Here is a 111,989-nt window from a genome sequence, read left to right as displayed (position 1 = left end):
GGATGTCGATGGCCGGGTGCGGGTGGGGTGCGGCTGGGCGCACAGTTCCCCGCGCCCCTGCAGGGCGCTGTACAGCCGCGGGCCGTCCTGTCCCGGTCGGGGGATCGCCGTCGTACGGGACGTCGGTGGGCGGGTGCGGCACCGAGCCGTCCGAGGGCTGCTTCGCCGACGGACAGTCTTGGCCGTCCAGCGGTGGGGAACTGCTGGTGGCGACGGCCTGACGGGCACCCGGCACCGGTCCGGCCGCCCCCGCCCGCCGCCGCCCTTGCCCCGTTTCCGCCGCGCCCCTAGCCTGACTTTGTGCCGCTGATAAACAAAACCCGTCCGCACAGCGCCGTGCCGGGTGACACGCTGACCCGGCTGCGCGTGGCGATCACCGCGTTCTTCGCCCTCGACGGCTTCGTCTTCGCGGGCTGGGTCGTCCGCATCCCCGCCATCAAGCAGCAGACCGACGCCTCCGCGAGCACGCTGGGCCTCGCCCTGCTCGGGGTCTCGGCGGGTGCCGTCGTCACGATGACCCTCACCGGACGCCTGTGCCGCCGCTTCGGCGCCCATCCGGTCACCGTCGTCTGCGCCGTCCTGCTCTCGCTCAGCGTCGCCCTTCCCCCGCTGACCCACTCGGCGCTCGCGCTGGGCGGCGTCCTGCTGGTGTTCGGCGCCGCCTACGGCGGGATCAACGTCGCCTTCAACAGCGCCGCCGTCGACCTGATCGCCGCGCTGCGGCGGCCGGTCATGCCGAGCTTCCACGCGGCCTTCAGCCTCGGCGGCATGATCGGCGCCGGGCTCGGCGGCCTGGTCGCCGGATCCTTGTCCCCCACGCGGCATCTGCTCGGCCTGACCGTCGTGGGGCTGCTGGTGACCGCCGCCGCGGGGCCCACGCTGCTGCGGCACGAGCCGCCGCGCCCGCCCGAGCGCGCCCAGGTCGAGGCGGACAGGGCGCCGCGGCGCCTGGACCGCCGGACCCGCGGACTGGTGGTCGTCTTCGGTCTGATCGCACTGTGCACGGCCTACGGCGAGGGCGCCATGGCCGACTGGGGCGCCCTCCACCTCGAACAGGACCTGGACACCTCGCCGGGCGTCGCGGCGGCCGGTTACTCGTGCTTCGCGCTCGCCATGACCGTGGGGCGCCTGACGGGTACGACCCTGCTGGAGCGCCTGGGCCGCACCAGGACCGTGGTCGCGGGCGGCACCGTCGCGGCGGCCGGCATGCTGGTGGGCTCGCTCGCCCCCGCCGCGTGGGCGGCCCTGATCGGCTTCGCCGTCGCCGGTCTCGGCCTCGCCAATCTCTTCCCGGTCGCCGTGCAGGGGGCCGGGACGCTCGCCGGTCCGAGCGGCGTCGCGATCGCCTCCACCCTGGGGTACGGCGGCATGCTCCTCGGGCCGCCCGCGATCGGCTTCATGGCGGACTGGTTCTCACTGCCGGCCGCGCTCACCAGCGTCGCGGTGCTGGCGGCCGCGGCGGCGCTCATCGGCGCGACAACCCGGCACACCGTGCCCGGCTGACCCGGAGAAGCAGCCGGTACGCCCCTGAGGGCAGGGGCCGGTACATCGCCGACGGGGCTTGACAAACACGCGCCAGGCCGGCCCGCCCAGGGGCGCGAGGAACTGCGCGCCGGGCCACAACGCACCCGCACGGACCGGACCCCCGCACCCCCACGGCACCTCACAAACAAGCGCAAGGGCCGGCCCACCCGAAGGCGCGGAGAACGGCCCGCCAAGCCACAACGCACCCGCACAGACCAGCGAACCGCACCCCACCCCCGGCCGCGTCCGGCACACTCACCCCATGGAGACCGCGGAGTTCGTCCGGATCCTGGACCGGGAGGGCCGGCTGCTGGCCGAGGCGGCGGAGGCGGCGGGCACCGACGCCGAGGTGCCGACCTGCCCGAAGTGGCGCGTGCGCGATCTGCTGCGGCACACGGGGGCCGTGCACCGATGGGCGGCGGGTTTCGTCGCCGACGCGCACACCGGCCCGCGCCCGCTCGGGGACCCGCCCGACCTGGACGGGGACGCCTTGGTGAGCTGGTACCGCGACAGCCACCGCAGGCTCGTGGACACGCTGGCCGCCGCACCGCCCGATGTGGCGTGCTGGACCTTCCTCCCCCTGCCGTCCCCGTCGCCGCCGGCCTTCTGGGCGCGCCGGCAGGCCCATGAGACGACCGTGCACCGCTACGACGCCGAGGCGGCGCGCGGCGGTCCCGCCTCCCCGATCACCCCCGAGTTCGCGGTCGACGGAATCGACGAGTTGCTGTGCGGCTTCCACGCCCGCGCGAGGAGCCGGGTGCGCACCGACGAGCCGCGTCTGCTGCGGGTGCGGGCCGAGACGGCGGACGCCACCGGCGGCGCGGTGTGGAGTGTGCGGCTGTCGGACCGGCCGCCGGTGACCGTGCGGGCCGCATCAGGGCGGGCGGATGCCGAACTGGCCGGTCCCGCCGACCGGTTGTACCTCGCGCTGTGGAACCGGGGTACGGTGCCGAGCGTCACCGGGGACGCGGCGCTGGCCGCGCTGTGGCGGGAGAAGTCGGCGATCTGACGGCGGCCGGTCAGCCCGCCAGCATCCGGGTCAGCACCGCGCGCTGCACCGGCAGCACCTGTCCGTGCAGCGCGCGCCCCTTCGCCGTGAGGGCCACGCGTACGCCCCGGCGGTCCTCCGCGCACATGGCGCGTTCGACGAGGCCGTCCCGTTCCAGGCGGGCGATCAGCCGGGACAGCGCGCTCTGGCTGAGGTGGATCCGCTCGGAGATCTCCTGGACGCGCAGCGAGCAGCCGCGGTCCGCACCGGCGGCCTGGGACAGCAGGTCCAGCACCTCGAAGTCGCTGGCGCACAGGCCGTGTCCGTGCAGCGCGCGGTCGAGTTCGCACTGGGTGCGCGCGTGCAGTGCCAGGATGTCCCGCCAACGGTCCACGAGCGCCTGCTCGGCCTTCTTCCCCGCCATGAACGCACGGTAGCAGAGAAGCGACTTTGTTTCGTCCACATTAAATGCGTTTGCATTCAATGCACGTGCATGTAGCCTCGCCGCATGACCTCTCCGCTCACCGCCGCGTCCGAGGGACGCTGGACCCCCCGGCTGTGGGGCACGCTGCTCGTGCTCTGCGCCGCCATGTTCCTCGACGCGCTCGACGTGTCGATGGTCGGCGTCGCACTGCCGTCCATCGGCTCCGATCTCCATCTGTCCACGTCGACACTGCAATGGATCGTCAGCGGCTACATCCTGGGGTACGGCGGGCTGCTGCTGCTCGGCGGACGCACCGCCGATCTGCTCGGCAGGCGCCAGGTGTTCCTGGTGGCCCTGGCCGTGTTCGCGCTCGCCTCCCTGCTCGGCGGCCTGGTCGACTCGGGACCGCTGCTGATCGCCAGCCGCTTCATCAAGGGCCTCAGCGCGGCGTTCACGGCGCCCGCGGGCCTGTCGATCATCACCACCACGTTCCCCGAGGGCCCGCTGCGCAACCGCGCCCTGTCCATCTACACCACGTGCGCGGCCACCGGGTTCTCCATGGGCCTGGTGCTGTCCGGGCTGCTCACCGAGGCCAGTTGGCGGCTGACGATGCTGCTGCCCGCGCCCATCGCACTGGCCGCGCTGCTGGCCGGCCTGCGGCTGCTGCCGCGCAGCGCACGCGAGCGCGACCACGACGGCTACGACCTGCCCGGTGCCGTCCTCGGCACCGCGTCGATGCTGCTGCTCGTGTTCACCGTCGTCCAGGCACCCGAGGCCGGCTGGACCTCGGGCCGCACCCTGCTGTCCTTCCTCGCGGTCGCCGCGCTGCTGACCGTGTTCGTCCTGGTGGAGCGGCGCTCGGCGGGTCCGTTGATCCGGCTCGGCGTGCTGCGCTCGGGCAGCCAGGTCCGCGCCCAGCTCGGCGCGGTGGCCTTCTTCGGGTCGTACGTCGGCTTCCAGTTCCTGACCACCCTCTACATGCAGTCGCTGCTCGGTTGGTCGGCGCTGCACACCGCGCTCGCCTTCCTGCCGGCGGGCGCGCTGGTGGCGGTGTCCTCGACGAAGGTCGGCTCGATCGTCGACCGGTTCGGCACCCCGCGGCTGATCGCGACGGGCTTCGCGCTGATGGTCGTCGGGTACGCGCTGTTCCTGCGCGTCGACCTCGATCCGGTGTACGCGGCCGTCGTGCTGCCGTCGATGCTGCTGATCGGCGCGGCCTGCGCGCTGGTCTTCCCCTCGCTCAACATCCAGGCCACCAACGGCGTCGCGGACCACGAACAGGGCATGGTCTCGGGGCTGCTGAACACCTCGGTCCAGGTGGGCGGCGCGATCTTCCTGGCGATCGTGACCGCGGCGGTCACCGCGGGCGCGCCCGCCGACCCGACGCCGCAGGCGGTGCTCGACAGCTACCGGCCCGGGTTCATGGTCGTCACCGGTGTCGCCCTGGCCGGCCTGCTGATCGCCCTCACGGGTGTGCGCGGCCGGCGCGCCCGGGCCTCGCTGGTGGTCGCGAGGTCCGCGGCGGACGAGGCCGGCGAGGCGGGCACGTCGTACGACGGGGGCGCGGCGGCCGAGGCGGACACCGCCCGCGTGCCGGTCCGCGACTGAACGCTCCGCCGGGGCCCGGCCGCGGCGCGCCGCGCCGTGGACCGGCCGGGCCCCGGTGCGGCCTTTCGCTCCCCGGGGCTGCCGACTGCGCCCGGCCGGCGGCCCGGGGCTCAGCCCAGCCAGCCCGGGCGCACCAGCCCCGACTCATAGGCCAGCACGACCAGTTGGGCGCGGTCGCGGGCGCCCAGCTTGACCATGGTGCGGCTCACATGGGTCTTCGCGGTGAGCGGGCTGACCACCAGGCGGCGGGCGATCTCCTCGTTCGACAGGCCGATGCCGACCAGGGCCATCACCTCCCGTTCCCGCTCGGTGAGCCGGGCCAGTTCGTCGGCGTCCGCGGGCTGCTTGGACCGGGCGGCGAACTCGGCGATGAGGCGGCGGGTCACCCCCGGCGACAGCAGTGCGTCGCCCTGAACCACCGCCCGCACGGCGCGCACCAGTTCGTCCGGCTCGGTGTCCTTGACCAGGAAACCGGAGGCACCGGAGCGGATCGCCTCGAAGACGTACTCGTCGAGTTCGAAGGTGGTGAGCATGACCACCTTGACGTCCCGCAGCTCCGGCTCCCCGGTGATGCGGCGGGTGGCGGCCAGCCCGTCGAGCAGCGGCATGCGGATGTCCATCAGGACGACGTCCGGGCGCAGTGCGCGCACCTCGGCCAGCGCCTGAGCGCCGTCGGCTGCCTCGCCTGCCACCTCGATGTCCGGCTGTGCGTCGAGCAGCGCCCGGAACCCGGCCCGCACCAGGACCTGGTCGTCGGCGAGCAGTACCCGGATCACCGTTCGCCCCCTTCGGACTCGGCCCGCAACGGCAGTACGGCGAGCACCCGGAAGCCGCCGTCGGGGCGCGCGCCCGCCTCGATCGTGCCACCGAGGGCGGCGGCCCGCTCGCGCATTCCGGCCAGCCCGTTGCCGCTGCCGCCGGCGTCGGCGCCGGTCGCGGGGCCGTCGTCGTCGACGCGCAGCCGCAGGCAGCCGGCGTCGTGGTCGAACCGCACGCGCGCGTGCCGCGAACCCGAGTGCCGCACCACGTTGGTCAGGGCCTCCTGGACGATGCGGAACGCGGCCAGATCGGCGCCCGGCGCGAGCCGCGGCGCCGCGCCCTCGATCTCGACGGCGAGCCCCGCGCCCGCCGCCTGCTCCACCAGTTCCGGCAGCCGGTCGAGGCCCGGCGCGGGGGCGCGCGGGGCGGCGCCCGGGGCACGCAGCGTGTCCAGCACCTGCCGCACCTCCCCGAGCGCTTCCCTGCTGGCGGACTTGATGGTGGTCAGGGCCGCGCGGGCCTGCTCGGGGTCGCTGTCCAGGAGCGCGAGCCCCATGCCCGCCTGGACGTTGATGACGGAGATGCTGTGCGCGAGGACGTCGTGCAGTTCCCGGGCGATCCGCAGCCGTTCCTCGTCCGCGCGCCGCCGGGCGGCCTGGGCGCGGTCGGCCCGCTCCCGCACCCACTGTTCGCGCCGCACCCGGGCCAGTTCGGACAGCGCGCCGATGGCCAGGATCCAGGTGGCGATCACGATCTCCTGGTCGATGCTGCCGCCCGTGTCGCCCGGCGGCGGGAGCCGGCGGTAGAGCCAGAGCGCGATCAGCACGTGCCCGGCCCACAGCAGCCCCACGGACGTCCAGGCGGCCCGGCGGTGACCGGCGACGACGGCGGTGACACAGCTCGCGGCGACGGTCAGGAAGACCGGCCCGTACGGGTAGCCGGCGCCCAGGTAGACCAGGGTGGCCGCGGCGGTGCCGACGACGACGGCCACCGGGTGGCGGTGACGCCACAGCAGCAGGCCCGAGGCGATCAGGAGCAGGACGCGCGCGTAGACGTCCAGCGGCTCCCGGTCGGGCTGGCCGTGCGCCGCGAAGTTCGAGCCGACCAGGACGACGGCGGTGAGCAGCGCGGTGGAGCGCCACGGCAGGCGGACGCGCGGCGGCTCGGCGTCGTCCGTACGCTGCCACCACGGCGGCCCGTACCGCCACCACTGCGCCGGACCGTGCCCGCGCACCCGCTGCTCCTCCATGACGGCCACGCTAGACGCAGCGGGCGGCGGCGGACGTCAGCCGAGCGGGGTGACCCCGCGTACTCCCGCAGAAGTACGGCCTCGCCCCCGGGCACCGTGCGGGCTCAGTGGCCCATGCTCAGCGCTCTGCCGGATGTGCCGCGCTGGGCCGTCGGTTGTCCGCGGCACCGTCGTGGCTGGTCGCTCCCCCACGTTCTCGGCTTCGCTCGAACAGAGGGGCCCCCATCGCGGCGGAGCCGCACATCGATACAGCCCCGCGCCCCTTCGGGGCGCCGCCGAACCGTGTACCTGGCGGCCTACCGCAGCCCCACCGTGTGTGCCAGTCCTGTCGCGGCGTGGGCGAAGAAGCGCTCGCGGTCCTCCACGAGCCGGTTGAACTGGCCGAACACCTCGAAGCTCACCAGCCCGAAGAGCTGTGCCCAGCCCGCGACGAGCGCCGTGCCCGCCTCGGGCGGCAGCTCGGGCGCGAGGTCGGCGACCAGCCGCTCGGCCTCGGGGTGCAGTGCGTCGGGCAGGCCGAGGCCGACGAGGCCGGGGCCCCGGTGGGCGTCACGGATGATGCCGATGAGGACGGCGCCGATCCGGGAGGCGGGCGGAAGGGTCGTCCGGGGAGCCGTGTAGCCCGGCACCGGCGAGCCGTAGATCAGCGCGTACTCGTGCGGATGGGCGAGCGCCCAGCCGCGCACGGCCGTGCACACCGCGACCCAGCGGGGCACCGGCCCGGCGTCGGCTGCCGCGTCGTCGCGGGCCCGCTCCGCGCACGCGCCGATGGAGTCGTACGCGTCGATGATGAGCGCGGTCAGCAGGTCGTCGCGGCTCGGGAAGTAGCGGTACACCGCGGAGGAGACCATGCCGAGTTCGCGGGCCACGGCCCGCAGCGAGAGCTTGCCGGCCCCCTCGGCGGCGAGTTGTCTGCGGGCCGCGTCCTTGATGGCCGCGGTGACTTCCATCCTGGCCCGCGCACGGGCGCCCTGTGCGGTCCTCATACGCAGCAGTGTGCCACGAAGTCAGAGCAGTGCACACAAAAGTGAGCGGCGAACTAAAAAGAGAGCACTGCTCTTGCAAGAGGGTGCCGGTCTGCAGCACACTGATGCCGGGCGAGAGCACTGCTCACATCACGTCGCTCCTCCCGCATCCCGCCGCGAGAACGTCGCTTCCAGGAGGAAGTAGCCATGACCCCACACGTCCAGAAGCCCGGCTGGTTCACCGTCCACGTCATGAACCGCGCGGTGTCCTGGCTGACCCGCCGCGGCATCAGTGTGTGGGGCTCCCGGGTCCTGGCGGTCCGCGGCCGCAAGAGCGGCGCGTGGCGTACCACCCCCGTGAACCTGCTGACCGTGGACGGACAGCAGTATCTGCTCGCCCCGCGCGGTCACGTCCAGTGGACCCACAACATGCGCGCGGCCGGCGGTGGCGAGCTGCGCCTCGGCCGGACGGTGGACGTCTTCACCGCGACCGAGGTCGCCGACGACGAGAAGGTTCCGCTGCTGCGCGCCTACCTCAAGCGCTGGAAGGCCGAGGTCGGCGTCTTCTTCGGCGGCGTCGGCCCCGACTCGCCCGAGGCGGAGCTGCGCCGCATCGCGCCGAACCACCCGGTCTTCAGGATCACCGTCACGAAGTGACCGCGTCGTCCGTCGTCGCCTCGGCCGCCGGGGCGGGCCGCCGGTCCAGCGCGGTCAGGGCGCGCTGGGCCATGGGATGGTTGCGGACCAGCTCGCCCAGGGACGTGGACCCCCGGGTGATGTCCCGGAAGGCGTTCCAGGCGGGGCGGAAGCCGGTGAGGGCCGCGTGGAACAGGCCGGGCCTGCGCTCGAACACGGCGAGCATCCGCCGGCCGACGCTCATCTCCACGCCGAGCCCGGCCTTGATGGCGAACGCGTAGTTCAGGGCCTGGCGGCGGGTGTCCACCGCGTCGTGCGCCTCGGCGATCCGCACCGCCCACTCCCCCGCGAGCCGCCCCGAGCGCAGCGCGAACGAGATGCCCTCGCGGGTCCACGGCTCCAGCAGCCCGGCGGCGTCGCCGCAGACGAGGACCCGGCCGCGGGACAGCGGGGAGTCCTCGGCACGGCAGCGGGTCAAGTGCCCGGAGGAGACGGCGGGTTCGAAGCCGGCCAGCCCGAGCCGGGCGACGAAGTCCTCCAGGTACCGCTTGGTGGCGGCGCCTTCGCCACGCGCCGAGATCACGCCGACGGTGAGCGTGTCGCCCTTGGGGAACACCCAGCCGTAACTGCCGGGCATCGGCCCCCAGTCGATGAGGACCCGTCCCTTCCAGTCCTCGGCGACCGTCGCCGGTACCGGGATCTCCGCCTCCAGGCCGAGGTCGACCTGCTCCATCTTCACGCCGACATGTGCCCCTATGCGGCTGGCGCTGCCGTCGGCGCCCACCACGGCGCGGGCGAGGACGGTCTCGCCGCCCTGGAGCACCACGGCGACCGTGCGCCGGTCCGGCACCGCGGAGCCGTGCTGCTCCACCCGGGTGACCGTGGCCCCGGTGCGCAGCTCGGCGCCCGCCTTCTGGGCGTGCTCGACCAGTTGCTGGTCGAACTCCGGCCGGTTGATCAGACCGAACAGCATCTGCTTGGAGCGGCGGGTGCGTGTGAAGCGTCCGTTGTTGGAGAAGGTGACGGCGTGCACCCGGTCCTTGAAGGGGAGTTCGAATCCGGGCGGGAGCGCGTCGCGCGAGGGGCCGATGATGCCGCCGCCGCAGGTCTTGTAGCGGGGCAACTCGGCTTTCTCCAGCAACAGCACGCGCCGTCCCGCGACCGCCGCCGCGTAGGCGGCGGAGGCCCCCGCGGGTCCCGCGCCCACCACGACGACGTCCCACACCCGCTGTACGTCGTCCGCCGAAGAGTTCTCGCCGCTCACGATGGTCTACTGCTCCGATCAAGCCGCTGCCGCTGCCGCTCCCCCGGCCGCGCGACCGCGCCCGACCAGGAGGGACCTCATGTCCCCCCGCATCCTACGGCGGACGTCGCCGCAGGCCACTGTGGGAGGATCGGTGTACTTCACCGCTACAACGTCGCACCCACGAGGAGCGTGCCCATGTCGTCGCATCCGGTCGCCGAGACCGTCGCCTCGCTGCTGCCGAGAGCACGGGCGGAACTCGCCGAGCTGGTGGCCTTCAGGTCGGTGGCGGACTTCGACCAGTTCCCCAAGAGCGAGAGCGAGGGCGCGGCGGCCTGGATCGCCGACGCGCTGCGCGCGGAGGGCTTCCAGGACGTGGCCCTGCTCGACACCCCGGACGGCACCCAGTCGGTGTACGGCTGCCTGCCGGGACCCGAGGGCGCGAAAACGGTTCTGCTGTATGCCCACTACGACGTGCAGCCGCCGCTCGACGAGGCCGCCTGGACCACTCCGCCGTTCGAGCTGACCGAGCGCGACGGACGCTGGTACGGGCGCGGCGCCGCCGACTGCAAGGGCGGCGTGATCATGCACCTGCTGGCCCTGCGCGCGCTGCGGGCCGACGGCGGCGTCCCGGTGACCGTCAAGGTCATAGCCGAGGGCTCCGAGGAGCAGGGCACCGGCGGCCTGGAGCGGTACGCCGAGCGGCACCCCGAGCTGCTGGCGGCGGACGCCGTCGTCATCGGCGACACCGGTAACTTCCGGGTCGGCCTGCCGACCGTCACCAGCACGCTGCGCGGCATGACCCTGGTGCGGGTACAGATCGACACGCTGGAGGGCAATCTGCACTCCGGGCAGTTCGGCGGCGCCGCCCCCGACGCGCTGGCCGCGCTGATCCGGGTCCTGGACTCGCTGCGCGCCGAGGACGGCTCCACCACGGTCGACGGGCTGGGCGCCGAGGGCCGCTGGGACGGCATCGAGTACGCCGAGGAGCAGTTCCGCGCGGACGCCAAGGTGCTGGACGGCGTCGGGCTGATCGGCGAGGGCAGCGTCGCCGACCGCATCTGGGCCCGGCCCGCCGTCACGGTCCTCGGCATCGACTGCCCGCCGGTCGTGGGCGCCACGCCGTCCGTGCAGGCGAGCGCCCGCGCCCTGGTCAGCCTGCGGGTGCCGCCGGGCGTGGACGCGGACGAGGCGAGCAAGCTGCTCCAGGCCCACCTGGAGGCGCGCACGCCGTGGGGCGCCCGGGTGCGCACGGAGCGGATCGGGCAGGGCCAGCCGTTCCGCGCCGACACCACAAGCCCGGCGTACCGGGCGATGGCCGACGCCCTGGCGGTGGCCTACCCGGGCGAGAGCATGCAGTACGCGGGGCAGGGCGGCTCCATCCCGCTGTGCAACACCCTCGCCCACCTGTACCCCGAGGCCGAGATCCTGCTCATCGGGCTGAGCGAGCCGGAGGCGCAGATCCACGCCGTGAACGAAAGCGTCTCGCCAAAGGAGTTGGAGCGTCTGTCGGTGGCGGAGGCGCTGTTCCTGCGCAACTACGCCGCGGGCTGAACCGTTCTGCCCGTGGCAGAGGGTCCTCGCTGCCGGGCGGGGGCCCTGCCTACGGTCGGCGGATGGACGTCATCGCACTGCTGCCCCGCCTGCACCTGCTGCGTTTCCCGGTCGGCCAGGCATACCTCTGGTCCGACGACGACACGGCCACGCTCATCGACGCGGGGCCGATCGGCTCCGGCCAGAGGATCGCCGACGCGCTCACCGCACTCGGGCGGGCCCCGTCGTCCGTACGACGGATCGTGCTGACCCACTTCCATGAGGACCACGCGGGCGGTGCGGGCGAGTTCGCCGCGCTGAGCGGCGCCGAGGTGCTGGCGCACCATCTGGAGGCGCCGGTGGTCCGGGGCACGGTCCCGGGGCCCGAGCCGCGTTTCGAGGACTGGGAACGGCCGCTGCACGCCCGGGCCGCGAAGCTGCTGCCGCCGGGCGATCCGGTGCGCCCCGGCCGGGTCACCGAGTTGACGGACGGCGATGTCCTCGACTTCGGCGGCGGCGCCCGGGTCGTCCACGTCCCCGGGCACACCCACGGCAGCATCGCCGTCCATCTCCCCGAGCACGGTGTGCTGTTCACGGGCGACGCGGTGGCCGCCGCGCCCGGCACCGGCGAGGTGATCCCGGGTGTGTTCTATCTCGACCGCGCCCGCATGCTCGCCTCCTTGGCCCGCCTCGCGCGCCTCGAAGCGGAGGTGGCCTGCTTCGGCCACGGCGATCCGGTCACGGCGCGCGCCGGGGCGGTCCTTCGGGATGCGGCGCACAGACACGGCGCCCGCGTGCGCGACAGTCGGGGCCGATAGGGCTGACCGCCGACCACAGGCCCGCGCCATGGGCCGGCCGGGGCCCGGGCAACTCCGGCCGGCCGAACTGGCCCGCACGGGCAACCCGCCGGGTGGTGCCCCCGCCGCACGGACCACTGACGTGAGCGCTCCGCCGGGGCCGCGGTGGCGGGGCCGTGACCGCCGTCGCTCGACTGCGGCACCGCTGTGGCTGGTCGCACCCGCGCGGCGAAGGAGGACGCTCACCCCGCGCGTCTGCCGACCCACGCCGACATCGCCGGCGCGCCACACCGATACGGCTTCGCCCGGCGTTCCGAGCCGGTGAGACGACCCGCCGCTCCACACACAGCGGCCCTCGCGCCCCCGGCTGACCGGCGGGCGCAGGCCCGCGTCATGGGCCGGGGACCCGGGCAACTCCGGCCGGCCGAACGCCGGGTGGTGCCCCCGCTGCACGGACCACTGACGTGAGCGCTCTGCCAACGAGGCCGTGACGCACCGTCGTTCGGCTGCACCGGCACTGCGTCCGATCGCGGCCGCGCCGCGGGGAAGAACAGCACAGCGGACGTCGCGGCCCGGTCGGCCGCCAAGTGGCCCGGAGCGCGGTGATGGTGACGGCGGAAAGCCGGGCGGTGGCCGTGGCGTCAGCCGAGCGGGACGCCGGCCTCCAGGTACAGCGCGGCACCCCGCTCGCGCGCCCGCAGCGCCCACCGCAGCCGCTCGTAGCGCACGGGCGGCAGCAGCGCGGCGGCCTCCTGCTCGGTGACGAAGCGCCAGGCGCGCAGTTCGGGTCCGGGCAGCAGCAGGGAGCCGGCCTCGGCGGACGCGAGACGGCCGCCGTCGAACAGGAGCCGCAGCCCGCCGTAGCCGGGCGGCGCGGGCGGTTCCCAGTCCACGACGAGCAGCCGCGGCACGTTTGCCAGCCGTATCCCGGTCTCCTCGGCGACCTCGCGCATGCCGGCCCGTGCGGGGGCCTCGCCGGGCTCGACGACACCTCCGGGGAACTCCCAGCCGGGCTTGTAGGTGGGGTCGACCAGCAGGACGCGGTCCCGCTCGTCGAAGAGCAGCACACCGGCCGCAAGGGTCTCCGCGGTGGGTTCCGGGGTCTGCACGATGTCACAAGGGGCGACGGCGCCCCCGACGACGGCCTCGGCGATGCGGACCGCCGTCTCGTACGGGGTGAGCGCGCTGGTGTCGACGGGGTGGGCGTCGGCGGCGAGCCAGGAGCCGAGGGCCGCGCGGTACGGCTCGATGTGGTCGTACGCCCACTGGCGCATCCGCATCTCGCCGTCGGGCAGGTCGGGCGGGACCTCCCGCCCGGCTATGCGCGCGCGCAGGATCGTTTCGGCCGGGGCGAGCAGCAGATGGCGCACGGCGATGCGGCGGGCGGCGAGACCGCCGAAGATCTCGTCGCGGTACTCCTGGCGCAGCAGGGTCATGGGGACCACGAGGGTCCCGCCGAGTTCGGCCAGCATGGCGGCCGCCGTGTCGATCACGAGCCGGCGCCAGATCGGCAGGTCCTGGAAGTCGCCGACCTCGGCGAGGCGTTTGGGCGGCAGCAGGTGTGTGAGCGCTCCGCCGATGACCTCGGGGTCGAAGAGCGCGCTGTTCGGGATCAGGTCGATCAGTTCCCGTGCGGTGGTCGTCTTCCCCGCACCGAACGCACCGTTGATCCAGACGATCACGGTTCCCCCTCTTCTGTTGGCCCCCAGAGGCTTGCCCGCTCCACACTGCCACGGAAACCAGCCGCAGCTGAGGGGCCGCGCCACGGGGGGCCGGGGAGGGGGCTACTCCTGCGCGGGGAGGTGGTCGGCGGGGGCGAGGCTGTCCTGGCTGACGAGGTGGTCGACGGTGCCGAGCGTCTCCGGGACGTGCAGATCGCCGAGGGCGTCCTTGTCGACGCCGTGGGACGGGCTGATCGCGGCCACCACGAACCCGGTGGCGAGGGAGGCGATGGCGAGCATGCTGCGCTTCTTCATGCCCGGTTCAACTGTCAGGGCGCCCAGGGGTCACGCGGATCACCGCGGTTCCCCCGTCGGGGCGCCGCCGCACCGGAGTGGCCCCACCCGACACAACCGAACGCACGGCACCGCTTCCTGCTCCGAAATGCCCGGGGGAGCAAGGGAAATGACGCGATGTCGGACGTCCGTACCGCACCCAGCCGGACGTCACCGCGCCCCTTCCGACACAGTCGGACACGTCCTACCGTAAACGCACATCGATGACGCGTACATGACGTCATTGCCGCCTTTCGCGAGTCGGAGGAACGTAACGATGCGTCACCCTCACACCCGCACCATCCGCCGAAGAGTGGTGGGAGCGCTCACCGCCGGTCTGCTGTGCGCGGCGGGCCTCGCCGTCCCCGCCGCCGCGGCGGCCCCCGCCGAGGCGCCCGTCGCGCCCGCCCCCGCCGACGGCCTTGCCCTCACCCCGCCGATGGGCTTCAACAACTGGAACTCCACGCACTGCCGCGCCGACTTCGACGAGGAGATGGTCAAGGGCATCGCCGACCTGTTCGTGACGAAGGGCCTCAAGGACGCCGGGTACCAGTACGTCAACCTCGACGACTGCTGGGCCCTGCCCAGCCGTGACGCGAACGGCGAACTGGTCCCCGACCCGGTCCGCTTCCCCGGCGGGATCAAGGCCGTCGCCGACTACGTCCACGCCAAGGGGCTCAAGCTCGGCATCTACACCAGCGCCGGCACGAAGACATGCAACAGCGCGGGCTTCCCCGGCGCGCTCGGCCACGAGTACAGCGACGCCCAGCAGTTCGCCGACTGGGGCGTGGACTACCTCAAGTACGACAACTGCAACAACCAGGGCGTGGACGCCAGGCTCCGCTACACGACCATGCGGGACGCCCTGAGGGCGACCGGCCGGCCCATCGTGTACAGCATCTGCGAATGGGGCGAGAACAAGCCCTGGGAGTGGGCCGGGGACCTCGGGCAGCTGTGGCGGACGACCGGGGACATCAGCGACAGCTGGGGCTCGATGCTGTCGATCCTCAAGCAGAACCTGCCCCTCGCGCCGTACGCCGGTCCCGGCCGCTGACCGCCGACGTCAGCGGCGCCCAGGTGGTCCGGCTGGTCGTCACCGACGGCGGCGACGGCATCGACTCGGACCACGCGGACTGGGCCGACGCGCGGATCGGCTGCTGAACCGGCCGACCCGCGCGTGACCCCTCGCCCCGGCACCGGGGAGCGGGGTCAGACCCCCGCCGCGGTCGCGTCCGGCCGCCTCGCCAGTCCGGCCGCGGCGGCACCCACCAGACCGGCGTCCGTGCCCATCTGCGCGGGCGTCACCGTCAGCCGCCGCACGAAGGAGAGGGTCGCGTAGTCACCGAGGGCCTTGCGCAACGGCGCGAAGAGGATGTCGCCCGCCTTGCCGACGCCGCCGCCGATCACCGCGATGTCGATCTCCACCAGGGTCGCGGTGGCCGCGATGGCGGCGGCCAGCGCCTGCGCGGCGCGCTCGAAGGAGGCCACAGCGACGGGGTCGCCGGCGCGGGCGGCCGCCGCGACCGCGGCCGCCGAAGCGTCCCCGTCGGCGCCGGGCCGCCAGCCGCCCTCCAGGGCGCGCCGGGCGATGTTGGGACCGCTGGCGATCCGCTCCACGCAGCCACGGGAGCCGCACGGGCAGGGATCGCCGTCGAGGTCGACGCTGATATGGCCGATGTGGCCGGCGTTGCCGGTGGGTCCCGGGTGCAGCCGGCCGCCCAGGACGAGGCCGCCGCCGACGCCGGTCGAGACCACCATGCACAGCGCGTTGTCATGGCCGCGGGCGGCCCCCTGCCAGTGTTCGGCGGCCGTGATCGCCACGCCGTCGCCGATCAGTTCGACGGGCAGCCCGCCGGTCGCCGCCCGCACCCGCTCGACCAGCGGGAAGCCGCGCCAGCCCGGCACGTTCACCGGGCTGACGGTGCCGGCGGAGGCGTCGACCGGCCCGGCGCTGCCGATGCCGACGGAGCCGGCGCGGCGCCACAGGGGGGATCTGGCGAGTTCGCCCAGCACCTCCGCCACCGCCCGCATGACGGTCTCGCCGTCCTGCTGGGCCGGCGTCGAGCGCTGAGCGCGGACCTGGATCCGTCCGTGGCCGTCCACCAGCGCGCCGGCGATCTTGGTGCCGCCGATGTCGAGCGCAGCCACGAGGTCGGTGTGCATCAGAGTCGAATCTCCCCGTCAACCATGAGAAAGCAGTGCGAGACGCAGCCCGGTCTCGCGGTGGGGGCGCAGGCCGGTGATTGCGATGGACAGTGTCTCCCGCATCTGACAACGTTGTCCAGGCTCTATGCTCGACGCCACATCCTCATACCAGACCATTGACCTACGCACCCCCCGTGAACGACAGGACAGGACGCAGCATCGTGCCAGAGACCACCCGCCGCGCCGACCGAATCTCCGGAGTCTCCGGATCCCGCTACGGCAACCGTCCCACGATGAAGGACGTGGCGGCGCGGGCCGGTGTCGGGCTCAAGACGGTCTCCCGCGTGGTCAACGGCGAGCCGGGAGTCACCCCGGACACCGAGCGCCGCGTGCAGGAGGCCATCGACGCGCTCGGCTTCCGCCGCAACGACAGTGCGCGGGTGCTGCGCAAGGGCCGGACCGCGAGCATCGGCCTGGTCCTGGAGGACCTTGCCGACCCGTTCTACGGACCGCTCAGCCGCGCCGTCGAGGAGGTGGCCCGCGCCCACGGCGCCCTGCTGATCAACGGCTCCAGCGCGGAGGACCCCGACCGCGAGCAGGAACTGGCGCTGGCCCTGTGCGCGCGGCGGGTGGACGGGCTGGTGATCATTCCCGCCGGGGACGACCACCGGTATCTGGAGCCGGAGATCAGGGCGGGCGTCGCGACCGTCTTCGTGGACCGGCCTGCCGGGAAGATCGACGCCGATGTCGTCCTGTCCGACAACTTCGGCGGCGCCCGCGACGGCGTGGCCCATCTGATCGCCCACGGGCACCGCCGGATCGGCTTCATCGGCGACATGCCCGGCATCCACACCGCGGCGGAGCGGCTGCGCGGCTACCGGGCGGCCATGGACGACGCCGGGATACCCGTCGAGGACGGCTGGATGTCCCTGGGGGCGACCGATCCGGAGCGGGTGCGCCGGGCGGCCGAGGAGATGCTTGCCGCGTCCTCCCCGGTCACCGCGGTCTTCACGGGCAACAACCGGGTGACGGTGACCGTGATCCGGGTGCTCGCCGAGCACACCCGGCCCGTCGCCCTGGTCGGTTTCGACGACATCGAACTCGCCGATCTGCTCCGCCCGGGCGTCACCGTCGTCGCCCAGGACTCGGCGGCCCTCGGCCGCACCGCCGCCGAGCGACTTTTCCGGCAGCTGGACGGCAGCCTCCTCGCCCCGGACCGCATCGAACTGCCGACCCGCCTGATCACCCGCGGCTCGGGCGAGCTACCCCCGACCACCTGAGCACCCCCGCCCGACGCCGACCGGCAGCTCGACGGTGGCGAAGACGAGGGCCCACGGCGCGGCCAGACCGACGGCGGGCCCGGCGGCGAGTGATCCGGCCGCGGAGGCCGGGCGTGCCGGAGCCGCGTAGGTGCCGGGGCGGAAGCGGGGGACGACATCCGCTCGTCATCGTCGCCGGCCGAAGCTGTGACCGACGCATCGTCAGACCGGCCGCGCGCTGTCCTCGCGGTCGGCAGCCATGCCTGTCCCGGCCCACTGCCCCACAAGACGGGGCACTTGCCGCCCCTCTCCGACGCCCCCATGCTCAAGACACGTGTGACGGGGCCGGGCATCGGCGCCTGCGCGCCGCCCCGGGGTATGTCAGCGCCCCCGGGGCGGTACGGGCCCTGGCCGGACGCGCGGCACGCGGTGGTCGACGCCACGAGCACGTGCCGCTGCCCGCCGGGGCCGTCCTGGTGCCAAGCAGGTCCAGTGAAGTCCGCTGCGGTTCGACAGCGCCCCGAAGGGGCGCCGCGCGGGCACGACCAGCCACGACGGTGCCGCGGACGAACCGACGGCACAGCGCGGCATGTCCGGCGGAGCGCTCAGGTGGCCGGGGTCGTGAGGTCGGTGCGGTGGGGTGCGGCGAAGTGCTCCAGGTCCGGTCGGGTCAGACCGGTGTGCCGGTGCACCTCGTCGGGGTCGAGGGCGCCGCAGTCCAGGCCGCGCAGCAGGTGTCCGCCGAGCGCCTTGGCGGTGGCGGGCTCGTCCGCGATCTCGCCGTCGCCGCCGGTGTCGCCGCCGGCCCGGTCCGCGTATCGGGCCAGTCGCGCCGCCGTCTGCGCGAAGCCCTCGCGGTAGAAGGCGAACACGGCGGCGTAGCGGGTGGGGAGGTGGCCGGGGTGCATGTCCCAGCCCTGGTAGTAGGCGCGGGCCAGGGCGCGCCGGGTGAGGCCGTAGTGCAGCCGCCAGGCGGCGTGGACCTGCTCGGCCGGGCCGACCGGCAGCACGTTGGTGGAGCCGTCGGACACACGGACGCCGGTGCCCGCGGCGGCGACCTGCATGACCGCCTTGGCGTGGTCGGCGGCCGGATGGTCACTGGCCTGGTGGGCGGCCGAGACACCGAGGCAGGCGCTGTAGTCGAAGGTGCCGTAGTGCAGCCCCGTGGCCCGGCCCTCGGCGGCCCGGATCATCCGCGCGACCGTCGCGGTGCCGTCGGCGGCGAGGATGGCCTGGCTGGTCTCGATCTGGATCTCGAAGCGGAGCCGGCCGGGCGTGAGACCGCACGCCTTCTCGAATGCCTCCAGCAGCCGCACCATGGCGCCGACCTGCTCGGCGTAGGTCACCTTGGGCAGGGTGACGACCAGGCCCCGCGGCGGTCCCCCGGCCGCCATGAGGCCCGTCAGGAAGATGTCGAGGGTGCGGATGGCCCGCTCGCGCACCGCCGCCTCCAGGCACTTGATGCGGATGCCCATGTACGGCGCCGCCGTGCCGTTCCGGTACGCCCCGGCGATGAGCCGGGCGGCGCGGGCCGCCGCCTGGTCCTCCTCGGCGTCCGGGCGCGGTCCGTAGCCGTCCTCGAAGTCGACCCGCAGGTCCTCCACGGGCTCGCGCTCCAGCTTGGCGCGCACCCGCTCGTGGACGGGTCCGGCGAGTTCGTCGTCGAGGCCGAGGACGGCGGCGAAGGAGGCGGCGTCGGGGGCGTGTTCATCGAGCGCCGCGAGGGCCTGGTCGCCCCAGGAGCGGATGGTGTCGGCGGCGAACGCGTCGCCGGGGACGTAGACCGTGTGGACGGGCTGCCGGGTGCCGGGGTCTCCCGGGTAGCGGCGGGCCAGTTCGGCGTCGACCGGGGCGAGGGATGCGCCGATCTCCTCGCTGACGGCGCGCGCGAAGCTCGTCGCCGGCTGCTCCTGCTGGCCCTGACCCATCCCACAGCCTCCATCTTCCGCAGTACGGAATCAACAATCCGTTGAACGAAGCTATCCGGGCGCCTTCCTGATGGTCAACACCCCGTCCGCGGGCGGCCACACGGCCATATCGCCATGTTCACGCCCGCCCCGTAGGGCGGTATCACGCGTCCGTACCACCGACTCGTCCGGCCCGTTCCCACCGAAGGAGCCCCCGTGCCGAACCACAGCCGAGTCACGCGCCGTCTGGGTCTCAAGGCCGCCCTGTCCGCGGCGGTGACCGTGCCTTTGTCCAGTACAGCACTGTCCGTCCCCGCCGCCTCGGCGGAGCCGGAGCCGGACCGCCGGCTGGAGGTCATGTCCTTCAACCTGCGCTTCGCGAGCACCACCGAGCCGAACAGCTGGACCGCCCGCAGGCCGGTCATGCGCCGCCTGCTGCGCCGCGAGACCCCGCACGTCATCGGCACACAAGAAGGTCTCTTCCCGCAACTGCTGGACATCGACGCCGATCTCGGGCCGCGCTACGACTGGATCGGCACCGGCCGGCTGCACGGCAGCCGGGACGAGTCCATGGCGGTCTTCTACGACACCCAGCGCCTCACCCCGGTCGAGTACGACCACTTCTGGCTCTCCGACACCCCGGACGTGATCGGCTCGAACACCTGGGGCGCCGCCTTCGCCCGGATGGTCACCTGGGTCCGCTTCCGGGACCGGCGCTCCGGGGGCCGGGAGTTCTACGTCCTCAACACGCACCTCGACCACGCGAGTCAGTACGCGCGCGAGCGGTCCGCCGCCCTGATCGCCGGGCGCGTCCACGGGTTCGACCGCTCACTGCCGCTCGTGGTGACCGGCGACTTCAATGTCGCCGCCCACAAGAACGCGGTCTACGACACACTGCTGGGCGCGGGTCTGGTGGACACGTGGGACACGGCGGGCGAGCGCGGCCCGCTGTACGCCACCTTCCACGGCTACCGGCCGCTGACGCCGGACGGCGACCGCATCGACTGGATTCTGGCCACACCGGGGGTCACCACCCGGCGGGCGTCGGTCAACACGTTCTCGGCGGACGGCCAGTTCCCGAGCGACCATCTGCCGGTGCAGGCGTCCCTTTCCCTGGGCTGACGGCCCGGGAACGAACCGAGGCCCCCGCGACCGGCGTCCGGTTCCAGCGGTCGCGGGGGCCCATCGGGGCTCAGCCCTTACGGGTGTTGATCTCCTCGGTGAGCTGCGGGACGACGTCGAAGAGGTCGCCGACGACGCCGTAGTCGACCAGGTCGAAGATCGGGGCCTCCGGATCCTTGTTGATCGCCACGATCGTCTTCGAGGTCTGCATTCCCGCACGGTGCTGGATCGCACCCGAGATGCCCGACGCGATGTACAACTGCGGCGACACGCTCTTGCCCGTCTGCCCGACCTGGTTGGTGTGCGGGTACCAGCCCGCGTCCACCGCCGCACGCGAAGCACCCACCGCCGCACCGAGCGAGTCCGCCAGCGCCTCGATCACCGCGAAGTTCTCCGCGCCGTTGACACCGCGCCCGCCGGACACCACGATCGCCGCCTCCGTCAGCTCCGGACGCCCCGTCGACTCACGCGCCGTACGCCCCGTCACCTTCGTACCGGTGGCCTGCTCGGAGAAGGACACGTCCAGCGCCTCCACCGCGCCGGCGGCCGGGGCCGCCTCCACGGCCGCGCTGTTCGGCTTGACCGTGATGACCGGAGTGCCCTTGGAGACACGGGACTTGGTGGTGAAGGACGCCGCGAACACCGACTGCGTGGCCACCGGACCCTCCTGCGACGCCTCCAGGTCGACGGCGTCGGTGATGACACCCGAACCGATGCGCAGCGCCAGCCGGGCCGCGATCTCCTTGCCCTCCGCCGAGGACGGGACCAGCACCGCGGCCGGGGACACGGCCTCATAGGCGGCCTGCAGGGCGTCCACCTTCGGCACCACCAGATAGTCGGCGTACTCGGACGCCTCATGCGTCAGGACCCGCGCCGCGCCGTGCTCGGCCAGCGCCGCCGCGGTACCCGCGGCACCGGCGCCGAGCGCGACCGCGACCGGCTCACCGATCCGGCGCGCCAGGGTCAGCAGTTCCAGGGTGGGCTTGTGGACGGCACCGTCCACATGATCGACATAGACGAGGACTTCAGCCATGGGATTGCTCTCCTGCGTACGAAAAGGGGAAAGGGCGGTCGGCGGACGCGGGCTCAGATGAACTTCTGGCCCGCCAGGAACTCGGCGAGCTGCTTGCCGCCCTCGCCCTCGTCCTTGACGATCGTGCCCGCGGTGCGGGCCGGACGCTCGGCCACGGAGTCGACCGCCGTCCAGGCACCCGCCAGACCGACCTCCCCGGCGTCGATCTCCAGATCGGACAGGTCCCAGGACTCGACCGGCTTCTTCTTCGCGGCCATGATCCCCTTGAAGGAGGGGTATCGGGCCTCGCCCGACTGGTCGGTGACCGAGACGACCGCCGGAAGCCGGGCCTCCAGCTGCTCCGAGGCGGTGTCCCCGTCCCGCCGGCCCCTGACCGTGCCGTCCTCGACCGACACCTCGGACAGCAGGGTGACCTGCGGGACGCCCAGGCGCTCGGCGAGCAGCGCCGGGACGATGCCGCCCGTGCCGTCGGTGGAGGCCATACCGGAGATCACCAGGTCGTAGCCGGCCTTCTCGATCGCCTTCGCCAGCACCAGGGAGGTGCCGATGGCGTCGGTGCCGTGCAGGTCGTCGTCCTCGACATGGACCGCCTTGTCCGCGCCCATCGACAGCGCCTTGCGCAGCGCGTCCTTGGCGTCCTCGGGGCCCACCGTCAACACGGTGACCTCTACGTCATCGTCCCCCTGCTCCCGCCGGCCTTCGGAGATCTGCAGCGCCTGCTCGACCGCGTACTCGTCCAGTTCGGAGAGCAGACCGTCCACGTCGTCCCGGTCGACGGTCAGGTCATCGGCGAAGTGCCGGTCGCCCGTGGCGTCAGGCACGTACTTCACAGTGACAACGATCCTCAAGCTCACGCCGGCTCTCCTACTGCATCGACTGTTCTGGGCTGCCTCTTGCAGGCAGCATAGGCGCCTGAAGCGGCCGATCCCGGTCGGGGCGTCCGCGCGCTCCCCACCAGATATTACTCGTCAGTACACTCAGTTCGTTCCCACTGAGCAAGCGCTTTGAACTGTGACCTTCGCAACGCAGCGTAACCGGGCCCGGACGCCTTCGCCCAAGGAGCGCGGAGCGGTCAGTCCCTGAGCGCGTTGAAGCCGCCCTGGTGGTACAGGAGGGGGCGGCCCGCCCCTGCGGCGTCGCCCCGCTCGACCTGGGCGAGCACGATGCGGTGATCACCGGCGGGCACCCGCCCCACGACCCGGCAGACGAGCCAGGCGAGCACTCCGCCGAGCACCGGCACGCCCTCGGGACCCTCACGCCAGGCGGTGGCCGGGCCGAACCGGTCGGCGCCGCTGCGGGCGAAGGTCGCGGCCAGCTCGTGCTGGTGCTCACCGAGTATGTGGACGCCGACATGGCCGGTCTCGGATATCGCAGGCCAGCTGGAGGCACCGGTGCCGATGCCGAAGGAGAGCAGCGGGGGCTCGGCCGACACGGAGGTCAGCGAGGTGGCGGTGAAGCCGACCGGACCGCCGGCGCCCCGGGCGGTGATGACCGCGACCCCCGCGGCATGCCGCCGGAAGGCGGAGCGCAGCAGGTCGGGTGAGGCGAGCCGGGCGGTGCCGAGGTCGGGCGTGGCCGTCATGGAGTTGTCCTTCTCGGGAAGGGGACGAGCGGGTCGGCGGCTGCTCACCAGCCCGGACAGCGCGCGCTCGCGGTGCGCGCCAGGTCGACGTGCGCGCGTCCGAAGAGAAGGAGTTCCATGCCCATGCGGTCAGAGTGACGATGGATGGTACGCGCAGTCAAGAACGTCCGGGCGCATGGGAGATGTCTCACCGTCACCGGCACGGCCGTCACACCGCCTCTCCCAGCGCCGCGATGACGTCGGCCTTGCGCGGCTGCCCGGCGGCCCGCCGCACCACACGGCCCTCCGCGTCGAGGACGAGCACGGTGGGGGTCTTGACGATGCCGAGTTCCCGTACGAGGTCCAGACGGGACTCCGCGTCTATCTCCAGGTGGACCACGCCGGGAACCATGTCGGCCACCTCGCCGAGGACGCGCCGGGTCGCACGGCAGGGCGCGCAGAAGGCGCTGGAGAACTGCACGAGCGTCGCCCGTTCGCCGAACTCGCCGCCCAACTCGGCCGCCCCGAGTCGCTTCCCCTCGTCCCGTCCACGCATCCGCACTCTCCCGCTCCGCCGCCTGTGCAGCACTCCGTAGAGGCTCGCCGCCGCGAGCACCGCCGCGCACACCATCACTCCGGTCATCTCTTGGGCAGCGTTCACGAGACTGCAAAGATTCCCGGCTCCCGTACCTGTGCGGGCTGCGGAATGCTTGATCCATGGACATCGACGTGAGGGGGCCGCGCTTCGGGGCGGCCCTGACGACGGTCGTGCTGGCCGTCGTGCTGATCACCGGCAGCGCCTGGCTGCTGGCCTGGCAGACGCTGGCGTTCGCGCTGGGCGCGGCGGGCGGGGTGGGCAGGTCGCCGTACGGCCTGCTGTTCCGCCGGGCCGTCCGCCCGCGGATCGGGCCGCCGACCGCGTTCGAGGCGCCCGAACCGCCGCGGTTCGCCCAGGCGGTGGGGCTCGTCTTCGCCGGGCTCGGCCTCGTCGGGTACGCGCTGGGCCCGATCTGGCTGGGGCTCCTGGCCACCGGCGCGGCGCTCGCCGCCGCCTTCCTGAACGCGGTGTTCGGCTACTGCCTGGGATGCGAGCTGTTTCTGCTGCTGCGGCGCATCGGCGTACGCGCGGAGCGCAGGGGGGCGTGAAAAGCCGAGTCCGACCGCTCCGCCGACGTGACGAGAATCTCGCCGCGTCGGGGCACCAGGGCTGGCTCCCCGTTCGTTCTTCGGGCACGATCTGCGAGACGCCGTAAACCTACGGCTGCGTAACTTGTCCGCCGGGAGCGCCTTTCCCTGGCAGAGCAGGAAGGGTTCGTCCCGCCCATGGCAGAGCTGGTCTACCGTCCCGTCATCGGTTTCGCCAAGACGATGTTCAAGGTCTGGGACCTCAAGATCGACTGCAAGGGTTCGGAGAACATCCCTCGCTCGGGCGGCGCCGTGCTGGTGAGCAATCACATCAGCTATCTGGACTTCATCTTCAACGGGCTTGCGGCCCTGCCGCAGAAGCGGCTCGTGCGCTTCATGGCGAAGGAGTCCGTCTTCCGGCACAAGGTCTCCGGGCCGCTGATGCGCGGGATGAAGCACATCCCGGTGGACCGCGGACAGGGCGAGGCGGCGTACGCGCACGCGCTGGACTCCCTGCGGTCCGGCGAGGTCGTCGGGGTGTTCCCGGAGGCCACGATCTCGCAGTCCTTCACCCTGAAGGGCTTCAAGTCGGGTGCCGCGCGTCTCGCCCAGGAGGCGGGCGTCCCGCTGGTCCCGATGGCCGTGTGGGGCACCCAGCGACTGTGGACCAAGGGCCACCCGCGCAACTTCAGGCGCAGCCATCTGCCGGTCACCGTCCGGGTCGGCGAGCGGATCGAGGCGCCCCGCGACCAGTACGCGGGCGCGATCACGCGCCGGCTGCGCGAGCGGGTCCAGGATCTGCTGGAGGCCGCACAGCGCGCCTACCCGGGCCGCCCGAGAAACGCCGACGACCGCTGGTGGCTACCGGCCCACCTGGGCGGCACAGCCCCCACCCAGGACCAACTACGCGCAGCCGAGGCCCACTGACTTTCCGGCCGACAGCGCCCCGAAGGGGCGCGGGGAACTGCGCGACCAGCCACAACGACGCCGCACCCGCCCGACTACCCACCACGGCCCTCCCAGCGGAGCGCAACGCGGGGAACTGCGCGACCAACCACAACGACGCCGCACCCAACCGACAACAAACCACGCCCCACCCAGCGGAGCGCAAGGCGGGGAACTGCGCGACCAGCCACGACGACGCCGCACCCAACCGACAACAAACCACGCCCTACCCAGCGGAGCGCAACGCGGAGCGGATCGTGTCGAGGGTGATCCGCGCCCCGGGGCTGAACTTCTCCAGGAGTTCGGCGAGTTCGGCGGCGGCCCGCTCGATCGCGGCGGCCGGCATCGGGGCCAGGCCCTCCAGCAGGAAGACACCGGAGGCCGTCCGCTCGGTGAGCCGCGTGCGGGGACCCTGGCGCCAGTTCCAGCGGCGGCAGGTCACGCCCGCGTCATCGCGCCACACCACCTCGCCCGCGTCCGGGTGCTCGACCACCTCTTCGCCCCCGGCGACGGTCACGAAGTCCTCCTCGCCCGTGGCGCGCACAAGCCGCATGGTGCCCTCGATGCGCTCGGCGTCCTCGCCGCCCACGGGGATCAGATGGGCGACGCTGACGGCGTTGTAGAGGTCGACGAGCAGGTTGATCCGGGGCAGGCCGGACTCGGACAGCGCTCTTCTCGCCAGCGCCTCCGCCGAGTTGCGGGTGCGGGACGGCTTGGCGCCGAACGCCGTGTACACCTCCCGCCAGGCCGCCATGTGCGGGTCCTCGTGCGGGGCGCGCCCGGCCAGGCGGGCGGCGAGCCGGCGGGCCGCGTCGTCGAGCAGCGCCGAGGTCGCCTCGGTGCTGGGCCCGCCCACGAGGTCGTGCGCCTCGATGGCGACGTGGCTGAAACCGGGCGCGAGGGCGCGCACCTCGTCGGACACGGTGAGCGTGAGAGTCATCTGCCTCGCCTCAGAGTGCGGTGGGGAGGGTTTTCCAGAGGTGGTCCCGGTCGGGCGCGGCCTTCAGGGCACGCAGCACGGCCGGGTGAGGTTCAGCATACAGGACCGGATAGTCCATCTCATTGGACTCGGGGTCGGGCGTCCAGGCCAGCCGTTCACCGTCGAGGGAGAACCGGGCGTCGACGCCGGGTTTGTTGCCGCGCGGGTCCTGCCGGTGCCACGCCCCGTTGAACCGGACGGCGACCAGCCCGTGCACCACGTCGAGCTTCTGGTAGCACAGCGCCGTGGGGATGTCCTCGGCCCGCAGCAGCGCGGCCAGCGCGTGCGCCTTCGCGTAGCAGATGCCGGTGCGCAGCGTGAGGACGTCCGAGGCGCGCCAGGTGACCCGCGGATCGCCGGCGTCGCGGGAGTGCGGAATCGTGTCGCGTACGAATTCGAAGGCGGCTCGCGCATAGGCATACGAGTCCGGGACGTCCGCGGCCAGCCGGGCGGCCGTCTCGCGCACCACCGGGTGGTCATGGTCGATCGCCTCGTCCGCGGCCAGGTAGGCGGACAGGTCGGGCGTGTTCTGGATCAGCTCCATGCCCCGAGAGCATAGGAATGCGATCAACCGAGAGTCAATGACTTTTCAGGAGACCGCATATCTATGCATGGATCATCCGGGCCGCGCTACTGGCGGGCCATCTCCTCCTTGAGCGCCGCCACGAACGCGTCCACGTCCTCCTCGGTGGTGTCGAAGGCGCACATCCAGCGCACGACGCCCTCCGCCTCGTCCCAGAAGTAGAACCGGAACCGCTTCTGCAGCCGCTCGCCCACCTGGTGCGGCAGCCGGGCGAAGACGCCGTTGGCCTGCACCGGATGGCAGATCTCCACCCCGTGCACCGCGCGCACACCCTCGGCGAGCCGCTGCGCCATCTCGTTGGCGTGCCGCGCGTTGCGCAGCCACAGGTCCTTGGCGAACAGCGCCTCCAACTGCACGGAGACGAAACGCATCTTGGAGGCGAGCTGCATGGACATCTTGCGCACATGCTTCATGCGGCGCACCGCGTCCTGGTTGATGACGACGACCGCCTCGCCGAACACGGCGCCGTTCTTCGTCCCGCCCAGGGAGAGGATGTCGACGCCTGCGGCATTGGTCAGGGTCCGCATGGGCACGTCCAAAGAGGCCGCCGCGTTGGCCAGCCGGGAGCCGTCCAGGTGCACCGTCATGCCGTGCGCGTGGGCGTGCTCGCAGATCGCGCGGATCTCGCCGGGCGTGTAGACGGTGCCCAGCTCCGTGCTCTGGGCGATCGAGACGGCCTGCGGCATCGCCCGGTGCTCGTCCTCCCAGCCGTACGCCTGCCGGTCGATCAGCTCCGGGGTGAGCTTGCCGTCCGGCGTGGGCACGGTGAGCAGCTTCAGTCCCGCCATCCGCTCGGGGGCGCCGCCCTCGTCGACGTTGATGTGCGCGCTCTCGGCGCAGATCACCGCGCCCCAGCGGTCGGTGACCGCCTGGAGCGCGACGACGTTCGCGCCGGTGCCGTTGAAGACCGGGAATGCCTGCGCCGTGGCCCCGAAGTGACTGCGGACGATCCGCTGAAGGTTCTCGGTGTAGGCGTCCTCGCCGTAGGCGACCTGGTGACCGCCGTTGGCCAGCGCCAGGGCCGCCAGCACCTCGGGATGCGCCCCGGCGTAGTTGTCACTGGCGAAACCGCGGACCTGCGGGTCGTGATGGCGACGCGCGTCGGTCCTCGGTGGGTTCACGGCTTCTCGGTCAGCCACAGACGGTGTCCGTTCACTTCTGCGGCGGGCTTCCGCCAGATCTCGGCGATGGCCTCGGCCAGGTCCCCGACGTCCGTGAAGCCCGCGAACTTCGCGTTGGGGCGTTCGGCCCGCATCGCCTCGTGCACCAGCGCCTTCACCACCAGGATGACAGCCGCCGACGTCGGCCCCTCGGCGCCCCCGGTCTTGCGGAAGTAGTCGGCCATGGCCAGCGTCCATGCCTCGGCGGCGGCCTTGGCGGCGGCGTAGGCCGCGTTGCCCGCGGTGGGCCTGCTGGCACCGGCGGCGCTGATCAGCACGTACCGGCCGCGCTCGCTGCGCTGCAGCGCCTCGTGGAAGGCGAGCGAGGTGTGCTGCACGGTGCGGATGAGCAGCAGTTCGAGGAAGTCCCAGTCGTCGAGGCTGGTCTTGGTGAAGGTCTCGCTGCCGCGCCAGCCGCCGACGAGGTGCACGAGCCCGTCGACCCGGCCGAAGTCCTTCTCGATGTGGGTGGCCCAGTCGCGGGTGGACTGCAGGTCGAGCAGGTCCACCGTGTCGCCGGTGACCCTGGCGCCGCCGGAGGCGTAGCGGGCCGCGTCCACGGCCTCCGAAAGCCGCTCCGGGTCGTTGTCCGCTCCGACGACCGTCGCCCCCGCCTCGGCGAGCCTGCGCAGCGCCGCACGGCCGGCGGGTCCGCCCGCGCCCGCCACCGCGATGACCGCGCCGCTCAGTGCCCCGTTGCCGTTCCCCATCTTCGCCTCCTGAGCCTGCCGGGCCTCTACGGTACGGTCGCTCACGCGGCGACCCGCTCGGCGCCGTCCCCCGTGATGCCCCGGGTCGAGGCGATCACGTTCTTCAGCTTCTTGGACAACGCCTCATAGAACATGCTCAGCGGAAACTCGTCCGGAAGCACGTCGTCCACGAGTTTGCGCGGTGGCAGGGTCAGGTCGAGGGCGTCCGGGCCCTTGGCCCACTTGGAGCCCGGGTGCGGGGCGAGGTAGGCGGAGACGAGTTCGTAGCCGGCGAACCAGTGGACGAGCTTGGGGCGGTCGATGCCGTCGCGGTAGAGCTTCTCGATCTCGGCGCACAGCTGGTTGGTGACCTGCGGGGCGCGTTCCCAGTCGATGGAGAGCTTGTTGTCGGTCCAGCGGACGACGTCGTGCTTGTGCAGGTAGGCGAAGAGGAGCTGGCCGCCGAGACCGTCGTAGTTGCGCACGCGCTCGCCGGTGACCGGGAAGCGGAACAAGCGGTCGAAGAGCACCGCGTACTGCACGTCCCGGGCCTGCGCCACGCCGTCGGCCGTGAGCTGCACGGCCTCCCTGAAGGCGGTCAGGTCGCAGCGCAGCTCTTCGAGGCCGTACATCCAGAACGGCTGCCGCTGCTTGATCATGAACGGGTCGAACGGCAGGTCGCCGTGGCTGTGGGTGCGGTCGTGCACCATGTCCCACAGTACGAAGGCCTCCTCGCAGCGCTTTTGGTCGTGCACCATCGCGGCGATGTCCGCGGGCAGTTCAAGGCCCAGCAGGTCGACGGCCGCCGCGGTCACGCGACGGAAGCGGGCGGCCTCCCGGTCGCAGAAGATACCGCCCCAGGAGAACCGTTCCGGCGCCTCGCGCACGGCGATGGTCTCCGGGAACAGGACGGCCGAGTTGGTGTCGTAGCCCGCGGTGAAGTCCTCGAAGGTGATGCCGCAGAACAGCGGGTTGTCGTAGCGGGTGCGCTCCAGTTCGGCCAGCCAGTCGGGCCAGACCATGCGCAGCACGACCGCCTCCAGGTTGCGGTCGGGGTTGCCGTTCTGCGTGTACATCGGGAAGACGACCAGGTGCTGGAGGCCGTCGGCGCGCTGTGCGGCGGGCTGGAAGGCCAGCAGCGAGTCGAGGAAGTCGGGCACCTGGAAGCCGTCGTCGGCCCAGCGGCGCAGGTCCTGGACGAGAGCTCGGTGGTAGGCGGCGTCGTGCGGCAGCAGCGGGGACAGTTGCTCGACGGCGCCGATGACGCCGCGCACGGCCGCCGCGGCGTCGGCCGGGTCCGGGGCGCCCTCCGCGTCGAAGTCGATCGACCCGTCCTTGGACTGCCAGGGCCGGATCCGCTCCACGGCATCCTTGAGCACGGGCCACGCCGGGTGCTCGACCACCCTGGGCGCCGCATAAACCTGCTCCCCCACACCCGTCTGCACAAGAATTTCCGTCATGTCCCATCCTCCACGAAAGAAGCTCGCGTATGGACACCGTATGCATGCGCGGTTTCTCCTAGCAAGAGGACCATCAGGAAATTATCCTGCGGCACCTCGTCGTCACCGGCATTTTTCCTGCCCTGAACCGTGCGGACGCCCGCTTCCGCTTCGCGCTGCGGCTCCGCGCGCGGCCGGTGAGGCGACGGCGCGGGGCAGTGACGCGGACACGCGGCGCGCGGGCGCGGAGGCGTGGTGCGGGGGGCGCGGCGCGGGGACGCGGCACGGAGACACGGAGTGGAGGCGCGGCGCACGGGCGCGGTGCGGACGCACGGTGCACGGGCGCGGAGGCGCGGGGCGGGGCGCGGAAGCGTGGTGCGGAGGTCCGGTGGGTCAACCGTGTGGTGGACGCGCCCACGCCAGGGTGACGGCCACCCGGGGGTACGGGCCGAGAACCGCGCCGCCCGTCGCCCCGATCCCCCGTGTACGCGCGGGTTCATCGGCAGACCCGGCGGTTAGGCTGCGATTCCGCCCGCGTGGACGACGACGTCCGTCCGGTCCGCGCGTGTGCCGAGCCGCCGTCGACGGAAAGCGAGTCGAACCTTGAACCTCCTTACCATCGGTCACCGCGGAGTCATGGGTGTCGAGCCCGAGAACACTCTCCGTTCCTTCGTCGCCGCCCAGCAGGCCGGCCTCGACGCCATCGAACTCGATCTGCACCTGAGCAAGGACGGTGCCCTCGTCGTCATGCACGACGCGGAGGTGGACCGCACGACCGACGGCACCGGCCCGATCGCCGAGAAGACCCTCGCCGAGCTGCGCACGCTCGACGCGGGCAGGGGCGAGCGCGTCCCGGTGTTCGAGGAGGTCCTGGACGCCGTGAAGGCGCCGCTGCAGGCCGAGATCAAGGACGTGGCGGCGGCCCGAGCGCTGGCCGACGTGATGCTCCGGCGGGACCTGGCCCGCCGGGTGGAGGTCTCCTCGTTCCACGACGAGGCGATCACCGAGATCGCACGGCTGGTGCCCGGCGTGCGCACCGCGCTGATCGCCGGCCGTTACGGCACGGACGTCGTGGCGCGCGCCGTCGGCGCCGGTGCCGCGACGGTGTGCCTCGACATCCGGCGGCTCACCCTGGAAGTCGTGGAGCATGCCCGCAGGGCGGACCTGAGGATCATCGGCTGGGTGGTCAACACCCAGGAACACCTGCGGCTGGTGCGGGCCCTGGAACTGGACGGCGCGACGACGGACTACCCGCAGATCAAGCGCACCGGCCGGTTCACGGCGTGAGCGTCAGCCGAGTTCCTTGACCAGCAACTCGAACCGCAGATCGTCGCGGAGCGGGACGCCGAAGCGCTCGTCGCCGTACGGGAACGGCGTCATCCGTCCCGTACGGCGGTAGCCGCGGCGCTCGTACCAGGCGATCAGGTCCTCGCGCACGGAGATCACCGTCATGTGCATCTCCGTGACGGCCCAGGTCTCGCGGGCCTGCCGCTCCGCCTCCGCGAGGACCAGTTTGCCAAGGCCCGCTCCCTGCTGTTCCGGGCTGACCGCGAACATCCCGAAGTAGGCGTGGTCACCGCGGTGTTCGAGCTGGCAGCAGGCGACCGCCCGGCCCTCGCGCCACACCGTCAGCAGCCTGCTGTCGGGCGACTTGATCACCTCCAGCACGCCCTCGGGGTCGGTGCGCTGACCGTCCAGGATGTCCGCCTCGGTGGTCCACCCGGCCCTGCTGGCCTCGCCGCGGTACGCCGATTCGATCAGCGGGACCAGTACGTCGACATCGGCGTCGGTGGCGTCGCGGAAGGTGAGTCCGGTGGCGGCGGTGTCCATGGGCAGGGGTCTCCGATCTGGGGCGCGGCACGGCTCGCACGAGGGTAACCCCGCAACGAGGCCCCGTCGTCCGCCCGAGGGCGGTCCCCGCGGCGTCCGCCACCCGGTACCGGTGTGCCGACCGCGGCCCCGGACCCCGGCATCGACCCTGCTCGCGGTCCGTCCGACCCCGTCGCCGCACCCCCCACGCCGCGCGTCGCCAGTCCCGCCTGCCACGTATGCGTCGCGTCGCGGGCGGGGAGCCCGCGGCAGGGCCTAAGGTGCGGGCGCATGGTGCATGTACTGAGCAGTCGGACGCTTCTGCGACCCACCGACCCCGAGCGTTCCCGGGTCTTCTACGGCCGGCAGCTCGCGCTCGCCGTCTACCGCGAGTTCGGCACGGGTCCGGAGCGCGGGACGGTCTACTTCCTCGGCGGCGGCTTCCTGGAGGTGTCCGGGCGGTCCGACACCCCGCCGTCCCCGGCGCTGCAACTGTGGCTCCAGGTCGAGGACGTGGCGGCGGCGCACGCGGAGCTGCGCGCGAAGGGCGTGGAGATCGTCCGCCCGCCGGTGCGGGAGCCGTGGGGCCTGATCGAGACGTGGATCGCCGACCCGGACGGCGTCCCCATCGTCCTGGTCCAGGTACCGGCGGACCATCCCCTGCGGTACCGGCCGGGGATCTGAGCAGGTCCACTGAAGTCCGCTGCGGTTCGACAGCGCCCCGAAGGGGCGCGGGGCTGTAGCGACCGGGGATTCAGGCGCGCAGGGCGCCCATGCGGCCCTCCAGACGGCTCAGCAACTCGGCGAGCAGTGCGGCCAGTTCGCCCTGGCCCTCGGGGGCGAGGACGGACAGGACGGCCGTCTCGTAGGCGAGCTGTTCGGGCAGGATGCCGTCGACCAGGGCCCGTCCGGAGTCGGTGAGGCGGACATGGGCGACGCGGCGGTCGCGGGTGTCGCCGCGCCGCTCGACCAGGCCGCGTTCGGTCAGCTGCTTGAGGCGTTTGGTGACGGCGGCGCCCGAGGAGAAGGTCTCCCGGGCCAGCTCGCTCGGGGTCAGCTCGTGCCCGGTGCGGCGCAACGCGCCGAGCAGGTCGAACTCGGGGCGGCTCAGGCCGGCCCGGCGCAGGGGCGCGTCCTCGGCCTGCTGGAGCAGGGCGGCGCAGCGGTTGATGCGCCCGATCACCTCCATGGGTCCGGTGTCCAGGTCGGGATGGACGGTCCGCCACTGCCGGACGACCGCGGCGACCGTGTCGCCGCCGGCCGCGTCCCTGCCGCCCGCCGTGTCGTACCCGGCCGCGGGTCGTCCGTTGGTCGCCGTCATGGCCGTCCGTCCTCCGTTGTCGCTGTCGTCCGGGTCCGCGGCACCGCGCCCGGCTGCCCGGCCGTCCGCTCGGCGCTCGGGCCGGCCCCGGCGTGCGGCTCCCGGTGCCGTACCGTCGCGGCGAGCGTACGGTGTCCCGACCGCTCGGCGAGCACGACCCGCTCCTGGGGCAGGGCCCGCTGCCACCACTCGCCGGACGCGGCGTCCACCCTGGCCCGCAGGTCGGCGAGGGCGGCGGTGAGCGCGCGCCGGGCGGTCTCCAGGTCGCGGGGCGCAGGCCGTGGCTCGGCGAGCAGCCTCGCGGCGTGTTCCCCGGCCCGCTCGACGGCCGTCAGCGCGTCCTCGACGCGGTCGCCGGCGCGGCGGTTGGTGACGACGACGGCCGCCGCGAATCCGGCGAGGGCGCCGACGAGGGTGTCCAGCACCCGGTCGGTGATCAGCTCGGCGGAGTCCTGGGTCCGGGCGAACTCGGTGATGAGCAGCGCCATCGGAGTGACGCAGACGCTGCCGAGCCAGTAGTTGCGGCCCATCAGGGCCTCGGCGCCGAAGGCGCAGGCGAGGCAGCACAGCACCAGGGCCAGCGGGTGCAGGTGCGCGACGGGCACGACCGCGGCGAAGACCAGGACACCGACGAGGTTGCCGACGACGCGCTGGATGCCGCGCCGCCAGGTGAGGGCGAGGTTGGCCTGGTAGAGGGCGGCCGCGGTGACCAGGGCCCAGTAGGGGCGGCCGACTCCGAGGGCGAGGGAGGCGTATCCGGCGAGTGCGCAGCCGAGGGCGGTGCGGACGGCGAGCGGGGCGAGCGGGGCGAGCCTGCGGCGCAGCGGGGGTTGCGGGGCGGCGCTGTCGGCGGCCACGCCGAGCAGTTCCTCTTCGCCCGCCGCCGACAGACCGGCCCGCGGCACGGGTCCGGTGCCGCGCAGCGCGCGGGCCCAGGCGCGCAGCTGGTCCGGGTCGGCGTCCGCGGGTGCGGCGAGCGCGACCTCGGCGCGGACGACGAGGCGTTCCAGGTCGCGCCGGGTGCGGTCGGCGCGGGCCGCGGTGGACAGCAGCGACTGCCAGGCGCTCTGCACGGCGGCGGCCGCCGCGGCCCTGGCCGCCGTATGACCGTCGCCGGTGCCGCGGGTGGCGGCGTAGCCGGCGGCGGTGTGCAGGGCGTGGGCGGTGGCGCGCCGCTCGGGGCCGTGCGGGCGCAGCAGTCCGGGTGCCATGCCGACCAGCCAGGCAAGGGCGCCCGCGGCAAGCGCCAGAGCGACGTGGCCGGGTACCTGGCCGAGGGTCTGCGGGGCGAACAGCGAGGCGGAGCCGATGAAGGTCGGGATCACGTTCCCGGGCGGGCCGATGCGGGTGGCGTCGCAGAGCGTCTTCTGCACGGCGGCCAGCAGCGCCCCGACGGTGACCAGGACCACCGGGTCGGTGGTCAGGGAGGCGGCGACGAGGGCGACCGCGAGGCCGCCGGTCATGCCGAGCACCACCCAGGCCAGGGCACGGGCGCGGGCGGCGTAGGGGCGGTTGTGGGCGTAGAGCGCGCACAGGGACCCGGCCATCGTGTACATGGCCAGGTCGAGGCGGCCGAGCGCGAGCAGGGTCAGGTTCGGCGGGCCGGCCGCGGCGACCGCGCTGAGCGCGGGCTTGAACCAGATGTCGGACGGCCGGCCGAGGCGCAGCACCCCGGCGAGGGGAAGTCGGGTGGGGGTCGCACTGCTCATCCCACCAACTTAGCATGTGTTTTACTCGTAAAACACATGGCTTTCCCGAAGGCCGCCCCGCCCCACCTGCTGCGCTCTGCCGAATGCTCCCCGTGTACGCCTTTGCGCTTGCGTGCGCGCCTCGTGCCGGGGGCATCGCACCCTCGACGGCGCGGCGAGCGCCGGACGGGGACCGGGAACGGGGAGGCGCGTGTGCACGGACCGGCTTCACCGGGCTGGCTGCTGGTCGCGCTGTGCGCGCTCACCGGCGCCTACTGCCTGCTGCGGATGCGCAGCGCCGTGCCGGAACAGCGGCGCTCGGCGGGCGGCGAAGCGCTCATGGGCTTCGGCATGGCGGCGATGGCCGTACCCACCACGGTGTTCACCCCTCCCTCCTGGGCGTGGCCCGGGTACGCGGCCGTGTTCGGCGCGGCCGGACTGCGCGCCCTGTGGGCGGCGCGCGGCCGACCGCACCATCTGCACCATGCCGTGGGCGCCGCCGCGATGGTCTACATGGCGGCCGTGATGGCCACCGCCCCCGGCTCCGCCCACCACGCGCACGGCGGCGGGGTCCCCCTGCTGACCGGGCCACTGCTCCTCTACTTCACCGGCTATGTGCTGCTGTCGGGCGTGCGCCTCGTCCCGGTCGCCGCGGCGGCGGGCGGCGGCCCCGGCTGGGGCGACCGCCCGGAACTGGCGCTGGCCTGCCGGTTGTCGATGGCCATCGGCATGGTGGCGATGCTGCTGACGCTCTGACCCGGAACCCCGAGCGGGCCCCGACACCGGGCGCGGACGTTGCCTGCGTCACTTTGCGGCGGCGGACCGTACCCCTGAGCGGCCCGCCGCTCATAGGCTGCTGCCCATGATGGTCCCCGCGGCACTGCTGCTGCTCGGCGCGCTGGCCGCCGTCGTCGCCCCCCGGCTGCTCGCGCGGGCCGACTGGCCGGACCGGGAACCGGTGGTCGCCCTGTGGGTGTGGCAGTGCGTCGTGGCGGCCGTACTGCTGTGCTGCGTCCTGTCGATGACGCTGAGCGCGGCCGCCGCCTGGCAGGCGGTCCGCGGGCATGTCTTCGCCCCGGCACCGCGCGCGGTCGTCGACGCCTACGCCCTCGGCGCGGCCGGGCCCTGGGCGGCGGCGACCGCGGTGACACTGGCCTGCGCGGGCCTGTGGAGCGGCGCCATGCTGGTCCGCGAGGTGCTGCGGGCCCGGGCGCGGCGGCGCCGGCGACGGGCCGAACTCCTCGTGCGTTCCCCGCTGTTGCCCGGTGAGGAACCGGTGGGCGGCCGGCTCGTCGTCCTGGAGGGCGAGCGGCCCGACGCCTGGTGGCTGCCCGGCGCGGCACCGCAACTCGTCGTCACCACGGCCGCGTTGCGCCGTCTGAAGGGACGGCAGCTGGATGCCGTGCTCGCCCATGAGCAGGGTCACGCCACGGCCCGGCACGACTGGCTGCTGCACTGCTCGGACGCGCTCGCCGACGGTTTCCCGCAGGTGCCGGTGTTCGCCGCGTTCCGCGACGAGATGCACCGGCTGGTCGAATTGGCCGCCGACGACATGGCATCGCGTCGCTTCGGCCGGCTCACCACCGCGCTGGCGCTTGTCGAACTCAACGAGGACCGCGGGGTGTTCGGGCCCGGCCCCGCCGCACAGGCCCATGTCCCGCAGCGCGTGCACCGGCTGCTGTCGCCCCCGGACCGGCTGACCGCGATGCGCCGGCTGCGCCTGACGGCCGCGGCGGCGCTGGTGCCGGTGGTCCCGGTGCTGGTGACGCTGGTGCCGGGGCTGCAGGCGCTTCGCTGACCCGGTCGGCCCGCGTCCCGCGCCCCGCGTCCGCGAAGATCACTCCATGCGCCGAACCGCCACACAGTCCCCGCCCCGCCTTCCGGACCACCGCGCCGCCGCCCGCACGACCCGCGCCGCCCTCGCCCTGGCGGCCTGCTCCGCCGTGCTGCTCGCCCTGGTCGCGGCCGAGTGGCGCCCCCTGCTCGCGCTGGACGGCGACATCGCCCGCACCACGCACCGCTGGGCGGTCGCGGAGCACGGCCTCACCCGTGTCTCGCGGATCCTGACGGACTGGGTCTGGGACCCGCTGACCATGCGGCTGGTGTGCGCGGCGGCGGCCGGATGGCTGGTGTGGCGCCGCAGGGCCTGGTGGACGGCGCTGTGGCTGGTGGTGGCCTGCGCGCTGGGCACGGCGCTGCAGCAGTCCCTGAAGGCCGCCGTGGGCCGCCCCCGGCCCGTCTGGCCGGACCCCGTGGACTCGGCGCACTACGCGGCCTTCCCGTCCGGGCACGCCATGACCGCGACGGTGGTCTGCGGGCTGCTGCTGTGGCTGCTGCGGCGCCTGGGCGCGGGGCGGATCCTGTGGCGCACGGCCGTCGCCGTGGCCGCGGTCTGTGTGCTCGGCGCCGGGCTGACCCGGGTGTGGCTCGGCGTGCACTGGCCCTCGGACGTGCTGGGCGGCTGGCTGCTCGGCGGGTTGGTTGTAGCGCTCGCGGCCCTTGTGCACACGAGGGGCCTGGGACGGGGCGGCGGAACGGACCCCGCGCACCGCTAAGATCGCCGCATGTCTGCCGTGCTGTTCGACTTCTCCGGGACCCTCTTTCGCGTCGAGTCCACCGAGTCGTGGCTGCGGGCCGTCCTCGACGGGGCGGCCGTGACGCTGTCCGAGGCGGAGCTGACCGAGACGGCGCGGGCGCTGGAGACGGCCGGTGCGCTGCCGGGCGGCGCGGCCCCGGCGCGGCTGCCCGAGGACCTGGCCGAGGTGTGGGCGGTCCGCGACGAGAGCGCCGAGCTGCACCGGGCGGCCTACACGGGCCTGTCGCGGCGGGTGCCGCTGCCCGATGACGGCCTGCACGACGCGCTGTACGAGCGGCACATGTCCCCGGACGCCTGGTCCCCGTACCCGGACACCGCCGAGGTGCTGCGCACGCTCAAGGAGCGCGGTGTCCCCGTCGCCGTGGTCAGCAACATCGGCTGGGACCTGCGTCCGGTGTTCCGCGCGCACGGCCTGGACGCGTTCGTGGTCGCGTACGTCCTGTCGTACGAGCACGGCGTCCAGAAACCGGACCCGCGGCTGTTCTCCGTGGCCTGCGAGGCGCTTGGCACGCGACCGGACAAGGCGCTGATGGTCGGCGACAGCCGGCCCGCGGACGGCGGCGCGACGGCGCTGGGCTGCCGGGTGCACTTCGTGGACCATCTGCCGGTGGCCGAGCGGCCGGACGCGCTGCTGCCGGTGCTGGACCTGGTGGCCGGGCCCGGCCGGCCGGTTCAGCCCCGGTAGTCCTCGACCTGGGACGACGGCCGCACCCGCGCCTCGTCCGGGTTCTCGCCGAACTCGGACTTGGCCCGGCGCTGGCGCAGCAGGTCCCAGCACTGGTCGAGTTCACGCTCCAGTTCGCCGAGCCGCCGCCGCTCCGTGGCGCCGTCGATCTCGCCGGACGCGAGCGATGCGCGCAGCTTGCGCTCGTCGTCGACCATCTCGGTGATCCTGGCCAGTATCCGCCGGTCCTGTTCCATCTCCACCCGCCTCCTCGGCTCGTCGCCCGTGCCCACTGTAGAGACGGGCAGGCGGCCGTGCCCACCGCGGGGACCAGCAGGCGGCCGTGCGAGACGGCAACCGAAAGCGTGCGGCCCTCGCTCGTGCGGGAAGTGCCGGACGGTGCGTGCCGCCCGCCGAGGCGATCCCCCGCGTCGCCCCGGACGGACGGCAGCCCTGGACAGGCCCGTGCGTCGGCCGGGCCTGCTGCGTTGAGTATAGTTGGCTGGCAGCCAGTCAACGCAGGAGTTACAGCATGTCCCCGCGCAGCGCCTCGGTCAATGAAGAGTTGCGGCGGCGTTCGCGCGAGCGGCTTCTACAGGCCGCGGTCGAGCTGGTGGGCGAGCACGGGTTCGAGGCGACGACCCTCGGTGCCATCGCGGACCGGGCGGGCTCGGCCCGTGGACTGGTGTCGTACTACTTCCCCGGCAAGCGCCAGCTCGTGCAGTCCGCCGTGCACCGGTTGATGCACCGCACGCTGGAGGAGGCGCTGGAGCGCGAGCCGCACACCGAGGACGGCCGGGAGCGACTGGCGAGGGCCATCGACGCGATCCTGGGGCTGGCACGCGACCGGCCCGTGCTGATGCGCCAGCACATGGCCGGGCTGTTGCAGGCCGAGGGGTTCGTCCAGTGCCCCGAGCAGCGGCGCCTGTCGGAGCTGCTGAGCGACACCGTGAGCCGGTACGGCTCCCATGACGTCACCGCCGGCTACCCCATGCTGCGTGCGCTGCTGATGGGCGCGGTGTACGCGGCGCTGGTGCCGGGCGTGCCGATGCCGGTCCCGGTGCTGCGGGCCGAGTTGTTCGAGCGCTACCGGCTCGACTGGGAGATGGGCGTTCCACCGGACGCCGCGGCGGCGCCGGACGGCAGGTGTGCCTCGGATCTGTCGCGGTTCTTCGCCACCGGCGCACAACCGGCGGGCCGGCCCGAGGAATCGGGCCGGCCCGAGGAATCGGGCCGGCCCGGTCTACCGGATCCGGCTCAGCGGTCGAAGTAGTCCGGCTGCGTCTGGACGTTGAGTTCGTCCAGCCGGATCCGGGCCGCCGGATCCGTGCGCCGGTCGCTGAGCTTCAGGACGTCGAAGCCCTTGGCGATGTCGTTCGAGTAGATGTAGCCGTTGTAGTAGTACGCCGACCAGGAGCCGCCGACCACGAGCTGGTCGGTGGTGAGCGGGCCGCGCTCGAAGTAGCCGATCTCCTTCGGCTTCGAGGAGTTGGTGAAGTCCCAGACGGAGACGCCGCCCTGGTACCAGGCCTGGACCATGATGTCCCTGCCCTTGACCGGGATCAGCGAGCCGTTGTGGGCGACGCAGTTCTCGGTGTCCGCCTGGTGGCGCGGGATCTTGTAGTAGCTGCGGAAGACCAGCTTGCGGTGGTCGCCCTTGCCGACGATGTCGTAGATGCCGTCCGCGCCGCGGTTCGGGCCGATGGCCGCGTTGCAGGTGGCCGCGCCGCCGCCGCCCAGCTCGTCGGTGAACACCACCTTGTCGGCCTTCTGGTTGAAGGTCGCCGAGTGCCAGAACGCGAAGTTCACGTTGTCCTGGACCTGGTCGATGACCTTCGGGTGCTCCGGGTCCTTGATCGACAGCAGGATGCCGTCGCCCATGCAGGCGCCGGCCGCCAGGTCCTCGGAGGGCAGGACCGTGATGTCGTGGCAGCCGGTGGTCTTGGACACGCCCGGGTTGGTGGGCGCGCCCGGGTTGCCGCCGCCGTCGGGCCCTTCACCCGGGAAGAGCACCGGGAAGTTGACGACCGCCGCCTTCTCCGGGTGGCTGCGCGGCACCTTGATGACGGAGATGCCGTCGTGCGGCGGCTGGCAGTCGGGGTAGGTGACGCTCGGCGAGTACGAGGAGACGTAGATGTAGACGTTCTTGCGTTCGGGCACCAGCGAGTGGGTGTGCGAGCCGCAGGCGGTCTCGACGGCGGCGACGTACTTCGGGTTCTTCTTGTCGCTGATGTCGAAGACCTTCATGCCCTCCCACGAGGACTTCTCGGTCGCGGGCTGGGTGGTGCTGTTGCAACTGCTGTCGCTGCGCGAGGAGTCGGTGGACAGGAAGAGCAGGTTGCCGGAGACGGAGACGTCGTTCTGCGAGCCCGGACACAGCACCTGGGCGACCGTCTTCGGCGCCTTCGGGTTGCTGATGTCGAAGACGCGGAAGCCGTCGTAGTTGCCGGCGAAGGCGTACCTGCCCTGGAAGGCGAGGTCCGAGTTCGTCCCCGGGAGCGCGTCCTTGGGGATGTTGGTCAGGTGCTCGATGTTGGCGGAGTGGACGACCTCGTCCCGGCCGGGTATCTCACCGCTCGCGATGGCGTCGCGCACCTCGGCCCTGGCGCTCGCGGACACATCGTCCCGCGCGGCCGTGCCGTCCCCCGGGTCGGGGGTCGCGACGGCCGGATGGGCCGTCAGCAGCGCCGCGAGGAGCCCCGCGGCCGCGGCGGCGACACCCAGGTGTCTGCGCCGCGTTCGGGCTTCGTTCAACAGGATCACTGTTTCCTCCCTGGTTCCGTTCACGTCGGAACGGGTCACGCACCCTCGAAGTATCGTCTTCATCATGCACATATCAACAGTGGGCAACGAACTCGTAATGAAGCTTTTCGATCAGTGGGCCGCGGAAGCGTGCTAGGACGGTCATCGGCACTCACCGCGTGCCGGCCAGCAGTCACCCACCACGCCTGCCACAGGAGGTCGTCGTGCCCCACCGCCGAGCGTCCCTAGCGTTCGTCGCCGCGGCCTCGCTGGCCGCGCTCACCGTGCTCGGGCTCACCGGCTGCGACTCCGGTTCGGACGCCAAGTCGCCCGCGTCGAGCGGGCCTTCGGTGATCGTGCCGGGAAAGCCGGGCGAGCAGAACCGCACCCTGTCCGCCGCGGACGCCGCCGAGCAGCGCGCCGAGGACGACTCCCCCAACTCGGCGGACGTCGACTACGCGCGGATGATGATCCGGCATCACTCCCAGGCCCTGGAGATGACCGAACTCGTCCCGGACCGTGCCGAGTCGTCGAGGGTCAAGCGGCTGGCCGAGCGGATCGCCGCGGCCCAGGGCCCGGAGATCGCCGCCATGCGGGCCTGGCTGACGTCGTACGGCAAGGACGAGCGGCCCGAGGGGCACGACCACGCCGCGATGCCGGGGATGGCGAGCGAGGCGCAGCTGAAGAAGCTGCGCGCGGCACGCGGCAACGCGTTCGACGAGCTGTTCCTGACGCTGATGATCACCCATCACGAGGGCGCGATCACCATGGCGACCGATGCCAAGGCGCAGGGCAACAACATCCGGATCGAGGAGATGGCCGACGACGTGGTCGCTCAGCAGACCAGCGAGATCGCCCGCATGCGAGACATGCGCTGACGCCGTCCACCAATGCCTGCGGCGCGCTCGGCCGGTCCGACGGCGTGGGGCCGATACCGTGCGCGAGGGGGGCTCGGTGCCCACAAGATGTGGGCCCGACACACGGGCCGGCGCCCCATGTGGCGCGGGACCGGCCCCGCGCGCCACATGGGGCCGTCCCACATGTGTGACCGGGTCGACGCCGCGCGTGACGCGGGCCGGTGACCCACATGCTGCGGGGCCGGAGCCACATCGCCGCGCCGACGCCGCGCGCCGCGCGGGGCCGCGTCACGCGTCAGGCCGGATCGAAGCCGCGCGTGACGCGGGACCGTTCCGCACCCGGCTTGGGGCGGTCCCATGCGTCAGGTCGGCCTGGCGCCGCGCGGCGCGGGGCCGGGGCCGCCGGGCAGGGCGGATCGGCCCGGTCGTCGGGTCGCGGTCAGCGGCGTGCGTGGCGCGGGGGGAGGAGGCCCGCGTCGCGGGCCTGCGCGATCAGGACGAGCGACTTGCGCCGCCCGTACCCGGTCGCCGACATCACCGCGAGGACCGGGTCCGCGCCTTCCTCCTGGGCGGTCCGGTAGGTGCGCGCGACCTGCCGGCGTCCCTCGTCGCCGCGCGGCCAGGCCGGGCGGGCCCGGGCCGCCGCCCCGCCCTCGCCGCCCGGCTCCGCGCCGAGGCCGCACGCCCGCAGCAGCGGCTCCTCGATCCAGTCGGCCAGCACCGTCAGGTCGTCCGGGGACAGCGCGGGCCTGGCCCGGACGTCCTCGAAGAAGACGCATCCCTCGCAGACCACGGCGAGCACGTCGATCCGGGCGCCGTCGGCGAACGCCAGCCGGACGGTGAACCACGACGCGGTGCTCTCGTCCTCCCGTACCTCCCACGCGGGTCCCACCGACACCGTGCCGTCCGCGGGGCAACGGTCGGAAAGATCAAGAAAGGATGCTTCCAGCACACACGCAAAGTAACCGCATGATCACATCCCGGCGGCAACAGACACGCACGCCCGTCACCCCGGCGGACCCTGTCAGCGGGCCCCCGGCGGTGCGATGCTGGAGCCACCAGCACCCCTGCGCCTTTCGGGGTTAGGAGTCCGCCGTGTTGCGTGTCGCCGTCGTCGGTTCCGGGCCGAGCGGGTGCTACACCGCCCAGAGCCTGGTCCAGCAGGACCCCGACGTGCTCGTGGACGTCCTGGACCGGCTGCCGTGCCCGTACGGACTGGTGCGCTACGGCGTGGCCCCGGACCACGAGAAGATCAAGTCGCTGCAGCAGAACCTGCGGGCGGTCCTGGAGGAGGACCGGGTGCGGTTCCTGGGCGGCGTCCGGGTCGGCGGCCCCGGCGGCCCGGACGTGGCGCGGCTGCGCGGGCTGTACCACGCGGTCGTGTACTGCGTGGGCGCCGCCGCCGACCGGCACCTCGGCATTCCGGGCGAGAACCTGCCCGGCAGCTGGTCGGCCACCGAGTTCGTGGCCTGGTACAGCGCGCACCCGGACGCCGCCGACGCCGGCTTCCTGCAAGACGCCCGGTCGGCCGTGGTCATCGGCGTCGGCAATGTCGCGGTGGACGTCACACGGATGCTGGTCCGCGCCGCGGCGGAACTGAGCCCGACCGACATGCCGCAGGACGCGCTGACCGCGCTGGTGGCGAGCCGGGTGTCCGAGGTGGTGATGGTCGGCAGGCGCGGGCCCTCGCAGGCGCGTTTCACCACGAAGGAGCTGCGCGAGCTGGGCGGGCTGCCCGGCACCGACGTCGGCGTGGACCCCGCCGAGCTGGCCATGGACCCGGCGTACGCCGACCCGTCAGGGCTGCCCGCGCCGCGGCGCCGCAATCTGGAGGTGCTGCGCGACTGGGCGGCACGGGAGCCCGGCGGCGCGGCGCGCCGGATCGGGCTGCGCTTCTTCCTGCGCCCGGTGGAACTGCTCGGCGACGGCGGGCGGGTGGCCGCGGTCCGCTTCGAGCGTACGGCGCCGGACGGCCGTGGCGGTGTGACGGGGACCGGCCGGTTCGAGACCGTCGAGGCCCAGTTGGTGCTGCGGTCGGTCGGCTATCGCGGGGTGCCGCTCGCGGGGCTGCCGTTCGACGCGGACGAGGGCACGGTGCCGAACGAGCGGGGCCGGGTGCTGCGCGACGGCGTGGCGAGCCCGGGTGAGTACGTGGCGGGCTGGATCAAGCGCGGCCCGACGGGGGTCATCGGCACCAACCGTCCGTGCGCCAAGGAGACGGTCGCCGCCCTGTTCGCGGACGCGCCCGCGCTGCTGCGCCGTGAGGTGCCGGGTGATCCCGCGCGGGCGCTGCGCGCCGAGGGGATCGAGCCGGTCGAGTGGGCGGGCTGGCGGGCGATTGAGCGGGCCGAGGCGGCGCTGGGGGCGCGGCTCGGCCGCCGCGTGGTCAAGCTGGCCGACTGGGACTCGCTCCTGGCGGCGGCCCGCACGGCGGCCCCTTAGCCGCCGCCGGACGTCCATGGCCGGGCGTTCCCCGGCTGGATCAGGACGGTGGAACCGGACCGAACCGCACGAAACAGCCTGCCCGCGAAGGTTCAGGCGTCGGCGCCGAGCCGGGCGGCCTGCCGGGCGGCGGCGGCGAGAAGGCTGTCGAGCAGCCCCGGGAAGAGATCGTCCAGGTCGCCCGTGCGCAGGCCGTTCATCTTGGCCGTGCCCCGGTAGACCTGCCGGATCACCCCCGACTCGCGCAGCACCCGGAAGTGGTGCGTGGTGGTCGACTTGGTGACCGGCAGATCGAACTGCGAACAGGTCATCTCGTCGCCCACGGCGGCGAGTTCGCGCACGATCTGCAGCCGCAGCGGATCGGAGAGAGCGTGCAGCACACCCTCCAGACGGATCTCGTTACGCCCGGGGTGCTCCAGCTCGCGGCTGGTCACGGAGGTACTGGTCACGGCGGCTCACCTTCGTCGTCGTCGATCCCTCATTGTACGAGAGACATCGTAGTTTGACATTCCCCGTACTACGACGTCTATCGTACGAAGGACGACCGACCTCGTGACGACGATTGGAGTCCGCCGTGAGTACGCTCTTCGAGCCCATCACCCTGCGCGAAACCACCATGGCCAACCGGGTCTGGATGGCGCCGATGTGCCAGTACTCCGCCGAGCCGGAGGGCCCCGCGCAGGGCGCGCCGGACGACTGGCACTTCGCGCACTACGCGGCGCGTGCGACCGGCGGCACCGGCCTGATCCTCACCGAGGCCACCGCCGTCTCGCCCGAGGGCCGGATCTCGCCGTACGACCTCGGCATCTGGAACGACACCCAGGTGGCCGCGTTCCGCCGGATCACGCGCTTCCTCGTGGGCCAGGGCACGGTGCCCGGGATCCAGCTCGCGCACGGCGGCCGGAAGTCCTCGACCGACCGGCCGTGGAAGGGCGGCGCGCCCGTCGGACCCGAGGCGCACGGCTGGCAGCCGCTCGGCCCGAGCCCGGTCCCCTTCGGCGCGGGCCACCCTGTGCCCCATGAGCTGACGGTCGATCAGATCGCGGAGATCGTGGACGAGTTCGCGGCGGCGGCCGAGCGCGCGCTCGCCGCGGGCTTCGAGGTCGCCGAGATCCACGGCGCGCACGGCTACCTGATCAACGAGTTCCTTTCGCCGCACTCGAACCACCGCACGGACGCGTACGGCGGCTCGTACGCGAACCGGACCCGCTTCGCCCTCGAAGTCGTCGACGCGGTGCGCGCGGTGTGGCCGGACGACAAGCCGCTGTTCTTCCGCATCTCCGCGACGGACTGGCTGGAGGAGGGCGGCTGGACCGCGGACGACACGGTCCGCTTCGCCGGCGAACTGCACGCCCACGGCATCGATCTGCTGGACGTGTCCACCGGCGGCAACGCCTCCGGCGTCCGCATCCCCACCGGTCCCGGCTACCAGGTGCCCTTCGCCGCACGCGTGAAGGCGAAGACGTCGCTGCCGGTGGCCGCGGTCGGCCTGATCACCGACGCCGAGCAGGCGGCGAAGATCGTGGCCAACGACGAGGCGGACGCGGTGCTGCTGGGCCGTGAACTGCTGCGCAACCCGTCCTGGGCGCGGCACGCCGCGCGGCAGCTGGGCGCCACGGTGCGGGTGCCGGACCAGTACCACCGCTCGGTCTGAGCACGGCGGTGCGCCCCACGCCGGCCCGCCCCGTCCGCGCGGGTCGAGCCGCGATGGGTGCCCGACGTGCCGCTCGGCCCGCACCCGCCGCCCGGGTCGCGGGCCGCAGGTCGGTCACGGCCTTGATGGGAGCGCTCCCGTACGACCGCCGGCATGGCCGGAAGGATGTCGCGCGAGGCGTTGACTAGAAAGCGCTTGCACCCTACGGTCCGTTCAGCAGTGTGACCGTGCGACCCGACATCGGCCCCATACGGTCACCTGCCCGCACAGAGCGTTCCACATGGTGCACGCCGTTCACATACACGGCTTGCCGGCCAAACTCCCCCACACGGAAGAAGGCATACGGGACATGACCTTACGAGCACGGTCACGCGCGACCACCGGGCGCGCCCTGACGGGCGGTCTCGCCGCCCTCGGTCTCTCGCTTGGCATGATCATGACTGACGGGACGGCGGCGAGCGCGGCCACCTGGCCGACGCCCAGCGGCAGCCAGGGCGTCTCCGCCACCATCTCGGTCTCCGGCACCAAGGACTACGGGATGCTGCGCCTGTACGGCACCGGGGACCTGGGCACCGGCGGTCAGAACGAGGACCAGGACCCGATCCTCGAACTGGCCCCCGGCACCGTCCTGAAGAACGTCGTCATCGGCTCCCCCGCCGCGGACGGCATCCACTGCCTGGGCAGCTGCACGCTGCAGAACGTCTGGTGGGAGGACGTCGGCGAGGACGCGGCCACGTTCCTCGGCTCCTCGTCGTCCAACGTGTACACGGTCTCCGGCGGCGGCGCGAAGGAGGCCAGCGACAAGGTGTTCCAATTCAACGGCGCCGGCACGCTGAACGTCTCGGGCTTCGCGGTGCAGAACTTCGGCACCTTCGTCCGCTCCTGCGGCAACTGCCGGACCCAGTACAAGCGGACGATCACCATCGACTCCATCGAGGCGACCTACAAGGGGAGCCGGCTCGTCGGCATCAACACCAACTACGGCGACAGCGCGACCCTGAAGCGGATCACCATCGTCGGGGACTCCAGCGAGAAGATCATCCCCTGCCAGAAGTACATCGGGAACAACACGGGCGCCGAACCGTCCACGAACGGCTCCGGGGCCGACGGCACCTACTGCAAGTACGCGTCGTCCGACATCACCTACAGGTGAGCCACCCGGACCGCGAGAGAGCGCCGGGGGCCGTCACCGCGGGTGGCGGTCCCCGGCGCCGCCCAGGCCGCTCACCGCTGAGGTCAGTTCGTGCTGGAAGTGCGCGTACGCGGTGCGCAGCGCGGCGCCCGGCCAGTCGGCGGGCAGCAGGGCGGGCGGCAGCACGGGGTCGGTGAGGAGGTGGCGTACGACCGCGGCGTAGCCGGTGAGGCGGTCGGCGGGGCGGTCCGCGCGGGCCACATGGGCGAGCAGGGCGCGGCCGGTGGCGGCCCAGGCGTCGAGCGGCCACAGGAGGGCGACCAGCTCGCGCGGCGGGCGCTGAGGTCGTGCGGTGTAGTACTGGGCCACCCGCTCCAGGTCGTCCGGCGGCGGGCGGTCGAGGTTCGCCGGCCGCAGCCATACGCCCTCACGCAGTTCCGCCAGCCGCAGGGCGGTCAACCGGCCGCGCAGGTCGGCGCGTTCGGCGGGGCCGCGGCCGGTCGCCGTGATCACCACCATCTCCCAGTCGCCGTGCCACGCGCGCGTGCCGGGGCGCAGCGCGTCGTCCTGACGGCGCTGACGGGCCAGCAGCCGGTCGCTGAGGCCGTAGACGGTGTCCGTGCGCCGCAGGTCGCCGGCGCTCACCATCCGGCTGAGCGCCGCCCGCAGGGTGGAGCCGCCCACCCCGAAGGGCTCGACCAGCCGCACGAGCTCCTTGACCGGCAGCCGCGGCGGATGGGCGCCGAGCAACAGGCTCAGCACCACCGACCGGGCGGACAGCGGCCTCAGGTCCGGCTCGCCGGGCTGCACCGGCGTGTTCATCCGCATGAGCACGTACTGTACGGGCGACTTCCTGTTGCAATATTGCTACAGCCGCAGAGTGAGTGCAACATGGGCCGTATGGTCTCGACACCCGCTCCGGCGCAGCCGCCGCACGCGACCCATGACGTCACCAACCAGGCCCCTCCCTCGGCCCCGTACGACGCCTCCGCGAACCCGGCCCTGCTGGAGGGCCTGCGCCGGGAGGGCGCGGGCTGGGCCGAGGAGGAGGTCCGGCGCCTCGGCCGGCGGGCCGGCAGCGCCGAGGCGCAGGAGTGGGGCGAACTGGCCAACCGGCACGAGCCCCTGCTGCGCACCCACGACCGGTACGGCAACCGGATCGACGAGGTCGAGTTCCACCCCGCCTGGCACCATCTGATGCGGGTCGCGGTCGGCGCGGGCCTCGCGGGCGCGCCGTGGGCCGACGCCCGGCCCGGAGCGCACGTCGCCCGCACGGCGGGCGGACTGGTGTGGGGGCACACGGAGGCCGGACACGGCTGCCCGACGTCGATGACGTACGCGGCCGTCCCCGCGCTGCGCGCCCAGCCGGACCTCGCCAAGGTCTACGAACCGCTGCTGACCGGCCGGGAGTACGACCCGGTGCTGCGCGTACCCACCGAGAAGCCCGGCCTGCTGGCCGGGATGGGCATGACCGAGAAGCAGGGCGGCTCCGACGTACGGAGCAACACCACCGCGGCCACCCCCACCGCCGAGCCCGGCGTGTACACGCTGCGCGGGCACAAGTGGTTCACGTCGGCGCCGATGTGCGACGTCTTCCTGGTGCTGGCCCAGGCGCCCGGCGGCCTGTCCTGCTTCCTGGTGCCGCGCGTGCTGCCGGACGGCAGCCGCAACACGTTCCGCATCCAGCGGCTGAAGGACAAGCTGGGCAACCGCTCCAACGCCTCATCCGAGCCGGAGTTCGACGCGACCGTGGCCTGGCTGGTCGGCCCGGAGGGCCGGGGCGTCAAGACGATCATCGAGATGGTCAACTGCACCCGCCTGGACTGCGTGATGTCGTCGGCCACCCTGATGCGCAAGACCCTCGTCGAGGCGGGACACCATGCGCGCCATCGCAGCGCGTTCGGCGCGCGGCTGCTCGACCAGCCGCTGATGCGCAACGTCCTCGCCGATCTCGCGCTGGAGTCGGAGGCCGCCACGACGCTCACGCTGCGGCTGGCCGGTGCGGCGGACCGCGCGGTGCGCGGGGACGAAGGGGAGCGGGCGTTCCGGCGGATCGCGACCGCCGTCGGCAAGTACTGGGTCACCAAGCGGGGTCCCGCCTTCACGGCGGAGGCCCTGGAGTGCCTGGGCGGCAACGGCTATGTGGAGGAGTCGGGCATGCCGCGGCACTACCGGGAGGCACCGCTGCTGTCGATCTGGGAGGGCTCGGGCAACGTCAACGCGCTCGACGTGCTGCGGGCGCTCGGCCGGGAGCCGGGCGCGGCGGACGCCCTGTTCGCCGAGCTCGCCCTGGCGCGCGGGGCGGACGCCCGGCTGGACGCGGCCGTCGCCCGGCTCAAGGACCGGTCGGCCGAGACCGACCAGGTGGGCGCGCGCCGGCTGGTCGAGGCGATGGCCCTGGCGCTCCAGGCATCCCTGCTGGTCCGGCACGCCCCGGCCGCCGTCGCCGACGCCTTCTGCGCGTCCCGGCTGGGCGGGGACTGGGGGCACTCGTTCGGCACACTGCCCGCCGGGGCCGCCTTGAACACCATCCTGGACCGCGCGCTGCCCGACGGAGCCTGACCGCGGGCCGCTCCGGCCCCCGGACCATCGGCGCCCCGGGTCCGGCGGACCCACCGCACCTCGTGCCACCCCGCCTGCGCCGGGTCCCCTGCCCAAGCGGCACCGCCTGCCGGCCGTTCACGCAGAGCACCTGCCGTGCAGCGGCGAGCGCCGAGCGCCACCCGGTCCGCCGCCATCGGGGCACGGCGTTCGAGCGCAGTGCGCCTGGCACCCGGGACGGCTGGCTGGAAACCGCCTCCGATGTTCCCGCGGGACGGCTGGCGGCACCGTCCTGACCTGCGGTGATTGTGGGGTTAGGGTGGCTGTCAGTGGTGGGGTGCAGACTGGCCCGTGTCTGAGGACCAGCTGTGCGACGACACCCCGGAGGTGATCGGCATGACCGAGGTACTGCTCGCCGTGGGCACCCGCAAGGGCCTGTTCATCGGGCGACGGCGGGAGAACGCCTGGGAGTTCGACGAGAGCCCCTACTTCAACGCGCAGGCGATCTACTCGGTCGCCATCGACACCCGCGGCGGCAGCCCACGCCTGCTCGCAGGCGGCGACAGCTCCCACTGGGGCCCGTCCGTCTTCCACTCCGACGACCTCGGCCGCAGTTGGACCGAACCCGCCAGGCCCGCCGTCAGGTTCCCCAAGGACACCGGGGCTTCGCTGGAGCGGGTGTGGCAGCTGCACCCCGCGGCGGCGGAACCGGACGTGGTGTACGCGGGCACGGAACCGGCGGCGCTGTACCGCTCCGAGGACCGCGGGGAGAGCTTCGACCTGGTCCGGCCCCTGTGGGAGCACCCCACCCGGGGCCGGTGGGTGCCGGGCGGCGGCGGTGAGGGACTGCACACCGTCGTCACCGACCAGCGCGATCCGAAGGCGGTGACCGTGGCGGTCTCCACGGCCGGCGTGTTCCGCACCACGGACGGCGGTGTGAGCTGGGCCCCGTCCAACTCCGGTGTGTCCGCGGTGTTCCTGCCGGATCCGGACCCGGAGTTCGGCCAGTGCGTCCACAAGATCGCCCAGGACGCGGGCAGCCCGGACCGGCTGTATCTGCAGAACCACTGGGGTGTGTACCGCAGCGACGACTCCGGCGCGCACTGGACGGACATCGGCGAGGGGCTGCCGTCCACCTTCGGCTTCGCGGTGGCGGCCCACCCGCACCGCGCCGGCACCGCGTATGTCTTCCCGATCAACGCCGACGCCGACCGGGTGCCGGCCGACCGCCGCTGCCGGGTCTTCCGCACGGCGGACGCGGGCGGGAGCTGGGAGCCGCTGACGGCCGGCCTGCCGTCGGAGGACCACTACGGGACGGTGCTGCGGGACGCGCTGTGCACCGACGGCGGCGACCCGGCGGGCGTGTACTTCGGCAACCGCAACGGCGAGGTGTTCGCGTCGGCCGACGACGGCGACAGCTGGCACCCGTTGGCGTCCCATCTGCCGGACGTGCTGTGTGTACGGGCCGCGGTCCTCGACTGAGGCCGCGGCCGCAGCAGGAGGGAGGTGGCCGTGCGGGCCACCGGCACGGCCGGCCTCGGTCGTCCCCGTCGGCGGCTTCTCCCGGTGGACCCACAGCACGCGCACGCAACACCGCATCGGCGAGCCGTGTGAACGGGAAAGGGCGCGCCCGCGATCTGGTGGGCGCGCCCCGCCGCTGCGCGGCTTCGGTGCGGGTGCGTCAGCTCAGCGGTTGCACCCGCAGGTTGCGGAACCGCACGGTGTTCCCGTGGTCCTGCAGACGGATCGCCCCGGCCGACGGCCCCTCCGGCGCACCGGCGCCGGTCGGCCCGTCGATCGCGACGTCGTCATGGACCTTCCGGCCGTTCCACACGACCGTCACCCGCGCGTCGGCGGTCTTACGGCCGCTGTCGTCGAACCGTGCCGCGCGGAACGTGATGTCGTACGTCTGCCAGGTCTCCGGCGCCGTCGCCGCGTTCACATCGGGGGCCTTCTTCAGATAGATCGCCCCGGCTTCGTTGGTGTCGAGCGTGGTGTCACCGTACGAGTCGAGGATCTGCAGCTCGTAGCGGTCCTGAAGGTAGACGCCGCTGTTGCCGCGGTTCTGGCCGGTGACGTCGTCCGGCAGCAGCGGAACCCGGAACTCCACATGCAGCTTGAAGTCCTGGTATGCCTCCTTGGTGCGGATGTCGCCGCAGCACACCTCCATCGACTGCTCGGCGGCGAGCGGCCACTGAACGCGCCGCCCGTCCGTGTGCTGCCACTGCGCCTGGGAGGCGGTGGTGCCGTCGAAGAGGGTGACGGCGGCGCCGTGCGGACGCACGGTGATCAGGTCGAGGTTGACATGACCGGTGTCTCCGGCGTCGAAGCGGTACGCGAGGGTGTTGCGGCCCGCGCGCAGGCTGACCCGTTCCGTCCGGGTCGACCAGGCGTCCCAGGTGCCCGTGGAGGGCAGCTTCGTCTGGCGTAGCTTCTCCCCATTGGCGTACAGGGAGAGGGTCTTGGTGCCCTGGAACGGGTTGGGGCCGTTCGAGTAGCGCAGGTTCACGTCGTACTCGCCCGCCTTGGGGACCGTCACATCGAACGTGGTGGCCACCTTGCCCTCGGTGCCGTAGCGGTCGACGAAACCGCTGCCCGAGTACCCGCTGTGGTCGGTGTTGATGCCGGCCGTGCCGGTCAGCCGCGCCTCCTCGGCCTCGTACAGCGTGGCAGGCGGCGGCTGCTCGCCCGGCAGCGCGTTGAGCGTGTACCAGGCCTCCGTGCTCCACAGCGTCTCGCCGGACGCGGAAGCGAAGGGGCGCGGCGAGCGCACGTGCACGACGCGGCCGGGCTTGAGTCCGTCGAGGCGCAGCCGGACCGTGCGCCCGTCGGCGGCGAGCGTCGCCGAGCGGACGGTGAGCCGCTCCTCGGCGATCTTCGGCCCGCCGTAGTCGGATGTCGGGGTGTAGCGCCACTGCTCGGCCTGGTAGCGGGAGGCCAGCTTCTCGGCGGTGGCCTCGGACACCGGCTGGGTGTACTCCAGGTCGAAGCCGCCGGGCACGGCCCGCATCTCCTTGATGTCGAAGGTGTTGCCGCCGTTCGGCGTCAGTTTCTGCAGGCCGAACTTGAGCTTGCCTTCCTGACCCCAGTTGCCGTCGGCGCCCAGGCCGCCCGCGTAGATCGCGCCGTCGGGGCCCAGGGTGATCCGGTTGACGCCGGCTTCGAGCCCCTGTGTGTAGCGGAACACGGCTCCCTGGTACTGGCCCTTCACCTTCTCCAGATAGCCGCGCTGGAGCCCGCCGTAGGTGACGTCGCCGAAGAGCATCTGCCCGGCGAACCGGCCCTTGGTCACGTACAGAGGAGTGCTGGGGGAGTTGGCGATCTCGTTCTGCGGCAGCCACAGCACCGGCTGGGTGACGGGACGGTCGTCGAACGGGCCTGACGGCTCGGTGAAGTGGTTGAAGAAGCGGTCCTGTTTGATCTGGACGAGCTTGCTGGCCGGCAGCCAGCCCCCTTGGTTGTCGGTGGTGAAGATGCCGCCGTCCGGACCCCAGCCGATCCCGTTGGGTGTGCGCAGGCCGCCCGCGATCGGATGGATCTTCCCTGTCTTCTTGCTGATCCGGTACGTGGTGCCGCGGCCCGGGGCCGGCTGCGGGGTGGTGGTCGCCCCGCCGTAGTTGATGGCGACGGACAGGTTCACGTAGAAGTAGCCGTCGCGGTAGAGCAGCCCGAAGGCGAACTCGTGGAAGTTGCCGCCGTAGGGCCAGGTGGCCACGGTGCGGTACTCGTCGGTGACCCAGTCGTGGTCGGTGTCGACGAGCCGGGTCAGCTCGTGCTTCTGCGACACATAGAGGGAGCCGTCGACGTACTTGATGCCCATCGGCTCGCGCAGCCCGCTCGCGACCTTCTTGACGGTCACCTTGTCGCGGCTGGTCTTCCCGGTGACATGGTCGAGCAGGTACACCTCGCCCGACTGGTTCTGGGACCCGCCCCACGTGGTGAGGGCGAGCCGGCCGTCGGGCAGCCAGTCCATGCCGGTGACCTGCGGCTCGAACCCGTCCGGGCGTAGGTCGGTGAGGGTGAGGTCGGGGCGCACGTCGGTGAGCGGCAGTCCGTCACCGGGGCTGTCCGCGCCCGACTCGCACTCCTTGCGGCCCGGCGCGGTGACCCGTACGACCCCGGCGTCGGTGGTCAGCGACTCGCGCGGCACGACGGTGAAGTCGGTGGCGCCCGGCGGCTTCCAGGCGAGCGTGAGCTGCTGCCCGCCGGTGCGCTCGAAGTAGTCGATGCGGAACGGGTGGGAGCCCGCGGTGAGTTCGACGGCCCCGTCCTTGGGCTCGGCGGCGTGCAGCCCGTCGTGGTCGATGACCTCACGGTCGTCGATGGTGAGCCGTGACCCGTCGTCGCTGATGAGACGGAAGGTGTACGTCCCGTTGTCGGGGATGACGAGGTAACCGGCGGCCTGCGCCGAGAAGTTGTCGGCGAATCCGCCGAAGTCGTCGGTCGAGGACCAGTCCACGGTCGGCATCAGCTTGTCGTGGTTGGGTGTCTGGCCCGGCTTGAGCGTGCACAGCTTGGTGAGCGGGACCTGGGTGTCGAAGACGCGCAGGGTGACACCGGGTTCCTGGGGCGGGATGTCGGCGGGTGCGGCGGCGGACGGGGGCGCGGCCGCTATCCCGCCTGCGAGGAAGCCGCCGATGAGCAACGTGGTGAGCTGTCTTCGGGCGCGGCGGAACGGATGTGGATGCATCGGTCCTCCAGGACGGGACCGGAGGCCGCCGGATCGCACTCCGGTCTAGCTGTACGGAAAACGCGGGTGCTGATGCCGAAGAGTCGTACGCCTACGGTTGGGCCGTCACGTTAGGGGACTTCTGCCGAGTGCGTCCATACTTTGTCATCAGTGAGTTCAAAGTCCGCCGCCGGAGCGCGGTGGGGCGCCTTCGGGACGCGGTATCGCGGCAAGGGGCACCAGCGCTGCCGGGGGTCCTGGCGTGGTCAGCCGCGGGCACGTCGAGCGGCAGCCGGTGCGTGCGGCCCGTCTCGTCGCACAGCTCACGGCGGGCCTGGGTGTCCAGACCCGCACGGGTTTCGTGAACGCGCGGTGCGCGGGGTGGTGAAGCCGGCGCCCGAAGAGACGCGGGCGCAACGGGGGTTGGGGGCCTACGGCAGTCGCCAGTCCACCGGCTGCACACCCTGCCCGGCCAGCAGATCGTTGGCCCGGCTGAACGGACGGGAGCCGAAGAAGCCGCGGTCCGCCGACATCGGAGAGGGATGCGCGGACTCGATCGCCGGCAGGTTCCCCAGCAGCGGCCGCAGATTACGCGCGTCGCGGCCCCACAGGATCGACACCAGTGGCTTGCCGCGCCCGGCCAGCGCGCGGATGGCCTGCTCGGTGACCTCTTCCCAGCCCTTGCCCCGGTGCGCGCCCGGACTGCGCGGGGCCGTGGTGAGCGCCCTGTTGAGCAGCAGCACTCCCTGCCGCGTCCAGGGCGTCAGATCGCCGTTGGACGGCCTGGGCAGCCCGAGGTCGGAGTGCATCTCGCGGAAGATGTTCTCCAGACTGCCCGGCAGCGAACGCACCTCCGGCGCCACCGCGAAGCTCAACCCGATCGCCATACCGGGCGTGGGATAAGGGTCCTGACCCACGATCAGGACACGGACGTCGTCGAAGGGCTGCTGGAAAGCCCGCAGGACATTCGCCCCGGACGGAAGATACGTCCGGCCCGCCGCGATCTCGGCCCGCAGGAAGTCCCCCATCGCTGCGATCCGTTCGGCCACCGGCTCAAGCGCCTTGGCCCATCCGGCTTCCACAAGTTCATGCAAAGGTCGTGCTGCCACGGCGCGTCACTCTACTCGTACGCGACAGGGCCGGGCATACGCGGGGAAGCCGCCGCACACGGGCCGTCGCGCAGGCGCTACCCTTCCTCCTCGTCGAGGTCTGCGAGCCGGTCGAGCCGATCACGCGGCCGGTCACCTGGGCGGACGGGAGGATGGTGTACGCGGCAACCCGCTGACGCTCGCCCCGGCAGGGAGAGGCACCTTCTGATCCGTACGCGACTCATCAGACAAAACCGGACGGATACCGCTCACCTGCACCCTCCCCGAACAGGGGAGCCCAGGAAGCCAGTAACATGCGGCGCCATGAGCTCCCCCACTGGGCCCGCGTCCGGCCTGCCAGTACGAATGCCGCGCCCCCGCCAGCCCGGACGGCACCGCCGCCCCGAACCGCTGGTGGCTCCCGAGGGCGCGCCCGCGCTCGTCCTCGCGGTGCCGGGCACGCCCAGTGCCGTCACGCGCGGCCTCGCCGAGGACGTCGTGAGCATCGCCCGCTCCGAGCTGCCCGGCCTGGACGCCCGGATCGGGTACGTGGACGGGGACGACGCGGAGTTCCCGACGCTGCAGTCCGTGCTGACGCAGGCCGCCGAGGAGCGCGCCGCCCGCTACGAACAGGCCGTCGCCGCCGGTGCCGAGGTCAAGGAGCCCGACGGCCCGGTGGCCGTCGTCGTGCCGCTGCTGGCCGGCCCGGACAGCGCGCTGCTGCGCCAGGTACGCCAGGCCGTGATGGAGAGCAAGGTCGCCGCCGACCTGACCGATGTGCTCGGCCCGCACCCGCTGCTCGCCGAGGCGCTGCACGTGCGGCTGTCCGAGGCGGGTCTGGCCCGCGCCGACCGCGCGCGCCTGTTCACCGTGGCGACCGCCGCGGACGGCATCATCCTGGCCTCCGTGGGCGGTGACGAGGCCGTGCAGGCGGCCGGCATCACCGGCATGCTGCTCGCCGCGCGCCTGGCCGTGCCGGTGATCGCGGCGGCCCTGGACCAGGACGGCTCGATCGCGTCCGTCGCCGAGCAGCTGCGTTCCGCCGGTTCGCAGCAGCTGGCGCTGGCTCCCTACCTGATCGGCCCCGAGATCGACCCGGGCCTGCTGGCGGCTGCCGCCACCGAGGCGGACTGCCCGGCCGCGGAGGCGCTGGGCGCCTACCCGACGATCGGCAAGCTCGCCCTGGCCCGCTACACGACGGTGCTCGGCATCACCCCGCAGCAGCCGCAGAGCACCCCGGCCCGCTGAGCCGGGCCGGCACGGCGCCCGCACGCTTCGGGGACCGCTCCGCAAGGGAAACGGGCCCGGCGCCGTACCGAACGGCAGTCGCGCGCCGGGCACCCGCGGTGGGGGCCGGACGCGGCGCGGGTCAGCCGAAGACCACGCAGGAGGCGGCGGGCACGTCCACCGAGCCGTCGTAGCGGGGCAGTCCGGTGTCCGGGTCGACCGCGAACCAGGTGATGTTGCCGGAGCGTTCGTTGGCGGCGTACAGGAAACCCGCGTTCTCGGCGAGCGCGCGCGGCCAGTGGCCGCCGCAGGGCACCGTGCCGGTCAGCCGCAGTCCCGCGCCCTCGACGGCGAACACGGACAGGACGTCCTCGCCGCGGGTCGCGGTCCACACGAACCGGCCGTCGGGCGAGGCGACGATCCCCGACGGATAGGCGTCGCCGGCCGGCGCGCCCGGCAGGACCGGTGTCTCGGTCAATGGCCGCAGGGAGCCCGCCTCGGCGTCCCAGCGGCACACCGTGACGGTCGGGGTCAGCTCGTTGACGACGTAGGCGAGCGTCCCGTCCGGGTGGAAGGCGAGGTGGCGGGGGCCGCAGCCGGGGCGTAGGGCGATCTCGCGGTGCAGCACGGGCACCCCGCCGTCCAGGGTGCACACCCGCACCGAGTCCGTGCCGAGGTCGACGCTGACGGCCCAGCGGCCGCTGGGGTCCGGCTGCACCTGATGGGCGTGCGGGCCGCGCTGGCGCCGCTCGTGCGGGCCCGCGCCGATGTGCTGGAGCACGCCGGAGCGGGCGCCGGCCAGTGCGCCGTCGGTGCGCACGGGCACGGCGGTGACGCTCCCCGAGCCGTAGTTGGCGGTGAGCACATGCCCGGCGTGCACGCTGAGATGGGTGGGCCCGCTGCCGCCGACCGGCACCGGCGGTCCGGCCAGGGTCGGTTTGTCGCCCTTGACCCGGTACGCGGCCACCGCGCCGTCGGCCGTCTCGCTGACGGCGTACAGGGTGTCTCCGTCGGGGGACAGCGCCAGGTACGAGGGGTCGGGGACGCCGTCGACGCTGCCGAGCACGGCGAGCGCGCCGGTGTCCGGGTGGACGGCGGCCGTCACCAGCCCAGGTCCGCCCGCCGCCGTGAACGACCCGATGAAGGCCCTGTGCCGACTGTTGCCGTGTGCCACGGCTGTCCCCTCTCGTACGTGTCGCGTCCGCCGTGTCGCGTCCGCGGGTGACGGTAGCAGTTGATCTTTGCGGTCTAGACCAAGTGAGGGGGGAGATGTGAGCCGTTGGGGTTCTGTGTGGGGGGCTGTGCGGGTGGGGTGTGGCTGAGCGCGCAGTTCCCCGCGCCCCTGGGTTGGCTGCCGTTGGCGTGTGACCGCAGAAGGCCCGGGGGTGGTGGGCCTCGCGCCGTTGGGGTTCTGTGCGGGAGGCCGTGCGGGTGGGGTGTGGCTGAGCGCGCAGTTCCCCGCGCCCCTGGGTTGGCTGCCGTTGGCGTGTGACCACAGAAGGCCCGGGGGTGGTGGGCCTCGCGCTCCTGGGGTGGCTGCTCGGACGGCGTAGTTCGGGTGGGTGGGTGTGGGAGGGGGGTCGGGGGCCTGTTCTCGGTGGTGTGGGGGGTGCGGGGGACCGTCAGGGTGGTGGTTCGGCGGGCGTCTTGTCGGGTCCGTTTCTACCGTGGTCGCAGGACAGCACAGGAAGGCGCCCGTATGGCCACCCCACCGTTCCACCCGCATCGGCAGCCCGGGCTGTCCCACCGCGCCTGGCGTCCCGGCGTCGGCGGATCCCCATGACCACCGTCCAGGCGCGGGAGACCGAGCCCGTCGCGGACGAACGGCGCTGGAAGGCGCTCGCGGTCTGTCTGACGGCGGGCTTCATGACCCTGCTCGACACGTCGATCGTGAACGTCGCCCTGCCCTCGATGGAACGCGGGCTGCGGGCCGCCCAGGCCGACCTGTCCCTGGTCGTCTCCGGCTACGCCCTCACCTACGGCCTGTTCCTCGTGCCCGCCGGACGGCTCGGTGATCTGCGCGGCCGTCGGCAGACCTTCCTCATCGGCGTCGGATTGTTCACGCTGGCCTCGGCGGCCTGCGGGCTGGCCCCGACGGGCACCTGGCTGGTGGTGTTCCGGTTGCTTCAGGGTGTGGCGGGCGGTCTGATCGCACCGCAGGCGACGGGGTTGATCCAGCAGATGTTCCAGGGCACCGAACGGGCCCGCGCCTTCGCCGCGTTCGGCAGTGTCGTCGCCGTCTCGACGGCGGTCGGACCGCTCGCGGGCGGCCTGCTGATCGAGGTGTCCGGCAGTTGGCGCTGGGTGTTCTACGTCAACCTCCCGATCGGTCTCGCGGTGTTCGCGGCGGCGCTGCGGCTGCTGCCGAGGACCGTGCCGCGCGGCAACGCCGGTGAGGGGTTCGACGTACCGGGTGTGCTGCTGCTCGGTACCGGCGCGCTCGCGCTGATGCTGCCGCTGGTGCAGGAACAGGCGTGGCCCGGCCGGGGCAAGTGGGCCCTGGTACCCGTGGCGGTGCTGCTGCTCATGGCGTTCTGGGTGTGGGAGCGGCGGCAGGGCGGGCTCGGCCGGGGCCCGCTCGTGGACCTGCGGTTGTTCGCGCTGCGGTCGTTCTCGCTGGGCGCACTGCTGAGCCTCGTCTACTTCGCCGGGTTCACCTCGGTGTTCTTCGTCTACAACCTGTTCCTGCAGAACAGCCTCGGCTACAGCGCGCTGGCCGCCGGGATGGCCGCGATGCCGTTCGCGGTCGGCTCCGCTGTGGCGGCGCTGGTCGGCGGCCGGCTGGTGGTCCGCCATGACCGCAGGCTGGTGGTGTTCGGGCTGGCCGCGGTGGCGGTGGGGCTGGTGGGCACCATCGCGGCGGTGCAGCGGGTGCCGGGTCCGGGCGTCGGGTGGGCGGCGGCGCTGCCGCTGCTCGTCGCCGGGGTCGGCTCCGGTCTGACCGTCTCCCCCAACACCACACTGACGCTCGCCCAGGTGCCGGTGCGGCGGGCCGGGGCGGCCGGCGGGGTGCTGCAGACGGGGCAGCGGATCGGGGCGGCGGCCGGGATCGCCGCCGTGGGTGCGGTGTACTTCGCGCACCTCGCCAACCACGGGCGCGCCGTGGACGCGCTCCGACTGGGCTTCGCGGCCTCGCTGGTGTTCGTGCTGGCGGCACTGGTACTGGCCGTCGCGGACCTGCGCCACCTGGCACCGGACAGCTGACCGACCACCACCCGCTCCGTCGCTACGAGCGGCGGCGGGGGCGGCCCCGTCTGGGCCCCTTGGGGGCGGCGGAGCGGGACTGGCGGGGGCGGCCTGTGGGGGTGCCTGCCGTGGGCTGCTGTCGGGCGGTGGGCTCGGGGCGTTTCCGCTTCGGTGGGGGCTGTTCGGGCTGGAGCGTGCCCCGGCCCCGGGTGCTGTTGACGGTGCGTCCGCGCACGATCCCGATCAGGTCCTCGACGAGGTCAGTGGTGGCGGCCTCGGGCCAGCACAGGGCGACGGACGACTGCGGGGCGTCGACGACCGTGCGGTAGGTCAGGTCCCTGCGGTGGTGCAGTCGGGCCAGTGACTGGGGGACGACGAGGAGGCCCACGCCGGCCGCGACGAGTTCGACGGCGTCGGCGGTGGTGGCGGGCCGCTCGAAGGCCGGCTCGCCGGGCGGGGCGTCCCAGCCGAGTACGTCGTCGAGGGGGTGGCAGACGACCTCGTCGGCGAGGTCAGCGAGGCTCACTTCGTCCGCGGCGGTGATCAGATGGTCCTTGGGGACCACCACGACCGTCGCCTCGGTGTACAGCGGGATCGCGCTGAAGAACGTCCGGTCGACCGGCAGCCGCACGAGCCCCGCGTCCGCCGCGCCGGCCCGCAGCACGTCGGCCGCCTCGGCGGCCGGTACCTGGACGAGGGCGAGCGGGATGCCGGGCAGGCGCTCGTGCCAGATCCGCGCCCACTTGGCGGGCGTCGCCCCGGGCACGTACGCGAGCCGGAACGGCGGTGTCTCCTGCGGGCCTGTCACCGGGCCAAGACTACCGGCCGCGGCCGGCGCCCCCGTACCCGGCCGATACCCTGGGCCTCATGAAGTCGCAGCAGAACCCCCAGACGATGAAGCCCGCGACCGCGGCGAAGAAGCTGGGTGTGTACCTCCCCGCCACCCCCGCACCGTTCCAGGAGGGTGTCGTCACGCGCGCCGAACTCGACCGGCTCCAGACCGAGCCGCCCGAGTGGCTGCGCGAGCTGCGACGCGACGGCCCGCACCCGCGTCCGGTGGTCGCGGCGAAGCTGGGCGTGTCCATCGCGGGCCTCGCCCGCGGCGGGGTGACCGAGGCGCTCACCACCGAGCAGATCGAGTCGCTGAAGCGGGAGCGGCCCGAGTGGCTGGAGCGGGAGCGGGCCACCCAGGCCGGGGTCCGCAAGGAGGCGGCACGCCTCAAGGAACTACGCAGGGAGCAGGGCGGGCGCGGCTGACCGCCCCGCCCGGCACGGGCCCGTTCAGCCGCCGAAGGGCACCTTCAGCTTGTCCCAGCCGCCGGGTTCCTTGGCGTGCACGTCGAGGACCTTGGTCTCGCTGCGGCCCTCGGTGGACTTGAGGGTGACATGGGCGGCCTTGCCGCTGCGGGCCTAACGGCGGCGGCCGGGCGCACCGCATCAGGTCCCCCGTCGACGCCCGGACGGTCGGTCGCGTCCACGGTGGCCGGATCCACGGTGGTATCCACTTGAGCACTGCGCTACGGCAAGCCCACGGGGTGCGGGCCGCCGCTCCCCCGTCTCGGCGGCCCGCACGCAACGACCACGTCCGCGGACGTGATGTTGCCCGGTTGAAGTTACGGTCAGCGCGCGGCCCACGGATATGGGTAGAACTACGTAGAGGCTGCGCGAAGGCACCGAGCGAGAGGAACACGTGGCACGATCACCCACGGCGGCCTACGAGCGCATCGCGTCCGTGGCCGTGGCGGCGCTGCACGAACGCGACCCCGGACGTCTGTGGCCGCTGCTCGCCGACGCCCTGCCGGGCCTGTGCGGCGGCGACGCGGTGATCTTCAAGCTGGACGACTGGAGCGCGGGCAGCGGAACGGTCGGCCTGGCGGGCGACACCGCCGCGGAGTTCGCCCGGCTCGGCGCCGCGGACCTCGCGCTGCTCAGGACGGGACGGCCGTTCGCCTCCCACTACCTGACCGGAACCGGCCGGGAGCCGGTCACCGCACGGCGGTTGGCGGGTCCGGCCTGGCCGGCGAGCGCGACGGCCCAGCTGCTCGGCCGGACCCTGGACGCGGACCATGCGCTGGCGGTGCCGCTGCCGCAGGCGACCACCCCGATCACCGGGTGCCTCGTCTACCGCTCCGGTACGGACTTCACCGACGACGACATCCTGCTCGCCCGGCGCGCCCAGCCGCTGCTGGCCGCCGTGGAGCGGCAGCGGCAACTGCTGGAGCAGTGGCGGCGGCTGCTGCCCGGCGCCGCGTCCCTGGACGAGCGGGCGGCGGACTGCGCGCTGACGCCGCGCGAGACGACCGTGCTGCTGCTCCTCGCCGACACCCTGACGGCCGCGGCGATCGGCCGCCGCCTCGGCATCTCCGACCGTACGGTGCACAAGCACATCGAGAAGATCTACCGCAAGCTCGGCACCCGCGACCGGGTCGGCACCGTGCTCCGCGCCCAGCAGCTGGGCCTGCTGCCGCGGACCGGGACCGCCGGGGGCGGCACGCCTGCGGGCGAGCGCCGCCCCGCGTGACGGCGGCGCGGGCGCCGACCGCAGGCCCGGTCGCCGAGCCGGCCCACGGGTCGCGGCCCGCAGCCGGCCCACGGGTCGCGGGTCACCGCCCACGCGGGGGCGTCAGCCGTGGTCGGCGCAGCAGGGCGTGGGGTTGGGCACCTCGAAGGGTGCGAGGGTCCCGCCTGCCGCCGGGACGAGGGCGAGGGTCAGCAGGCCGTCGCGCCACTCGGGTCGCACATGGTCCCGGGTGAGCACCGGGGTCCCGGGGTCGGGCCCGTCGGCGAAGGGCGCACCGACCACGACGACCCGTTCGATGGCGGTCGTGGCCAGCAGTTCCGCCAGGACGACGGTGCCGGTGAGCCGGTCGGCGCCGGGGTAGAGCACGGCCCGCCCGCCGCTGCGCCGGGCGTGTTCCGCGGCGCCCGGGGCCGCCGTGCGGGCCGATCCGGCCGAGCCGTGCGTCAGGTCGCCGAGCACGGCGCCCAGGCCCGGGTCCGGGTCGGCGCGTTCGGTCAGGCGCTGCCATGCCGCCCGGGCCGCCGCGGCGTCCGGCAGCGCGAACGAGACCGTCGTCCCGCGGCGTTCGGCGCTGCGGATCAGATGGGTGCAGGCGATGGTGCCGTCCGGGAGCTTCAGGCGGTCCGTGAGGTGGTGCACGAGGTGGTCGGCCTCGCGCAGGCTCGCCGTGCCGGCGTCCACCCCGATGACGGAGTGGACGCCGGACACAGGGTGGGGTGCCGTCATGCGGGCAGGACCCACATCGGGTTGGAGTAGAACCACAGGTCCTTCCACGGGTCGGCGTCGCCGACGACGTCCATGGCCGGGCCCGCCGGGTCCACGGCGGCGCCGTTCAGACCGACGGCGGAGCGGTTGCCGTCGGTGCCGCGCAGCCGCACGTACAGCGGCTTGTCCACCCGGCCGAGGGAGTAGGTCAGCCGGACGGAACCGGTCGACTTGTTCACCTCGAAGGACTTCACGACCTTGGTGTCCGGGGTGGCGAAGGCGTCCTTGTCTGCCACCCGGCCGGTGACGGCGCCCTGGATGACGTCCACGCGGGCCAGCTTCGGCACGAACTGGGACCAGTTGGGGCCGTTGGCCAGGCTGATCTCGATGACCAGGTCGACCTGGCTGCCGCGGCGCACGACCAGCGAGCCGCCGAGCGTGACCGCCCTGGACCCGGAGCGCACCTGGGCGTTCAGGCCGCTGATCAGTCCGCCGTGGTCGACCCAGACCCGGCCGGCCCGGATACCGTCCATGACCGCCTGGTACGAGAACGAGGAGGCGCCGACGTGCGTACGGGAGTACTGGCCCGGCCAGTAGTCGCCGTCCGTCAGGTTCAGCCCGCCGCCGTAGACGGGGTCCTCGTAGCGGCCGTTGGCGTTGAAGTCGCTGTTCGGGCCGCGCACGGCGGTGTCGGCGTAGACGTTGTGGGAGTCGGAGTTGGCGGTGATCCACCAGGGCTTGCCCTCGGCGAGCAGGCTGTCCCACAGGCCGCCGACGGTGGCGGTCATCCAGTCGAAGCCGCCCCAGGTGCGGTAGCTCTCCAGCGGGTAGCCGGGGAACGATTCGGCGCCCGGGCTGCCGTCGTAGTAGCCACGGCCGCCGCCCGGACCGTTCGGGGCGGGCAGGCCGGCGGCCTGGTGGCCGGGGGCGCCCTCCATGCCGACCGCGATCGTGGGCTGGGCGTCGCGCCAGCCGCGGATCTCGTGCGGGGAGTCGATGCCCTTGCGGGCCGGGTGGTTGGCCAGGAACAGGGCGTCCTTGACCTTGCGGTGGCGTACCTGGTCGGCGAGGAAGTTGAGGCCGGCGATGGCCAGCGCCTCGTTGGCCGGGGTGTTGCCGGTGGCCTTCTTCACGGAGCCGTCGAAGGAATTCTCGAACTCCTTCAGCACGGCGACCTCGTTCTTGCCCGGGTGGACGAAGACGGTGCCGTGCTCGGCGGCCGGGATGTTCCACTCCAGGCCCTGGAAGACCAGGGTGTCGCCGATCGTGTCGCGGGCGGCGACGATGTCGGGGTTGACCTTCTCCACACCGATCTTGGCGTGCGTCTCGCTGCCGTGGTCGGTGATCACCATCCAGTCCAGACCGTGCGCGTTGGCCTGGCGGACGTGGTCGATGACGCGGTACTTGGCGTCGGAGCTGTGCTGGGTGTGGATGTGGTGGTCACCGGCGAGCCACAGGTAGCCGTGCGAGCGCGAGCGGTTCGACGCGGCCGTCGCGGCCGTCGCGGCCGGTGACGCGGCCGCCTGGCCGGCGCCGGTGAGCACGCTGCCGGCCGCCAGGCCCGCGCCCAGCAGGCCGGTGCGGCGGAGCATGGAGCGCCGCGACAACTGACTGGGCGTCAATTCGCCGTCGGGAACCGACATGTCGAGGGCGGGCGGCAGGGACGTGGGCTCGTCGCCGCCGTGGTGGTGATGGTGGTGACCCTGGTCATGTCTGTGGCCGTGACCCATTTTCAACTCCCGCTGGCAACAGGGATGTACACGCTTGGGACGTGCGGAGTCTGCAAAGCCCTGATGAACGACGGGGAGCGGGACGGTGGTGTGACCGAGAAGGCCGGATGTGCAACGGGCATCAAGGCCCACCTGGAACTGCGCCGACACCTCCCCCCACACCCCGGCCGCCACCACGGCACCGCAGACGAACGACGCCGTGCCCCCACACCCGCCCGATTCCGGCCACCGAGCCGCCCCGCCCCTCGTCCCAGCACCGCGGCCCGCCCCGGCCCTCGCGCCGGCCCACGAGCAGGTGGCACCCCGCACACCGACCCGCCCCGACGACCAACCCTGCGGGCAACCCCCCACGCCCCGCCCACCACGGCCGACGAGAGCCACGTCCGGCGAGAGCCGGGAACGACGAAAGCCAGGGACGGCGAGAGCCGCGGGGTGGCGGAAGCCGGGGACAGCGGGAGCTGGGGGCCGGCGGGACGGGGCGCTGGTGCTCGAAGGCGACGAGCGGTCAGGCAGCCAAGCAGCCGTAGGCCACGTTGAGCGTGCCGCCCGAAGGGCCGGTCTGCGCGACCGGCGTGGACGAGGTGCGCCACGACACCCCACCCCAGAGGCGCGGGCACCGCCTCGTCACACACCACCGCCGCTCCAGCCCGGACACACGGGCACGGCAGGCAACGACAGGCGGTACGGGTACGGCACGAAGGCCCGCGAAACGCTCACATCACCCGCACCCGACGGCCCCAGACGCGCCACCACCGAGGGCCCGCCCACGCCGGCACACCATGCCACCGCAGCCCACCCACAACACACGCAGCCACCATCCCGGCACCGCAACCCGCCCGGCCACCGTGAGCAACACACCACGCGCCGCCACCATCGACGCCCACAACCCGGCACCCCCGCACATCCACCCACACCTGACCGCCCCCGGCGGCACACCACGTGCCGTCTCCCGCTCACGCCCGCTGCTCCGCCCCGGCCCTTTGGACCCCGTGCCCGGAAGCCGGTCGGGGCGTCCGGGCCGTACCGGGGGGCCGAACCGGGCGGAGCCTAGGGCATTGATGCTCGGAGGCGGGCGCTGGCCATGCGCATGTGTGCGGCCATCGCCCGGTCCGCGGCCTCCGGGTCGCGGGCGCGGATGGCCTCAAGGACCGCGTCGTGCTCGCAGAGCGTGCCGCTGACGGTGCCCTCGATGTCGCTGACCCGCTCCATCCACACCTGGAGCAGCGCGCGGATGCTGTGCAGGATGTCGCTCAGCACGGAGTTGCGGGCGATGCGCGCGCACTCCAGGTGGAATGCGATGTCCGCGTCGATGAACGCCCCCACGTCACCCCCGGCGTCCCGCATCCGCCGCAGATGGTCCTCCAGGACCGCGACGTCCTTGTCGGTGGCGCGCTCGGCGGCCAGCCGGGCCGAGACCCCCTCCATATAGGTGCGCACCTCGACGAGGTCCTGGGTGCGGCGCTGCCCGAGCATCAGCCCCCAGTTGATCGCGCGGGGCAGGAACTCGGAGGTGCCCTCGCGGACGTAGGAGCCCGACCCGGGGCGGATCTCGATGATGCCGAGCACGTCCAGCGCGGACAGCGCCCCGCGCACGCTGGAGCGCGCCACACCCAGCGCCTCGGCCAGCTGGCGTTCGGCGGGCAGCCGGGTGCCGGGCCGGATGTCACCCGCGGACAGATGGTCGAGGAGCCGCTTGGCGACCTCGCTGACGGAGGACTCCCGCACCACCGGCCGTAGCAGCTGGGCCAGATCGGGCGCGGCGGCGGGGGGTTGCTGATCAGGCTGACTGGTCACGGTCACCAGTCAACCAGATGCCGTCGGCACGCGGTTGACCAGCCAGTTCATCGGTCCGGGACCGGGTGGTGTCAAGAGGCGGGAAGCCGGCACATCTGTGAGTCTCGGCACACTGGTAAATTGGTGACCAATTTGGGTCGGGGGCTTAGCGTGAGGGTGAACCGGCGGGGCGCGGCTGACGCGTACCGCCGGTGTGACCCACCCCGGACGGAGTTGTCCGGGCGAGCCGAGGAGTCGACATGGGTGCCGACGCGCCATCCACGGCAGTCGAGAGAACTGCCATCAAGAAGATCTCAGTCCGCCTCGTGCCCTTCGTGGCACTGATGTTCTTCGTGAACTACCTGGACCGCACGGCCGTCTCGTTCGCGGAACCGAACGGGATGGGGGAAGACCTCGCCCTGACCGCCGCGCAGTTCGGCCTGGCGTCCGGGATCTTCTTCATCGGCTACATCGTGCTCGAAGTCCCCAGCAACATGGCCCTGCACCGCTTCGGCGCCCGCCGCTGGCTGGCCCGGATCATGGTGACCTGGGGCATCGTGTCGCTGCTGTTCACCTGGGTGAACAGCAGCGGCCAGCTCTACACCCTGCGCTTCCTGCTGGGCGTCGCCGAGGCCGGCTTCTTCCCGGGCGCCATCCTCTTCCTCAGCCAGTGGGTGCCCGCACGCCACCGCACCAAGATCCTCGGCCTGTTCTATCTGGCCCAGCCGCTGACCACGGTCTTCGGCGCCCCCCTCGCCGGCTGGCTGATCGGCCGGCACGGACTGTTCGGCCTTGAGGGCTGGCGCGTGATGTTCCTGTTCGTCTCGCTGCCCGCGATCGTGCTGGGCGTCATCGCCTGGTTCTATCTGATCGACCGGCCCGCCGACGCCAAGTGGCTCACGCCCGCCGAACGCGACTGGCTGACGAAGGAACTCGCCGCGGAGAACGCCCACAAGACCGGACACGAGGACAAACACACCAAGAACGACCTCAAGGCCGCCTTCGCCAACGGCCGCGTCTGGGTCCTCGCCCTGGTCTACTTCGGCTTCGTCTACGGCCTGTACGCCCTCGCGTTCTTCCTGCCGACGATCATCAACGGCTTCCAGGAGCAGTACGACACCACGTTCAGCGTGATGGACAAGGCATGGATCACCGCCATCCCCTATCTGCCCGCGGCGGTCGTGCTGTTCTTCTGGACCCGGCACGCCACCCGCCACGGCACCCGCACCTGGCACGTGGCGGGGCCGGCCGTCGTCGGCGGCGTCTCCATCCCGCTCGCCCTCTCCATGGGCTCCCCGACCGCCACGGTCGCCGTGATCACCGTGACCGCCTGTGCGATCTTCGCCGCCCTGCCCGTCTTCTGGTCCGTGCCCTCGCGCTTTTTGACCGGGGCGGCGGCAGCGGCCGGCATCGCCCTCATCAACACCGCCGGAAACATCGCCGGATTCGCGGCCAGCTACATCACCGGATGGCTCAAGGACTGGAGCGGCGACTACTACGTACCGCTCTACCTCGTCGGCTTCTTCATGCTGCTGTCCGCCGCCTTGATGATCTGGCTCGCCACCCGCAATCGCACCGCCGCACCGGCCCCCGGCCCCGAGCAGCAGCCCCTGGAGGCCCTTCGATGACCCGCCTGATCAATGACCCCGCGGCCTTCGCCGACGAGGCGCTGGAAGGCTTCGCCGCCGCGCACCGGCGCTGGGTGCGCCCCGTCACCGGCGGTGTCGTGCGGGCGGGCGGGACCCCGGCCGGGCAGGTCGCGGTGGTCATCGGCGGCGGCTCCGGCCACTACCCGGCCTTCTCCGGCCTGGTCGGCCGGGGTCTGGCCCACGGGGCGGCGGTCGGCAACGTCTTCGCGTCGCCCTCCGCGCAGCAGATCCGCTCCGTGGCCCGGGCCGCGCACGCGGGCGCCGGGGTGCTGCTGATGTACGGCAACTACGCGGGCGACGTCCTGCACTTCGGGCAGGCCGCCGAGCGTCTTGCCGCCGAAGGCGTCGAGGCGCGGACGTTCGCCGTCACCGACGACATCTCCAGTGCCGCCGCCGATGAGTCGGCCAAGCGGCGCGGCATCGCCGGCGACCTGCCCGTCTTCAAGGCGGCCTCGGCCGCCGCCGAGCAGGGTCTGCCGCTCGCGGAGGTGCTGGCGGTCGCCGAGCACGCCAATGCCCGCACCCGCTCCTTCGGCATCGCCTTCTCCGGCTGCACGCTGCCCGGCGCCGACCACCCGCTGTTCACCGTGCCCGAGGGCCGGATGGCCGTGGGCCTCGGCATCCACGGGGAGCCCGGCATCGGCGAGGAGGCCCTGCCCACGGCCGACGAGGCGGCCCGGCTGCTGGTCACCCGCCTGCTGGCCGAGTTGCCCGGCGATGTCGCGGCCCCGGCCGGCCGGCGCGCCGCGGTGATACTCAACGGGCTGGGTTCGGTCAAGTACGAGGAGCTGTTCGTCGTCTACCGCAAGGTCGCCGAACTGCTCGGCGACGCGGGTGTGGAGATCGTCGACCCCGAGGTCGGGGAACTCGTCACCAGCTTCGACATGGCGGGCGTCTCGCTCACCCTGACCTGGCTCGACGACCGGCTCGCACCGCTGTGGCGGGCCCCGGCCGACACCCCGGCCTACCGCAAGGGCGCGTTCACCGCACCGGGCCCCGAGCCGGCGGCGACCGGGACGGCGGCCGACGAGACGGCCGACGAAAGCCTGCCCGAGGCATCCGACGACTCCCGGCGGGCCGCGGGCACCGTCCTGGCCGCGCTGACCGCGCTCGCCGACACCGTCGACACGCACGTCGAGGAGCTGGGCCGGATCGACGCGGTGGCCGGCGACGGCGACCACGGCATCGGCATGCAGCGCGGCGCCACCGCCGCCCGGCAGGCCGCCGCCACCGCGTACGGGTTCGGCGCGGGCGCGGGCACCGTCCTCACCCGGGCCGCGGACGCCTGGGCCGACAAGGCGGGCGGCACCTCGGGCGCCCTGTGGGGCACCATCCTGCGCTGCCTCGGCACGGCGTTCGGCGACCGGGCGGCGCCGAACGCGGACCGGGTGGCCGCGGGGGTCGCCGAGGCGTCCGCCGCCGTGCGCCGGCTGGGCGGCGCCGAGGTCGGGGACAAGACGATGGTCGACGTCCTGGTCCCGTTCGCCGACACGCTGACCGCCGCCACCGCGTCCGGTCTCGCCCTGACCGCCGCCTGGGACCGGGCCGCCGGCGCCGCGCAGTCGGCCGCCGCCGCCACCGCCGAGCTGCTGCCCCGCAAGGGCCGGGCCCGGCCGCACGCCGAGAAGTCCCTCGGCACCCCGGACGCGGGCGCGCACTCCCTCGCCCTCATCACCCGCGCCGTCCACGGCGCCCTGCTCAGCCACCCCACCCACCAGCACTGAGGAAAGCCGAGATGACCGACAAGCTCCGTATCGTCGTCGGATCCGACGACGCCGGCTACCAGTACAAGCAGGCCCTCAAGCGGGACCTGCAGGGCAGCCCCCTGGTCGCCGAGGTCACCGACGTCGGCGTCGACGCCGACGGGCACACCGCCTACCCCAAGGTCGCCATCGCCGCCGCCGAGATGGTCGCGCGCGGCGACGCCGACCGGGCGCTGCTGGTGTGCGGGACCGGACTCGGCGTCGCCATCGCCGCCAACAAGGTCAAGGGCATCCGGGCGGTCACCGCACACGACTCGTTCTCCGTCGAGCGCGCGATCCTGTCCAACAACGCGCAGATCCTCACCTTCGGCCAGCGGGTCATCGGCCTGGAACTCGCCCGGCGGCTGGCCGCCGAATGGCTCACCTACCGGTTCGACGAGACCTCGCCGTCCGCCGCCAAGGTCCAGCTCATGAGCGACTACGAGAACGACGAGGCAGCCGCCTGATGCCTGCCGCCGCACCACCGCCCGTGCTGCTGGGGGTGAGCCTGAAGATGTACTTCGGGCACCAGCAGACCCTCAACTGGGCGCGCCGGATCTCGGCCCTGGCCGAGCGGCACCCCGCCCTCACCTCCGGCGCCGCCCGCCTGTTCGTCCTGCCGTCGTTCCCGGCGATCGTCCCCGCGTCCGGCATCCTCGCCCCGTACGGCATCACCTACGGTGCGCAGGACATCGCCACCGAGGACCGCGGACCGTACACCGGCGAGGTCGGCGGACCGGCCCTGAAGGAGATCGGCTGCCGCTACGCCGAGGTGGGCCACGCCGAGCGCCGCCGGCTGTACGGCGAGGGCGACACGGTCGTCGCCGCGAAGACCGCCGCCGCCCTGCGCAACGGGCTCACCCCCGTCCTGTGCGTGGGCGAACGCGACCGGGCCCGCCCCGGCGACGCGGCCGAGCGCACCGTGGCCGAGGCCGAGCGTCTGCTCCAGGGCCTGGACGGCGCCGTGGTCCTCGCCTACGAACCCCAGTGGGCCATCAGCGCGCCCGAACCGGCCTCCGCCGAGCACATCTCGACGGTGTGCACGGCCCTGCGTGACTGGCTCGACTCCCGTCCGCGGCACGCCGGTTCGAGCGTCATCTACGGCGGCAGCGCCGGACCGGGCCTGCTCACCCGGCTCGCGGGCGGCGTCGGTGGACTGTTCCTCGGCCGCTTCGCCCACGACCCGGCCAACGTGGCGGCCGTCCTCGACGAGATCCGGCCCCCGGCCGCCACGGCGGTGGCCTGATGGCCCACGGCATCAGCACCTACGCCTACTTCTGGCGCATCTCCGAGCGTGCCCCCGCACCGCTGTCGCTCACCGACATGCTGCGCGACACCGCCGAACTGGGCGGCCGGGTCTTCCAGATCTGCGACTACCCGCCCATCGAGTCCTACGACGCGGCCCGGCTCGCCGACGTCCGCGCCACCGCACAGGACCTCGGCCTGCGCCTGGAACTCGGCACCCGCGGCATCCGCCCGGAACGCCTGGACACCTACCTTCGCCTGGCCCGGGAACTGGACGTCACCCTGGTCCGCTCGATGCTCAACTCGGCCGGCCACCGGCCCGGCACCGCCGAAGCGGTCGCGCTGCTGCAAGAGGCCGTACCCCGGTACGCGGACGCGGGCGTGACCCTCGGCCTTGAGACCTACGAGCAGGTGGCCACCGACGATCTGCTGGCTGTCGTACGCGGGGTCGGCAGCCCGCACCTGGGAGTGGTGCTCGACCCCGGCAACAGCGTCGCCCGGCTGGAGCGCCCCGCCGACGTCGTGGCCGCCACCGCGCCCTACGTGGTGAACATCCACGTCAAGGACTTCGCCTTCACCCGCCGCGACGGCTGGGTCGGATTCACCTACGCCGGCTGCCCGTTGGGCGAGGGTCTGCTCGACTACGACGGCATGATCGCCGCCGTACGGCCCGCGGAGCGCGGCATCAACCAGATCGTGGAGCACTGGCTCCCGTGGCAGGACGAGGGCTTCGAGGCCACCGCCCGGCTCGAACACCAGTGGACGCGGCACAGCATCAACACCCTTCTGAGGAGCGAGTAATGGCCACCGAGATCCAGACCCGGGCCGACGTCGTGACCGTCGCCGTCATCGGGGCCGCCGGCAAGATGGGCCAGCGCGTCTCCAACAACCTGGTCAAGAGCGACTTCCAGGTGCTCTTCAGCGAGGCATCGCCCAAGGGCCAGGAGCTGATCCGCGGCCTGGGCCGGGAGCTGACCGCGTCCGCCGACGCCGCCGCGGCGGCCGACGTGGTCATCCTCGCCGTCCCCGACGTCGTCCTCGGCACGGTCTCCGAGGAACTGGTGCCGCTGATGAAGCCGGGCACCGTGGTCCTCACCCTCGACCCGGCCGCCGCCTACGCCGGCCTGCTGTTCGCCCGCGACGACATCCACTACGCCTGCGCCCACCCCTGCCACCCGTCGGTGTTCCTGGAGCGCACCACCAAGGAGGAGTGGCAGGACACCTTCGGCGGCATCGCCGCCCCGCAGGAGGTCGTCGCCGCGTACGAGGGCGGGGACGAGGCCAGGCAGAAGCTGGCCGAGTCCGTGATCCGCGTGATGTACGCGCCGGTGGTGGACGTGCACTGGGTCACCGTCAAGCAACTGGCCGTGCTGGAGCCCACGCTGGTGGAGACCATCGCCTGCATGGTCGGCGCCCTGCTGACCGAGGCGCTGCACGAGACGGTGCACACGGTCGGCGTGCCGGAGAAGGCGGCCCGCGCCATGCTCCTCGGCCACACCCAGGTCGCGCTGGCCAACACCCTCAAGGGTTCCAACCCGTTCTCCGACGCCTGCCTGATCGCCATGGACTACGGCCGTGAGTCCATCGTGCGCGACGACTGGAAGAAGGTCTTCGAGGACGAGGAGCTGGACAAGGTCATCACGCGCATGCTGAAGATCAAGGAGATCAAGCGCTGACCCACGCGGTGCGCCGAGGCCCGTGCCGCGCCCCGCTGTGGGGTGCGGCACGAGCCTCGCTCTGACCCGCCCCGTCCCGTCATCCGCACAACCGGCCGTCCCCGTGCGGCCGTCACCGGCCCGGTGGGATGGCACGGGGCCGTGCCGGCGCCCGAAGGGGCGCGGGGAACTGCGCGACAAACCACGACGCCGCGGCTCGCGGCGTATCGGGCCACGGCGGGTCGCCGAGCTCGGCAAGAAGTGCGATGCGCCGAGCGGGTCGGCCCGCCGGTGGCGGACCGGTGGTGCGGAGCGCATCATGCCGTTATGACCGGTGGACCCGAGCCGATCGGCGCCGAAGCCCGTCGGGCGCTGGAGCGGGAGCTGGCCGACCTGCGCTCCGAACGGGAGGCGGTCGCGTCGTCGCTGCACAGCGACGGCGGCACGGGGGACACCGCCGACCAGGCCGACGAGTTGCAGCGGGCCACCGAACTCGCCCGGCTCGACGACCGGATCTCCCGGATCGGCGAGCGGCTGCGCACCGCGGCCGTCGCGGACCCGCCCCCGCCCGGAGTGGTGGGCGTGGGCAGCACCGTCACGGTGCGGTTCGCGGACGGGACGGCGCAGACCCTGCGGATCGGCGAGGTGGCCGCGCCCTCCGACCAGCGGCTGGTCACCTCGGACAGCCCGCTGGGCCGGGCCCTGCTGGGGCACCGCGCCGGGGACACCGTCGACTACAGCACTCCGGACGGTCGGCTCAGCGCCGTCGTGCTGGCCCTCAAGGCGCCCGACGACACGGCGGCAGGAGCGGACGAGCGGCCCGGAGCCTAGGGAGGGCGCACGGCGTCGGCCAGGGTCAGGTCACCACCGCGGCGGAGGCGTCCTCATCGCTCAACAGGTCCACGAGCGTGGCCCGGGCCCGGGCCACGCGCGAGCGGACCGTGCCAGGTGATCCAGGCCACGCCGCCATCGGTGCCGTATCCGGTCAGGCGGGCCCGTCCGCACCGCGGGTCGGCCGGCGCAGGAAGCGGATCACCGGGTGGCCGGGGTGCTGGGTGACCTCGGCACGGACGCCGTAGACCCGCTCGATGAGGGCGGGCGTGAGGACCGTGGAGGGGGTGCCTTCCGCGACCGCCCGGCCGTCTCGCAGGACGAGCAGCCGGTCGCAGTACATCGCGGCGAGGTTCAGGTCGTGCAGCGCGATCACGGTGGTGACCGGCAGGCCGGCGACGAGGTCGAGCAGGTCCAACTGATGCTGGATGTCGAGGTGGTTGGTGGGTTCGTCCAGCAGCAGTTCGCGGGGTTGCTGGGCGAGGGCGCGGGCGATCTGCGCGCGCTGGCGCTCGCCGCCGGACAGCGTGTGCCAGAACTGGCCGGCCCGCTCGGTCAGCCCGGTGCGGGCCAGCGCGTCGGCGACCGCGCGCGCGTCGTCGGCGCCGGCCGCGGCCCAGGCCCGCCGGTGCGGGATGCGGCCCAGCGCGACGACGTCCCGGACGGTCAGCTCGGTCTGGGTGTGCGCGTGCTGTTCGACGGTGGCGATGCGCCGCGCGGTGGCCCGGCGGCCGACCCGGGCCAGCGGGCGGCCGTCCAGGGTGACGACGCCCGCGGTGGGCGCGAGCACTCCGGCGAGCAGTCTGAGCAGGGTCGACTTGCCGCTGCCGTTGGGGCCGAGGAGTCCGATCGTCTGCCCGGGCCGGGGGGCGAGGGTGACGCCGTCGACGATGATCCGACCGTCGATGCGGCGCGTGACGCGTTCCGCGCGCAGACCGGGCGGGGCATCCCGGTCGGGCGCGAGGCCCCCGTCGGGCGCGAGGCCCCCGTCGGCCGTGAGGCCCCCGTCGGGCGTGGGGTCCGGGCCGGTCATGTCCGCCTCCGTCCGCGGTACAGGATGGCCACGAACGCCGGTACGCCGATCAGCGATGTCACCACGCCCACCGGCACCTCCTGGGGATCGATGACGGTACGGGCGACGGTGTCCGCCCACACCAGGAAGACGGCGCCGGCCAGTGCGGTGACCGGCAGCAGCCGGGCGTGGCCGGAACCGGTGAGCGCGCGGGCCGCGTGCGGCAGCACCAGGCCGACGAAGCCGATCGCCCCGGTGCAGCTGACGAGTGTCGCGGTCAGCAGCGCCGTCGCGCACAGCAGGACCAGCCGGGTGCGGGCGACACGCACACCGAGCGCCGCCGCTGCGTCCTCACCGAACGCGAACGCGTCCAGGGTGCGGGCGTGCCCGAGGCAGACCACGAGAACGGCGGCGAGCACGACGGCGCACAGCAGCACCTCGCCCCAGCCGGCGCCGGTCAGCGAGCCGAGCAGCCAGAACAGCACGCCTCGGGTGGTCTCCGCGTCCGCCGACGTCAGAACGGTGAACGAGGTGAGCGCGGAGAACAGTTGCATGGCCGCCACGCCGGAGAGCACCACCCGGTCGGGGGCGCCGCCGAGGGTGTGGCCGAGCACGAGGACGAGCCCGAAGGACAGCAGGGCGCCGGCGAACGCGCCCGCCGACAGGGACACCGCTCCCCCGCCGACCCCGAGCACGACCACGGCGACGGCGCCGGTGGACGCCCCGGAGGACACCCCGAGCACGAACGGGTCGGCGAGCGGATTGCGCAGCAGGGACTGCATGACCGCCCCGCATACCGCGAGGCCCGCGCCGCACAGGGCGGCCAGCAGGGTGCGGGGCATGCGCAGGTTCCATACGATGCCGTCCCGCAGCGGCGCCAACTGGCTGTCTCCGAAGCCGAGATGTGCGGCGACGCAGGCCCAGACGTCGGCCGTGGAGATGTCGGCGGGGCCGATGGTCACGGCGAACGCCACCGACGCGGTCACCGCCAGCAGCCCGCCGGCGGTCAACAGCGAGGCGCGGAGGTTCACTTGGCGAGCCCGAGGTCACGCAGTCCGGCGGCGACCCGTTCGATCCCCTCGACCGTGCGGATGGACGGGTTCATGGCCTGTCCGCTGAGCAGGATGTACCGCTTCTTCCTGACGGCGGTGAGGTTGCGGGTGGCGGGGTCGCTCTCCAGGAAGCGGATCTTGGCCTTGGCGCTCTCGGCCGTCTGGGACCTGCGGGTCAGATCGCCGAGGACGATGGCGTCCGGGTCGCGGTCGGCGACGGTCTCCCAGTTGATCTGGGGCCACTCGTCGTGGGTGTCGGAGAACACGTTCGAGGCGCCGACGGCCCGGGTGATGGCGCCGGGGGCGCCGCAGCAGCCGGCCAGGTAGGGCGACTGGGAGTTGGCGAACCAGTACATGAGCGAGACACCGGAGGCGTCGAGGCCGTCGGTGGCCGCCCGCACCCGCTCCTTCAGGCGTGCGACGAGCCGGTCTCCGCGTTCGTCGACGCCGAACGCGCGGGCCAGGTCGCGTATCTCGCCGTACACGGTGTCGAGGGTGAGCGGGGCGCTGCGGGAGCCGTCGCCGCCGCTGTCGTTGTCCTTTCCGGCGGCGCAGTCGGAGGGGGAGACGTATGTGGGCACGCCCAGCTTCTCGAACTGCTCGCGGGTGGCGACGCCGCCCTGGCCGAGGGTGGAGACGAACGACGCGGTGACGAAGTCGGGTCCGGCGTCGAGCACCTTCTCGAAGGAGGGGTTGTTCTCGGCGAGCCGGGGCACGGACGCGTTGGCCTTCTCCAGGCCCTTCATCACCGGGTCGGTCCAGGTGGCGGTGCCGGCGAGACGGTCCCCGAGACCGAGGGAGAGCAGGATCTCGGTGCTGCCCTGGTTGAGGGAGACGGCGTGTTCGGGGGCCGACGTCAGGGTGACCGGGTGGCCGCAGTTGTCGATGGTGCGGGGGTAACCGGCGGCGGAGCGGCCGGAGTCGGGGGCGTTTCCGCCGGGGCCTGCGCACCCGGTCAGCAGCAGCGCCGGGGCGAGCAACAGCACGGCGGGACGGCACGTGGCAGAAAACGCAGAAAACGCAGAAAACGGGGAAAACGGGGAACGGAGCACGGGCATGCCTCGGGTGTCGGGGCTCGTACGCGGAGCCTGGCCTACGGACGTCCTCCGCGCACGGGGCGCGGAGGTGCCAGCAGGTCTTCGGACTCGGGTTCGTCCGGACGGGGCGCCTTCCCGGTACGGCCCCGCACCGGCCTCGCGGCCGGCCCGAACCCCTCCCAGTGGCTTGGTGTGCCCTGCCCGTCCCCCTCACCGCTGCGCGTCAGTTCCGGATTCGCACCGGATTCCCTGGCCTCGGATGTGGCACGACTGGCCCGGCCAGGCTACCAAGATCGCCCGGCCGCCCGGACCGGGCCCCGTCCCCGGGCCGGGCGCCCGCATCGGCCACGCCGGCATCGGCGTGCCGGGCCGCCCCCCGACACCGGCGCTCCGGCCCGGGTGGGACGTCGTGCCTCACCCCGTTCCGTCCTCCGGGTCCACGGGCGGGGTCCCGGCGCAGATCCACTCGTGCACGACGGCCGGGGACAGTCCGCCGTCGGCGGCTATGACGTGCTCGGGCACGCCGGTGAGCCAGGCGGCGAGCACGGCCCGGCGCAGGTCGGCGGCGCGGGTGGCGAGGCCGGTCCGGTACGCGTCCGCGGAGCCGACGACGAGCTTGGGTGCGTCCTCCGCCAGGCGCCGGGCGGCGCGGCGGACGGTGCGGCGTGCGCTCTGGGTGTCGAGGTCGGTCATGCCGTCACCTCCCGTGCCGTGCCGAGCGGGCCGCGGTCCGGGCGCCGGTACGCATCCCGCACGCCGGGCTCCGGGAAGAGCCGCGCGACGAGCCGTTCCAGCCGGCGGGCGGGCTCACCACTGCGATGGACACGGGCGGCCACGGCGCCGGGCAAGCCGTCGCCGGGCGCCACACAGGAGGCGGCACGGTGGAGAGTGAGGCCGAAGGTGGTCGGGGTGGCCATGGGTACCTCCCCTTCCGTCGCGGCGGGGCAGGTCGAGGGCATGGCAGCCGCCGTGCGGGGCGGGGGGCTACCGGGTGCCCGAGGAGCGGGGGGACATGGGGATGCGGGGCCTCGCGTGGCCCGTACTACTGCTGCTGCGATCCATGTCGCTCACCTCCTCCTCGGTCGGCGGGCACCCGGTCCTCCGGGCTTCCGGCACCCCTCCATATTTGCACAGCGACGCAAATTCTGCCCACTCGCGGGGAGAAGGCCGCGGTCGGTCCCCGGCCCCGCGTCGGCCCCCTCAGTAAACTGGCACGCACGCGACGCATCCGGCTCCGCCCCCGGCCCCCGGTGCCGCGTACCCGTCCAGGAGGACGGCCGTCCCCGCCCGGCCGACTCCCGCCCATCGACCCGGCCGGGGTCTTCGTCGACTGATCGGGATGCGGGAGCACGACGTGCCGCCAGAGCCGACCGGTCCCGCACCGTCCGGGGCCGTGTCCATGACCGGACAGACCGCGTGCGGCGCGGGTCCGCGCAGCCCGCTGCGCACCTTCCTGCGGACCGAGACCGGCAGCGCCGCCGTGCTGCTCGGCGCGGTGATCGTGGCCCTTGTCTGGACCAACGTCTCCCCCGGCGGCTATGCGTCATGGTGGCGGACGGACATGTCGCTGACGATCGGTTCGGCCGGTGTCTCGCTGGAGCTGCGCGAGTGGGTGAACAGCGGTCTGATGACGCTGTTCTTCTTCGTCGTGGGTCTTGAGGCCCGCCGCGAGGTCGACGTGGGGGAACTGCGCGAGCGGCGCCGCGTCGTGCTGTCGGTGGTCGCCGGGGTCAGCGGCATGCTCGTCCCGGTCGCGATCTACCTCGGCTTCAACGCCGGACTTGACTCGGCGCAGGGCTGGGGCGCCGCCATGTCCACCGACACGGCCTTCGCCCTCGGCATGCTCGCCGTGCTCGGTTCCCGGCTGCCGGGCGGTCTGCGGGTCTTCCTGCTCACCGTCGCGGTCACCGACGACCTCGTGGCGCTGGTCGTCATCGCCCTCGCCTACAGCGGCGCGGTCCGCCTCTCCGCGCTGGGCGTCGCGCTCGGCGTCCTCGCCCTGCTTCTCGCGCTGCGCGCGGCGGGGGTCCGGATCACCGGCGTGTACGCGGTCCTGGGGGTGGCCCTGTGGGGCGCGCTGCTGCGGTCGGGGGTGGACCCGGTGGTCAGCGGCCTGGTCATGGGGCTGCTGACGTACGCGCATCCGGCCGAGCGGCACGCCCTGGAGCGGGTCACCCGGCTGTTCCGGGGCTTTCGGGAGCAGCCGACACCGGAGCTGGAACGCACCCTGCGCCGGGGTCTGGCCTCCGCCCTCTCGCCCAACGAGCGGCTGCAGCGGATGATCCACCCGTGGACGAGCCATGTCATCGTGCCGCTGTTCGCGCTGGCCAACGCGGGCCTGACGATCAGCGCTGACCGGATCGCGGCGGCGTTCACCTCACCCGTCACGCTGGGCATCGTGTGCGGCTACGTCCTCGGCAAGCCGGCCGGCATCCTGGGCGCCACCTGGCTGGCGGCGCGAGTGAGCCGGGGCCGGCTGCGCCCGGCGGTGGGCTGGGGCGCGGTCGCCGTGGGCGGCAGCCTCGCCGGGGTGGGTTTCACGGTGGCGCTGCTGATCGCCACGCTCGCCTTCCACGGGCAGCGCCTCGAACAGGCGAAGGCAGGCATTCTGGCGGCCGTGGTGCTGTCCTGTCTGATCTCCTGGGTGCTGACGCGGGCCGTCGCCCTGCTGCCCGCGCGCCGGCGGACCCGGGCGCTGCTGGGCGAGGGGCAGCCGATCGTCGATCTGAGCGATCCCGTCGACACGGCGCGCGACCATGTGCGCGGCCCGCTCGACGCTCCGGTGACCCTGGTCGAGTACGGCGACTACGAATGCCCGTACTGCGGACGGGCGGAGCCGGTGGTGCGCGCGCTGCTGGCCGAGTTCGGCGACGACCTGCGCTACGTCTGGCGGCATCTGCCCCTGACCGACGTCCATCCCGACGCGCAGCTCGCCGCTGAGGCCGCTGAGGCGGCGGCGGCGCAGGGCCGCTACTGGGAGCTGCACGACGTCCTGATCAGCCACGAGGGGAGCCTCCGGGTGAAGGACCTCCTGGAGCACGCCGAGCGGACCGGACTCGACATGACGGCGTTCCGCCGCGACCTGCGGGCGCGGGCCGGCGCGGAACGGGTGGCCGAGGACGTGGAGTCGGCCGACCTGAGCGGGGTCTCGGGCACGCCGACGTTCTTCGTCAACGGCCGGCGGCACCACGGCGCGTACGACGTGGCCTCACTGTCACTGGCGGTACGCACGGCCCGCGACCGGGCATCACTGTCGAACCCGGCCCCGTAGCCCCGGCATCCGGCATCCGGCATCCGGCATCCGGCGCCGTCCGGCCCGGGTCATCCCGCCAGAAAACTCAGCCGGACCTGCCGGTTCGGGTTGTCCCGGTTGGTGTCCACCAGGCACACGGACTGCCATGTTCCGAGTTCCAGGCGGCCGTGCAGCACGGGCAGTGTGGTGTGCGGGGGGACGATCGCGGGGAGGACGTGGTCGCGGCCGTGGCCGGGGCTGCCGTGCCGGTGCTGCCAGCGGTCGTCCGCGGGCAGCAGGGTGTGCAGGGCGGCCAGCAGGTCGTCGTCGCTGCCGGCGCCGGTCTCGATGACGGCGATCCCCGCGGTGGCGTGCGGCACGAAGATGTTGAGGAGGCCGTCGCGGCCGGCCGCCGTCTCCCGCAGGAAGGCCTCGCAGTCACCGGTGAGGTCGACGACCCGCTCCCGGGAGCCGGTGGCGACGTTCAGCACGCGCGTGGTGAAGGCATCTGACATGCCACCATCCTCGCGCATCCGGCCGGGTTCCGGCCGTCGCCCGGTCGCCGGTCCGCGGGCCCGCTCTTAGAGGCTTGGAGGCGCCGTTGACCGCCGCGGCCCCGACTGGCTACGGTCGCCCGCATGCAGCGTTCAGCCCTGCTCACCACGCGCGGTCACATCGACCTGCTGCGGGTGGCCTCCGCCGCGTGTCGCCGCGGCCGCTGACGCCCTCGCTCTCGCGCGTTCATCCGCGCGCCGCACGCCTGCCGTTGCGTTCCGCCCGGTCCTGACGCGGCGGCGCCAAGGCGCACCGCGTCCCTCCCTCTGCCCGTGGAGCAGCCATGACCCTCGGCCATGCCCCGCCCGGCTGCCCCGACGACGCCCAGGTGATCGAGGCCGGGGAGCCCCCGGGCCTGTCCCGGTGGGGACGCGTGCGGCACACCGTACGGCCGGGCGCGCTGCCCGGCGTGCTCACCGGGCTGCGCCACCGCCTCGGCCTCGCCCGGTTGCGAAAGGCCGCCGCCGCGACGGCGAGCGACGTTCACCGGCCGGTGACCGCCCAGGCGGTCCATGTCGCCGGGCTCACCCGCCGCTTCGACGGCCGTGCCGTGCTCGACGAGTTGCACCTCGACGTCCGGCCTGGCGAGTTCGTCGCACTGCTCGGGCACAGCGGCAGCGGCAAGTCCACGCTGCTGCGCATCCTCGCCGGACTCGACCGTGACATCGAGGGCACCGTCCTGGTGCCGCGGCGCCGGGCGATCGCCTTCCAGGCGGCCCGGCCGATGCCGTGGCAGCAGGTGTGGCGCCATGCCCTGCTCGGGCTTGCGGGCAGGGCCGGGCGGCCGGTCGCAGGGCGGGCGTCGGACGAGGCAGGGCCGGGCCACCGGGCCGCCGCCCGGCCGAAGACGCGGTCCGGCGGCGAGACCCAGCCCGCCTCGCTGGCCCGCGCCCTGGTGCGCGAACCGGATCTGCTGCTGCTCGACGAGCCGTTCGGCGCGCTGGACGCGCTCACCCGTAGCACGGCCCTGGGGCTGGTCGAGGAGGTGTGGCGGCGCCGCGGCTGCGCCGTGCTGCTGGTCACCCATGACGTCGAGGAGGCCGTGCTGCTCGCCGACCGCGTCCTCGTCATGGCCGGCGGCGTCATCGCACACGAGCGGCGGATCGAACTCGGCCGGCCGCGTGACCTCGCCGATCCCCGGTTCGCGGAGCTGTGCGCCGGCCTGCTGAAGCGACTCGCCGTCAGCACCGCCACCGAAGCCGGGTGACCTGCGCGCAACGGCCCGGACCCGCGCCGGGGACGGCCGCGCCCCCGCTGTCGCGGCCCGGATTCCCGTACCACCGCGCTCCCTTTTGACATGACCGTACGGCCGCGCCGGTTCACACGGTCCGGCGCGCGGGAAGATCCCCGGCCACGGTGCTGTTGGCAGGGACGTGAACAACGAGCGTGCGGTCGAGGTCGTCGTCACGGGCGCTGGGCAGGCGGGTCTGTCCAGCGCCTATCATCTGCGGCGCACCGGTTTCGAGCCGGACCGCGACTTCGTGGTCCTCGACCACTCCCCCGCGCCGGGCGGCGCCTGGCAGTTCCGCTGGCCGTCGCTGACGTACGGCAAGGTGCACGGGATGCACGCGCTGCCGGGCATGGAGCTGACCGACGCCGATCCGGCGCGGCCGTCGGCGGAGGTCATCGGCGCCTACTTCGACGCCTACGAGCGGGCGTTCGACCTGCGGGTGCGGCGGCCGGTGGACGTCCGCGCGGTGCGTGAGGGCACCGGCGGGCGGCTGCTCGTGGAGACCTCGGACGGCACCTGGTCCACGCGCGCCCTGATCAACGCCACCGGCACCTGGGACCGGCCGTTCTGGCCGCGCTACCCGGGACAGGAGACCTTCCGGGGACGGCAGTTGCACACCGCGCAGTACGCGGGGCCGAAGGAGTTCGCCGGGCAGCGGGTGGTCGTGGTGGGCGGCGGCGCCTCCGGCACTCAGCACCTCCTGGAGATCGCGCCGTACGCGGCGGCCACCACCTGGGTCACCCGGCGGCCACCGGTCTTCCGGGAGGGACCGTTCGACGAGGGTGCGGGGCGGGCCGCGGTGGCCCTGGTCGAGGAGCGGGTGCGGCAGGGACTGCCGCCCCGGAGCGTGGTCTCGGTCACCGGCCTGCCGCTCAACGACGCGATCCGGCAGGGACTGCGGGACGGCGTCCTGGACCGGCGGCCGATGTTCGACCGGATCACCCCGGACGGGGTCCAGTGGCTGGGATCCCCCGGGCTCGGCGGGGAGCGGCTTGTCGAGGCCGATGTGATCCTGTGGGCGACCGGGTTCCGGGCCGCCCTCGACCATCTGGCGCCGCTGCGGCTGCGCGCCCCGGGCGGCGGGATCCAGGTCGAGGGGACCCGCGTGGTCGCCGATCCGCGGATCCATCTGGTCGGCTACGGCCCGTCGGCGAGCACCATCGGCGCCAACCGGGCCGGGCGCGCCGCCGTGCGGGACATCAGGCGGTTGCTGGCCGCGCGGTCTCTCGCCGCGTGACATCGCGCCGGCCCGACCCGGGGCCTACGTGGCTCCGGACCGGGATGCCGTCGCGCTCGGACTGTGCGGCGTCTCGCTCCTCTTCTGGTGGAGCGCGTTGAACTCCGCGACGTTGCGCTGGTGCTCCGCGTAGTCGTCGGTGAAGCGGGTGTCGCCCGGCTTGACCGTGACGAAGTACAGCCAGTCGCCCGGTGTCGGGTTGAGCGTGGCGCGCATCGCGTCCTCGCCCGGGTTGTCGATGGGTGTCGGCGGCAGACCCATGCGCTGATAGGAGTTGTAGGGGCTGTCGATCCGGGTGTCGTCCAGGCTGGTGCGGACGGCGTGCCGGCGCAGCGCGTAGTTGAGGGTGGAGTCCATCTGCAACGGCATGCCGCGCTGCAGCCGGTTGAGGACGACCCGGGCGACTTTTCCCATGTCGGCCCTGGAGGCGGCCTCGGCCTGGACGATGCTCGCGATGGTGACCGCCTGGTAGACGTTCATCGCGTTGCGCTGGGCGCCGGCCGCCACGGGGGCGACGTCGAACTTGTCGTTCGCGGTGTCGATCATTTGTTGCAGCAGCGTCTGGGGCGTGCTGTCCTTGTCGACGCGGTACGTGGCCGGGAAGAGGTAGCCCTCCGGGTTGCCGTCGGCGTCATGGGGCAGTTTGAGACCGGCCTTGTCGATGGACTTCGCGGTGCTGCCCGCGGGCAGGGCGAGCGCCTTGTCGACGGCCTCGTAGACCTGACTGGCACGCCAGCCCTCCGGGATGACCAGGCTGCCGGCCCGCCGCCCCTCGCCCAGGGTCAGCAGCGGCACCGCCACGGCGGTGCCGGCCACGACGACGCCGGTCACAAGGAGGACGAGCTTGCCCCGGCGCGTGAGTCGAATCGTGCTCCGTGGCGGAGTGTTCATCTGCATGCGGGCACGTTAACCCGCATACCTCCGCAAACCTGGCATATCTTCAGCTTGTCGGTTCCAGTTGCGCGTCCCGGCGGACCAGGGCCGCATATCGCCCGCCCAGCCCCAACAGCTCCTCGTGCGTGCCTTGTTCGGCCACCCGTCCGGAATCGAGGACCACGATCTGGTCGGCCCCGCGGACGGTGGAGAGGCGGTGCGCGATGGTGAGCGTCGTCCGGTTGGCGGACAGGGCGTCGATGGCCTCCTGAACGGCGTGCTCGGTGCGGGTGTCCAGGGCGCTGGTCGCCTCGTCGAGGATCAGGACCGGTGGATCGCGCAGGATGGTGCGGGCGATGGCCAGCCGCTGCTTCTCCCCGCCGGAGAAGCGGTGGCCGCGCTCGCCGACGATCGTGTCGTAGCCGTCGGGCAGCGCCGCGATGTGGTCGTGGATCTGGGCCGCCTTCGCCGCGGTGTGCAGTTCCTCGTCGGTGGCGTCCGGCTTGGCGAAGCGGAGGTTGTCGGCGACCGAGGCATGGAAGAGGTACGTCTCCTGCGAGACGACGCCGACCGTCCGGGCGAGGGTGTCGAAGTCGAGGTCGCGCACGTCGACGCCGTCCAGGGTCACCCGGCCCCCGGTGACGTCGTACAGCCGGGGCACCAGGTAGCCGAGCGTGGACTTGCCCGCGCCGGTCGGGCCGACGATCGCCAGGCTGCCGCCCGCGGGGACGGTGATGTCGATACCGGCCAGCACGGGGGCACCCTCGGCGTCGTAGCGGAACTCGACGTCCTCGAACCGGACCTCGCCCTTGACCCGGTCCAGATGCACGGGCTCGTCGCGCTCGGTGATGTCGATCGGCAGGTCGAGGTACTCGAAGATGCGCTGGAAGAGGGCGAGCGAGGTCTGGATCTGCACGCCGGTCGCCAGCAGGCTCACGGCCGGCCGGAACAGGCCCTGCTGGAGCGAGACGAAGGCGACGATGGTGCCGATGGACGCCTGGGGGCCGCCCAGTTGGAGCGTCATCCCCGCGGCCCAGTAGATGACGGCCGGCATCGCGGCCATGACGATGGTGATCACGGCCATGCGCCAGCGGCCGGCCATGTTGGACCGGACCTCCAGATCGACCAGTTGCTCGGACTCCTCGGCGAAGGACCGCGTGAGCGAGTCGGCTCGGCCCATCGTGCGGCCCAGCAGGATGCCGCTGACGGACAGGGACTCGGTGACGGTGGCGGCCATGGCGGCCATCTGCTTCTGGCGCTGGGTGGTGATCCGCTTGCGTTCGTTGCCGACGCGGCGGCCGATCCACACGAACACCGGCAGCAGGACCAGGGACACGACGGTCAGCCGCCAGTCGAGGGCGATCATCGCGACGATCGTGGCGACCACGCCGGTCAGGTTGGAGACCAGGGAGGTCGCGGTGGAGGTGACGGTGGCCTGCATGCCGCCGATGTCGTTGGCGATGCGGGACTGCACCTCGCCGGTGCGGGTGCGGGTGAAGAAGGCGAGCGACATGCGCTGGAGGCGGCCGTAGACGGCGGTGCGCAGGTCGTGCATGACGCGCTGGCCGACGGTCGTCGAGATGAGGGTCTGCAGCACGCCGAAGACGCTGTTGAGGACGGCGCTGAGGATCATGCCGAGCGCGAGCAGGCTCAGCAGGCCGGTGCGGCCCTGCGGGATGGCGACGTCCAGGGTCTCCTTCAGCAGGAACGGCGTGGCGACGGACACCAGCGACGAGGCGCCGACCAGCACGCCGACGATCGCGAGCCGCCCGCGGTAGGGGCGGAAGAGGGCCAGGATGCGGCGCACCTGCCGGGGCTGTTTCCGCGCACCGGCGGTCGGCGTCCAGGTGGGGTTGTGTTCGGGATGCATGGGCTCCTACGGAGGTGAGCGGGCGCCGGCACGCGGTGCGGCCGACGACGACTGGAGGATCATAGCTCATTGTTACCTTCACTCACAATGAATGGCGTCCTGATATTGTTCCCGCCATGACCACCCCCGACCCCGAGGGCCTGCTCGCCGAGCAGTTGCTGCGCCTCACCCGCCGGGTCCACCGCATCCAGAAGCGCCATCTGGAGCGCCGGGACCTGGGCGTCACCCCGGCCCAGTCCCGGCTGCTGCGCACGCTGGCGCACTACGGCTCGCCGCCGCGCATGGCCGACCTCGCCGCCCGCCTGGAAGTGGTGCCGCGCGCGGTGACCACACTGGTCGACGGTCTGGAGGCGAACGGCAAGGTGCGCCGGGTACCGGATCCGACGAACCGCCGGGTGACCCGGATCGAGCTGACCGACGACGGGCGCGCCACGCTCGCGCAGCTGCGCGACGCGCGCCGGGCCGCGGCCGCGGAGATCCTGGCTCCGCTCTCCGCCGAGCAGCGCGAACTGCTCGGCGGGCTGCTGGACACCCTGATCGACGGGGCACTCGACGAACGCTGCTGAGCACCCCGGGACCTGCGGGACCCCGAGCACGGAACGCCTGAACGAGCGCCGCGGCACGCCAGCCGACGTGGGATGCCACGATGCTGCGACCGACACGGGGCACCGCGACACAGGGACCGGCATGGGGCGCCGAGACACAAGGGGGCCGGCACGGTGCGCCGGGCGTGCCGGGTCTGCGTCGCCGATGCCCGGTCGCCGAGCGTGAGGACCGTGCGCAGCCGGTCGTCCGCGCCGAGCGTCGTCACGCCGTTCATCGTGCAGGTCCGGTCCGTGCGCGTACTCCGAGCCGGGCCGCCCCCGTCGGCCGTGACGAACTCGTCGTCATTGCCGTCGATGCGCAGGACCACCTTGCTCCGGTGGTCACCGCATCCGCGGGGCGGCCCGCAGGTGCCCCGGTACGGCGTGAAGTCACGGAACCGGGCCTGCGCGAGCGTGACCCGACAGGACCTGCCCGCGGGCCTTTCGACGGGCGGCGCGGCGCTCACCGGGTCGTGCCGGTCGGTGGCGAACTCGGCCGGGACGTCGGCCCGGACCGGGAGCGTGCGGGCGGACGCGGCCGGGAAGCCGAGGAGAGCGCTCACCCGGAGGACGGCCCGGCGAGCACGCACATGACGATCCGGCCCCTCATGACCGCCGTTCCACGGCCGGTCGGCCGCCCCGGCAGTCCCGCCCGGCGCCGCGAACCCGGCGATTGCGGGCACCGCCCTGGAAAACCCATTGATTTTCACCACCCTCCGACGCGAACCTTGCACGGTTTGCTACCGCTTCTACGCCGTCACCCCCCGTCCGCTTCCTCCCTGACACGAGCCACTGGGACGTCATGCAGATTCAAGACCTTCCGTATCCCGACCCGGGCGTGCCGGACGCACGTTCGGGTCCCCGATTCCTGTGGTGGCTGGGGCGCAACCAACTGGGCGGCCAACTCAAGTCGCTCGCCTGGGGCCTGCTCCACTTCGTGTCCGTCTCCTCGCTTCCGTTCTGTGTCGGGCTCGCCGTCCAGGCCGTCGTGGACCGCTCGGGCAGCCGGCTCGCCCTGACCGGCGTACTGATGGTGATCTGCGGCATCGGCATCGCGGTCGGCGACACCTTCCTGCACCGCGCGGCCGTCACCAACTGGATCACCGCCGCCGCCCGCGTCCAGCAACTGCTGGCCCGCAAGGCCGCGCAGCTCGGTTCGGGGCTGACCCGGCGGGTCGCGGCCGGTGAGGTGGTGGCCGTCTCGACCGGCGACGTCGAGAAGATCGGCTGGTTCGTCGAGGCCGTCTCCCGTTTCACCGCCGCCGCCCTGACCGTCGTCGTGGTCTGCGTGGGCCTGCTCGTCTACCAGCCGGCTCTCGGCGTGGTCGTGGCGGTCGGCCTGCCGGTGCTCGCCCTCGCCGTGCTGCCGCTGCTGCCCCGGGCGACCCGTCGCGCCGACGTCCAGCGCACCAAGGCCGGCCGGGCCACGGAGCTGGCCTCCGACACCGTCGCCGGACTGCGCGTGCTGCGCGGCATCGGCGGCGAGGAACTGTTCCTCGACCGCTACCGCCGCGCCTCCCAGGAGGTGCGGCACGCAGCCGTGCGCAGCGCCCGGATGTGGGCCCTGATCGCGGCGATCCAGGTGCTGCTGCCCGGCCTGCTGCTGATCGCGGTCGTCTGGCACGGCGTCCACCTCGCCCGGCAGGGCCGGATCGAGGTCGGCGAACTGGTCACCGTCTACAGCGCGGTGATGATCCTCACCTATCCGCTGCGGCACTTCGAGGAGATCGCCATGGCGTACTCCTTCTCGCGCCCCTCGGCCCAGCGCGCGGCCCGCGTGCTGTCCCTGGAGCGGACCACCGACGCCGGCGGCTCACGCGCGGCCGACGTGCCGAGCGGTGATCTGTACGATCCGGCCACCGGTCTGCTCGCGCCCGCGGGCCTGCTGACCGCCGTGGTGTGCGGGGACCCGGACGCGGCGGGGCGGCTCGCCGAACGGCTGGGCGGACATCCGGCCGAGCCGGGCCCGTCGGTGCTGCTCGGCGGCGTACCGCTCGACGAACTCCCCCTCGACACCGCCCGCACCGCCGTCCTCGTCCAGGACAAGGACCCGGTCCTGCTGTCCGGCACGCTCCGCGACCTGCTCGACGTGCCGGCCTCCGCCGGTGTCCGCGCCGAGGCGGCGCTCGCGGCGGCGCAGTGCGGGGACGTGCTGGAAGCGCTCGTCGAGGGGTCCCTGGACGCCGCGGATCCCATGGACGCCCGGATCACGGAACGGGGACGGTCGCTGTCGGGCGGCCAGCGCCAGCGGCTCGCACTGGCCCGTTCGCTGATCACCGACCCCGAGGTGCTGGTGCTGGACGAGCCGACCTCCGCCGTCGACTCGCACACCGAGGCGCGGATCGCACAGGGCGTGCGTGAGCTGCGGACGGGGCGCACGACGGTGGTGTTCACCTCGTCACCGCTCCTCCTGGACCGCGCGGACCGGGTCGCGCTGGTGCACTCGGACGAGGTGGTGGCGGTCGGCGTACACCGCGAACTGGTGCGCACCGAGCCCCGGTACCGGGCCGTCGTGACCCGTGCGCCCGAGGACGAGACGGCCGCACCCGGCCCCCGGCCCGACCGGGCCGCCCTGCGCGGCCCACTGGACGACGAGGCCGAACCGCACGGCCCGCTGCAACAGATCGAGGAGAGCGCATGATCGGCGTTGCGCCACCGGCGTACGACCCGGCGGCCCCGACGACGGCCACCACCCTGCCCGTCGGTGCCACCGCGACCGTGCGCGCCTACGTGGCCGAGCTGTTCCGGCGGCACCGCCGTGCCTTCCTCGTCCTCATGGCCGTCAACACGATGGCCGTGGTCTCCTCCATGGCGGGCCCCTACCTCCTCGGCGGACTGGTGGAACGGGTCTCCGAAGGGGCCCGGGAGCTGCATCTGGGCCTGACCGCCGGGCTGTTCGTGCTCGCGCTCGCCGTGCAGGCCGTGTTCGTGCGCGAGGTGCGGCTGCGCGGCGCGATGCTCGGCGAGCGGATGCTGGCCGACCTGCGCGAGGACTTCCTCGTCCGGTCGGTCGGGCTGCCGCCGGGCGTCCTGGAACGCGCCGGCACGGGCGACCTGCTGTCCCGTATCACCACGGACATCGACCGGCTGTCCAACGCCATGCGGGAGGCCGTGCCGCAGCTGACGATCGGCGCCGTCTGGGTGGTGCTGCTGCTCGGCGGCCTGGTCGTCACGGCGCCGCCGCTGGCCGCGGCCGTGCTGCTCGCCGTGCCGCTGCTGGTGATCGGCTGCCGCTGGTACTTCAAGCGCGCCCCCTCCGGCTACCGCTCGGAGGCCGCCGGTTACGCCGCCGTGGCCGCCGCGCTCGCCGAGACCGTGGACGCCGGCCGCACCGTCGAGGCCCATCGCCTCGGCGACCGGCGCATCGCCCTGTCGGAACGCCGGATCAAGGAGTGGACGGCCTGGGAGCGCTACACCCTCTGGCTGCGCTCCGTGCTCTTCCCGGTCGTCAGCCTCACCCATGTGGTGGTCCTCGGCTCGGTCCTGATGGCCGGCGGTGTCTTCGTGCTGCAGGGCTGGATCGGCGTGGGCCAGCTGACCACGGGCGCGCTCGTCGCGCAGATGCTCGTCGACCCGGTCAATCTGATCCTGCGCTGGTACGACGAGGTGCAGGTCGCCCAGGTGTCCCTGGCGCGGCTGGTCGGGGTGCGGGACATCGAGCCGGACGCCGGGGACGCCGCGCTCGCCCCCGACGGACGGAACGTACACGCGGACCGCGTGCACTTCGGCTACCGCGAGGGCGTCGACGTCCTGCGCAAGGTGTCCCTCTCGGTCGCGCCGGGCACCCGGCTCGCGCTGGTCGGCCCGTCGGGCGCGGGCAAGTCCACGCTCGGCAGGCTGCTCGCCGGCATCTACGCGCCCCGCGACGGCCGGATCACCCTGGGCGGCGCCGAACTGTCCCGGATGACCGCCGAGCGGGTCCGCTCGCACGTCGCCCTCGTCAACCAGGAGCACCACGTCTTCGTGGGCACGCTGCGCGACAACCTGCTGCTCGCCCGCGCCGACGCCGAGGACGCGCAGCTGTGGGCGGCGCTGGGCGCGGTCGACGCGGACGGCTGGGCACGTGCCCTGGACGACGGGCTGGACGCCGAGGTCGGCTCGGGCGGGCTGGCGCTCACCCCCGCCCAGGCCCAGCAGATCGCCCTGGCCCGGCTGGTGCTGGCCGATCCGCACACCCTGGTCCTGGACGAGGCGACCTCGCTCCTCGACCCCCGTGCGGCCCGCCACCTCGAACGTTCCCTGGCCCGGGTCCTGGACGGCCGCACCGTGGTCGCCATCGCCCACCGGCTGCACACCGCCCACGACGCCGACGTCATCGCCGTCGTGGAGAACGGCCGCATCAGCGAACTGGGCAGCCACGACGAGTTGGTCGCCGCCGACGGGGCGTACGCGGCACTGTGGCGATCCTGGCACGGGTGACACAAACGGCACGGCAGGCACGGGCGGCACGGATACGCGGGGCGCCGTGACCGATGGCCCGGCTGAGCCGACCACTGTGAGCGCCGGCCCGGCTGAGCGGTGCGTGGGCTCGGGCGGCGCAGCGGGCCGCACCGGGGCGTGGCCGTCGCCCTCGGCAGCTGGCCTCGGCGTCCGGGCGCAGGCCGGGGCCGCGGCGGTCCGGCCGTCGCACCGGGCCGCAGGGCCGGGGCCGTGGCGTTGCGCGGTCCCGAAGCGGAGTGGAAGTCTGGAGAGCGGCACCGGTTCGGGGGATGCCCGGGAACCATCGGGTTCGAGCCGGGTGAGACCTGTGCCCCGCGGGCCGGCGGACCTCCGCCGACCGCGGTGGGACGGGGGCACGCCCACCACCTGGAGGTACCCGTGAACAGCTCCGACGGATGGGGGGACGACGTCTACCAGCCGGACGGATCCGAGATCCAGGAGGACTCGGGGCTGCTCGACGCGGAAGACACGCTGGTCAACGACGGTGTCGAAGATCCGCTCGACCGGGGCTGGTCGCCCCCGGAGCGGCCCTGGGCGGTGGAGCACACCGGGGTGACGGCGGCCGAGGGCCACCGGGGCGAGTCGCTGGACCAGCGCCTCGCCGAGGAACTGCCCGATCTCGACGTACCCGACGGCGACGGCATCGGCGACTGCCAGGGCACCGACGGCGAAGTGCTCGACAACGAGGTCGGCGATCTTCGCTCCGGTCGTCTCGTCGCGCCCGACGAGGGAGCCCACGAGGACGAGGAGAGCGCCCTCGTCGCCACCGACGTGGGCATCGACGGCGCGGGCGCCTCGGCCGAGGAGGCCGCGGTGCACGTCGTGGACGAGGACTCCCTGCCCACCTGAATCCGCCCGCCCCCACCCGCCGACCGCCCCGTGCGAGGAGCCGCCATGCAGCAGGACAAGCACCCCGACTACCACCCCGTGGTCTTCCGCGACCGCTCCGCCGGCTACGCCTTTCTGACCCGGTCCACCGCCACCAGCGACCAGACCATCGACTGGGACGACGGCGAGACCTACCCGGTGGTGGACGTGGAGATCTCCTCGGAGAGTCACCCCTTCTACACGGGCAAGGCGCGCACGGTCGACTCGGAGGGCCGGGTGGCCCGCTTCGAGCGCCGGTACGGCGGCGCCGGCCAGGACACCGCCGGCGGCCCGGCGACCTGACCCCCGCCCGAGGGACCGGCCGGCCCACGGCCCCGCGAGAGACGCCGGCCACGGCCCCGGCGGACGCGCCGGCCACTGTGCCGGGGCACCGGGAGGCCCGCCGGGACCAGAACCCGGCCCACCGTCCTCGCTCAGATCACGACCGTCGCTCAGATCACGGTGGTCGTGCTGATCGCGACCGTCGCTCGGACCAGGGCCGTCGCTCAGATCACATTGAGCGCCGCCGCGCAGCCCACCCCGCCGAGCAGCATGAACACCGGCATCAGCACCTTCAGCTCCACCCAGCTGCCCGCCCGGAACCGCAGCGGCTTCGGCGGGCCCAGGGGGTACCAACGCTTGCGGCCCACCGGGATCGGCCACAGTATCGGGCATCCGGAGACGGTCAGCGCGTCCCCGATGTCGTGCACCAGCGCCCCCAGCACTATGGGCAGCCCCAGCCACAGGTACTCCTGGCCGGGCTCGGTGAACAGCCAGTCGGCGCCGTTGCCCGGTTCGTCCAGGACGCCCGCCAGGATCCACGCACTGGTCGCTGCCAGCAGCCACACGAGGACATCGCTGCTGGACCCGCGGGCCGCACGCCACAGCAGTCCCTCGATCGCCAGCACCATGTGCACGAACAGGATCGCCAGCACCGCCCAACGGCCGCCGGTGATCGCCAGGAACGAGGCGCCCGCGCCGATCAGCACGGCCCACAGCCAGGTGTGCGTCAGCGTCCGGTGCCCGCCGGAGCGACGCGGGTCGCCCTTCATCCTGGTGGCCTTGTAGACGGCGTAGGAGAGCTTGTCCACGATCTCGCACAGCCAGCGCGACAGCGGTCCGAAGGCGCGTGAGATGGTGGCGGCCTTGTGATCGAGGTCCGGAGCGAGCGCGGCACCGGCACAGATCAGGGCGCCCACGAGGAGGACCGGCCAGGGCATCGCGTGCCCGGCCGCGGCGGCGGCAGCCCCGACGCCGAGCCAGGCCGCGGCCCCCGACAGTGAGTGTGCTGGTCCCATCATGGCCGTTGCCCGCCCCATTCCTCTTGCACCGCTGTCCAGTTGACCGGGTACGTTGACGTTCCGTCGGCGACACAGCGTAGCGGTAGCGATCTTCGTGTTCGCAGCCGATTCCCGCATCGGCCGTCACGCCAGGCAAGATGGGTGCGTGACCCTCATCGATCAGCTGCCGCCGACCGCCGACCCCGACGCCCTCTACGAAGCCTTCGAGTCGTGGGCGCAGGATCGCGGTCTCACGCTCTACCCCCATCAGGAGGAGGCGCTGATCGAGGTGGTCTCCGGGGCGAACGTGATCGTGTCGACGCCCACCGGGTCCGGCAAGAGCATGATCGCCGCGGGTGCGCACTTCGCCGCGCTCGCCCGGGACGAGGTCACCTTCTACACGGCCCCGATCAAGGCCCTCGTGTCGGAGAAGTTCTTCGAGCTGTGCAAGCTCTTCGGCACCGAGAACGTGGGGATGCTGACCGGCGACGCCTCCGTCAACGCCGACGCCCCCGTGATCTGCTGCACCGCCGAGGTGCTGGCGTCCATCGCGCTGCGTGACGGCAGGAACGCGGACGTCGGCCAGGTCGTCATGGACGAGTTCCACTTCTACGCGGAGGGCGACCGCGGCTGGGCCTGGCAGATCCCGCTGCTCGAACTGCCCCAGGCGCAGTTCGTCCTGATGTCGGCCACGCTCGGCGACGTGTCCTTCTTCGAGAAGGACCTGACCCGCCGCACCGGCCGGCCCACCGCCGTGGTCCGCTCGGCGACCCGCCCCGTGCCCCTGTCCTACGAGTACCGGCTGACCCCGCTCACGGAAACCCTGACCGACCTTCTGGAGACCAGGCAGGCGCCGGTCTACATCGTCCACTTCACGCAGGCGCAGGCCGTGGAGCGGGCGCAGGCGCTGATGAGCATCAACATGTGCTCGCGCGAGGAGAAGGACCGGATCGCGGAGTTGATCGGCAACTTCCGCTTCACCACCAAGTTCGGCCGCAACCTCTCCCGTTACGTCCGGCACGGCATCGGCGTGCACCACGCCGGGATGCTGCCCAAGTACCGGCGGCTGGTGGAAAAGCTCGCCCAGGCCGGTCTGCTGAAGGTCATCTGCGGCACGGACACGCTCGGCGTGGGCGTCAACGTGCCCATCCGGACGGTGCTGTTCACGGCGCTGACCAAGTACGACGGCAGTCGCGTCCGCACCCTGCGCGCCCGTGAGTTCCACCAGATCGCGGGCCGGGCCGGGCGGGCCGGCTTCGACACCGCCGGTCTGGTCGTGGCGCAGGCACCGGAGCACGTCATCGAGAACGAGAAGGCCCTCGCCAAGGCGGGCGACGATCCGAAGAAACGCCGCAAGGTGGTCCGCAAGAAAGCGCCGGAGGGTTTTGTCGGCTGGACGGACAACACCTTCGAAAAGCTCATCGCCTCCGAGCCGGAACCGCTGACCTCCCGCTTCCGGGTGACGCACACGATGCTGCTGTCGGTGATCGCCCGGCCCGGCAACGCATTCGAGGCGATGCGTCATCTGCTGGAGGACAACCACGAGCCGCGCAAGCAGCAACTGCGGCACATCAGGCGGGCGATCGCCATCTACCGCTCGCTGCTGGACGGCGGCATCGTCGAGAAGCTCGACACACCGGACGCCGAGGGCCGCATCGTCCGGCTCACGGTCGATCTCCAGCAGGACTTCGCGCTCAACCAGCCGCTGTCCACGTTCGCCCTCGCCGCGTTCGAGCTGCTGGACCCCGAGTCGCCGTCGTACGCGCTGGACATGGTGTCCGTCGTCGAGTCCACGCTGGACGATCCGCGGCAGATCCTGGTCGCGCAGCAGAACAAGGCGCGCGGCGAGGCGGTCGCCGCGATGAAGGCGGACGGCGTCGAGTACGAGGAGCGCATGGAGCGCATCCAGGACGTCACGTACCCCAAGCCCCTGGAGGAACTGCTCTTCCACGCGTACAACACCTACCGCAAGAGCCATCCCTGGGTCGGTGACCATCCGCTGTCGCCGAAATCGGTCGTCCGCGACATGTACGAACGGGCCATGTCCTTCACGGAGTTGGTGTCCTTCTACGAGCTGGCGCGCACCGAGGGCATCGTGCTGCGCTACCTTGCGGGCGCCTACAAGGCCCTGGACCACACCGTCCCGGACGATCTGAAGTCGGAGGACCTGGAGGATCTGATCGCCTGGCTCGGCGAGATGGTCCGCCAGGTCGACTCCAGCCTGCTGGACGAGTGGGAGCAGCTGGCCAACCCGGCGGAGATGACCGCCGAGGAGGCCCAGGAGAAGGCCGACGAGGTGAAGCCGGTCACCACCAACGCGCGTGCCTTCAGGGTCCTGGTCCGCAACGCGATGTTCCGCCGCGTGGAACTCGCCGCCCTCGACCAGGTGGACGAGCTGGGCGAGATGGACGCGGAGGCCGGCTGGGACGCCGAGGCATGGGGTGAGGCGATGGACAAGTACTGGGACGAGTACGAGGACCTGGGCACCGGCCCCGACGCACGCGGCCCCAAGCTGCTCGTCATCCAGGAGGAGCCGAACAACGACCTGTGGCGCGTCCGTCAGATCTTCGACGACCCGAACGGCGACCACGACTGGGGCATCAGCGCGGAAGTCGATCTCACCGCCTCCGACGCCGAGGGCCGCGCGGTCGTCCGCGTCACCGCCGTCGGCCAGCTGTGAACCCTGGAGAGCCCCAGCCATGAAGAACCCGGCCGAAAGGCTCGTCGACCTGCTCGACCTGGAGCAGATCGAGGTCAACATATTCCGTGGCCGCAGCCCGCAGGAGTCCTTGCAGCGGGTCTTCGGCGGCCAGGTCGCCGGCCAGGCACTGGTCGCCGCCGGGCGCACCACGGACGGTGACCGCCCGGTGCACTCGCTGCACGCGTACTTCCTGCGCCCGGGCAGGCCGGGCGTGCCGATCGTGTACCAGGTGGAGCGCGTCCGGGACGGCCGGTCGTTCACCACCCGGCGGGTCACCGCGGTGCAAGAGGGGCGCACCATCTTCAATCTGACCGCTTCCTTTCACAAGCCTGAGGAAGGACCGTTCGAGCATCAGCTGCCCCCGGCCCGCACGGTGCCGGATCCGAAGGAGCTGCCGACGGTCGCCGAGGAGATCCGGGCGCATCTCGGTGCCCTGCCGGATCAGTTGGAGCGGATGGCGCGCCGTCAGCCCTTCGACATCCGTTATGTGGACCGGCTGCGCTGGAGAGCCGAGGAGATCAAGGACGCGGAGCCGCGCAGCGCGGTGTGGATGCGCGCGGTGGGCCCGCTGGGGGACGATCCACTGGTGCACACCTGCGCGCTCACCTACGCCAGCGACATGACCCTGCTCGACGCGGTCCGCATTCCCGTCGAACCGCTGTGGGGTCCGCGCGCCTTCGACCTGGCCTCCCTCGACCACGCCATGTGGTTCCACCGTCCCTTCCGCGCGGACGAGTGGTTCCTGTACGACCAGGAGTCGCCGATCGCGACCGGTGGCCGGGGGCTCGCCCGCGGCCGCATCTACGACCTGGAGGGGCGACTGCTCGTCTCGGTCGTCCAGGAGGGGCTGTTCAGGGCCCTGTAGCCGCGGCGGGCGGAAGGTCTCACGCCCGCGCGGGCCGGGGTCCTCTGCCGCGCAGCCGGCCCAGCAGTCCGCGGGGCCGCTCGGCCGCCCTGGCAGCGGGTGGGTCGCAGCGGGGAGTGGAGGCCCTGCGGCGGGCCGTCGGCGAGAGGGCGCGGGGCGGGTGCCGGACGGGCGGTGCCTCGGCGGGGCGGGGCGCGGGCCGGTGGGCGCGTGCCTCGGCCACCGCGCGCGCCAGGTCGTTCCTCAGCCAACCGATCTCGTCGGGGTGTTCCGCCGTCATGATCTTCTCCGCGAGGTGGGCGGCGGGCGATTCCGGCGTGCCGTGGGCGGGCGGCCCGGGGCGGAAGCGGTGCAGATGGGAGCGCTCGTAGGGGTCCGGGACGAGGTCTGTGAGGTGGGCGGGGTCGAGGAAGGCGGCCACGGCCCCGGCGCGCTCCCACGGATCGTCTGCCTGCCGCAGCAGGTGTCCCAGATGGCGTCCGCGCCAATTGCGGGCCCGCAGATCCAGGCCCGCCGCGAGCTGGTCGCGCAGCCCCTCGGGCATCCGGCCGGACAGCAGCGCCGCGCTCTTGCCGTCGGCCGCGAACTCCCGTACTTCGTCGGCCAGATAGAGCCAGACCACCGCACGGTAGCGGTTGACGTAAAATTTCACGGGCGTCATCAGGCCCAGGCGTGCGAGACGGGTGAACCGGCCGGCCGGCACGTCGACCAGGGCCGCGCCCGCCGTGGTGCCCACGGTCGCGACGCTCTGGCGAAGGGCCTCGGGGAAGCCCTCCGTCGCGCGCAGCCGGTCGATCTCCGCTCGTGGGACGCGTCGGGCCGCGCCGCCCGGGTCCGGCACGGTCCGGATGCGTCCGAGATGCACGGCGAGCTGGAACTCGCCGCGTTTGAGGCCCAGTTCGCGTGCGGCGCGGCCCGGTGCGAGGGTGAGGTGGTGAGATGTTGCGTCAGTGCCGACCGGCATGGTGGTACTCCCCCGTGGAGTCAGTGCTCACGCTGGGTGCGTGCGCCGTGACCCACGACGTTAGCCGTTCGGGCGGATGTCGTGGCGAGCCTGTGGATAACTCCACGGGGCACCAGAAACACGCAGGTCAGTGCTCTGAGGTCGGAGCGCGCTCGGGCTGTCGGGCGTCCACGCCCAGGTGCTCGCCGACCCGGTTGACGAGCAGGGTCATCTCGTAGGCGATCTGCCCGATGTCCGTTTCGGCGCCGCTGAGCACGCACAGGCAGCTGCCGGGGCCCGCGGCGGTGACGAAGAGCACCGCGTCGTCGTATTCGATCATGGTCTGGCGTACGTTGCCCGCGCCGAAGTGGCGTCCCGACCCCTTGGCGAGGCTGTGCAGCCCGGAGGCTATCGCCGCGAGGTGTTCCGCGTCCTCGCGCCGCAGTCCCGTGCTCGCCCCCGTCACCAGCCCGTCGTTCGACAGGACCAGTGCATGTCGTACGTGCTCGACGCGCTCGGTCAGGTCGTCGAGCAACCAGCCGAGTCCCTGCTTCTGCGCCATGTCCGGTCTCCCCGTGTGATGTCTCCCCCCTGGCCGGAGGATCCCTCAGCCAGCCTTCCCCACGACCGTCGTCCCGGCAAGGAGGATGGGGCCATGGCACAGAAGATGACCGATGAGGAATGGCGGGCGTTCGTCTCGTACGGCACCCGCACCGGCAAGCTGTCGACCGTACGCGCCGACGGGAGCCCGCACGTGGCCCCGGTCTGGTTCGTGCTGGACGGGGACGAGGTGGTCTTCAACACCGGGAAGGAGACCGTGAAGGGGCGCAACCTGGCCCGTGACGGGCGGGTCGCCCTGTGCGTGGACGACGACCGGCCGCCGTTCCACTTCGTCGTGCTGAGCGGACGGGCCCGGCTGTCGGAGGATCTGGACGAGGTCCGGCGGTGGGCGACCAGGATCGGGGCCAGGTACATGGGTGAGGACCGTGCGGAGGAGTTCGGCGCCCGCAACGGGGTCCCCGGCGAACTGCTGGTCCGCATGGCCGTGGACAAGGTGGTGGCGGTCCGGGACATGGCGGACTGACGGCCCTTCAAGCCGACGACCCGCCTTCAGCCGACGGCCCGCCTTCCGGCCCGACGGTGCGGGCGCCGTGCCCGTCCCCGCCTTCCGGCCCGACGGCCCACGCTTCGGCCCGACGGCCCGCCCGTCAAGCCGACGGTCGTTCAACCCGGGCCATTCACCCGGCACTCCTTCAGCCCGACGGCTCTTCAGCCCGTGGAGTCGAGGAGCCGGGCGGTGTGCATCCGCCCGGCGTACTCGACCAGGCGGATCAGCACTTCCTTGCCGGAGTCCCGGTCCCGGGCGTCGCACAGCACCACGGGCGTACCCGAGTCGAGGTCGAGGGCGCGGGACACGTCCTCGGCGGCGTGGCCGCGTGCCCCCGCGAAGCAGTTGACGGCCACCACGAACGGGATGCGCCGGTGCTCGAAGTAGTCGACCGCCGGGAAGCAGTCGGGCAGCCGCCGGGTGTCCGCGAGGACCACGGCGCCGAGGGCGCCCTGCGCCAGTTCGTCCCACAGGAACCAGAAGCGGTCCTGGCCCGGGGTGCCGAAGAGGTAGAGGGAGAGACCGGAGCGGATGGTGATGCGTCCGAAGTCCATGGCGACGGTCGTGGTGACCTTGTGGTCCACGCCGTCGGTGTCGTCCACCCACTGGCCGGCCTCGCTCAGCAGTTCCTCGGTGCGCAGCGGCCGGATCTCGCTGACCGCGCCGACCAGCGTCGTCTTGCCGACGCCGAATCCGCCCGCGACGAGTATCTTCAGCGCCAGCGCGGCCTCGTCGTCGACCGTGGTGGAGTGCTCGGAGAGCATGATCACTTCCTTCCGGAGCGCCGATGGCGACCGACGTCCGTGTGCCTGGTGCGCAACATGACGACCACAACTCCGTTCCGGGGTCTTTGACATGACGGCGAACGTCGTGGTCGGCTCACGCCCGGTTCGTTCCGCGTGTTCAGCTGCGGTGCCCGCCGTCCCGCTTCCTCTAGAGTGCTCGCAATCCGGCGATGACCTCGCGCAGAATCCGTTCGTCGGGCAGTTGGGCCGGCGGCACCGGACGGCTGACCGACACCCGGCCCAGTTCCAGGAGGTCGCCGAGCAGCACCCGTACCACCGCCACGGGAAGGTCGGTGCCCGCGGCGAGTTCGGCGACCGACTGCGTCTCCGTGCGGCACAGGTCGATCAGTGCCCGGTGCTCGGGGCCGAGTGTGTCGTCGTCGGCCGCGGACGCGCCGGGGTCGAGTGTGACGAGGGCGATCAGGTCGAACCGCACTCCGCTGGGGCCGGGCTCGGTGCGGCCGCCGGTCATGGCGTACGGGCGGACCAGGGGGCCGGCCTCGCCGTCGTACCAGTGACCGCCCGGCTCGGGCGCGGCGTCCGTCGTGTCTTCGCTCATCTGTGCCGTTCGCCCTTCCGGCTCGTCCTTCCCGCTCATCCGGCGGCCGGCGGCCGGTCGGCGGCGCGCGCCGGCGTGTACAGGTGCTCGCCGACCCGTCTGACGAGCCGTGCCATCTCGTAGGCGATCAGTCCGATGTCCGCGGTCACGGCGGTGAGGACGGCGAGGCACGAGCCGTCTCCGGCCGCGGCGACGAACAGGAACGCGTCGTCCATCTCCACCAGGGTCTGGCGCACCCCGCCCGCACCGAAGTGCCGGCCCGCGCCCTTGGCGAGGCTGTTGAAGCCCGACGCCACGGCGGCCAGGTGCTCGGCGTCCTCCCGGGCCAGGCCGGTCGAGGCGCCGATGGCGAGGCCGTCGTTCGAGAGCACCACGGCGTGCCGTACCTCGCTCACGCGTGCCACCAGGTCGTCCAGCAGCCAGTCGAGTTCGCCGGAGCGCCGGACGGCCCCGGTGTCGGGGTCCTGGATCATGCTAGATCTCCTTCGCTGCTGTCTCGGCCGGCTCCTCGGGCCGGTCCTGTGCCGCGGCCGGGTGGCCGGCCGCCGCCGCGCGCCCAGCCGGCGCGGTAGGCGGCCATGCGGTCCCGTACGAGTTCGGGGGTGCGCCGCTCATCGTCGGCGGACCCCGATGTCGCGGCCGGTTCCTCGGGCCGCTGCCCGCGCAGTTGCGGAACGAGACTCGCCTGCCGCACCCGGCGCGGGAGGTCTTCGGCGGGTTCGGAGGTCTCCGTCGCGCGGTGGGGTCGCAAGGCCGTGACTCCGGGGGGCGTGAGGTCGGTCGCCGGCCCGGCTCCGGGAGGCGCGTGTTCGTGTGACGGACCGGGTTTGCGGGGCGCGTCCTCGGGTGCCGGTCCGGCTCCGGGGGGCGGGTCTTCGGGTGCCGGTCGGGGCTCCGTGCGGCCGGTGGCGACGAGAGCGGGCCGGTCCGTCGCGGCGGCGACGGCTTCCTGAGGCGGGGCGGCACCGGGCACGCGCGCGTACGCGTGTTCCGCCGGCCGCCGCGGCTGTGTGGTGAAGCCGGCGGTGCCGTCTGCCGGGCCGCTGTGCAGGAGGCCGGTCGGGAGCAGGACCACCGCGGTGGTGCCGCCGTAGGGAGAGGGCCGCAGATGGACCTTGACGCCCTGGCGTGCCGCGAGCCTGCTGACGACGAAGAGGCCGAGCCGGTCGCTGTCGAACAGGTCAAGCGCCTCGGACTGCTCGATGCGCCGGTTCGCCTCGTCGCGGGTGTCCTTGCCCATGCCGAGGCCGCGGTCCTCGATCTCGACGGCGTAGCCGTTGCCGACGGGCTCGCCGGTGATGCGCACGCGCGTGTGTGGCGGGGAGAACTGGGCGGCGTTCTCGATCAGTTCGGCGAGAAGATGGGTCAGGTCGGCGACGGCCGCGCCGACGACCGACGTCTCGGGGAGCCTGCGCACCTCCACGCGCGCGTAGTCCTCGATTTCGGAGACGGCCGCCCGTATCACGTTCGTGAGGGACACCGGCATCCGCCAGGCGCGTCCCGGAGCGGCCCCGGAGAGGATGATCAGGCTCTCCGCGTGGCGCCGCATACGGGTGGTGAGGTGGTCGAGCTGGAAGAGGTCGCCCAGTTCGTTCGGGTCCTCGGACCGGCGTTCCATGCTGTCCAGCAGGCTCAGCTGGCGGTGCACCAGGATCTGGCTGCGGCGGGCGAGGTTGACGAACACACCGGAGATGCCGCTGGCGAGTTCGGCGCGCTCCACGGCGGCGCTCAGGGCGGCCCGGTGCACGGTGGCCAGCGCCTCGGCCACCTGTCCGGTCTCGTCCTGCGCGGGCGGGCCGGGTGGTGCCTCGGCCCGGATGTCGATCTCCTCCCCGGCACGCAGCCTGTGCATGGCCTCGGGGAGTTTGCGGCGGGCGATCTCCAGGGCGTCGTTGCGCAGGCTCACCAGTTCCACGACGATTCCCCGTCCGATGCGTACGGAGATGACGAGCGAGGCGGCGACCGCGAGCAGGCCGAAGAGGACCGCCGCGCCGGCCGGGGTGAGCACACCGCGCGCGAACGGGTCGGCGCGGCCCGCGACGGCCCGGCCCGTGTCCGTCTCGATCGACCGCATGCCGTCTTGCACGCGCGCGTGCGCCGCTTCCCAGGTGTCGGGGGCCGCGTCTGCCGTGCGGGCGCCGGGGCGGCTCGCCAGGACCTGGTCCTCGGCGGCCGTGACGGCCCGGTAGGCGCTGCTGTCGGCGAGGCCGAGCCAGGCGGCGTGCTGTGCGCCGGGCAGGTCCGCGACGGCCGTCTCGGTGAATGCGCGGCGGGTGCCGACCGCCGCGGCGAACAGCCGCAGTTGCTCGCCGTCGAGCCGTCCGGCCTGACGAGCGCCGGTGAGCAGCGCGTCCTCTTGCGCCAGGCCCTCGCCGGCGCGGGCGAATTCGAGCAGCACGCGCGCGTGGGCACCGACATCGTCGCTCTGGATGCCGGCGAGGGCTCCGCCCACACCGAAGGCGGTGGCGATGGTCGTGGTGTACTGCCCGTACGCCTCGCCCCAGTCGACGCGGCCGTCGAGGACCGCCGTCCGCAGCGTGCGCAGGCGCTCGGCTCCGGTGACGAAGCCCGCGAGGCGCCGAGCGACGTCGGCGGGCAGTTCTCCGCTGTCGGCGACGGTGTGGTCGTCGCCGAGCCGGAGTGCGGCCACGGCCCGGTCCGTTCGCGTGCCGAGTGTCTTGAGGCCGCCGCCCTGCCCGGCCGGCGGGTCGCTCGCGTACCGGACCGCCGCCGCGCGCTCGTCCTGCAGGGCGGCGACGGCTGCCGCGACCGGTGCCCGCAACTCGGCGTCGACGTGCTGCGACCGGCGCAGCCGGGAGACGTCCTGCGCGGTGCTGACGGTGGCGTAGGCCCACAGCGCGAGCAGGGAGACGACGGGAACCATCAGGAGGCAGACGACCTTGGCCCGCACGGTCCGCGGCCGTGTCCGCCAGCGCCCGGCGCGCCGGGGCGCGGGTTCCGGCACGGTGCCTGCATGCTCGTCCGCGCCTTCGTCGGCGGGTGGTCCGGCGTGCGCGCGGCGACCGCGGACGGGCGGTGGTGACGGCGCCGGGGTGCCACCCTGTGGGGTCCTCCGGGGTGTGCGCATGGGCTCCTCGTTCGGTGGTGGTTCGGGGCGCGCTCGTGCCGGGGTCCGGTCAGCGGGCGGCGGCGCCTTCGACGGGCCGCTGGGCCGAGGCGGACGCCTCGCGCTCCCCTGCCGTGGGCGAGAGGGCGACGAAGGCCGAGGTGAGGAACAGATAGGACCCGAGGCCGACGGCGAGGGGGAAGATGAACTGCATCGCCGTGGCCCCGGGCAGGATCGCGTCGGACGGGGTGACGTGGACGCTCACCGCGAACATGCCCGTGTAGTGCATGCTGCTGACGGCCGCCCCCATGACGAGCGAGGCGACGGTGACCGCGACGGGCGACTTGATGTTCAGCCCCGCCCACAGGGCCACGGTGGCCGCGACCACGGCGATCAGCACGGAGAGCGCGACGAGTACCGGGTCGTAGTCGACGCCGCCGTGCAGGCGCATCGCCGCCATGCCCAGGTAGTGCATGCTGGCGACACCGACTCCGGTGGTGAGCCCGCCGAGGGCGAGGGCCCGGCCGCGGTGGCGGCCGTAGCCGACGGCGAACACCCCGGCGCAGACGACGAGCATGGCGACGAGGAGGCTGAGGACGGTCAGCGGCACGTCGTAGCGGATGTCGGTGCCGCTGACGCGGAAGCCGAGCATGGCCACGAAGTGCATGGTCCAGATGCCGGTGCCGATCGCGGTGGCCGCGGTGACCAGCCAGTTGCGGCGCGTGGGGCCGGTGGCGGCGAGCGCGCGGACGGTGCAGCGCAGCCCGAGCGCGGATCCGATGCAGGCCATCGTGTACGACAGCACGGGGGTCAGCCAGCCGAAGGCGGCGTGGTCCAGGTGTCCCATGGCCCCGGGACGCTAGCCGGGGCAGGGGCGCACAACGGGGGCGCATTTCGAAAGCTGTTGGAATATGACACAGAGATGGGATGGAACGATCGCGTCAGGCTCGAACGTGCGCACTGAGACGTCCTTCGCGCCCTGCGGGATCATGCCAGGCATGAGCGACGACCACACACATGTGCAGGAGTTCTTCACCGCCCGGGCGGCCGACTGGGACAGGAGGTTCCCGGACGACGGCCCCGCCTACGCGGCCGCCGTCGCCGATCTCGGGCTGCGGCCCGGTGACCGGGTGCTCGACGCGGGCTGCGGCACCGGCCGCGCCCTGCCGCCGCTGCGCGCGGCCGTGGGCCGCTCGGGGCTGGTCGTGGGCGTCGACCTGACCCCTGCGATGCTCGCCGAGGCCGTACGCGCGGGCCGGAACGCGGACGGGCGGCTGCTGCTCGCCGACGTGGCCGCGCTGCCACTGCGGCCGGGGGTCTTCGACGCCGTGTTCGCGGCGGGTCTGATCGCGCATCTCCCCGACCCCGCCGAAAATCTGCGGGAGTTGGCGCGGGTGGTGCGGCCGGGCGGCCCGCTGGCCCTGTTCCATCCGATCGGCCGCGCGGCGCTGGCGGCCCGCCAGGGGCGCCGGATCACCCCGGACGACCTGCGCGCCGAAGCCAACCTCCGGCCGCTGCTGTCCGGTTCGGGGTGGCGCATGACGTCGTACGCCGACGAGGACGCCCGCTTCCTCGCCCTGGCCGTCCGGGAGGGCTGAGGCCGCGCCGCGCACGCCCGAAGCGGTCCCGGACCGCGCAGGCGTGCTCCTTGGCCACCGGGCCGCCCCCTTCTGCCGCCGCGCTCGCGACCCTACGTTGACGGGAGCAGTTGAACGGCCCGCGGTGAGAGGGCACAAGGGAAGGTGGTCCGCATGTTCGACAGGATCCGCACGTACGCCGCCGGGTTCCGCGGTTCCTCACGCGCGCAGGACGCCGGGCCTCGTGAACGCCGCTCTCACAACTTGTTCGAAGCGGCGGCCGCCTATGTGTCGGCCCGCGCGGACGACGACCAGGACGGGACCGACGAGGCAGCGGCCTGGGTGTCACCGGAGGCGCTGTCGTTCGGCGTGAGCGAACTCGCATGCCGGGCCGTCGTCGCGCTGGCCCAGGAGCGGGGCACGTCGCCGCGCGTGGTGGCCCGTGACCTCCTGGGGCTGCCGGCGGCTTGAGCGCCCGGCCGGCGCCGCACGGTCGTTTCGCCCCTGTCCAGGCGGAAAACTGCAGCTCCGGGTGGGAAGGGGAGTCGTGACAACCGGCTTGCGCCGGCACTAGGGTGCGCGCCGTTGGACGAACCACTGGGAGGCTGGAATGGCCGGGACGGACGAGGAGGTCGTCGCCGCCGCGGACGACGCGCTGTACGTGCTCACGGCAGTACTGCTGACGCCGGCGCAGTTTCCGAGCGTGCTGGGCGACGACTACCCGGAGGCCTGCGCGGCGCTCGGACTCGCGCCGCTGGCCGACGGGTACGGCCTGGTGCTCGGCCAGGACGGCGAGGGCGCCCGCTGGACGGTCGCCATCGACGACGTCTCGCTGGTCGCCGTCGCGATCGCCTCCTGGGACTGCGGCATGGAGTACGACCTGTCGCCCAACGAGCGCACGGTGGTGGCGGCCCTGCCGGGCTGGCCGCTCGCGGTCGCCGTCGCCGCACCGGGCGTGCCGGCGCCGCACGATCCGGCACCGGACGTGGCGGACGGCCCGCCGCTGGCCCCGCCGGACACCAGCGTCTGGGGCCCGGCCCAGCGGCGGCTGGGCGCCGACGAGATCGCGCTGCAGTGGGCGATGTGGCGGGAACAGATCGACGACGCCGACTTCTCCGGGCCCACCACGGGGCCGGGCAGGACCGCGGAGGCGGCCCCGGAGGGCGCGGGACGGCCGGCCAAGGGCCATCGCGGCATCCGGCGGGTCCTGGCCGAGGCCCACGCCTACGTGGACGCGCCGCCACCGCTCGGCCGGGTCCGCTCGTCGTTCGCCCCTGGCGACGCCCGGACCCTGCGCGCCGACGGGCCGGGCTGGTCGATGGTGGCCCGCACCGACGACATGGCGTTCGTGCTGCTGGACGAGGAGCCCGGCGAAGTGCTGCCGGTGGGCCGCGGCCCGGAACTGCCGGGGCTTCTGGAAGCGCTCGACAAGCTGGCCGTGCGCCCCAGTTGAGGCGACGGCAGGCAGGTGAGCCGGCGGCGCCGCTTGAGCCGACGGCAGCAGTCGTGCGGCGGCGGTGGGGCGGAGGCCGGGCCGCGGCAGCAGCCGGGACGTGACGCGCTGGGCCCGCGGCAGGACCGCCCCCGTGCCCCGGAGCCGACGCCCGGCCCTGCTGGGCCGGCGCCGCCCCGAACCGTGCCGTCGCCCGGTCCGCGGGCGGCGACGTGGTCTGCTTGCTCACGAAGCCCCACGCGCCGCGAAGCCCGCCGCGCCGCGGAGTCGGCGCCTCAGCGGCCGATTTCCTTGCGGGCCACCCGGCGCAGCCTGCGCCGCTGCGAGGGGTCCAGCGCGAGATACGCGGCGGCGGGAACGCCCACCACGATCAGGAACGCCACCCACCAGGGCAGCCATATCAGCAGGATGAGCCCGACCGCCACACCCCCTGCGGCGATCTTCGCGTTCTTCGACATGTGCGTCGCCTCCTTCGCGGCCGCTGCCGCTCTCTGCTGTGAAAACGGGCCCGTGCTTCCCACGGTTCCGGACCGCGACCCTGAGACGTCCCTGATACGCGACCCTGAAGCACCCCGAGGCCGGACATCCCTGCCGCACATCGAACACCAGGTGAAGTGACTCAGCTCACAGCCTAGCCGTTCGGGGTCGGCCGCGGACGTGGGGTACCCTCGGCGACCTTGCCCTGGTAATCAAGTTTGAGGAGTCGGGCAGAGCTGTGCACAGCATCACTGCGGCGCCACCCTCCGAACCGTCCGAACTGGCCCACTGCCCCGCCGTGTTCGTCCCGGCCGACCCCGCGCGTGCCGGCCGCTTCGCCTTCTGGCGGCCTGACGGCACCCTTCCCGTCCCTCCGGGCCCGGGAACCGTCGCCGACCTGGTCGTGGCGGTGCCCGGCGGGCACGGGGTCGAGCGGGTGCGCGTGCCCGCGGTGCTGGTGCCGGTGCGCGCCGCCCTCCCGGTGCTCACACGCGCGCGTGCCGATCCGCTCGCCCACCGGGCCACCGCGTTCTGGGGCTCGGCGGGTGTGCTGGCCCTGCACTTCCTCGCCCGGGGCCTGCTGCTGCCCGGGCTCTCCGCGAGCGATCACGACGCCTGGCGGGTGGGCCCCCTGACCGCCCGGGAGACGGAACTCGTGTGCGAACTGGCCGCCGCCATGCCGCCGGAGGCCCATGCCGTCCCGGTCGGCGACGCCGAGCCGCCTCGGCTGCCCGCTCCGGAGCGACTGCTGCGCGACTTCCTGGACGCGGTCGCCGACACGCTGCCCCGCTCCCCCGCCGCCCCGCTGGTCACGGGCGGCCCTGCGTACGCGGCGGCGCAGCCGCGGCATCTGCCCGAGCAGCGGGCCTGGGCCGACGACGTCGCCGCGGGGCACGACGCCGGGGTGCGGCTCTCGCTGCGGATCGAGGTGCCGGGTCTCGACGACGCGTTGCACGACGACGCCCCGCCGCGGTTCGCCGCCGTCCTCCAGGTGCACACCGTCGGCGGCCCGTCGGCCGTCGCGGACGCGGCCGAGGTGTGGTCCGGATCCGGTCCCGCGGGTCCGGCCTTCGGACCCCGCGCGCGGCTGGACACCCTGCTGGCCCTGCGCCGCGCGGCCCGCGCCTGGCCGCCGCTCACGGCCCTGCTCTCGACGACCGTGCCGGACCGCGTCGAACTCGCCGACGACGAGATCGCCGAACTCCTCGGAGCGGGCGCCCGTGCCCTGTCCGCGGCGGGCGTCGAGGTGCACTGGCCCAAGGAGCTGTCGCGCGAGCTGTCCGCCCGGGTGGACATCGGCCCGCCGGCCGACGGGAGCACACGGGGCGCAGCCGGTGCACAGGTGCCGTCGTTCCTGTCGGCCGACACCCGGCTCGCGTTCACCTGGTCGTTCGCGTTGGACGGCCGGGACCTGTCCCGTGCGGAACTGGACCGGCTGGCCGAGGCCGGCCGCCCTCTGGTGCGGCTGCGCGACCAGTGGGTGCTGATCGACCCTCAGGAGGCGCGCCGCGTCCGTGCGCGACAGGACCGCGAGGTCACCCCCGTGGAGGCGCTGGGCGCCGTGCTGACCGGCTCGACGGAGGTCGACGGACGCCGCGTCGACGTGCGGCCCACGGGGTGGCCGGCACAGCTGCGGGAACGGCTCGCGAACCCGGAGGGACAGGAGCCGGTCGGTCCGCCCCCGGCGCTCGCCGCCACGCTGCGGGACTACCAACTGCGTGGTTTCACCTGGCTGGCCCGGATGACGTCCCTGGGGCTCGGCTGCTGCCTGGCGGACGACATGGGCCTCGGCAAGACCGTCACGCTGATCGCCCTGCATCTGCACCGCCAGAGCGACCCCGCCGCGGCCGGCCCCACGCTCGTGGTCTGTCCGGCGTCCCTGCTGGGCAACTGGCAGCGGGAGATCGAGAAATTCGCGCCCGGCACGCCGGTGCGCCGCTTCCACGGCCCGCGGCGGAGTCTGGAGGCGCCCGCCGACGGCGAGTTCGTCCTCACGACGTACGGCACGCTCCGCCCGCACGCACAGCGGCTCGGCGAGGTCCCCTGGGGCATGGTCGTCGCCGACGAGGCACAGCACGTGAAGAACCCGTACTCGGCGACGGCGCGGGCGCTGCGCTCCGTCGGGGCACGCGCACGCGTGGCGCTCACCGGCACCCCGGTGGAGAACAACCTGTCCGAGCTGTGGGCGATCCTCGACTGGACGACACCCGGGCTGCTGGGGGGCCACAGCGCCTTCCGCGCCCGGTACGCGCAGGCCGTCGAGGGCGGCCGGGACCCCGCCGCGGCGCAGCGCCTCGCCCGGCTGGTGCGGCCGTTCCTGCTGCGGCGCCGCAAGTCGGATCCGGGCATCGCGCCCGAGCTGCCGCCGAAGACCGAGACCGATCACCCGGTACCACTGACCGGGGAACAGGCGGGCCTGTACGAGGCGCTGGTCAGGGAGACCCTGGAGGCGATCTCCACGGCCGACGGCATGGCGCGCCGGGGACTGGTCGTCAAGCTGCTGACGGGCCTGAAGCAGATCTGCAATCACCCGGCGCAGTTCCTCAAGGAGGACGCCGCCCGGATCGCCGGACGGTCGGGGAAGCTGGAGTCGCTGGACGAACTCCTCGACACGATCCTCTCCGAGGGGGCGGGCGTGCTCGTCTTCACCCAGTACGTGCGGATGGCACGCCTTCTGGAACGGCATCTGGCGGACCGTGGCGTGCCGGCGCAGTTGCTGCACGGCGGCACACCCGTGCCCGAGCGCGAGGCGTTGGTGCGGCGCTTCCAGGAGGGTGAAGTTCCCGTTTTCCTGCTCTCTTTGAAGGCGGCCGGCACGGGCCTGAACCTGACAAGGGCCGAGCACGTCGTGCACTACGACCGCTGGTGGAACCCCGCGGTGGAGGCACAGGCCACCGACCGCGCGTACCGCATCGGCCAGAGCCGCCCCGTGCAGGTGCACCGGCTGATCGCCGAGGGAACCGTCGAGGACCGCATCGCTCAGCTGCTGAGCCGCAAACGGGACCTGGCCGACGCCGTGCTCGGCTCCGGCGAGGCTGCGCTCACGGAACTGACGGACACGGAACTGGCCGAACTGGTGCACCTGCGCGGGGAGGCGCGATGACCCGGTACGACGAGATGGTGGAGCGCACGTTCCCCGCGCTGCCGCCCGCGCGCGGGCGGGGCTTCGCGCAGACGTGGTGGGGCCGGGCATGGCTGCGCGCCCTGGAGGACACCGCGCTGGACGGGGCTCAGGTGAAGGCGGGACGCAGGCTCGCGCGCTCGGGCGCGGTGGGTGCGGTCTCGGTGCGGCCCGGCCGGGTCACGGCCGTCGTCCAGGACCCCGGACGCGCAGCACACCGGGCCGACGTGCTGCTGCCGGAGCTGTCCGACGAACAGTGGGACCGGCTGCTCGACCTGGTCGCCGAGCGGGCCGGGCACATGGCGGCGCTGCTCGACCGCGAGATGCCGCCCCTTGTGGTGGAGGACGCGGCGGTCGCGGGGATCGAACTGTTGCCGGGCCTCGGCGACCTGGAACCGGAGTGCGAGTGCGGCGCCTGGGACCACTGCGGGCACACGGCGGCACTGTGCCACCAGGTGGCGCGGCTGCTGGACGAGGATCCCTTCGTGCTGCTGCTGTTGCGGGGACGGGGCAGGCGCGCCCTGCTGGACGCCCTGCACGTGCGTACCGCGGCGCCCGAGGGCCCGGAGGCGGAGCCGGACGGGGTGGACGCCGCGGAGACCTGGGCGGCCGGCGACATCCTGCCGCCCCTGCCCGCACCGCCCCCGCTGCCGGACGAGCCGGGCCGGCCGCCGTTGCTCGACGCCGAGGCGGCACCCGCGCCCGGGATCGACCCGCGGGCCCTCGCCCACCTGGCCGCGCGCACCGCCGAGGAGGCGTACCGGCTGCTGACCGCGGCGCTCCGCGGCGAGCCGGGACAGGCCGCGGGCGCACCGGAGTTGACGGTGGGCCAGGACGCCGTGCGGCTCGCCGTGGGCGCCCCGGCAGGTGCCCTCGCGCACCGGCTGGCCGACGGATCGGGGCGCGACGCGCAAGGGCTGGCGGCGGCGGTACGGGCCTGGCGCCACGGCGGTGCCGAGGCGCTGGCCGTGCTCGACGAGGAGTGGCAGGTGGAGGGCTGCGCCCTGGCACGCGCGCGTGCCGCGCTGGACGCCGCCTGGGACGAGGACGACCGGCCGGCACTGCGGCGGGACGGCAACCGGTGGACCGTCCAGGGCGCGGGCGTGCAGGTGCGGCTGGGGAGGGACGGCCGCTGGTGGCCCTACCTGCTGCGCGGCCACTGGATCCCCGCGGGGCACGCGTCGCGGGATCCGGCGACGGCCCTCGCGGCGGCCCGGCTCGCCCTTGAGGAAGAGCGGTCCGCGGGACCCGACGGTCCCAGCACCGGGCGGGAGTGACGGTCTGTCGGGCACCTCGGCCGTACTCAGGCGCCGCCGAAGGGAGCGTCCCGGACCGGGTCCTGCTGACGGAACGTCGGCAGGACCCGGTCCCCCGTCGATTGGACGAGTGGACGACGCCCGGTGTTCATCCGGCGGTAGCGCCGATTTCCCTCCGGAACCCAAATCTGGCCACTGCCGAAGAACTTGACTCCTGGAGGCCCGATGTCCTCGCACACCACCGGCCGGCGCCGAGCCCACCGTTCCGTCGTCACGGGGCTTCCGCTGGCCCTGGCAGCCGCACTCGTGGCGGCCGGCACGGCCGCGGCGACGCCGTCCGGTGCGGCGAAGGCCCATGTCGTGCGCACGGCAACGCTCGCGGACATCCCGCTGGGCGCGTTCAGCAACGCCCTGCTGCCCGGCAGCGTCGCCGACGACCGGGGTGTGGACCTCGGCGGCATCGGCAGTGACATCTACCCCACCGGCCGCAAGAACGAGTTCTGGACGGTGACCGACCGCGGACCGAACGGCCAGATCAAGGTGGACGGCCAAAAGCGCCGCACGTTCCCCGTACCGGGCTTCGACCCGGCGATCGTGAAGATCCGGGTGTCCGCGGCCAGCGTCAAGGTGATCGACGCGATCCCGCTGACCACGTCCTCCGGTAAGGCCGTCACCGGGCTGTCCAACCAGAAGTCGCGCGACGAGGCCCCGTACGGCTACGACGCCAGGACGCCGCTGGCCTACAACCCGAACGGCCTGGACACCGAGGGCATCGTGCGGGCCGCGGACGGGACGTTCTGGCTGGTCGACGAGTACGGGCCGTCGCTGGTCCATGTGTCCGCGCGCGGCAGGGTGCTCGCCCGGTACGTGCCCGAGGGTCTGAACCTGACCGGCGCCGACTACCCGGTCGTGGAGGCGCTGCCGTCCGTGCTGCTGCACCGCAAGGTGAACCGCGGTTTCGAGGGGCTGGCCCTGCTGCCCGGCGGCGACCTGGTGATGGCCGTGCAGAGCCCGCTGTCGCTGCCCGACGCGGACGCCGGGAACGCCTCGCGCACGACCCGGCTGCTGCGCTTCTCGCCGAAGAAGCACGCGGTCACCGCCGAGTACGCCTACCGGTTCGACCCGGTCGACGTCGTCGACCCGGGCGAGGACGACACGTCCGAGCTGAAGATCTCCTCGGTGGTGGCGCTCGGCGGTGACCGGCTGCTGGTCGAGGAGCGCACCGACAAGGCGGCCCGCCTCCAGGAGGTGAAGCTCAGCCACAAGGCCGACATCCTCGGCGGCGCCTGGGACGACGACACGACGTCGCCCTCGCTTGAGCAGCTGGACGATCCGGCCGCCGCGGGCGTGCCGGTGCTCGCCAAGCGGCTCGTGGTCGACCTCGCCGCGGTGAAGGGGGTGCCGGGCAAGATCGAGGGCATCGCGCGCGTGGACCACGACACGCTCGCCCTCATCAACGACAACGACTTCGGGATGACGGACGGCTCGGGCGCGTTCGACGCGCAGGGCCGGCTCGTCGACAGCGGCATCGAGACGACCGTGACCTACGTCCGGCTGCCGCACGGCATCTGACGTCCCGCACGGGAGAACACCCGGCGGTACCGGCCGGTCATCGGCACGCGCGCGTGGGGCGGCGGCGAATGCGCCGTCCCACGCGCGCGTGCGTTCAGCCC

103 protein-coding genes, 2 pseudogenes and 1 riboswitch are annotated in these 111,989 nt (G+C 73.2%); of the genes and pseudogenes, 54 read left to right on the top strand and 51 right to left on the bottom strand.

The window, feature by feature from the left end; all coding sequences use genetic code 11:
- Positions 1-336 precede the first annotated feature (336 nt).
- Positions 337-1,503 (top strand): MFS transporter, encoded by a 1,167-nt coding sequence (locus AC27LF_RS08910; protein ID WP_479661501.1) that lies wholly within the window; start codon positions 337-339, stop codon positions 1,501-1,503.
- A 283-nt stretch (positions 1,504-1,786) separates the two neighbouring features.
- Positions 1,787-2,533 (top strand): maleylpyruvate isomerase family mycothiol-dependent enzyme, encoded by a 747-nt coding sequence (locus tag AC27LF_RS08905; protein ID WP_479661492.1) that lies wholly within the window; start codon positions 1,787-1,789, stop codon positions 2,531-2,533.
- A gap of 10 nt (positions 2,534-2,543) precedes the next feature.
- Here the strand turns inward: AC27LF_RS08905 and AC27LF_RS08900 are convergent, their stop codons facing one another.
- Positions 2,544-2,936: a MarR family winged helix-turn-helix transcriptional regulator gene (locus tag AC27LF_RS08900; RefSeq protein ID WP_479661493.1), complete on the bottom strand. Its 393-nt coding sequence runs from the start codon at positions 2,934-2,936 to the stop codon at positions 2,544-2,546.
- Between the two features lie 84 nt (positions 2,937-3,020).
- On the opposite strand from AC27LF_RS08900, the gene AC27LF_RS08895 reads away from it, so the two are divergent.
- Entirely contained in the window at positions 3,021-4,544 is a 1,524-nt protein-coding gene (locus tag AC27LF_RS08895) for an MFS transporter (protein ID WP_479661494.1), read from the top strand.
- A 110-nt stretch (positions 4,545-4,654) separates the two neighbouring features.
- Here AC27LF_RS08895 and AC27LF_RS08890 read toward each other — a convergent pair whose 3' ends face one another.
- The 3 genes from AC27LF_RS08890 to AC27LF_RS08880 all read right to left on the bottom strand — a co-directional run bounded on the left by AC27LF_RS08890 (position 4,655) and on the right by AC27LF_RS08880 (position 7,538).
- Positions 4,655-5,320, bottom strand: coding sequence for a response regulator transcription factor (locus tag AC27LF_RS08890; RefSeq protein ID WP_479661495.1), 666 nt, complete (start codon positions 5,318-5,320; stop codon positions 4,655-4,657).
- A complete protein-coding gene (locus AC27LF_RS08885) occupies positions 5,317-6,552 on the bottom strand; it encodes a sensor histidine kinase (RefSeq protein ID WP_479661496.1) in 1,236 nt (411 codons plus the stop codon). Before AC27LF_RS08885 ends, AC27LF_RS08890 begins: the two co-directional genes overlap by 4 nt.
- A gap of 296 nt (positions 6,553-6,848) precedes the next feature.
- A complete protein-coding gene (locus tag AC27LF_RS08880; protein WP_479661497.1) occupies positions 6,849-7,538 on the bottom strand; it encodes a TetR/AcrR family transcriptional regulator in 690 nt (229 codons plus the stop codon).
- 186 nt (positions 7,539-7,724) lie between these two features.
- Between AC27LF_RS08880 and AC27LF_RS08875 the strand changes: the two genes are divergently transcribed.
- Positions 7,725-8,174, top strand: a complete 450-nt coding sequence (locus tag AC27LF_RS08875; RefSeq protein WP_479661498.1) for a nitroreductase family deazaflavin-dependent oxidoreductase — start codon at positions 7,725-7,727, stop codon at positions 8,172-8,174.
- Here the strand turns inward: AC27LF_RS08875 and AC27LF_RS08870 are convergent.
- Positions 8,164-9,417 (bottom strand): geranylgeranyl reductase family protein, encoded by a 1,254-nt coding sequence (locus AC27LF_RS08870; protein ID WP_479663591.1) that lies wholly within the window; start codon positions 9,415-9,417, stop codon positions 8,164-8,166. The two genes, AC27LF_RS08875 and AC27LF_RS08870, sit on opposite strands and share 11 nt — an antisense overlap.
- Before the next feature lie 177 nt (positions 9,418-9,594).
- Here AC27LF_RS08870 and AC27LF_RS08865 point away from each other — a divergent pair, with 177 nt between their 5' ends.
- Both AC27LF_RS08865 and AC27LF_RS08860 read left to right on the top strand, forming a co-directional pair.
- Positions 9,595-10,950, top strand: a complete 1,356-nt coding sequence (locus AC27LF_RS08865) for a dipeptidase (protein WP_479661622.1) — start codon at positions 9,595-9,597, stop codon at positions 10,948-10,950.
- Between the two features lie 62 nt (positions 10,951-11,012).
- Entirely contained in the window at positions 11,013-11,747 is a 735-nt protein-coding gene (locus AC27LF_RS08860; RefSeq protein WP_479661623.1) for an MBL fold metallo-hydrolase, read from the top strand.
- Positions 11,748-12,367: 620 nt separating this feature from the next.
- Here AC27LF_RS08860 and AC27LF_RS08855 read toward each other — a convergent pair.
- Positions 12,368-13,408 carry an NUDIX hydrolase gene (locus AC27LF_RS08855; protein ID WP_479661624.1) on the bottom strand — a complete coding sequence of 347 codons (1,041 nt, stop codon included), beginning with the start codon at positions 13,406-13,408 and terminating at the stop codon, positions 12,368-12,370.
- Positions 13,409-13,510: 102 nt separating this feature from the next.
- Positions 13,511-13,702: a hypothetical protein gene (locus AC27LF_RS08850; protein WP_479661625.1), complete on the bottom strand. Its 192-nt coding sequence runs from the start codon at positions 13,700-13,702 to the stop codon at positions 13,511-13,513.
- Between the two features lie 295 nt (positions 13,703-13,997).
- Here AC27LF_RS08850 and AC27LF_RS08845 point away from each other — a divergent pair.
- Both AC27LF_RS08845 and AC27LF_RS08840 read left to right on the top strand, forming a co-directional pair.
- Positions 13,998-14,768: pseudogene (locus AC27LF_RS08845) on the top strand (glycoside hydrolase family 27 protein); the annotation flags it as partial.
- Entirely contained in the window at positions 14,675-14,881 is a 207-nt protein-coding gene (locus AC27LF_RS08840; RefSeq protein WP_479663590.1) for an NPCBM/NEW2 domain-containing protein, read from the top strand. The pseudogene AC27LF_RS08845 and the gene AC27LF_RS08840, both read left to right, overlap by 94 nt.
- Positions 14,882-14,929: 48 nt before the next feature.
- On the opposite strand, the gene AC27LF_RS08835 is transcribed toward AC27LF_RS08840, so the two are convergent.
- Positions 14,930-15,883, bottom strand: a complete 954-nt coding sequence (locus tag AC27LF_RS08835) for an ROK family protein (protein ID WP_479661626.1) — start codon at positions 15,881-15,883, stop codon at positions 14,930-14,932.
- 203 nt (positions 15,884-16,086) lie between these two features.
- Here AC27LF_RS08835 and AC27LF_RS08830 point away from each other — a divergent pair, with 203 nt between their 5' ends.
- Positions 16,087-17,145, top strand: coding sequence for a LacI family DNA-binding transcriptional regulator (locus tag AC27LF_RS08830; RefSeq protein WP_479661627.1), 1,059 nt, complete (start codon positions 16,087-16,089; stop codon positions 17,143-17,145).
- Between the two features lie 584 nt (positions 17,146-17,729).
- Here the strand turns inward: AC27LF_RS08830 and AC27LF_RS08825 are convergent.
- A complete protein-coding gene (locus AC27LF_RS08825; RefSeq protein WP_479661628.1) occupies positions 17,730-19,052 on the bottom strand; it encodes a DUF6986 family protein in 1,323 nt (440 codons plus the stop codon).
- 195 nt (positions 19,053-19,247) lie between these two features.
- Between AC27LF_RS08825 and AC27LF_RS08820 the strand changes: the two genes are divergently transcribed.
- Positions 19,248-20,153, top strand: a complete 906-nt coding sequence (locus AC27LF_RS08820) for an endonuclease/exonuclease/phosphatase family protein (protein WP_479661629.1) — start codon at positions 19,248-19,250, stop codon at positions 20,151-20,153.
- 70 nt (positions 20,154-20,223) lie between these two features.
- Here AC27LF_RS08820 and AC27LF_RS08815 read toward each other — a convergent pair whose 3' ends face one another.
- The 4 genes from AC27LF_RS08815 to AC27LF_RS08800 all read right to left on the bottom strand — a co-directional run bounded on the left by AC27LF_RS08815 (position 20,224) and on the right by AC27LF_RS08800 (position 23,390).
- Complete coding sequence (locus tag AC27LF_RS08815) at positions 20,224-21,186, bottom strand: electron transfer flavoprotein subunit alpha/FixB family protein (RefSeq protein WP_479661630.1); 963 nt, start codon at positions 21,184-21,186, stop codon at positions 20,224-20,226.
- 53 nt (positions 21,187-21,239) lie between these two features.
- Positions 21,240-22,040 (bottom strand): electron transfer flavoprotein subunit beta/FixA family protein, encoded by an 801-nt coding sequence (locus tag AC27LF_RS08810; RefSeq protein ID WP_479661631.1) that lies wholly within the window; start codon positions 22,038-22,040, stop codon positions 21,240-21,242.
- A gap of 218 nt (positions 22,041-22,258) precedes the next feature.
- Entirely contained in the window at positions 22,259-22,768 is a 510-nt protein-coding gene (locus AC27LF_RS08805) for a flavin reductase family protein (RefSeq protein ID WP_479661632.1), read from the bottom strand.
- A 208-nt stretch (positions 22,769-22,976) separates the two neighbouring features.
- Positions 22,977-23,390, bottom strand: a complete 414-nt coding sequence (locus tag AC27LF_RS08800) for a TlpA family protein disulfide reductase (RefSeq protein ID WP_479661662.1) — start codon at positions 23,388-23,390, stop codon at positions 22,977-22,979.
- A 74-nt stretch (positions 23,391-23,464) separates the two neighbouring features.
- Between AC27LF_RS08800 and AC27LF_RS08795 the strand changes: the two genes are divergently transcribed.
- On the top strand, positions 23,465-23,893 hold the full coding sequence (locus AC27LF_RS08795) for a DUF4395 domain-containing protein (protein WP_479661633.1): 429 nt from the start codon (positions 23,465-23,467) through the stop codon (positions 23,891-23,893).
- A 177-nt stretch (positions 23,894-24,070) separates the two neighbouring features.
- Entirely contained in the window at positions 24,071-24,799 is a 729-nt protein-coding gene (locus AC27LF_RS08790) for a lysophospholipid acyltransferase family protein (RefSeq protein ID WP_479661634.1), read from the top strand.
- Between the two features lie 244 nt (positions 24,800-25,043).
- On the opposite strand, the gene AC27LF_RS08785 is transcribed toward AC27LF_RS08790, so the two are convergent.
- The 5 genes from AC27LF_RS08785 to AC27LF_RS08765 all read right to left on the bottom strand — a co-directional run bounded on the left by AC27LF_RS08785 (position 25,044) and on the right by AC27LF_RS08765 (position 29,688).
- Entirely contained in the window at positions 25,044-25,757 is a 714-nt protein-coding gene (locus tag AC27LF_RS08785; RefSeq protein ID WP_479661635.1) for a B3/B4 domain-containing protein, read from the bottom strand.
- Positions 25,758-25,767: 10 nt separating this feature from the next.
- Positions 25,768-26,340, bottom strand: coding sequence for a transglutaminase domain-containing protein (locus AC27LF_RS08780; RefSeq protein WP_479661636.1), 573 nt, complete (start codon positions 26,338-26,340; stop codon positions 25,768-25,770).
- An 86-nt stretch (positions 26,341-26,426) separates the two neighbouring features.
- Positions 26,427-27,500, bottom strand: coding sequence for a threonine aldolase family protein (locus AC27LF_RS08775; protein ID WP_479661637.1), 1,074 nt, complete (start codon positions 27,498-27,500; stop codon positions 26,427-26,429).
- Positions 27,497-28,249 (bottom strand): SDR family NAD(P)-dependent oxidoreductase, encoded by a 753-nt coding sequence (locus AC27LF_RS08770; RefSeq protein WP_479661663.1) that lies wholly within the window; start codon positions 28,247-28,249, stop codon positions 27,497-27,499. The genes AC27LF_RS08775 and AC27LF_RS08770 overlap by 4 nt, the downstream gene beginning before the upstream one ends.
- 41 nt (positions 28,250-28,290) lie before the next feature.
- A complete protein-coding gene (locus tag AC27LF_RS08765; protein WP_479661638.1) occupies positions 28,291-29,688 on the bottom strand; it encodes a DUF6421 family protein in 1,398 nt (465 codons plus the stop codon).
- Positions 29,689-30,270: 582 nt separating this feature from the next.
- Here AC27LF_RS08765 and AC27LF_RS08760 point away from each other — a divergent pair.
- Complete coding sequence (locus AC27LF_RS08760; protein WP_479661639.1) at positions 30,271-30,954, top strand: glycerophosphodiester phosphodiesterase; 684 nt, start codon at positions 30,271-30,273, stop codon at positions 30,952-30,954.
- Between the two features lie 3 nt (positions 30,955-30,957).
- Here the strand turns inward: AC27LF_RS08760 and AC27LF_RS08755 are convergent, their stop codons facing one another.
- Positions 30,958-31,497 carry a GNAT family N-acetyltransferase gene (locus AC27LF_RS08755; protein ID WP_479661640.1) on the bottom strand — a complete coding sequence of 180 codons (540 nt, stop codon included), beginning with the start codon at positions 31,495-31,497 and terminating at the stop codon, positions 30,958-30,960.
- Positions 31,498-31,767: 270 nt separating this feature from the next.
- Between AC27LF_RS08755 and AC27LF_RS08750 the strand changes: the two genes are divergently transcribed.
- The gene (locus AC27LF_RS08750) at positions 31,768-32,160 is read left to right on the top strand and encodes a VOC family protein (RefSeq protein WP_479661641.1); all 393 of its coding nucleotides are present in this window, start codon (positions 31,768-31,770) and stop codon (positions 32,158-32,160) included.
- Positions 32,161-32,230: 70 nt separating this feature from the next.
- Here the strand turns inward: AC27LF_RS08750 and AC27LF_RS08745 are convergent, their stop codons facing one another.
- Entirely contained in the window at positions 32,231-32,797 is a 567-nt protein-coding gene (locus AC27LF_RS08745) for a MarR family winged helix-turn-helix transcriptional regulator (protein WP_479661642.1), read from the bottom strand.
- Positions 32,794-34,506, bottom strand: a complete 1,713-nt coding sequence (locus AC27LF_RS08740) for an FUSC family protein (protein WP_479661643.1) — start codon at positions 34,504-34,506, stop codon at positions 32,794-32,796. Before AC27LF_RS08740 ends, AC27LF_RS08745 begins: the two co-directional genes overlap by 4 nt.
- Positions 34,507-34,698: 192 nt before the next feature.
- On the opposite strand from AC27LF_RS08740, the gene AC27LF_RS08735 reads away from it, so the two are divergent.
- From AC27LF_RS08735 to AC27LF_RS08720, 4 genes are all read left to right on the top strand, one after another.
- Positions 34,699-35,241: a DUF5134 domain-containing protein gene (locus AC27LF_RS08735; RefSeq protein ID WP_479661644.1), complete on the top strand. Its 543-nt coding sequence runs from the start codon at positions 34,699-34,701 to the stop codon at positions 35,239-35,241.
- 106 nt (positions 35,242-35,347) lie between these two features.
- Entirely contained in the window at positions 35,348-36,283 is a 936-nt protein-coding gene (locus AC27LF_RS08730) for a M56 family metallopeptidase (RefSeq protein WP_479661645.1), read from the top strand.
- 46 nt (positions 36,284-36,329) lie between these two features.
- Positions 36,330-37,040 carry a phosphatase PAP2 family protein gene (locus tag AC27LF_RS08725; RefSeq protein WP_479661646.1) on the top strand — a complete coding sequence of 237 codons (711 nt, stop codon included), beginning with the start codon at positions 36,330-36,332 and terminating at the stop codon, positions 37,038-37,040.
- Positions 37,041-37,049: 9 nt separating this feature from the next.
- The gene (locus AC27LF_RS08720) at positions 37,050-37,766 is read left to right on the top strand and encodes an HAD family hydrolase (RefSeq protein ID WP_479661647.1); all 717 of its coding nucleotides are present in this window, start codon (positions 37,050-37,052) and stop codon (positions 37,764-37,766) included.
- Here AC27LF_RS08720 and AC27LF_RS08715 read toward each other — a convergent pair.
- On the bottom strand, positions 37,754-38,002 hold the full coding sequence (locus AC27LF_RS08715; protein ID WP_479661648.1) for a DUF2630 family protein: 249 nt from the start codon (positions 38,000-38,002) through the stop codon (positions 37,754-37,756). The two genes, AC27LF_RS08720 and AC27LF_RS08715, sit on opposite strands and share 13 nt — an antisense overlap.
- Positions 38,003-38,277: 275 nt before the next feature.
- Here AC27LF_RS08715 and AC27LF_RS08710 point away from each other — a divergent pair, with 275 nt between their 5' ends.
- Positions 38,278-39,018 carry a TetR/AcrR family transcriptional regulator gene (locus AC27LF_RS08710; protein ID WP_479661649.1) on the top strand — a complete coding sequence of 247 codons (741 nt, stop codon included), beginning with the start codon at positions 38,278-38,280 and terminating at the stop codon, positions 39,016-39,018.
- Here the strand turns inward: AC27LF_RS08710 and AC27LF_RS08705 are convergent.
- Complete coding sequence (locus AC27LF_RS08705; protein WP_479661650.1) at positions 39,003-40,508, bottom strand: LVIVD repeat-containing protein; 1,506 nt, start codon at positions 40,506-40,508, stop codon at positions 39,003-39,005. The genes AC27LF_RS08710 and AC27LF_RS08705 overlap by 16 nt on opposite strands.
- A gap of 203 nt (positions 40,509-40,711) precedes the next feature.
- Between AC27LF_RS08705 and AC27LF_RS08700 the strand changes: the two genes are divergently transcribed.
- Positions 40,712-41,365, top strand: coding sequence for a DUF305 domain-containing protein (locus tag AC27LF_RS08700; protein ID WP_479661651.1), 654 nt, complete (start codon positions 40,712-40,714; stop codon positions 41,363-41,365).
- Between the two features lie 418 nt (positions 41,366-41,783).
- Here AC27LF_RS08700 and AC27LF_RS08695 read toward each other — a convergent pair whose 3' ends face one another.
- On the bottom strand, positions 41,784-42,242 hold the full coding sequence (locus AC27LF_RS08695) for a DUF6214 family protein (protein WP_479661664.1): 459 nt from the start codon (positions 42,240-42,242) through the stop codon (positions 41,784-41,786).
- Between the two features lie 197 nt (positions 42,243-42,439).
- On the opposite strand from AC27LF_RS08695, the gene AC27LF_RS08690 reads away from it, so the two are divergent.
- The gene (locus tag AC27LF_RS08690; RefSeq protein WP_479661652.1) at positions 42,440-43,786 is read left to right on the top strand and encodes an FAD-dependent oxidoreductase; all 1,347 of its coding nucleotides are present in this window, start codon (positions 42,440-42,442) and stop codon (positions 43,784-43,786) included.
- A gap of 92 nt (positions 43,787-43,878) precedes the next feature.
- Here AC27LF_RS08690 and AC27LF_RS08685 read toward each other — a convergent pair whose 3' ends face one another.
- On the bottom strand, positions 43,879-44,235 hold the full coding sequence (locus AC27LF_RS08685; RefSeq protein ID WP_479661653.1) for an ArsR/SmtB family transcription factor: 357 nt from the start codon (positions 44,233-44,235) through the stop codon (positions 43,879-43,881).
- A 125-nt stretch (positions 44,236-44,360) separates the two neighbouring features.
- On the opposite strand from AC27LF_RS08685, the gene AC27LF_RS08680 reads away from it, so the two are divergent.
- Entirely contained in the window at positions 44,361-45,440 is a 1,080-nt protein-coding gene (locus tag AC27LF_RS08680) for an NADH:flavin oxidoreductase/NADH oxidase (protein WP_479661654.1), read from the top strand.
- 349 nt (positions 45,441-45,789) lie between these two features.
- A complete protein-coding gene (locus tag AC27LF_RS08675) occupies positions 45,790-46,593 on the top strand; it encodes a pectate lyase (RefSeq protein ID WP_479661655.1) in 804 nt (267 codons plus the stop codon).
- 33 nt (positions 46,594-46,626) lie between these two features.
- Here AC27LF_RS08675 and AC27LF_RS08670 read toward each other — a convergent pair whose 3' ends face one another.
- Positions 46,627-47,400, bottom strand: coding sequence for a PaaX family transcriptional regulator C-terminal domain-containing protein (locus tag AC27LF_RS08670; RefSeq protein ID WP_479661656.1), 774 nt, complete (start codon positions 47,398-47,400; stop codon positions 46,627-46,629).
- Between the two features lie 72 nt (positions 47,401-47,472).
- On the opposite strand from AC27LF_RS08670, the gene AC27LF_RS08665 reads away from it, so the two are divergent.
- Positions 47,473-49,134, top strand: coding sequence for a DNA alkylation response protein (locus tag AC27LF_RS08665; protein ID WP_479661657.1), 1,662 nt, complete (start codon positions 47,473-47,475; stop codon positions 49,132-49,134).
- A 375-nt stretch (positions 49,135-49,509) separates the two neighbouring features.
- A complete protein-coding gene (locus AC27LF_RS08660; RefSeq protein WP_479661665.1) occupies positions 49,510-50,595 on the top strand; it encodes a WD40/YVTN/BNR-like repeat-containing protein in 1,086 nt (361 codons plus the stop codon).
- Between the two features lie 199 nt (positions 50,596-50,794).
- Here AC27LF_RS08660 and AC27LF_RS08655 read toward each other — a convergent pair whose 3' ends face one another.
- The gene (locus tag AC27LF_RS08655; RefSeq protein ID WP_479661658.1) at positions 50,795-53,803 is read right to left on the bottom strand and encodes a 3-keto-alpha-glucoside-1,2-lyase-like domain-containing protein; all 3,009 of its coding nucleotides are present in this window, start codon (positions 53,801-53,803) and stop codon (positions 50,795-50,797) included.
- Positions 53,804-54,213: 410 nt separating this feature from the next.
- Positions 54,214-54,891: a uracil-DNA glycosylase gene (locus tag AC27LF_RS08650; RefSeq protein WP_404037788.1), complete on the bottom strand. Its 678-nt coding sequence runs from the start codon at positions 54,889-54,891 to the stop codon at positions 54,214-54,216.
- Between the two features lie 303 nt (positions 54,892-55,194).
- Here AC27LF_RS08650 and AC27LF_RS08645 point away from each other — a divergent pair, with 303 nt between their 5' ends.
- Positions 55,195-56,118 (top strand): sirohydrochlorin chelatase, encoded by a 924-nt coding sequence (locus AC27LF_RS08645; protein ID WP_479661659.1) that lies wholly within the window; start codon positions 55,195-55,197, stop codon positions 56,116-56,118.
- Between the two features lie 121 nt (positions 56,119-56,239).
- Here the strand turns inward: AC27LF_RS08645 and AC27LF_RS08640 are convergent, their stop codons facing one another.
- A complete protein-coding gene (locus AC27LF_RS08640) occupies positions 56,240-57,271 on the bottom strand; it encodes a lactonase family protein (protein ID WP_479661660.1) in 1,032 nt (343 codons plus the stop codon).
- A 605-nt stretch (positions 57,272-57,876) separates the two neighbouring features.
- Here AC27LF_RS08640 and AC27LF_RS08635 point away from each other — a divergent pair.
- Positions 57,877-59,301, top strand: a complete 1,425-nt coding sequence (locus AC27LF_RS08635; protein WP_479661412.1) for an MFS transporter — start codon at positions 57,877-57,879, stop codon at positions 59,299-59,301.
- A 22-nt stretch (positions 59,302-59,323) separates the two neighbouring features.
- Here AC27LF_RS08635 and AC27LF_RS08630 read toward each other — a convergent pair whose 3' ends face one another.
- Positions 59,324-60,091, bottom strand: a complete 768-nt coding sequence (locus AC27LF_RS08630) for a LysR family substrate-binding domain-containing protein (protein ID WP_479661413.1) — start codon at positions 60,089-60,091, stop codon at positions 59,324-59,326.
- A gap of 59 nt (positions 60,092-60,150) precedes the next feature.
- Here AC27LF_RS08630 and AC27LF_RS08625 point away from each other — a divergent pair, with 59 nt between their 5' ends.
- Both AC27LF_RS08625 and AC27LF_RS08620 read left to right on the top strand, forming a co-directional pair.
- Positions 60,151-60,540 (top strand): DUF5997 family protein, encoded by a 390-nt coding sequence (locus AC27LF_RS08625; protein WP_479661414.1) that lies wholly within the window; start codon positions 60,151-60,153, stop codon positions 60,538-60,540.
- A 433-nt stretch (positions 60,541-60,973) separates the two neighbouring features.
- Positions 60,974-61,804 carry a helix-turn-helix transcriptional regulator gene (locus tag AC27LF_RS08620; protein ID WP_479661415.1) on the top strand — a complete coding sequence of 277 codons (831 nt, stop codon included), beginning with the start codon at positions 60,974-60,976 and terminating at the stop codon, positions 61,802-61,804.
- A gap of 102 nt (positions 61,805-61,906) precedes the next feature.
- On the opposite strand, the gene AC27LF_RS08615 is transcribed toward AC27LF_RS08620, so the two are convergent.
- From AC27LF_RS08615 to AC27LF_RS08605, 3 genes are all read right to left on the bottom strand, one after another.
- A complete protein-coding gene (locus AC27LF_RS08615; RefSeq protein ID WP_479661416.1) occupies positions 61,907-62,530 on the bottom strand; it encodes a hypothetical protein in 624 nt (207 codons plus the stop codon).
- A complete protein-coding gene (locus AC27LF_RS08610) occupies positions 62,527-64,239 on the bottom strand; it encodes a PHP domain-containing protein (RefSeq protein WP_479661417.1) in 1,713 nt (570 codons plus the stop codon). The genes AC27LF_RS08615 and AC27LF_RS08610 overlap by 4 nt, the downstream gene beginning before the upstream one ends.
- A gap of 1,047 nt (positions 64,240-65,286) precedes the next feature.
- A complete protein-coding gene (locus AC27LF_RS08605; RefSeq protein ID WP_479661418.1) occupies positions 65,287-66,039 on the bottom strand; it encodes a FadR/GntR family transcriptional regulator in 753 nt (250 codons plus the stop codon).
- 233 nt (positions 66,040-66,272) lie between these two features.
- Between AC27LF_RS08605 and AC27LF_RS08600 the strand changes: the two genes are divergently transcribed.
- From AC27LF_RS08600 to AC27LF_RS08570, 7 genes are all read left to right on the top strand, one after another.
- Positions 66,273-67,640, top strand: coding sequence for an MFS transporter (locus AC27LF_RS08600; RefSeq protein ID WP_479661419.1), 1,368 nt, complete (start codon positions 66,273-66,275; stop codon positions 67,638-67,640).
- On the top strand, positions 67,637-69,385 hold the full coding sequence (locus tag AC27LF_RS08595) for a dihydroxyacetone kinase family protein (RefSeq protein ID WP_479661420.1): 1,749 nt from the start codon (positions 67,637-67,639) through the stop codon (positions 69,383-69,385). Before AC27LF_RS08600 ends, AC27LF_RS08595 begins: the two co-directional genes overlap by 4 nt.
- Before the next feature lie 11 nt (positions 69,386-69,396).
- On the top strand, positions 69,397-69,870 hold the full coding sequence (locus tag AC27LF_RS08590; protein WP_479661421.1) for a ribose-5-phosphate isomerase: 474 nt from the start codon (positions 69,397-69,399) through the stop codon (positions 69,868-69,870).
- Positions 69,870-70,649 (top strand): triose-phosphate isomerase, encoded by a 780-nt coding sequence (locus tag AC27LF_RS08585; protein WP_479661422.1) that lies wholly within the window; start codon positions 69,870-69,872, stop codon positions 70,647-70,649. Before AC27LF_RS08590 ends, AC27LF_RS08585 begins: the two co-directional genes overlap by 1 nt.
- The gene (locus AC27LF_RS08580) at positions 70,649-71,449 is read left to right on the top strand and encodes a sugar phosphate isomerase/epimerase family protein (protein ID WP_479661423.1); all 801 of its coding nucleotides are present in this window, start codon (positions 70,649-70,651) and stop codon (positions 71,447-71,449) included. Before AC27LF_RS08585 ends, AC27LF_RS08580 begins: the two co-directional genes overlap by 1 nt.
- A complete protein-coding gene (locus AC27LF_RS08575; protein ID WP_479661424.1) occupies positions 71,449-72,324 on the top strand; it encodes a phosphogluconate dehydrogenase C-terminal domain-containing protein in 876 nt (291 codons plus the stop codon). Before AC27LF_RS08580 ends, AC27LF_RS08575 begins: the two co-directional genes overlap by 1 nt.
- Before the next feature lie 306 nt (positions 72,325-72,630).
- A complete protein-coding gene (locus tag AC27LF_RS08570; RefSeq protein ID WP_479661425.1) occupies positions 72,631-73,134 on the top strand; it encodes a GreA/GreB family elongation factor in 504 nt (167 codons plus the stop codon).
- A 154-nt stretch (positions 73,135-73,288) separates the two neighbouring features.
- Here AC27LF_RS08570 and AC27LF_RS08565 read toward each other — a convergent pair whose 3' ends face one another.
- The 5 genes from AC27LF_RS08565 to AC27LF_RS08545 all read right to left on the bottom strand — a co-directional run bounded on the left by AC27LF_RS08565 (position 73,289) and on the right by AC27LF_RS08545 (position 77,152).
- Positions 73,289-74,167, bottom strand: a complete 879-nt coding sequence (locus AC27LF_RS08565) for an ABC transporter ATP-binding protein (protein WP_479661426.1) — start codon at positions 74,165-74,167, stop codon at positions 73,289-73,291.
- Complete coding sequence (locus tag AC27LF_RS08560; RefSeq protein WP_479661427.1) at positions 74,164-75,177, bottom strand: FecCD family ABC transporter permease; 1,014 nt, start codon at positions 75,175-75,177, stop codon at positions 74,164-74,166. Before AC27LF_RS08560 ends, AC27LF_RS08565 begins: the two co-directional genes overlap by 4 nt.
- The gene (locus tag AC27LF_RS08555) at positions 75,174-76,256 is read right to left on the bottom strand and encodes an ABC transporter substrate-binding protein (RefSeq protein ID WP_479661428.1); all 1,083 of its coding nucleotides are present in this window, start codon (positions 76,254-76,256) and stop codon (positions 75,174-75,176) included. Before AC27LF_RS08555 ends, AC27LF_RS08560 begins: the two co-directional genes overlap by 4 nt.
- A gap of 55 nt (positions 76,257-76,311) precedes the next feature.
- Positions 76,312-76,525: riboswitch (cobalamin riboswitch) on the bottom strand.
- 124 nt (positions 76,526-76,649) lie between these two features.
- Entirely contained in the window at positions 76,650-76,928 is a 279-nt protein-coding gene (locus AC27LF_RS08550) for a hypothetical protein (RefSeq protein ID WP_479661429.1), read from the bottom strand.
- Positions 76,925-77,152 carry a hypothetical protein gene (locus AC27LF_RS08545; protein ID WP_479661430.1) on the bottom strand — a complete coding sequence of 76 codons (228 nt, stop codon included), beginning with the start codon at positions 77,150-77,152 and terminating at the stop codon, positions 76,925-76,927. Before AC27LF_RS08545 ends, AC27LF_RS08550 begins: the two co-directional genes overlap by 4 nt.
- Positions 77,153-77,634: 482 nt before the next feature.
- Here AC27LF_RS08545 and nhaA point away from each other — a divergent pair, with 482 nt between their 5' ends.
- Entirely contained in the window at positions 77,635-79,506 is a 1,872-nt protein-coding gene (gene nhaA, locus AC27LF_RS08540) for a Na+/H+ antiporter NhaA (protein WP_479661431.1), read from the top strand.
- Between the two features lie 50 nt (positions 79,507-79,556).
- Here the strand turns inward: nhaA and AC27LF_RS08535 are convergent, their stop codons facing one another.
- Positions 79,557-79,982, bottom strand: a complete 426-nt coding sequence (locus AC27LF_RS08535) for a secondary thiamine-phosphate synthase enzyme YjbQ (RefSeq protein ID WP_479661432.1) — start codon at positions 79,980-79,982, stop codon at positions 79,557-79,559.
- Between the two features lie 123 nt (positions 79,983-80,105).
- Here AC27LF_RS08535 and AC27LF_RS08530 point away from each other — a divergent pair, with 123 nt between their 5' ends.
- The 3 genes from AC27LF_RS08530 (at position 80,106) to AC27LF_RS08520 (ending at position 82,490) form a co-directional block, all read left to right on the top strand.
- A complete protein-coding gene (locus AC27LF_RS08530; protein WP_351734638.1) occupies positions 80,106-80,189 on the top strand; it encodes a putative leader peptide in 84 nt (27 codons plus the stop codon).
- Positions 80,190-80,470: 281 nt separating this feature from the next.
- Positions 80,471-81,229: an ABC transporter ATP-binding protein gene (locus AC27LF_RS08525; RefSeq protein ID WP_479661459.1), complete on the top strand. Its 759-nt coding sequence runs from the start codon at positions 80,471-80,473 to the stop codon at positions 81,227-81,229.
- Between the two features lie 166 nt (positions 81,230-81,395).
- The gene (locus tag AC27LF_RS08520) at positions 81,396-82,490 is read left to right on the top strand and encodes an NAD(P)-binding domain-containing protein (RefSeq protein ID WP_479661433.1); all 1,095 of its coding nucleotides are present in this window, start codon (positions 81,396-81,398) and stop codon (positions 82,488-82,490) included.
- A 24-nt stretch (positions 82,491-82,514) separates the two neighbouring features.
- Here AC27LF_RS08520 and mltG read toward each other — a convergent pair whose 3' ends face one another.
- A complete protein-coding gene (gene mltG, locus AC27LF_RS08515; RefSeq protein WP_479661434.1) occupies positions 82,515-83,387 on the bottom strand; it encodes an endolytic transglycosylase MltG in 873 nt (290 codons plus the stop codon).
- A 43-nt stretch (positions 83,388-83,430) separates the two neighbouring features.
- Positions 83,431-85,233 (bottom strand): ABC transporter ATP-binding protein, encoded by a 1,803-nt coding sequence (locus tag AC27LF_RS08510; RefSeq protein WP_479661435.1) that lies wholly within the window; start codon positions 85,231-85,233, stop codon positions 83,431-83,433.
- Positions 85,234-85,349: 116 nt separating this feature from the next.
- On the opposite strand from AC27LF_RS08510, the gene AC27LF_RS08505 reads away from it, so the two are divergent.
- The gene (locus AC27LF_RS08505; RefSeq protein WP_479661436.1) at positions 85,350-85,799 is read left to right on the top strand and encodes a MarR family winged helix-turn-helix transcriptional regulator; all 450 of its coding nucleotides are present in this window, start codon (positions 85,350-85,352) and stop codon (positions 85,797-85,799) included.
- A 326-nt stretch (positions 85,800-86,125) separates the two neighbouring features.
- Here AC27LF_RS08505 and AC27LF_RS08500 read toward each other — a convergent pair.
- Positions 86,126-86,427 (bottom strand): annotated as a pseudogene (locus tag AC27LF_RS08500) (peptide-N4-asparagine amidase); the annotation flags it as partial.
- 192 nt (positions 86,428-86,619) lie between these two features.
- On the opposite strand from AC27LF_RS08500, the gene AC27LF_RS08495 reads away from it, so the two are divergent.
- The 4 genes from AC27LF_RS08495 (at position 86,620) to AC27LF_RS08480 (ending at position 91,427) form a co-directional block, all read left to right on the top strand.
- Positions 86,620-88,458 carry an ABC transporter transmembrane domain-containing protein gene (locus tag AC27LF_RS08495; protein WP_479661437.1) on the top strand — a complete coding sequence of 613 codons (1,839 nt, stop codon included), beginning with the start codon at positions 86,620-86,622 and terminating at the stop codon, positions 88,456-88,458.
- Entirely contained in the window at positions 88,455-90,236 is a 1,782-nt protein-coding gene (locus AC27LF_RS08490) for an ABC transporter ATP-binding protein (protein WP_479661438.1), read from the top strand. Before AC27LF_RS08495 ends, AC27LF_RS08490 begins: the two co-directional genes overlap by 4 nt.
- 399 nt (positions 90,237-90,635) lie before the next feature.
- Complete coding sequence (locus AC27LF_RS08485) at positions 90,636-91,106, top strand: DUF5709 domain-containing protein (protein WP_479661439.1); 471 nt, start codon at positions 90,636-90,638, stop codon at positions 91,104-91,106.
- 45 nt (positions 91,107-91,151) lie between these two features.
- Positions 91,152-91,427, top strand: coding sequence for a type B 50S ribosomal protein L31 (locus AC27LF_RS08480; RefSeq protein WP_479661440.1), 276 nt, complete (start codon positions 91,152-91,154; stop codon positions 91,425-91,427).
- Between the two features lie 203 nt (positions 91,428-91,630).
- On the opposite strand, the gene AC27LF_RS08475 is transcribed toward AC27LF_RS08480, so the two are convergent.
- Positions 91,631-92,425: a metal-dependent hydrolase gene (locus AC27LF_RS08475; protein ID WP_479661441.1), complete on the bottom strand. Its 795-nt coding sequence runs from the start codon at positions 92,423-92,425 to the stop codon at positions 91,631-91,633.
- 145 nt (positions 92,426-92,570) lie between these two features.
- Between AC27LF_RS08475 and AC27LF_RS08470 the strand changes: the two genes are divergently transcribed.
- Positions 92,571-95,084: a DEAD/DEAH box helicase gene (locus AC27LF_RS08470; RefSeq protein WP_479661442.1), complete on the top strand. Its 2,514-nt coding sequence runs from the start codon at positions 92,571-92,573 to the stop codon at positions 95,082-95,084.
- Positions 95,085-95,103: 19 nt separating this feature from the next.
- Entirely contained in the window at positions 95,104-95,970 is an 867-nt protein-coding gene (locus AC27LF_RS08465; protein ID WP_479661443.1) for an acyl-CoA thioesterase, read from the top strand.
- A gap of 19 nt (positions 95,971-95,989) precedes the next feature.
- Here the strand turns inward: AC27LF_RS08465 and AC27LF_RS08460 are convergent, their stop codons facing one another.
- Entirely contained in the window at positions 95,990-96,934 is a 945-nt protein-coding gene (locus AC27LF_RS08460) for a DUF6397 family protein (protein ID WP_479661444.1), read from the bottom strand.
- A gap of 127 nt (positions 96,935-97,061) precedes the next feature.
- Positions 97,062-97,475: a roadblock/LC7 domain-containing protein gene (locus tag AC27LF_RS08455; protein ID WP_479661445.1), complete on the bottom strand. Its 414-nt coding sequence runs from the start codon at positions 97,473-97,475 to the stop codon at positions 97,062-97,064.
- A gap of 93 nt (positions 97,476-97,568) precedes the next feature.
- Here AC27LF_RS08455 and AC27LF_RS08450 point away from each other — a divergent pair, with 93 nt between their 5' ends.
- On the top strand, positions 97,569-97,997 hold the full coding sequence (locus AC27LF_RS08450; protein ID WP_479661446.1) for a PPOX class F420-dependent oxidoreductase: 429 nt from the start codon (positions 97,569-97,571) through the stop codon (positions 97,995-97,997).
- Between the two features lie 185 nt (positions 97,998-98,182).
- Here the strand turns inward: AC27LF_RS08450 and AC27LF_RS08445 are convergent, their stop codons facing one another.
- The 5 genes from AC27LF_RS08445 to AC27LF_RS08425 all read right to left on the bottom strand — a co-directional run bounded on the left by AC27LF_RS08445 (position 98,183) and on the right by AC27LF_RS08425 (position 103,279).
- Positions 98,183-98,785, bottom strand: a complete 603-nt coding sequence (locus AC27LF_RS08445; RefSeq protein WP_479661447.1) for a GTP-binding protein — start codon at positions 98,783-98,785, stop codon at positions 98,183-98,185.
- Between the two features lie 169 nt (positions 98,786-98,954).
- Positions 98,955-99,365 (bottom strand): DUF742 domain-containing protein, encoded by a 411-nt coding sequence (locus AC27LF_RS08440; protein ID WP_479661448.1) that lies wholly within the window; start codon positions 99,363-99,365, stop codon positions 98,955-98,957.
- 35 nt (positions 99,366-99,400) lie between these two features.
- Entirely contained in the window at positions 99,401-99,838 is a 438-nt protein-coding gene (locus AC27LF_RS08435) for a roadblock/LC7 domain-containing protein (RefSeq protein ID WP_479661449.1), read from the bottom strand.
- Positions 99,835-102,453 carry a sensor histidine kinase gene (locus AC27LF_RS08430; RefSeq protein WP_479661450.1) on the bottom strand — a complete coding sequence of 873 codons (2,619 nt, stop codon included), beginning with the start codon at positions 102,451-102,453 and terminating at the stop codon, positions 99,835-99,837. Before AC27LF_RS08430 ends, AC27LF_RS08435 begins: the two co-directional genes overlap by 4 nt.
- A gap of 49 nt (positions 102,454-102,502) precedes the next feature.
- Positions 102,503-103,279, bottom strand: coding sequence for an MHYT domain-containing protein (locus AC27LF_RS08425; protein WP_479661451.1), 777 nt, complete (start codon positions 103,277-103,279; stop codon positions 102,503-102,505).
- A gap of 151 nt (positions 103,280-103,430) precedes the next feature.
- Here AC27LF_RS08425 and AC27LF_RS08420 point away from each other — a divergent pair, with 151 nt between their 5' ends.
- The 3 genes from AC27LF_RS08420 to AC27LF_RS08410 all read left to right on the top strand — a co-directional run bounded on the left by AC27LF_RS08420 (position 103,431) and on the right by AC27LF_RS08410 (position 105,462).
- A complete protein-coding gene (locus AC27LF_RS08420; protein ID WP_479661452.1) occupies positions 103,431-104,030 on the top strand; it encodes a class I SAM-dependent methyltransferase in 600 nt (199 codons plus the stop codon).
- Between the two features lie 153 nt (positions 104,031-104,183).
- Complete coding sequence (locus AC27LF_RS08415) at positions 104,184-104,480, top strand: hypothetical protein (RefSeq protein ID WP_479661453.1); 297 nt, start codon at positions 104,184-104,186, stop codon at positions 104,478-104,480.
- A gap of 139 nt (positions 104,481-104,619) precedes the next feature.
- Positions 104,620-105,462: a hypothetical protein gene (locus AC27LF_RS08410; RefSeq protein ID WP_479661454.1), complete on the top strand. Its 843-nt coding sequence runs from the start codon at positions 104,620-104,622 to the stop codon at positions 105,460-105,462.
- Between the two features lie 275 nt (positions 105,463-105,737).
- On the opposite strand, the gene AC27LF_RS08405 is transcribed toward AC27LF_RS08410, so the two are convergent.
- Positions 105,738-105,920 (bottom strand): hypothetical protein, encoded by a 183-nt coding sequence (locus AC27LF_RS08405; RefSeq protein WP_479661455.1) that lies wholly within the window; start codon positions 105,918-105,920, stop codon positions 105,738-105,740.
- Positions 105,921-106,177: 257 nt separating this feature from the next.
- Here AC27LF_RS08405 and AC27LF_RS08400 point away from each other — a divergent pair, with 257 nt between their 5' ends.
- The 3 genes from AC27LF_RS08400 to AC27LF_RS08390 all read left to right on the top strand — a co-directional run bounded on the left by AC27LF_RS08400 (position 106,178) and on the right by AC27LF_RS08390 (position 111,888).
- Positions 106,178-109,042, top strand: a complete 2,865-nt coding sequence (locus AC27LF_RS08400) for a DEAD/DEAH box helicase (protein ID WP_479661456.1) — start codon at positions 106,178-106,180, stop codon at positions 109,040-109,042.
- Positions 109,039-110,337, top strand: a complete 1,299-nt coding sequence (locus AC27LF_RS08395; protein ID WP_479661457.1) for an SWIM zinc finger family protein — start codon at positions 109,039-109,041, stop codon at positions 110,335-110,337. The genes AC27LF_RS08400 and AC27LF_RS08395 overlap by 4 nt, the downstream gene beginning before the upstream one ends.
- Positions 110,338-110,541: 204 nt before the next feature.
- Positions 110,542-111,888: an esterase-like activity of phytase family protein gene (locus AC27LF_RS08390; RefSeq protein WP_479661458.1), complete on the top strand. Its 1,347-nt coding sequence runs from the start codon at positions 110,542-110,544 to the stop codon at positions 111,886-111,888.
- Positions 111,889-111,989 lie beyond the last annotated feature (101 nt).

This window comes from Streptomyces diversicolor (assembly GCF_057537855.1).
Note: the sequence above shows the minus strand (reverse complement) of the source record. Positions and strands in the feature narration are given on the sequence as shown.

What these genes read in the sequence shown, in the direction of transcription:
- AC27LF_RS08905 (WP_479661492.1), top strand. Translation starts at nt 1,787, where the DNA reads ATGGAGACCGCGGAGTTCGTCCGGATCCTGGACCGGGAGGGCCGGCTG.
- AC27LF_RS08900 (WP_479661493.1), bottom strand. Translation starts at nt 2,936, where the DNA reads ATGGCGGGGAAGAAGGCCGAGCAGGCGCTCGTGGACCGTTGGCGGGAC.
- AC27LF_RS08895 (WP_479661494.1), top strand. Translation starts at nt 3,021, where the DNA reads ATGACCTCTCCGCTCACCGCCGCGTCCGAGGGACGCTGGACCCCCCGG.
- AC27LF_RS08885 (WP_479661496.1), bottom strand. Translation starts at nt 6,552, where the DNA reads ATGGAGGAGCAGCGGGTGCGCGGGCACGGTCCGGCGCAGTGGTGGCGG.
- AC27LF_RS08880 (WP_479661497.1), bottom strand. Translation starts at nt 7,538, where the DNA reads ATGAGGACCGCACAGGGCGCCCGTGCGCGGGCCAGGATGGAAGTCACC.
- AC27LF_RS08875 (WP_479661498.1), top strand. Translation starts at nt 7,725, where the DNA reads ATGACCCCACACGTCCAGAAGCCCGGCTGGTTCACCGTCCACGTCATG.
- AC27LF_RS08865 (WP_479661622.1), top strand. Translation starts at nt 9,595, where the DNA reads ATGTCGTCGCATCCGGTCGCCGAGACCGTCGCCTCGCTGCTGCCGAGA.
- AC27LF_RS08860 (WP_479661623.1), top strand. Translation starts at nt 11,013, where the DNA reads ATGGACGTCATCGCACTGCTGCCCCGCCTGCACCTGCTGCGTTTCCCG.
- AC27LF_RS08850 (WP_479661625.1), bottom strand. Translation starts at nt 13,702, where the DNA reads ATGAAGAAGCGCAGCATGCTCGCCATCGCCTCCCTCGCCACCGGGTTC.
- AC27LF_RS08835 (WP_479661626.1), bottom strand. Translation starts at nt 15,883, where the DNA reads ATGCACACCGACCTCGTGGCTGCGCTCGACATCGGCGGCACCAAGATC.
- AC27LF_RS08825 (WP_479661628.1), bottom strand. Translation starts at nt 19,052, where the DNA reads ATGGGTCAGGGCCAGCAGGAGCAGCCGGCGACGAGCTTCGCGCGCGCC.
- AC27LF_RS08815 (WP_479661630.1), bottom strand. Translation starts at nt 21,186, where the DNA reads ATGGCTGAAGTCCTCGTCTATGTCGATCATGTGGACGGTGCCGTCCAC.
- AC27LF_RS08805 (WP_479661632.1), bottom strand. Translation starts at nt 22,768, where the DNA reads ATGACGGCCACGCCCGACCTCGGCACCGCCCGGCTCGCCTCACCCGAC.
- AC27LF_RS08800 (WP_479661662.1), bottom strand. Translation starts at nt 23,390, where the DNA reads ATGACCGGAGTGATGGTGTGCGCGGCGGTGCTCGCGGCGGCGAGCCTC.
- AC27LF_RS08795 (WP_479661633.1), top strand. Translation starts at nt 23,465, where the DNA reads ATGGACATCGACGTGAGGGGGCCGCGCTTCGGGGCGGCCCTGACGACG.
- AC27LF_RS08790 (WP_479661634.1), top strand. Translation starts at nt 24,071, where the DNA reads ATGGCAGAGCTGGTCTACCGTCCCGTCATCGGTTTCGCCAAGACGATG.
- AC27LF_RS08785 (WP_479661635.1), bottom strand. Translation starts at nt 25,757, where the DNA reads ATGACTCTCACGCTCACCGTGTCCGACGAGGTGCGCGCCCTCGCGCCC.
- AC27LF_RS08780 (WP_479661636.1), bottom strand. Translation starts at nt 26,340, where the DNA reads ATGGAGCTGATCCAGAACACGCCCGACCTGTCCGCCTACCTGGCCGCG.
- AC27LF_RS08770 (WP_479661663.1), bottom strand. Translation starts at nt 28,249, where the DNA reads ATGGGGAACGGCAACGGGGCACTGAGCGGCGCGGTCATCGCGGTGGCG.
- AC27LF_RS08765 (WP_479661638.1), bottom strand. Translation starts at nt 29,688, where the DNA reads ATGACGGAAATTCTTGTGCAGACGGGTGTGGGGGAGCAGGTTTATGCG.
- AC27LF_RS08755 (WP_479661640.1), bottom strand. Translation starts at nt 31,497, where the DNA reads ATGGACACCGCCGCCACCGGACTCACCTTCCGCGACGCCACCGACGCC.
- AC27LF_RS08750 (WP_479661641.1), top strand. Translation starts at nt 31,768, where the DNA reads ATGGTGCATGTACTGAGCAGTCGGACGCTTCTGCGACCCACCGACCCC.
- AC27LF_RS08745 (WP_479661642.1), bottom strand. Translation starts at nt 32,797, where the DNA reads ATGACGGCGACCAACGGACGACCCGCGGCCGGGTACGACACGGCGGGC.
- AC27LF_RS08740 (WP_479661643.1), bottom strand. Translation starts at nt 34,506, where the DNA reads ATGAGCAGTGCGACCCCCACCCGACTTCCCCTCGCCGGGGTGCTGCGC.
- AC27LF_RS08730 (WP_479661645.1), top strand. Translation starts at nt 35,348, where the DNA reads ATGATGGTCCCCGCGGCACTGCTGCTGCTCGGCGCGCTGGCCGCCGTC.
- AC27LF_RS08725 (WP_479661646.1), top strand. Translation starts at nt 36,330, where the DNA reads ATGCGCCGAACCGCCACACAGTCCCCGCCCCGCCTTCCGGACCACCGC.
- AC27LF_RS08720 (WP_479661647.1), top strand. Translation starts at nt 37,050, where the DNA reads ATGTCTGCCGTGCTGTTCGACTTCTCCGGGACCCTCTTTCGCGTCGAG.
- AC27LF_RS08715 (WP_479661648.1), bottom strand. Translation starts at nt 38,002, where the DNA reads ATGGAACAGGACCGGCGGATACTGGCCAGGATCACCGAGATGGTCGAC.
- AC27LF_RS08710 (WP_479661649.1), top strand. Translation starts at nt 38,278, where the DNA reads ATGTCCCCGCGCAGCGCCTCGGTCAATGAAGAGTTGCGGCGGCGTTCG.
- AC27LF_RS08675 (WP_479661655.1), top strand. Translation starts at nt 45,790, where the DNA reads ATGACCTTACGAGCACGGTCACGCGCGACCACCGGGCGCGCCCTGACG.
- AC27LF_RS08670 (WP_479661656.1), bottom strand. Translation starts at nt 47,400, where the DNA reads ATGCGGATGAACACGCCGGTGCAGCCCGGCGAGCCGGACCTGAGGCCG.
- AC27LF_RS08665 (WP_479661657.1), top strand. Translation starts at nt 47,473, where the DNA reads ATGGTCTCGACACCCGCTCCGGCGCAGCCGCCGCACGCGACCCATGAC.
- AC27LF_RS08660 (WP_479661665.1), top strand. Translation starts at nt 49,510, where the DNA reads ATGACCGAGGTACTGCTCGCCGTGGGCACCCGCAAGGGCCTGTTCATC.
- AC27LF_RS08655 (WP_479661658.1), bottom strand. Translation starts at nt 53,803, where the DNA reads ATGCATCCACATCCGTTCCGCCGCGCCCGAAGACAGCTCACCACGTTG.
- AC27LF_RS08645 (WP_479661659.1), top strand. Translation starts at nt 55,195, where the DNA reads ATGAGCTCCCCCACTGGGCCCGCGTCCGGCCTGCCAGTACGAATGCCG.
- AC27LF_RS08635 (WP_479661412.1), top strand. Translation starts at nt 57,877, where the DNA reads ATGACCACCGTCCAGGCGCGGGAGACCGAGCCCGTCGCGGACGAACGG.
- AC27LF_RS08625 (WP_479661414.1), top strand. Translation starts at nt 60,151, where the DNA reads ATGAAGTCGCAGCAGAACCCCCAGACGATGAAGCCCGCGACCGCGGCG.
- AC27LF_RS08615 (WP_479661416.1), bottom strand. Translation starts at nt 62,530, where the DNA reads ATGACGGCACCCCACCCTGTGTCCGGCGTCCACTCCGTCATCGGGGTG.
- AC27LF_RS08610 (WP_479661417.1), bottom strand. Translation starts at nt 64,239, where the DNA reads ATGGGTCACGGCCACAGACATGACCAGGGTCACCACCATCACCACCAC.
- AC27LF_RS08600 (WP_479661419.1), top strand. Translation starts at nt 66,273, where the DNA reads ATGGGTGCCGACGCGCCATCCACGGCAGTCGAGAGAACTGCCATCAAG.
- AC27LF_RS08595 (WP_479661420.1), top strand. Translation starts at nt 67,637, where the DNA reads ATGACCCGCCTGATCAATGACCCCGCGGCCTTCGCCGACGAGGCGCTG.
- AC27LF_RS08590 (WP_479661421.1), top strand. Translation starts at nt 69,397, where the DNA reads ATGACCGACAAGCTCCGTATCGTCGTCGGATCCGACGACGCCGGCTAC.
- AC27LF_RS08585 (WP_479661422.1), top strand. Translation starts at nt 69,870, where the DNA reads ATGCCTGCCGCCGCACCACCGCCCGTGCTGCTGGGGGTGAGCCTGAAG.
- AC27LF_RS08580 (WP_479661423.1), top strand. Translation starts at nt 70,649, where the DNA reads ATGGCCCACGGCATCAGCACCTACGCCTACTTCTGGCGCATCTCCGAG.
- AC27LF_RS08575 (WP_479661424.1), top strand. Translation starts at nt 71,449, where the DNA reads ATGGCCACCGAGATCCAGACCCGGGCCGACGTCGTGACCGTCGCCGTC.
- AC27LF_RS08570 (WP_479661425.1), top strand. Translation starts at nt 72,631, where the DNA reads ATGACCGGTGGACCCGAGCCGATCGGCGCCGAAGCCCGTCGGGCGCTG.
- AC27LF_RS08565 (WP_479661426.1), bottom strand. Translation starts at nt 74,167, where the DNA reads ATGACCGGCCCGGACCCCACGCCCGACGGGGGCCTCACGGCCGACGGG.
- AC27LF_RS08555 (WP_479661428.1), bottom strand. Translation starts at nt 76,256, where the DNA reads ATGCCCGTGCTCCGTTCCCCGTTTTCCCCGTTTTCTGCGTTTTCTGCG.
- AC27LF_RS08550 (WP_479661429.1), bottom strand. Translation starts at nt 76,928, where the DNA reads ATGACCGACCTCGACACCCAGAGCGCACGCCGCACCGTCCGCCGCGCC.
- AC27LF_RS08545 (WP_479661430.1), bottom strand. Translation starts at nt 77,152, where the DNA reads ATGGCCACCCCGACCACCTTCGGCCTCACTCTCCACCGTGCCGCCTCC.
- nhaA (WP_479661431.1), top strand. Translation starts at nt 77,635, where the DNA reads ATGACCGGACAGACCGCGTGCGGCGCGGGTCCGCGCAGCCCGCTGCGC.
- AC27LF_RS08535 (WP_479661432.1), bottom strand. Translation starts at nt 79,982, where the DNA reads ATGTCAGATGCCTTCACCACGCGCGTGCTGAACGTCGCCACCGGCTCC.
- AC27LF_RS08530 (WP_351734638.1), top strand. Translation starts at nt 80,106, where the DNA reads ATGCAGCGTTCAGCCCTGCTCACCACGCGCGGTCACATCGACCTGCTG.
- mltG (WP_479661434.1), bottom strand. Translation starts at nt 83,387, where the DNA reads ATGCAGATGAACACTCCGCCACGGAGCACGATTCGACTCACGCGCCGG.
- AC27LF_RS08510 (WP_479661435.1), bottom strand. Translation starts at nt 85,233, where the DNA reads ATGCATCCCGAACACAACCCCACCTGGACGCCGACCGCCGGTGCGCGG.
- AC27LF_RS08505 (WP_479661436.1), top strand. Translation starts at nt 85,350, where the DNA reads ATGACCACCCCCGACCCCGAGGGCCTGCTCGCCGAGCAGTTGCTGCGC.
- AC27LF_RS08495 (WP_479661437.1), top strand. Translation starts at nt 86,620, where the DNA reads ATGCAGATTCAAGACCTTCCGTATCCCGACCCGGGCGTGCCGGACGCA.
- AC27LF_RS08490 (WP_479661438.1), top strand. Translation starts at nt 88,455, where the DNA reads ATGATCGGCGTTGCGCCACCGGCGTACGACCCGGCGGCCCCGACGACG.
- AC27LF_RS08480 (WP_479661440.1), top strand. Translation starts at nt 91,152, where the DNA reads ATGCAGCAGGACAAGCACCCCGACTACCACCCCGTGGTCTTCCGCGAC.
- AC27LF_RS08475 (WP_479661441.1), bottom strand. Translation starts at nt 92,425, where the DNA reads ATGATGGGACCAGCACACTCACTGTCGGGGGCCGCGGCCTGGCTCGGC.
- AC27LF_RS08465 (WP_479661443.1), top strand. Translation starts at nt 95,104, where the DNA reads ATGAAGAACCCGGCCGAAAGGCTCGTCGACCTGCTCGACCTGGAGCAG.
- AC27LF_RS08460 (WP_479661444.1), bottom strand. Translation starts at nt 96,934, where the DNA reads ATGCCGGTCGGCACTGACGCAACATCTCACCACCTCACCCTCGCACCG.
- AC27LF_RS08455 (WP_479661445.1), bottom strand. Translation starts at nt 97,475, where the DNA reads ATGGCGCAGAAGCAGGGACTCGGCTGGTTGCTCGACGACCTGACCGAG.
- AC27LF_RS08450 (WP_479661446.1), top strand. Translation starts at nt 97,569, where the DNA reads ATGGCACAGAAGATGACCGATGAGGAATGGCGGGCGTTCGTCTCGTAC.
- AC27LF_RS08445 (WP_479661447.1), bottom strand. Translation starts at nt 98,785, where the DNA reads ATGCTCTCCGAGCACTCCACCACGGTCGACGACGAGGCCGCGCTGGCG.
- AC27LF_RS08440 (WP_479661448.1), bottom strand. Translation starts at nt 99,365, where the DNA reads ATGAGCGAAGACACGACGGACGCCGCGCCCGAGCCGGGCGGTCACTGG.
- AC27LF_RS08435 (WP_479661449.1), bottom strand. Translation starts at nt 99,838, where the DNA reads ATGATCCAGGACCCCGACACCGGGGCCGTCCGGCGCTCCGGCGAACTC.
- AC27LF_RS08430 (WP_479661450.1), bottom strand. Translation starts at nt 102,453, where the DNA reads ATGCGCACACCCCGGAGGACCCCACAGGGTGGCACCCCGGCGCCGTCA.
- AC27LF_RS08425 (WP_479661451.1), bottom strand. Translation starts at nt 103,279, where the DNA reads ATGGGACACCTGGACCACGCCGCCTTCGGCTGGCTGACCCCCGTGCTG.
- AC27LF_RS08420 (WP_479661452.1), top strand. Translation starts at nt 103,431, where the DNA reads ATGAGCGACGACCACACACATGTGCAGGAGTTCTTCACCGCCCGGGCG.
- AC27LF_RS08415 (WP_479661453.1), top strand. Translation starts at nt 104,184, where the DNA reads ATGTTCGACAGGATCCGCACGTACGCCGCCGGGTTCCGCGGTTCCTCA.
- AC27LF_RS08410 (WP_479661454.1), top strand. Translation starts at nt 104,620, where the DNA reads ATGGCCGGGACGGACGAGGAGGTCGTCGCCGCCGCGGACGACGCGCTG.
- AC27LF_RS08405 (WP_479661455.1), bottom strand. Translation starts at nt 105,920, where the DNA reads ATGTCGAAGAACGCGAAGATCGCCGCAGGGGGTGTGGCGGTCGGGCTC.
- AC27LF_RS08395 (WP_479661457.1), top strand. Translation starts at nt 109,039, where the DNA reads ATGACCCGGTACGACGAGATGGTGGAGCGCACGTTCCCCGCGCTGCCG.
- AC27LF_RS08390 (WP_479661458.1), top strand. Translation starts at nt 110,542, where the DNA reads ATGTCCTCGCACACCACCGGCCGGCGCCGAGCCCACCGTTCCGTCGTC.